Raw genomic sequence first — 115,343 nt, forward strand, 5'->3', positions numbered from 1 at the left:
GTGCATTATTAATATCACTTGTTATATTGGTTTTTTCTTTTATTGCTAAATTGAAATCAGAAACGATTTCACCATTTAATTTCAATGATACTTTTAGAATTGCATTTTGTGTAAGTTTTTTTTAAAAATTTATAGAAAATTTATAGTTTAAATAAAACTTTTGTTCATTTTCAGTATCTTGTGTTAATTTTAAATCAATATAATTATTAACGTTTGAATCATTTTCACCAATATTTTCAAGTTCAGATGCAATTTCAAAATGATCATTTTTACTATTATCAAAGTTTTTAGTATGAATTTCCATTGTTTTTTCTTCATCTAAATATCATTCATTTGAATTCACTGTTGTTACTAATTCAAGTTTTGGTAAAATACTTACATTAAATACCATTGAAGTATCTGTGTCGTTTTCATCTCAAACTTTTATAGTAGAGCTTAATTTTTCATTTTTAAATTACTAATTGTAAGAATTTGATTATCATAAGAAGCTCCAACCAAATTATTTGATGAACTAACTTTAATAGTTTTTCCTAAAATATTTTTACCTTTTAATTTTAATTGAATTGAACTTGATGTTCTCATATCAATATTTTGATCATTAATTTGTTCAAATACAATTGATTGATATTTTTTAAGTGTTCCATCAATAATGAAGGACCAAAAAAATTATCTACGTAATCAATTTGTACATTATATTTAAATGATGATTCATCATTTCAATTAAAAGTTACATTTTTTATTCCAGCAATTGATTTTAATTTTTTTTCAACTTCAGTTTGTGCACTATCACTATTTTTAAATTCAATTGTTTCAAACTGTGCTTTCGCCTTTTTAATAGTTGGTTTCACATTTGCTGTAGTTCAATTGTACCTTCACATATTTCAGGCCCTAAACTTTTATTGTCATAAGTTATTTTTACAGTATATAACTGTGTTGCTCATAAATCTCATGTAATTGTAACTTGTGAAACCCCTTAAATACTTGTAAATGAAGTTTTAATAAAGTTTTGGCTTTAATTTTTGATTTATATTTACTAATATTTTCTAATACAGATTTATTTGCAAGATTTAATTTTGATGCAGTTAAATTATTTTTAATATTAATCTTAACATTTTTAATTTCTGGCCCTATTATTGAATCTTCATATGTTAAATAAACATGGTATGATAGTTGTCTTTTTACAGCTTCATTTATTTTGACTTTAAAAGTTTTGACTCCATTTAATTGTTTAAATGCATTTTCAATACTAGATACAATATAATTATTCTCTTCAAAATAAACTGTATTAAAAAATTCACTAACTTCTTCAACAGATTTAAAATTATTTAAATTTATATTTACATCAAATTCTCCATCACTAGCTTTTAATCATGCATAACTAGTTTTAAGTTTTGATTTCACATGTATAGAATTTGCTATGCTATTACCATATATTGAACCTTTAATTGAATCTAGCCCTTCAAATTTTCAATCTTTTTTATTTTGTATAAATTAATTCCTTCTTGTTTAGTATTAAATTGTTTACCATTTGCATACTATTTGATTTCAATTTTTAATAGATTTTCATTAACTTCTATATTATTAGCTGTTTTATCTTTGCTTTCTTCATCTTTAGCTTTTATTAAAGAACAAGATATAGCGGCTGTACTTGATGCTGATGCAAGACATACTGCAGCTTGTAAAGTAATTGTTTTTTTCATTTCCCTAACCTCTTTATTATTTTTGTATAATTAAAAATTAGTTGGTTATTGGTCGTATGCTTCTCATTCTATTAAATTTTGTTATTTTTGCTTTTAATAATTTAAAAGTTAAATCTTTTTCTTTAAATGTGCATGCTAAAAAATGTTTTATTAAACTAATAAAAACAATTTGAATATTTTGATCAGACTCATCATTTGTTATGTTATTTAGTTCATAATTTTCAATTCATAGTGAAAAATCAATTCTTTCTGTTTCTTGAATAATTCAATCACTTTTAAACATAAAACTGATTGTTAGAAATACTAATAATCCAATTAAAATAATTCTCATTACTGAACATACAATAATAACTATTTGAATACATGTTGGTAATGTATCGTTGAAATTACTTAAAAACAATGTTTTGATAAATTTAATTGCAATAAAAGGTATAACAAAATTAGTAATCTAAAAATTAATTTTAAATTTTTTTAGCTAATATACCAATATTTTTATTTTTTATTAGTTCTTGTTCATTTTTTAAAATCAATATTAGTGTTTCAGAAGTTAATAAAATAATTAAGATTGCTGAAATTAAAGTATTAGTTTTTTCAATAAATCTATTTATAAAAACAAAATTATCTATTTTTATAACATTAAATGAAATTAAAAAGACAAATAAAACGTACACAAAAAATACTAAATGAATAAAAAATGCATTTACTTTTTTAAAATTATTTTTTTGCATAAAACCTGCCTCCTATATTGTTAAATACATGTAATTTTACTACTTAGCAAACAAAAATAAGTTTTTTTAAGTATTTTTTATGCACTATGAATGAACTAACAAATATGAAAAATAATATCTAAAATCGTTAAGTTACAAAAAAATAGAACTAAATCCACATTTAATTCTATTTTAAGAATAAATTTTTATTTTTTAATAATCATTGATGGTTGAGTCATTTCTTTTGGAATTTCTAACCCCATAATGTCTAAAATTGTTGGTGCAACTTTAGCGATTGCTGGATCAAATTCACTTAACTCTACTGATTTATCAGTAACAATAATTGGCACTAAACTTGTTGTATGTTTTTTGTTCGGTCCACCGTTTTCATCGATCATAATTTCTGCATTACCATGGTCTGCTGTAATAACCATTACACCATTGTGTTTTAATACAAATTCATCATGAATACGTTTTAATTGTTCATCTAATACTTTAACACCTTTAACTGTTGCATCATTGTTTCCTGTATGTCCAACCATATCACAGTTTGCAAAGTTTAAAACGATTAAATCAAATTTATCTTTTTTAACTTCTTCTATTAATTTATCTGTAATTTCAACAGCTGACATTTCTGGTTTTAAATCATAAGTTGCTACTTTTGGTGAAGCAATTAAATCAATACTTGCATGAGGTAAAGTAATTTCTTCTGGTTTAGCTAAACCATTTTTAAAGTAATCATTTCCTCCATCAAAGAAGAATGTAACGTGAGCAATTTTTTCAGTTTCAGCAATTCTTAATTGTCTTAAACCTAAACTTGAAATATATTCTCCTAATGTATTTGTTAATGGAGTTGGTGGATATGCAATAAATGGTGAAGTTACACTATCTGCATATTTCATTGTTGAAACAAATCTAATTTTATCTCCAATGAAATCAATTCCTTTAAATGCTGCATCACTTCATGCTGCATAATTTTTGTTTGTCATGATTGATGCCATTTGAATAGCACGGTCTGGACGGAAGTTTGTAAAAATCATTGCATCATTTGTTTTTAATTCAGCATCAACAACACTTGCATTGTAAGCTGGAACGATCATTTCATCATCTAATCCACTTTCGTATGCTTGTTTTACATATTGAATTGGATCTGTGAATTTTGGTTGATCAACTTTTCTTTCAGTAATTGTTTTATATGCTTCTGCACTTCTTTCAAATCTTTTATCACGATCCATTGCGTAGTATCTTCCACTAATTGATGCAATTTCTCCAATGTTGTTGTTATCTTTAATAACTTGTAATAATTGATTAATGTATTGTTCAGCTACTTTTGGAGCTGTATCTCTACCATCAGTAATTAAATCAAATTTAATATTTGTTAAACCAAATTTAACTGCTGCTTTATACATAGAAATCATGTGGTTTATATGTGAGTGAACTCCACCATCTGAGAATAATCCCATTAAGTGTAATGCACTACTGTGTTCTTGTACATATTTAAATGTATCAACTAAAACTTCATTTGTAGAAAAACCATCAACTTTAACTTCATAGTTTAATTTTGCTAGAGATTCCATATTGATTCTTCCAGCACCTAAGTGAATATGTCCAACTTCTGAGTTTCCCATTTGTCCTTCAGGTAATCCTACTCATTCACCTAATGCATGTGCTTTAACTCATGGATACATTTCCATCATTTCTTTTACAAATTTTTGATCAGCATTAGCAACTGCATTACCAGCACCAGCTTCTTCAATTCCTCAACCATCTAAAATGGCTAAGATAACAGGTTTTTTAACTTTCATTTATTTTTCTCCTTGTTATTTTTTTAAGATGTACTTGTTAACAAATTCTGCAACAGCACCTTCTGTATTTTCTTTATCAATATATATTTGAGCAGCATCTTTAATTTGTTGTTCTGAATTTTTTAAAGCTACTCCAATTCCTGCATGTTTGATCATTGGTAAGTCATTCATACCATCACCCATTGCAGCAATGTTTTTGATTGGAATATTAAAGTAATCAGATAATCAATCAATCGCAAACTTTTTATTAATACCAGGCGCGTTGATTTCAGCTAGTTTTCCATCGTTTGTTGAGATGTTTAAATTAAGATCAGCCTCAATTTGGTTATAAAAATCATAATTACCATGAAATCCTAAGATTTTAAAGAAATTAAAATTAAAGTTATCTTTAACATCATCATAAATTAAATATTCTCCGTCAAAGAATCTTCCTTCTCAGTGGCATTCTTCATTATTAACATCAGCTACTTTTTTTGAAAGAATAACTGTATTTAGATCATCTACATATCCTCATAAAATGATTTTTGTATTTTTAGCTGCTTCAAATAACTTTTTAGCTTGGTCAGATTTAATTGGATTACTTTTTAAAACTGTTTCAGTATTTAAATCATAAATACATCCAGCGTTACATCCAATTAAAATTGCATTTTCTTCGGCCAAATTATGTTCCTTTAAATTATTTGGTTTTGCTAAAACTGGTCTTCCAGTAACAAAAGCTACTTTAGTACCAATTTTTATAGCATCTTGTAATGGTTTAATATTAGATTCAATGATATTTCCCATATTATGATAAGAAGTACCATCCATATCTAAAACTAAAAGTTTGATTTCGTTCATTCGTTCATTAATTATTTTTTGTAATTGATTAATGCAATAAAATCATCAGCTTTTAATGAAGATCCACCAACAAGTGCTCCATCAATGTTTGGTTGTGACATTAATTCAGCAATGTTTGATGGGTTAACGCTTCCACCATATTGAATAGTAATTTTGTTAGCAGTTTTTTCATCATAAATTTTTGCTAAGTTTTTACGGATAGCTTCACATACTTTTTCAGCATCTTCACTTGTTGCAGTTTTACCTGTTCCAATAGCTCAGATTGGTTCATAAGCAATGATTGTTTTTAATGCATCTTCTGCACTAATTCCTTTATATGCTTTTTTAATTTGTGCATTAACAAATGTAACAGTTTTTTTAGCTTCTTTAGTTTCTAAAGTTTCACCACAACAAATGATTGATGTCATTCCTGCAGCTAATAAAGCAGTAGCTTTTTTGTTAACTGTTTCATCAGTTTCTCCAAACATTTCTCTTCTTTCTGAGTGACCAATAATAACGTATTGTACTCCAATTTCTTGTAACATTGAAATTGAAACTTCACCAGTATATGCTCCATTTTCAGCAAAGTGAACATTTTGAGCAGCAACTTTAATATTTTTTGCTTTTTCAATTCCTGTTCCTAATAATGTAAATGGTAAACCTAATCCAGCAACTACATTTGATTTTTTTGCAGCTTTATCAACTTTTTTTAAGAAAGTTAATAATTCAGCATTAGTTCCGTTCATTTTTCAATTTCCAAAAATTACTTTTTCTCTCATAATATTTCTCCCTTTTGTTTTTTGTACATTTTTAATTATATAACATTCATAAAATATTGAAAATAAAAAAGATAACAACATTATCTGTTGTCATCAATTTTATTTATTTACACGGATATTTACTCTTGCTACTTCAATTCAATCAAGGTTTGCATACTTAATTTTAAATGTTGCAGCTGTTGTTTTTCATGAAATTCATTTTGTATGTTCAATCTTCGCATCAATTTTTCAAGCAAATTCATTTTTTGACTGATCAATAGTTATAATAGACATTTCAAAATATTAATAGTCTGTAGCGTCTTTAAATTTTTCAATTTTGTCTAATTCAGAATTGAAATTTCTGATTGTGAATTTCAATTCTATGCTATTTCCAACGTTCATAGTAAGTTTATCTGATCAATTATTTCTGTTTTCACTAGGTAGGGTAAAGCTAAAATGTTTACATTAATTATCACTTGTTCTGTTTGATCAACAGTTTGATAAACTGTTATTTTACTTAAAGTATTATCTTTGATTGTTGAAATAATTTTAACTTTTATAAATTGTAAGTTTTCTTCAACTTTAACGTCACCCACGATTTCGGTTTTTAAATAAGGGTTATTTGTTTTAACACTGAATAATTTTCCTGATAAATATTTACAATAAACATTAAAAGTATTATCTTCAGGCTTTCTCATATATAAGTAACATCTGGCACATCTTCAAATTCTGGTATTATATATCAAATTTCTTTATTTATAAAAGTTATTTTACCTGTGTTACCAAGTTTATAAGCTACAAATACTTCATATTCAAGTTCATCTTCGTTTGTTCACTCAAAAATAAAACTTTTAATTCCATCAACTGATCTAAGATCATTTTCAACTTGGCTTTTTAGTTGAGGTTATTGACCATTTTTTCAAGTAAATTTATTTTTAATATTATTTAAGATTTCTTCAATATTATTTGTAAGGTCTACAGCTGGGCTAATAACTAATTTAAATTGTGAAACTATTTTACCATTTAATTTCAATCCTATTTAAACATATCCATTTTCAGGAATTGCTTTTTTAAATTTGTAATGCAAGTAAAACTTTTGCTGATTTTGAGCATCTTGTTTTAAATAAACATCAATATAATCTTCAACTTTTGGATTTCCTTCGACATCTTGAAGTTGAGAAACAATTTCAAATTTATCATTTTTAGCGTTATAATAATTTTTTGTCATTATTTCTTCAATTTTTTTATAATCAAGATATCATCCATATTCTGAATTCATTTTTGTTACTAATATTGGTTTTGGTAAAATAGTTACTGCAAATTCCATTGTATCATTAGGAGAATTAACTTCTCAAACTTTTATAATAGATTTGATTTCATCATTTTGTTTATTTATAATTACCATTTTTGGTCGTTATCTAGAACTTCTATACCACTATTACTTGAGATTGCTTTGATAGTTTTATCTGCAATATTTTTACCTTTTAATTCTAATTCAATTGAATTTGATGTTCTCATATCAATTGACTGATCTTCAATCTGTTCAAAATATGGCGACTCATATTTTTTAAGATTTCTAACTAATGAAGTTGTTTAAAATAATTTCCTGTGTATTCAAGTTTTACATTATAATTAAACAGTTTTTCATCTTCTCATCTAAATGAGACACTTTGCACACCATCAATTACTTTTAAACTTTCTTCTACTTTTTTTGAGCTTCAACACTATTTTTGAATTTTTTACTTTCAAACTTAGTTTTCACCACATTAATTCTTGCTTGTATATTTGTTTTCAACTGAATTGTTCCTTCTGCTGTTTCAGGACCAAAACTCTTTTCATCATATTTTATTTTTGCTATATATGATAAATCTGCCCATTTACCCATTTACCATTGATCTCATTAAACAGAAACTTCAGAAATTCCAATTATTTTTTTAAAAGTTGATCTAATAAATCTTTCAGCATCTAGTTTGAATCATATTTTTTATTATCTTTAGTAATAAGTTTTTTGTTGCAAATACATCTGTACTTAAGTTATTTTTAATATTTACTGTAACTTGTTGTGATTCAGGACCTGTAATAGACCCTAAGTATGTCAACTTTATACTAAATGCTAACATTAGCCTAGTTTTAGTTTGTTTTTCAACGATTGGTATTTTAAGACCATTTAATGCTTTGAATGCATTTTCAATTTCAGTCTTTGCTACTTTTTCATTTAAGAAGTAATTTTGGCTTAATTTTTCAGCTGTTTCTTTACTACTTTTTCATTAATAATTTTAATATTTATATCAAACTCACCTGTTGAAAATTTGCTCAAATATAATTCTTTTTTAAAGTTGCCTTTATATGAATTGATTCTGGTTCAATATTTCCATATGATGAAGATTTTACTTTATCCAAACTTTCGAATTTTCAATTTTTATTTTGTTGTACATCGTTAATTGCAGACTCTTTTCCATCAAATATTTTTCCTTCTAAATATTCTTGGATTTTTTTAATAGAGTTTGGTTAACTTCTTTATCTTTTGTACTTGGGTCTGTTGTTCCGCCTTTGGTTTTTTCACCCTTCAAAAAGCAAGACACAATAGTTGTGCTTGCGCTTGTAACAATTCCCACTTCTGCCAGTAAAGCAATTGTTTTTTCATATTCCTAACCTCTTTCCTTATTTACATAAGTTTTTTAGATTAAGTTAGTTGGTGGTACGTTTCTCATTCTGTCAATTTTTATAAATTTTGATTTTAAAAGATTAAATTTTAATACAATGGTTTTAATAATGTACATCAAAAAGAATCTTACAAAGACATTAAAAATTAATTCAATTTCTTCACCACATTCATTATTTGAAATGTTTTGCGGTGTATATATTTTAATTCATAATTCAAAATCAAGATCTTCATTTTGTTCTATAAATCATTCTTTTTTAAATATATAAATTAATAACACATAAATAAATATAAGTAGGATTATAATACCCATAATTGAAAATAAGATAGCTGCTACTTGAATTGAATCAGGCAATGAATCTGCAAAAAAAGACACAAATGAATATCTAACAAGTTTAATGATAATAAATGGCAATACAAGTATGGTTAGTTTTAAAAGGCCTTTTAAGTTTTCTTTTTTTAATAATAGTTCTATATTTATTCCTCGTTGAAAAGCATTTTCATTTTCAAAAATAAATTTTAAAATCTGAAATGTTAAAATGCCAAACAATACAAATAAAAGAGTACCATTTACTTTTCCCACAATAGCATTTCCCATATTAATATGTCTAATTTTTATTATTTCAAAAGACAGTAGTAAGGCAACAACAAGGTATGCACTTACTAAAGTATAAATTGCTATATTCAAAGTCTTTTTAAAAACACTTTTCATTATGTTGTTCTCCCCTTTTTACTAGTTATTTATAATTTTACTCTATTTTTGCAAAATAAAAAAGCACGCAAGGTGCTTCAACATTTTTAAGTGGTGGTTGTGGACGGAATTGAACCGCCGACACGCAGAGCTTCAATCTGCTGCTCTACCAACTGAGCTACACAACCAATGGCGACCCCAACGGGACTCGAACCCGTGATCTCCTCCGTGACAGGGAGGCGCGATAACCAACTTCGCTATGGGGCCATTAAAAATGGTTGCGGGGGCAGGACTTGAACCTACGACCTTCGGGTTATGAGCCCGACGAGCTACCAACTGCTCTACCCCGCGATAAAAATGGCGGAAGATGAGGGATTCGAACCCCCGCTCGGGTTTCCCCGACTCTCGGTTTTCAAGACCGATCCCTTCAGCCGGACTTGGGTAATCTTCCATGTAATATTCAAGTTGCAACCATATTTTATTAACTAGTGGTGGACCTTATTGGACTTGAACCAATGACCGTCCGGTTATGAGCCGGATGCTCTAACCAACTGAGCTAAAGGTCCTTTAATAAATGGTAGCGGGGGCGAGATTTGAACTCGCGACCTTTCGGGTATGAACCGAACGCTCTAACCAACTGAGCTACCCCGCCGTAAAAAAATGGTGGACCCTATCGGGATCGAACCGACGACCCCCTGCGTGCAAGGCAGGTGCTCTCCCAGCTGAGCTAAGGGCCCACAAAAAAATATAATGGTCGGGAAGACAGGATTCGAACCTGCGACCCTTCGGTCCCAAACCGAATGCTCTACCAAGCTGAGCCACTTCCCGATACGACAATGTTATTACTTTTCAATAACAACATTAAAATTTTATTTGGTGCGCCCGGAGGGACTCGAACCCCCAACCTTTTGATCCGTAGTCAAACGATCTATCCAATTGATCTACGGGCGCATTTTTTTGTTATTATTGGTACACCTTAATTTAAGGGACTTTTTTATTATAAATAAGTTTTATTAAAAAAACAATAGATTTATTGGAAAATTATAATTGTATAAAAAAATCGTTTAAACCCTTAAACGACTTGCTTTTTTTGGAGGCGGCAATCGGATTCGAACCGATGATCAGGGTGTTGCAGACCCATGCCTTAGCCACTTGGCTATGCCGCCATGAAAGTACTATATAAGTATATAAAAAAATAACAGTTATGTAAATTTAAAACAAAAAAAATAAAAGATTTTACCTTTTATTTTTGTAGTCTTTTTTGATTTTTAATAATTGCTAATCTATAAGATGTTGAGAATCCAATATATAGCCCTGCAATAACGAAAATAAAGATAATAAATCAGACAATTCCAGTAACTCCTAAAAGTCCTTTAGGGTTAGTAATTTGTAAGAAGAAGTATGGATATGCATAAATTGAAGTATTTGGTGTTCCACCAGCTTCTCTAATTAATCCTCTAATGATTGAGTATAATCCATATACTACTAATCCAATAATTCCGTGAATTCAGTTCATATGCATTTTTTTAGTTGTAAGTTCTTCGTAATGTGTATGTTTCATACCAAAGATAATATAAAGTACAAAAGCAATTGGCACTATTGTATGGAATACTTCATTTTGAATTACTGATAATGGCTCTAAGAAAATAGCTTGAATAACTGTTTTTCCATTTGTCAATCTACTTGCTATAGTAACTGGTCTTAAAGCTAATTGATAAATTAAAAAAGTAATTGTGATATATGTTCCTGAAATAATTGAAACGTTATCACTTAATATTCCTTTTTCACCTTCATTTTTTGGTTTAATTAATGCTACATACATTCATGCTAATACTAGTAAATTACTTAATACTGTAAAAAATGAACTTTTAAATAACATTTGCTCAAATGGCATATATCTTGCTCGTATTAGTGATCCATCTGATTTTATAGTTATTCCAATTAATTCATTTATATGTTCAGCACCGACATCACCTGATATTCAACCACTTTTATTTGCAATTCCATAATCAATAAGCTCTTTAATAGTAGTTTTACCACTTGCAATTTGATTATTAATATCATGCGTTCAAATACTGTATTTAATAAGTGGTTCAAGATATGCTTCTAATACCACAAATGTTAATATAACAATAAAAATTAATTTAAATCATAATTTTCAATCTTTAACATTATAGTTTTTATATCAATTTTTAAAACTGTCTTTATTTAATTTAAAACTTGTCATTATTAAATCCCTTTCCAATAAAAAAGTATATAACCCTTTGAAAAGATTATATACCATTTTAATAAAATAACTATTTATTGGTTCTTAAGATGTTGTATGCATCAACTACTTTTGGATCATAAACATTATTGTTGAAGAATGGTTGTAAGTTACCTTTATAACCTTCTCCATGTAAGATAATTGGTTCAAATATATCTTTATATTTTTCATACATTGAACCAGGTTCAACTGCAGCTTCCATTGTTTCTTTAAATCCAGTTGGAGTTCCAGTATAGTCTGAAATATCTTGTGCATGCGCAATATAGAAATTAATAAAATCATATGCGGCATCTTTATGACTTGAGTCTCTTGCCATTACTAAATTATCTGAATAAATATTTGTTGTTTCATATTGTTCAACTGCATCTGATGATGCATTATTACTTAGTTTTGCATTTGGTCGACCATATAAGAAATAGATTTTATCTTCTCTTTCAGCTCTAGTTAGTAAATCTTCTTCAATTTCACCACCGTCACCATCAGTTTCACCATCTTCACCATTGTAAACTACATTGGCATTGGCAGCATCACCATTATACATCACAGCAAAATCAAAGTTTCCTTCACTTGCTGTTGAAATTAATGAATCTCCTTGAAGTCCTACATTTTTATATTTTAGTAATGCAGCTAATTCTTTTGAAGCAACATCAATTCTATCTTGTGATGTAAAGTTTCCTTCACCATATAGTTTTTGACCTGCGATTGCAAAAACATTTTTAGAATCTTCATTTAGTACAACTTCTTTTCCAGCAGCAGCAGCTTCTCATAAAATGTTTCATGAAAGTGCTGAGTTATTTAACACGTAAGTTGCGCTTGGATCATATGATTCATTAGTTGCTACAGGATTATATGTTTTACCACCATCAACTGTTTTTGAAATAAGATCTGGATGAGTTTCTAATAATCATTGAATATTAGCTCCTCCTGAATCTTTTCCTTTTGAGTTAGGATTAACAACAATAATTAAATCACCTCATAAATAAGGTAATGCATAATCAACAATTGTTCCTGTTCCTAAACTATGAGTTGACTGTTCATCATATTTAACTTTACTTGCAGTCATAACATTTAATAAGTCACCACTGATTGTTTTTGTGTCATCATTTGTTTCAATATCTTTGTTAATTTCAATTTCTTTGTCATTAACTTTGAATTTTTCTGATTGCACATTAATTTTTGAATAATCTAAAGCTTCCAATTTACCTTCATTAGCTAATTTTTGTACCATGTAATCACTTGGAACCATTAAGTCATAACTGAATGTGTAAAGTTTGTTATATAAAGTTTCATTTGAATCATATTCTTGATAGTTAACTCTTACTCCATATTCTTTTTCAAATTCTTGAATTAATGATGGATCAATATATTCTCCTCAGTTACCAATAACTAAGTCATAAATATTATTCATAACATAAGCAACAGTCAATCCACTAAATGAAACGATTGCTAATAAACTAACTAACATTACTTTTCAACTTCTTGCAATAAAGCCTTTTGTAAAGTTTGCTTCATCAATATCAGTTGGGAAGAATTTTTCTTTTTCTTTGCTAATTTTAACTTTTAATTCAGAAATTTTAACATTTTTGCTTTCAATCAATTTATTGATACCAATTTCAAACTTATTAATTCTTTTAATTTTCTTTTCTTTTAAATTAACATTATTTGGATTGTTTGCAATTTTTTGATTCAATTTGTTAGTTACACTAACTTTTCTAAATGCTTGAGTTGCTACTAAATCTAATTTAGCTGCAAGTTCATTAATTTTATTTTCATTTAGTTGTTTAATATCTTTTAATTTTTCAACAATCATTCTTAATTTAAAGTTATTTTTTCCTTCTTCAACTTCAATTTTTCATTCTTCATAATATTTAATTTTTTTGTTATATCAGTTGATTGTATTTTTTGAAGGGTTTTCCTCTGCTTTAAATTCTTTTTTTAATTTTTTAATTTTTTTATTAATTGAAGCAGCTTTTTGAATAGCTTCATTTTCTTTTTCAGTTAATCAAGCTATTTCTTCAGCTAAGAAAGTAATTTTTTCTTCAACTTTTTCTAGTTGAATAGACAATCTAGCAGCTTTTTTAATATCTGCTGATTTACTAATTTGTTTTTTCAATTGTTTTTGTTTTGCTTCGGCTTTTTTTAATCTTGAAACATATCTTTTTTCACGATTAATAGTATTTTGAAGTTTATATCTTTTTCACTCCAATTTAGCAATTTTTTTATCATAGTTTTTTGAACTTGCATGTTTAAGTTTTAATTTTAAAACATAATATTTAATTCAAACTGAGAATCTTTTAGATTTTTTAATTTTTGTAATTGTTTCTAAAGATATTAATAAATCATTAATTTCTTTTTCCAATTTATAAACATTTTTTGATTTGTAAGTTCCATTTTTGATTTGTGATTTAACTGTTTCTTTTCTTTCGTTAATGAAAAGTACAGCATTTCAAATAATTACACCTGCTGCAATAATGGCAACCATCATTGTTGCAAATGCAAATATATATGGTTTTATTCTTTTTGATGAATAAATAAATGATGCAACGTTAGTTTGATCTCCACCTGTAAAGTATGAAATAATGAAATCATCAAAACTCATTGCAAAGGCAATAACTGTTGCAATAATAATTGCAGGTTTTAAGATTGGTAAAATTACTTTAAAAATAACTGTTCCAGTTTTAGCACCTAAATCAAAGCTTGCTTCAACAATTGATTTATCTACTTTTCTTAATCTAGGCATTACTGTAATTAATACATAGGGAACGTTAAATGAAACGTGCGCCATGATTAATGTAAAAATCCCAAATTTAATACCACTTAATAAGAAAATAATCATTAAAGCAACAGCTGTAATAATATCTGCGTTAATTAATGGTATGTTGGCAATTGACATTCATTTACTTTGTTTTCTTTTTATTAAACGGCTTAATCCAATAGCTGCCATTGTTCCAATAACAACACTAATTACTGTTGAAACAACAGCTACGAATAGTGATGTAATAATTGATTTAATGAATGGAGAGTTCTTGAAAAATTCTTCATATCATTTTGTACTGAATCCCATTCAATTTGAAACTGATGTTCCACTATTGAATGAAAACATTATCATTATAAAAATTGGAATATAAATTACTAAAAGAATTATAGCAAAGTAAGTTGAGCGGAAGAATCTTTTCATTTTTTAGCTCCTTTCTTTTCAAATTTATTACTAATAAATTTTGAAACTACCATTAGCAAGAATACAAATATAGCTAGAATAACACTAATTGCTGCTCCAAATCCAAAGTCACTTCCTTTAAAGAAATATGATTCTATGATTGAAGTAATTAAAGTGATTTTTCCATCACCCATATATTGCACAACAACTAATGATGTTGCAGCTTGTAATAATACTAATGTAAGTGCTGTAATAACCCCTGGCATTGATGATCTGAATGTAACAGTTCAGAAAGTTCTAAATTTAGAACATCCTAAATCCATTGCTGCTTCTTCAATATCAATTCTTCTTGATTCTAATGAATCATAAATTGGTGTTATTGCAAATGGAAGGAACATATAAGTCATTCCAATAATAATTGCTAATTGTGTTCCTAATGCGCTTGGTTCTAGAATTAAAAATAAACTTCTTAATCCTAATACTTTTAATAACATTGAAATTCACATTGGCATTGTAACTAACAGTCACATGTTTTTAGCTAATATTTTTGATCTCATTTCTGACATAATCAAGGCTATTGGATAACCAAATAAAATACACATTAATGCAGCTAAAAACGCATATGCAATTGTTAAACCAATAGTTCTCATAATTCCACCAGCTGTAAATATTCTGATGAAGTTTTTAAGTGAAAATTCAAACATTTTCATATCTCCACTTGGCTTAAATACTGAATAAACAATAATTGAAATAATAGGAATAATAACTAAACAAATCATAACTACAAAAAATGGTAGTAAGATTGGTCAAGCTTTACCTTTACTGAAATTATAAAGCTTTGTTTTACCTAATGTTTTATTAATTTCTTTTATTCTTTGACGAACTTTTAATTTGTTTTCACGAGCAATTTCATTATCAATTGCTGTTTCAAGTTGTTTTTGATTAAAGCCTTCAGGCTTTTTAGGTTTTGTTTTAATTACTTTCTTAAAAATTGATTTAGTTTCTGATGTCTGAGTTTCTTCAATAATTATTTTTGAAGGATTTCATAAATGAACTTTATTTCATTCATTTGTTCTAACAGACTTTGATCAGTTATTTGATAAGTTTTTCATCTTATTCTACTTCTTTTCACATTACGTGAATTGCTTGATCATTTCATCTAATAGAAACTTTATCATCAATTTCGAAAGTATTTGTTGTATGTATTTTTCAAATTCTTTTTTTAGTTGTTTCCACTAAAACTTCTCAGTGAACACCTTTAAAAGTTGTATGAATAACAGTTCCATTAAAGAATCCTGTATTAGCTTTTTTAATTTCAATATCTTCTGGTCTAATCACAATATCAATTGATTTTTCATCTTCACCAAAGTTTGTGTCGTCACAAACAAAGTTTTTTCCATCAATATTAACTTTATGGTCTTCTACAAATGTTCCATTTTCAATAATATTTGATTGACCAATAAATTTAGCTACTCATAAGTTTTCAGGCTCATTATAAATATCTTCTGGTGTTCCAATTTGTTGAATTGCACCATTATTCATAACAACAATACGGTCACTAATACTTAATGCTTCTTCTTGGTCATGTGAAACCATTAAAAAAGTAATTCCGATTTCTTTTTGTAGTCTTTTTAATTCTTCACGCATGTGTTGTCTTAACTGAACATCTAATGCAGCTAATGGTTCATCAAGTAATAAAACTTTTGGTTTCATAACTAAAGCTCTAGCAATAGCTACACGTTGTTTTTGTCCACCAGAAAGATCATTGATGTTTCTATCTTCAAATCCTTCTAAACCAACTTGTCTAATTTGTTTTAATACTTCACGTTGTAAAATATCTTTTTTAGTTTTTTTAGTTCTTAAACCAAATGCAATATTATCAAACACATTTAAATGTGGGAATAATGCATATGATTGAAAAATTGTATTAAATTGTCTTTTATTAATTGGGATTGGTAATAAATCTTTCCCTTCGAACATAATTTGTCCGCTATTTGGTTTTTCAAATCCTGCTACAATTCTTAAAGTTGTTGTTTTACCACAACCAGAAGGTCCTAAAAGAGTAATAAACTCTCCTTCTTTGATGTTTAAATGAATTCCTTTTAAAACAACTTTACCATCATAGTCTTTAGTTACGTTACGTAATTCTAAAATATTATTTTCCATTTTGGTCTCCTCATTTTTTTCATATATGATTGTTGAGTTTTTAACTCAAAAAAAACATGTCATCATATGACAAAACAGAAGTCGTTATTAATATGACTTCCTACTTAAGGGAGAGACTCTCAGTTTCTAAATTAGTTTCAAAAATTTGGGTACGACTAAAAGCAATATCTAATCATTCAAGAATTAGATATTGTTCTGAATTTAAAATTTCTTTTGTTTGTAATAAATTCATAGTAGAACCTCCTTTTAAAACAACTAAATAAATTTTATATGAATTATTTAAAAAATGTAAAAAAAGTTATTTTTTTAGACATTAAAAAATGAAGCATAAAATGCTTCATTTACTATATTTATTTTATTTAAAAACTTTTTTAAATAAGTAATCTCCAACTCCACCTTCTTCAACAGGTAAAGTTGTTACATCATCAGCTACTTCTTTCACGTGATCTTTTGCGTTTTTCATAGCAACTCCAGTGCCAGCTCATTGAATAGCTGCAATGTCGTTTTCACCATCTCCAAAGTAAATAACATCTTTTGGATCAATAGCTAATTTTTCAGCAACATATTTTAATCCATAAGTTTTATCAACACCTTTAGGATTTAATTCAATATTTGAATGTGCTTCAGTTACATAACTAAATTCAAAAACTGAAATATTATAACTTTCTGCAAATTCTCTAAATGCTTTCATATTTTTTGCTTTACTAAAACAAATAAATTTACTTACTCTTAGATTAGTAAAATCTGTATTTTTCTTATAAGTTATTAATTTTTGTCTTTTAGTTTTAAATTTCATGAATACTTTAAATACACTTATTTTTTTATTACAGTATGCATACTTTTCTTCTTCTGAATAAGCAAATATTTTAATTTTATTTTTGTTTGCACATTCAAATAATTCTTTAGTCACTTTTGGATCAAATGTGACTGTATAATAAATTTTTAATTCACCAGTTTCTTCATGATTAAAACTAAATGATTGTCCCCCATTTTGAGAAACAAAAGGGTAGTATGAATTTTCAATTTCTAATTCTTTTGCGATCTCATTAATTGTTGTTAAATTTCTACCTGTTGCTATAACAACAGGAATATTCAATTCCTTAGCTTTTAAAATTGCATTTTTTGTTGTTTGATGAATACCTGTTTTATGATCAAATACAGTTCCATCAATATCTATTGCTATCATTTTTATCATTGTTCTAAACCTCTATGCGTTTGCTTAATTAAATTATACTTTATGTTTATTAAATAAAAAAAACTAAAAGTGAAATTCTAGTTTTTTTCTTATTTTAAGTGTTCTAAAAAGCTTAATGCACCTAAATATTGCACTATTTGATTAGCAAACATATTTGATTTTTTAATTATTTCAGTTATTTCTTCTTTTGTAGAATTTTTATTTATTTATAAAGTTACATAATCATTTATTAAATTTGAAATAAATGCATCTCTAGCACCAGTTGTATCAACTAAATTTTTAGCTAAAATTGTTGATACATAATTAATTTCATTTTTTCAAGCAAAAATTGTGTCATCACATCCACGTGTAATACAAATTAACGCTTTTGCGTTTTTGTTTATAATTGATTGAACAGCTTTTGTTTCATCTTCAATTTCAGTTAAAAGTAAAAGTTCATCTTTTGAAAGTTTAATTAAATTAGCATTTTCAATAAATTTTTCAAAGTGTTTTTTAAATGATTTAATTTCTTCATCTGTTATTCATAATTTATTACTAAAATTAGGGTTAAAAGAAAATTTAATATTGTTTTTAAGTGCTAACTTAAATATCTCGTTATATGAGTCTTTTAGTTTTCCTTCTAAAATCCTGTTGCACTACCAAAGTGAATAAAATCAATTTTTTGTAATTTATGAGATTCTTTTTTAGCCAATTTATATTCAGCATCACTATTTCTTATAAACTGAAAAAATCTTTCTTTGTTTTCATCTAATGTTACTTTTGCAATATTTGCAATAGTTGTGATTTTATCACTATGTTCAATAAAATCTTTTTTAACATTAAATTTGTTTATAAATTCATTTATTCTTGTTGTAACCTAATGAACCCATAAAAAATTTATTATTATCATTAATACACCGATTGAAGATGCAACGTTAAAAGAAGAGCCAAAAACTTCACTTTTTTTTGATTATTTTCTGTATAAACATCCATCAATACTTTACTGATTGAAATTATATTTTTCATTTATTTTTCTCATTTAAAATTTATCTATTTTCTTCATTCTATAAAATCTCATTTAAAATATTTTGGTTTATAATAACTTTTTCTATATTCAATTAATTCTCCAAAAATTCCATATACATATCTTTCATCAATAATAAATCCATTTAATAAGTCATCGTTAAATGTTTTAATCAGTTCTTGATTTTCAATTCCTTCAAAATAAATTTTTTTGATGAGTGACTAACTTTTGAACTTGTTTGATTTTCGATATAGTTCATAAATCCATTTTTATTTAAATATTTTAATGAGATATTTTTACACAGATTTTTTGAAACATAACTTTCTTGATACAAAATTACTTCGTTTGAAGTTTTATCTTTTCTTATACATTTAAAAAGATAAATCATTGTACCAACCGGGTATTTAGTGACAGAAGCAAGTTTTTTATTTACAATAATTTGACTTAGATCATAGTATTCATTTGTTGAATTGGGAAATAACTTTCTAAAACTAAATAATAAATTATTTTGAATTTTATCTTGAACTACATACCCTCTTCCATTTACTGGCTTTACTATTTGCAATTCAATTAGTTTATTAAATGCAATTCTAATAGGTTGCTCACTATATTTAATTTAGTTTTAAGCATATTTTGACTTGGCAAAACTTCGCCAGCTTTTACTTTATTTTCTCTAATTAGATGCATTAAGTAATCAAAAACTATTTTTCATTTTTTATTTATTGTTTTTTTCCTTTAAAAAATATTGTTATTATTTTTAATTATACTATTAATTATACTAATTAGAGATTAAATTAAATTATTTTTTGCTACTTATTGCTAATAAAATACTTTTATTTTTCTCATTATTAATATATTTATTTTATTAAATAGTTTAATGTTTTAATATCTTAAACAAACCTACAATTATACCTTTTTAAAATAAAAAGAAGCTATTAAGCTTCTAATTTATTTTCAGTGTTATTTTTGTTTTCTTTTGCTTCATTTTTAAAGAATAATAGTTTAATTTGTGGTTGCACAGTAATACTGTAACCAACAAGTAATAACAACATAACTCCAAATACTTTTCATGTGTCTGATTCAACGTTAATTACATATGTAATATCAGCTGCTATCATTAACGCTGTTGCTAAAGTTAACACAATTAAGTTTATAATTGAAATAATCATTGTTTGGAATGGCTTTCTAAAAAATAGTTTTAGAATTGGTAAGATCATTGAAGCTCAAACTAAAATGATACCTATTAACGCTAATCAAAAATACTGGCTGGCATTTTCAATTGGTGCTTTTTTAACATTTGCTAAATTAATTCCATCTTGAAATCCAATACTGTAGAATGCAACTAATGTTAAAATTCCAAAAATCATAACATTTACACAAACAGCCATGTTTAAAATAAATTTTTTAAAATTTTTCATAATTTTTATTTCCTTCTATTTAATTTAATAATATTTCATTTTATATTATTTTCAAAATTTATTTGTTGTTTTAATGCTCAAGTAGTTGAAAAGCGTTCCAAATCCTAAACCACTAAAAATAGTTACAATATATCCTGGCAATCAAACATAAACCTTATTAACAAAAGGATTACCACCTTTGTAAGGAAATATTTGATAAATATGTCTGTCAAGTTCTGGTGGAGTGTAGTCTTTCAATAATCCAGCTCTTGTTGTGATATAAATAATATAAATTACTGGAAGTATACAAATTTTTCATCCTGTATTTTTTACATAATCTTTTGCACTTAATTGTGTTTCTCTTGGTACTAAGAAATAATACACAATAAGCACAACTGGAATTACTCAATGTTCCAATGTTGATTTTAAAATATTGTATCAAGTTGACATTCCTTCAATTTTATCAGTGGCAAATATCATTGTCCCTGTATAAACTAACATAACAACAAATTGATAAGCAATAATCATTGTTAATACATGTTCTGATTCAGCTCATTTAATTTTATTGTTTGGTTTTCTATAATAATTGATCATTGAACAACTTGCTCAAATTATTGTCAGTATTGATGTTCATATTGAAAAGTAAATTGTTTCACTTGCAATTGTTATATCAAAGAAGTTTTGAAAAACATCCTTATGTGCTTGTGTTGGAGCAGTAATAGTCATAAATATATCAAGCAATATACAAAATAATGGTGTAATTGCAAAGATGACTAAAAACGGAAACTTTATTTTTTTATTCATTATATCTCCTTTTAAAACATACTTATATGATATCAAATTTATATCTAAAAAAAGAAATAAAAAAATAACAACTACGCGTTGCTATCTTTTATTATTTTGTAGCTAAGAATGCATCAACTAATTCAATAACTTCAGGAGTATCGTCAGTTGCTAATGCTTTGTTTGCTAATTCTTCAGCTTCTTTCATAGTAATTTTGCTCATTAATGCTCTTGCTCTTAGCATTGAAGTTGCACTCATTGAGAATGCATCTAACCCCATTCCTAATAATAATGGTAATGCTTGGATATCTCCAGCCATTTCTCCACACATTCCAACTCATTTGTTATTTTTGTGTGCACCTTTAATTGTTAAATCAATTAATTTTAAAATTGCAGGGTTTAATGGTTGGTATAAGTATGAAACATTTTCACTCATACGGTCAGCTGCAATTGAATATTGAATTAAGTCATTTGTTCCAATTGAGAAGAAATCAGCATATTTACTGAATTTATCTGCATTAACTGCAGCTGCTGGAATTTCAACCATCATTCCAACTTGAACATTTTCATTAAATGCAATTTTTTCTTTTCTTAATTCTTCTTTACATTCTTCAACGATTGCTTTAGCACGTTTAAATTCATCCACAGTTGCGATCATTGGGAACATAATTCCTAATTCACCATGAGCACTAGCTCTTAATAAAGCTCTTAATTGGTCTTTAAAGATATCTTTTCTGTCTAATGTAAAACGAACAGCTCTATATCCTAAGAATGGATTCATTTCATGTGGGAATTCAAAATATGATAATTTTTTATCTCCACCAATATCTAATGTACGGATAACAACTAGTTTACCTTTCATTGCGTCCATTACTTGTTTATAAGCTGTATATTGCTCTTCTTCTGTTGGAAAGTGATCATTATCCATGTATAAGAATTCTGAACGGAATAATCCTACTCCTTCTCCACCATTTTCAATAACAGTTTCAACATCTGAAGGAGATCCAATATTTGCTTCAATTAATTTTTCTTGTCCATCAGCTGTTTTTGAAAGTAAATTTTTAAATTTTTGTAATTCAGCTTTTAATTCAGCAAATTCTTTTGCTAATTTTTCATAGTTTGCTTTAATAGAATCTGTTAAATCTAATTCAACAATACCTGTTATTCCATTTAAAGCAAAAACTTCGCCATTTTTAACATCAGTTGTAATTTTTTTTAAACCTAATACAGCAGGAATTTCTAAACTTCTTGCCATAATTGCAGCATGTGAAGTTCTTCCACCAATATTAGTTGCGAATCCTTTTACAAATTGTTTGTTTAATTGTGCTGTTTGAGATGGAGTTAAGTCTTCTGCAACAATTATTACTTCTTCACTAATTGTTGATAGATCAACAATAGCAATTCCTAGAATATGTTTAATAATTCTTGTAGCAACGTCTTTAACGTCTGCACTTCTTTCTTTAAAATATGGGTCATCCATTGAAGCAAACATTTCATAAAAATTATTAGTTACTTGTTGAGCTGCAAATTCAGCACAAATTGATTCAGATTTAATAAGATTTATAATTTCATCTTTAATAGCAGGGTCTGATGCAATTTCTTTATGCGAATCAAAAATTGCTGCTTTTTCAGGTCCTAATTTTTCTAATGTAGTATTTTTTAAATTATCTAAATCTTTTATTGTTTTACTAATTGCATTTTCAATCCTTGAAATTTCAGCATCAATATTAGATACTTTTGTTTTTTTAATTTCAATGTTATCTTCTGCTAGAACTAAGGCTTTTGCTACTGCAATTCCTTCACTAGCTCCTATTCCTTTAAATTGTTTACTCATAATTTCTCTCCTGTTTAAGTTATTTATAACATATATAATTATAATATTTAAAAGTTCATTTTTATATTAAAAATGTTAAAAAAATGGAAAAAATTATTACTTTAAAAATAAAAAGTGATGTTAAAAATCACTAAATTTCTTTAAATACTACAGAATCAACTGGTATATTATTTCCTACGCAAAACTCATAAAGCATTTGGTCAACAACTTGTTGATTGTTTCCTTCTGCTGTAAATAATATTTCTGCGCTTCTCATAATTACTTTTTTCATATTATTATCCTTATATTACTTTCTATTAAATTCTTTAGGCGCTACTGCAGCATTTCTTTTGTGCTCACTTATTTTATGTAAGTGATCAACTCTGTTTTTTACAACTTCATCATTTATTTCACCAGCTAAATAAGCATCAATTTGATCATAAGTAATTCCTAACTCGCTTTCATCAGTTTGGTTTTCTCATAAACTTGCTGTTGGAGCACGCTCAATAATTGACTTAGGTATACCTAAAATTCTTGCTGCTTCTCTAACTTCTCTTTTTAATAAATGAACAAGCGGAACCATATCAACTCCGCCATCACCAAATTTTGTAAAGTATCCAATATGTCATTCATCTTTATTATCTGTTCCTAAAACTAAATAAGAATTTGTTTGTGCAACTGTGTAAAGTGTTGTCATTCTTAAACGAGCTTTTGCATTTGCAATTGCTAATTTATTATCTAGTGTTGTTGAATCTTTGATTGCTTTTTTAAAAGTCAAGAATGTATCTTTTAATTCAACATCAATTGCTTTAATATCACATTGATCAATTAATTCTTGTTTACATTTGTAATCTTCATCACTAGATTCAATTGGCATTCAAACAGCAGTATAGTTGTCAGGAAATGCTTTTTTTGCTAAGCACGCAACAACTGCAGAATCAATTCCACCACTTATCCCAATAACAACACCTTTGGCGTTTGCTTTTTTAACTATTTCTCTAATAAATTCAACTAAATAGTCTAAATATTCTTTTAATTCCATAGTAACTCCTTTAAAAAATTAATCCATTCATTCAAGTTCGTATTCAAATACTTTAACAATATCTCCAGCGTCTACTCCACGTTCTCTTAACATATCATATACACCAGTCTTTTTAAGTTTTTCATTAAATAGAAGTAAGTTATCATCAGTTGTAATAGGAAATTTTTGATAAATTTTATAAATTGTATCTCCAGCAACTTCTCATCTTCCATTACCTTTATTAATAATTTGAATGTCTTCTTCGTCTTCTTCTAATCGATAAACTTTTACACCATAATAAATATCTTGTTCCATTTCTCATAATGGTATATATTTTGCTGTTTCTAATTCTTTAGCAATTCTTAACAATAATTCATCAACATTTTCTTTTAATAAACCTGACACAAAAACAATATTTTTATCTTTGAAATAAGAATTAATATTTTCTTCCATCATGTTTAATTGGGCTTCATCAGTATCCATTTTATTAGCGACAATGATTTCAGGTCTTTCATCTAATTTATAATTATATTTAACAAGCTCACTTCTAATTAATTCATAATTTTTAATTACATCTTCTTGACCATAGTTACCACTCATATCTAAAACATGACAAATAACTCTACATCTTTCAATGTGTTTTAGAAATTGATGTCCTAAACCTTTTCCTAAACTAGCACCTTCAATTAGACCAGGTAAATCAGCAACAACAAATGTTGATCCATCTTTAGCTCTTGAAACTCCTAGTTGAGGATTAAGTGTTGTAAAGGCATAATCAGCAACTTCAGGTTTTGAATTTGAAATAGCTCTTAATAAAGTTGACTTTCCAGCATTTGGTAAACCAACAAAAGCAACGTCAGCTAAAACTTTTAATTCAGCTTTAACTTCAAAGAATTGTCCAATTTCACCAGCTTCAAAAATGGTTGGTGCTTTATTTCTTGAGTTAGCAAATCTTGCGTTCCCTTTTCCACCTTTACCACCTTTAGCAACTATAATTTGTTTTTTATCTTCATCTAAATCTGCTAGAATATTGCCTGTTTTATTATTAATTATTAAAGTACCAACAGGAACTCGAACAATTAAATCTTTTCCTTGAGCACCATGCATATTTTTAATATCACCTTTAAAACCATCTTGTGCTGCTAATTGTTTTTGAAGTTTTAAATCTAAAAGTGAATGTTTTCCACCATCAGCTTCAAAGATTACACTTCCACCGTTTCCTCCATCTCCACCGTTTGGACCACCATTAGGTACAAATAGAGCAGTATGGAAACTAACCGCACCATTTCCACCATTTCCGGCTCTGATAGTAAACTTAGCTGTATCAATAAATTTCATTTGTTCCAGCTCCTTTCTTATTTATTTTATATCATTTGGTTTCAACATTCATCACATAAGAATATTGGAGTTTGTTTTTCAAAATTAACGTCTTCAAATGCTTGTCAATCTTGAATTGGTTTTTTTACTAAATTTTCAACTTCATTATCTGTTAAGTTTTTATTTTGTTCTTTGATTAAAGTACCAATTGGTTTTGGATGTCCATTTAACACAAAACTAATTTGTGATTCATAACAAAGTGAACAACCAATTCCAAATGTTTGAATCATTACATCATTAAAATCATTAAATTCTAAATAATTTTCTTTTGTAAAATTAATTTTATTATTCATGGCCTTTAATTTCCTTTAAACATTTTTCAGCAATATTTTCATCAAAATCGAATCATTGTTTTATATATGCAAAATCACTTTCAGCTTCTAACATTTCAATTGCAAATAAAATAAATGCAGCTGCCTTTTCATTTAAATTTAAAGTGTTGAAAGTATCTAAATTATTTAAGTAAAAATTAATGTTTAACATTTTAGCATCATGTGCAATTCCTGGATTTTCATTTTCGATACTTTTAGAAATAACTTCATCGATTTCATTAATAAATTTAAAGTTATTTTCAAAATCGATATCAATTGGATTTCAATCTTTATGAGCACCACTGTATAAAACATCAAAAACTTTATTTATTTCCTGTTCTTTTAGTGTAAATAAAATAAGTGTTTTTATTGAATTATCAATTCTATCTAAAAGAAGAATCTCAGAAATTACTGACAAATGATCTCTTAAATTTATTTTGTTTAAAAAGTTAATTCCAAAAGCCTGTTGTTCTCTATCATTTGATTTTAATATTTTCAAAATATATTCAGCATTTATAGAATTATTAGTATTTGCTTTTAAAGAAATTTTTTTATAAATTTCAATTTTAAAATCTGATAATTTTTTCTCAATATCTGCTGGAACATATGACATAGATAGTTCTTGATTTATTTTTAATAACGCATTTTCAAAATCATTTTTAGAAATTAATTCTTTTAATTCTATAATAAGTTCATCGTAGAAATTCATAGATCCTCCTTTTAATAAAAAATCATGCCTTTTATAGCATGATTGATGTTTTCGAGTGGTGCCCACGAGAAGGCTCGAACTTCCGACCTCACGCTTAGAAGGCGCGTGCTCTATCCAACTGAGCTACATGGGCAATTTATGTTACATATATAAATATAACATAAATATTTTAATTTTTTAAGATTATTTTTTCAAAAATTTGCATTTATTTAAAGGTAAAACTACTCATATAGAGTAGTTAAGTTAGATTACTTATATCTTGGTTTTTTTGAAGAAGTATTTAAAGATGAACTTCTATTATTTCTTCCACTTGATTTTCTATTTTCTTTTGGACCTGAATGAACTCATTCACCACGACCTGAACTTCTTTTATTATTACGTTTTGTTATTGAATCTTTAGATTTATCTTTGTCAAAGTTTGGTCTTTTTTCTTTAACAGTTACTCTTTCTCAACGATCAGAATCTTTTTTAGAATAGTCTGTTTTAACATCTCATGATGAATGTCTTTTTCTTTCAAATTTATTTTCTGAGCGTTTTTTTGAAAAATCTCTATCATTGTCTTTTTCTTTAGCAAAACCATTTTGATTATTACCTTTGAAATTTGAGTTTCTTTCGCTAGTTCTTTTTCTTTCACCACAACCAAAGCCTCTTTTATCATTACGACCTGAGCTTTTTCTGTCATTTCCTCGACTTGATTCTTTTTTACGATCAAAACCATTTGAAGAATTATCAGCATAATCATCAACTAAAGATAAAGCTTTTTTTGCCATCTCTTTTTCTTCGGGTGATAGATTTAAAATTCTTTCTTCTCATGATTGTGCGCTTCAATTGCTTTTTGATGTGTCAATTCTTTGGCTAGTTTTTCTTCTTTCACGACAACCAAAATCTCTACGGTCATTGTGTCCAGCACTTCTTCTGTCATCTTTTACGCGTCTTGATTTAGTTCTTTCCCCACGTCCACTTCTTCCAGAACTTGCTCTACCTTGTTGTCTTTCAACATCACCATATTCAGAAATTTGCATTTCATCAATCATTAAATTATAGTTTTTTTCAATTCCTTTGATTTGTCTTAAAACATTTTGATTTTGAACAAATGTAATTGATTGACCTTTTGTGTTATTTCTACCAGTTCTACCAATTCTATGAATAAAGTGTTCATCTTCCATTGATACATCATAGTTAATAACAAAGTCAACTCCTGTAATATCAATTCCACGCGCAACAACATCAGTTGCAACTAAAACTTTTATTTCATTATTTCTAAATTTTGCAATTGCTTTTGATCTTTGAGATTGTCTTTTATCACCATTAATTACAACTGCTTTAATCCCAACTGTTTTTAAGTTATCTGCAATTTTATCTGTATGGTTTTTTGTATTTGAAAAAATAATTGCTCTTTGAGGTTGATGTTTTTCAAAAACTTTAATAATTAAATCTTCTTTACTAAATCCTTTTGTAAAAATAAATGTATTTGTTATGTTTGCATTAACTTGAATTTGATTTTGAATTTCAATAACTTCATATTCATTCATGTACTCTTTTGCAATTTGCATAACTTTTGGTGAAGTTGTTGCTGAGAATAATCCAATTTGAACATCTGAAGAAATTTTCTCAAATAATGCATCAATTTCGCTTTTAAATCCCATTTTAAGCATTTCATCAGCTTCATCTAAAATAACTGTTCTAACTTCTTTAAGATTTAATGTTTTTCTGTTTAAGTGGTCATTAACTCTTCCAGGAGTTCCTACCACGATTTGTGCATCTTTTAATCTTTTTATTTGGTCACGCATATCAGTTCCACCAATTAATGGTGCAATTACTAGATTTTCAATTCTTAATCCAAATATTCTTATTTGACTAACAATTTGCATTGCTAATTCTCTTGTTGGTGCCATGATAATAGCTTGTATTTTTCTTTCATTTTGATTTAGGTTTTGTAAAATTGGTAACACAAATGATGCAGTTTTTCCTGTACCTGTGCTTGATTTACCAAATATATTTTTGTTTTCCAAGAAAAGTGGGATTGCTTTTGCTTGGATTTCTGTAGCTTCATTAAAGTTAGCTTTTTCCAGTGCGACTAATATTTTGTCGTTTAGTTGTAATTCTTTAAATTTCATTTTCTATCCTATTTCTATACTCAAGATAAAAAAACAAATATTTTAGAATCACAAGTCATTTATTTATTATAACACAGTTGATTAGAATTACTTAATTTTATTATCATTTAATAAAGTTATTTTCAAAAATTATATTATTATATTTAATATTATTTTTTGCTAATTGATAAATTTCAAGTTCTTCTATATCAGTAGTAACTTTATTATGATTTTCTAAAAATATTTTAGTTGTCAATGTATATCTACCTTCATTTATAAAAATTTCAATTGAACTTTTATCAATTAATATATTGAGCTTTTAAAACAATTTCTTTTTCAAAAATAATTTCAGAAGGAAGATTTTTTTCATCAATAAAATCCATATTTAATCGATTAATAATTAATTTATTGTTTTCGTTTTTAATACTTACTTTTTTTCATTATCATTGCTTATTACAATTGAAAAGTCTTTAAGATTGTTTTTTGAAATGATTTCTAAGCTACCATTTTCATAATTAATTTCTTTATTAATTTTAGTTAATTTATTTTTTCTTAGATTTTCTAATTCTTTTATAGGTTTTTGATGTAGTAGATGTAGTAAATTATCTTTAATTAATAATTCTCTTGGAACTGTTAGTTGATTACTTCAAACTCTTTCCTCTTCAAACTTATGATTAGATCTAGAATTTCTTAATTATCCAAGCATAATAACTCTATCTTTAAGATTTTGAAAAATTTGTGGGGCATAAAAATCATAACCATAATCTAGTTTTTCTAAATTATTTATAAATTCTACTTCAAAATCATCGTTAACTTTTCATTCTTTAAATTGAACAAAATGTCCTCCATATCTATAATCCATATCTTGTTCTAACAAGATAATATAAACTCTCTGTTATCAATTTTAAAGTAATTTGTACACTCAACCATAAATCTATTTTGTTCACACCCTAAGTCCAATTTAATATCTTTAAAATACTTTCATAAATTATTTTCTTTTTTATAAATACTTAATACACCTTTTTTATCATTATTTTGAGCACCATTTAGCATAAAAATGTTTTCACCCTTTTTAACTATATTTGGGTCTCTAAATTCTCCTGTGTATAAACTTAAATCAGTTTGGAATAATAATTTTTTATTAACTTTTTTATTTTTAAAGTCAACATTTTCAATTAAAGTATTACTCATTCTTTTATTATTTTCATCTTTAATATTACCTGTGTAATATAAATCAATTTCATTGTTTTCATTTACAAAAGCTCCACCTGAAAAAACACCATGTTTATTGAATTCACATAAAGGAGTTAACACTATACCTTCATATACATAATTAATGAAATCTTTTGTTGTATATAATAATCATGATTTATTTTTGTGATCATCACTATATGGAGTATTTTGCATATAAATGTAATAAGTTCTTTCATGGTATATTAAATCATTTGGATCATTAATTAATCGAAAATAACTAAATAATTGATACTGATCATTATAAGAGTCATTTAATTTTTTATTATGTAATTTTTCAAAATCTTATAGATTGTTTTCATTTATAAAACTATATTTTTCGTATTTCATTTTTAGTCCTCTGTAAATTGAAAATTATAACCGTTTTCAATGTAATATATACCTTTTTTAAATGAAGGAATATACTGACTCATTTCAATTTTTGATTTCTTTTCAATTCTTTGAACTTCTTTTATAATTTTAACTTCATTTCTAGAATTAATTTTTTGTGCATCAGTAAATATTTTTGCATTTTGATCTATAAAAGTATTTTTAGTTTCTACAATTTTGTTTCTTTCTGCGTCTAAATTAAAACTTACAAATTTATTTATTATTTCATTTCTTGTTTCTTCACTCAATTTGTCATTTTTGCTTGCTTTTAAAGCTTTTTTATATAATTTATTTTTTTGATTTTCTTCTTTAATATTAATAAACTCAATATCAGAATTTATTTTTTTAAGAGCCATAATTTTTTGCTCGTATGTTTTATTTTGTCCTTTTTTTTCTTTAATTGATTCTTTAATATTATTGATTTTCATAACAAAATTATTAATCTCATCTCACTAATATTTTGTTTTCTCATTTTTTAAACTGCTTTATTAGTTGCTTTTTTTAATTGTTTTAGTGGATTAATTTTTTCTTTATAGAATACTACAGTTAATACTGCTGCTAAACCAATAGAAACTGATCAACATAAAAGAATTAGTAATTATTTTTTAATTCCAATGAATCCTAGAATTGCAAATAATCCTCCACCTGCTGAAACATCAACAGGTAAATAAACATATATATCATTCAAGCACCAACTGCTGATGAAATTGAAGCAATTACAAATGGTCTTAATTTTGCAAAAGTTACTACATATAATAATGGTTCACTAATTCCACCAACTAATGCAGGTAAAAGTGTTGATGAAGCACTTTTCTAAAACTTTTATCTTTTGTAATTATTACCAAACTTATACATGCACCAATTTGTGCATAAAATGCTGCACCAACAACTGCAAATACCATTGATGGTTCACCAGCTAAAAAGCTAATTTTAATAGTCATATTAATTATATTATGTGTACCAGTTAAAACAATTCCTTGATATAGTAACAATAAATTACTAATCCAATTCCTAATGGTCAATTTTCTATTCATAAAATAGATTGTGATATACCAAATTTAACTAATGATAATAACGGTCCAAATACAAATAACATTGGTATTAATGTTATAACTATTGTTATAAATGGTGTAAATATTAAGTCAATTGATTTTGGAACAATTCTTTTAGCAAATTTTTCAGATTATACAAGAATTAAATCAGCTGCTATAAATGGAATTATTGATCCATCATATGCTCTAATTGTTATTGGGAAATCTTTTATTGAAAACATTAATCAACCTGTGATTCCTGTTTTTTCATCTTTAATGAAATCCCCAAAATCCATGTCCTTTAATGTTAAAGAACCTTCAATATGTCCATTGGTATAATTTTAGGAGTAATGTTTGCATATAGTCTAGAAGTTAAAATTAATCCAACTAGTAATACATATAGTGGATTTCCTCCAAAAAATTTAACTGTATTGTAGCAAAAGAATATTCCTACAAGTGATAAACCAGTAATAGCAAACATGAAAAGTAAAAACCCTCAAATGTTTGCATTTGTATCGCTTGGTAAAACTTTAAACTGTACCAAAACAGATTGAATTGATAAAAGTAATCCTGATGCTGTTATGACAGGCAATGCAGGCAGTAGAATACAACTCATAATAGATAATATATTTATTTTATTTTTAGGTTTTTTAACGTCAAAAACTGTTTCTTCTTTGTCGTAGTATCCCGAGTTTATTTTTTTAAATTCTTCTTTAATTTTTGAACTTTCTCCTCCAACAATTACTTGAAGTTCATCTCCAGCTAAACAACACCTTTAACTAAATTTATTTTTTTAAGTTTATCATTTTTAAGTTTATCAATTTTAACTTTAGATTTATCTTTAATTTTAAATCTAACTCTTGTAATGCAATTATAAACTTTTTCATAATTTTCTTTACCACCCACAAGTTCATTTATTTGTAAAGAAATTGTGTAGTATTTAGATTTAAAATTAAGTAAATCAATACGATTATTATTGTTAATTTTGTTCATCTAATTTCTTTCTTTCGTTAATTCTTATTATAGGAAAATATTATTAATTTAAATAAGACTTTTGGAATTTATTATACCTATGATTATAACTTTTTCATAAAAAAACAATCGCTTAAGATTGTTAATTTTTTAGATTACACAAGCATCACATTCGTAGTTTTCACTATCTTCTAATACTTCTTGTCTTACACGAACGTAATAGATTGATGCACATTTTTTCTTGAATGCATAAATATATGCTTTGTTTAAGTCACGAGTTGTAACTTGATCAGTCATAAATAATGTTAATGAGATTGCTTGATCAACGTGTTGTTGAGCAGCAGCAACAATATCAATAATTGGCATTGGTCCAACTTCGTATGCACCTAATGCATAATAAGCCATATTGTCAAAGTTAATGTTGTAAGCTGGTACATAAACTCTACCTAATAATCCTTCTTTACGTACTTCAATTGGTGCTACAACTGGTTGTAAGCTTGGTGTGCATGAAGATAAGTAACTAATTGATCCAGTAGGAGCAACAGCCATTAAGTGTGAGTTAGCAATTCCATCTTGTTTAATTAATTCAACTAATTCAATTCAATCTTGTTGAGTTGGAATAGTTACATTGTATTGTGCAAATATTTCTTTAACTCTTTGAGTTTCAGGAGTTCATTTATCTGCAGCACATTTTGTATATTTCTTGAATCAACTTCCATCAGCAAATTGTGATGTTTTAAATCTTTCGAATGATCCGTATTTTAAAGCTAATTTATGTGAAGCTTTAAATGCATTATATGCCATTGCATAGAAGAACATGTTAGTAAAGTCAACTGCTTCGATTGAGTTATATCAAATAAAGTTTGTTGCTAAGAAACCATGTAAGTTCATTGCTCCTAAACCAACAGCATGATTTTTTTTGTTTCCTTGTTGAATTGAAGGTGCACTACTTAAATCACTTGTTCTTGAAACTAAATCTAAAGCGTTAATTGAGTGTTCAATAACTTCAGCAAATTCAGCTCCACTTTCCATTGCTTTAGCAATATTAATACTTCCTAAGTTACAGCAAATGTCATCTCCCATTTGTTTAAAACTTAAATCATCGTTATATGTACTTGGTGTTGAAACTTGAGCAATTTCACTACATAAGTTACTCATAACAATTCTTCCTGTTGCAGCATGAGCATTATTGTTATTTACTGTATCATCAAATAAAATGTATGGGTATCCACTTTCAAAATGTAATTCAGCAACTATTAAAAAGAATTTTCTAGCACTAATATAAGTTTTTTTAATATTAGGATTTTTTACTAAATTATCATATTCTTTAGTAATTGAAATGTCTGACATTGGTTTTCCATATTCTCTTTCAACATCATATGGACTAAATAAAGCCATTTCTTCATTTTTTTGAGCTAGCTCAAAAGTAATATCTGGAACTACTAATCCTAATGATAATGATTTAATACGGATCTTTTCATCTGCATTTTCTCTTTTAGTATCCAAGAATGACATAACATCAGGGTGGTGAGCATTTAAGTAAACTGCTCCAGCACCTTGTCTTTGACCTAATTGGTTAGCATATGAGAATGAATCTTCTAAAATTTTCATAACTGGGATAACACCTGTTGCTTGGTTAGCAATATGTTTGATTGGTGCTCCTAATTCACGTAAGTTAGTTAAACATATAGCAACTCCCCCACCACGTTTTGATAATTGTAATGATGTTGTAACAGCACGACAAATTGATTCCATGTTATCTTCAACTCTTAATAAGTAACAAGAAACATATTCTCCACGTTGCTTTTTACCAGCATTTAAGAATGTTGGTGTAGCTGGTTGGAATCTACCTAACATTAATTGTTTTAATGTTTTTGTAGCAGCATCAAAATTACCATTTCCTAAAAATAAAGCGTTCATAACTGCTCTATCTTCGTAGTTTTCTAAGTAATTTTTACCATCAAAAGTTTTTAAACCATAAACGTTATAGAATTTTAAAGCTCCCATAAAACTTGGAAATTCACGTTTAAATCCATAAGCTATATCAGTAATTTCTTCTATTTGTTCAATTGTATATTTGTTGATTACTTCTTCTTCATAATAACCATTTGATACTAGATATTCGATTCTTTCTTTAACTGAGTCAAATTTAACGATTCTAGGCTCAACATGGTGTTTTAAATAAGCTTTAGCAGCTTCAACATCAAGTTTGAAGTTATCTGATCCTGCAGCTAGTATTTTAGCTCTAGCATTTAAGGTAACGTATTCGTCACTTTCTTCAGTACCAGATAAAGTATTTATTTTTTTATCTTCCATTTTTATTTCCCTCAAAAGTCTTTCAATATTTCATTGATTTTATTTACATCTTCTTGAGTTCCTAATAATTCAAATTGATATAACAATGGAACATTAAGTTTTTTTGAAAGAATTGGCCCTGCCATTGCAAAAGTATTACCAAAGTTAGTATTACCTGAAGCAATTACACCTCTACAAAAATTTCTGTTTTTTTCATTGTTTAAAAATTTAATTACTTGTTTTGGAACTGCTCCAGAAGTAAATTCACCACCACCACTATAAGTTGGTGTGATTAATACGTAATCAGAATCAACATCTAAGTCTTCTTCTAATTCGTAAGGTATTCTTGAATTTTTAACACCCAGTTTTTGAATAAATCTGTGTGTATTGTTTGAAATTGATGAGAAGTAAACAACATGTACTTCTCCTGTAGGCTTAACAATTTCTTCGCCTGAAACTAATTTAATATCATCATGCATAATTAGAACTCCCAGTCTTCGTCTTCTGTTTCTTCTGAAACACCCATAATATAAGATGATCCATTTCCTGAGAAGAAATCATGGTTTTCATCAGCTCTAGCTGATAATTGAGTAAAGATTTCTGGTTCAATTTTTGTTTCTTCTTCAGTGAAAGGTGAATCATAACCTAAGTTTTGTAAGAATTTACCTGCGTTGTAAATACTGAATCTAATAGCATCGTCTGCTAATCCAAATCCGTCATATAATTCTTTTAAGTAAGCTGTTTCTAAATCAATTAATTCGTATAATAGCTTGAATACGAAGTCTTTCATTTCAGCTTGTTTTTCAGGTGAAAGTTTAGCAACTTTCTTTTGGTATTTATAACCACTATAGTAATTGTGAATAACTTTATCTCTTAAAATTAATCTAATAATATCTGAAGTATTTGGTAATTTACCTCTTGCTGATAAGTAAAATGGTAAGTAAAACCCTCCATATAGTAAGAAACCAGGCATTAAAGCTGCTGCAACTTTTGATTTTAATGGATCATCGTTTACATAGTAAGGAATTAATGCTTTTGCTCTTTCTTGTAATGTTTCTGTATTAATAACTCATTCATGAGCTTCTTCAATTTGTTCACTTGAACATAAAGTTGAGAAAATTGAACCATATGATCTAGCATGAACAGCAACCATGAAAGCAAAGTTAGTATAAATAACTTGTTCATGATCAGTTAGTGAGTTTGGAACTTGAGCAACATCACCTACAGTTGCTTGAATTGTATCTAATAATGTTAGACCAGTAAATGTTCTTGTAATTAATTCTTGTCATTCAGGTGTTAATGTTCTTCAAGAAGTTAAATCGTTTGATACTGGAATTTTTTCAGGTAATCAAAAGTTTTGTGTAATTCTATTTCATACCTCTAAGTCTTTTTCGTCATTTATAACGTTTCAGTTAACTGAACGCATTTTACCTTTAAAACCTTGTTGCACATATTCAATTGGCGAAACAGATTCATTGTAATATTGGTTTTTAATTTTTGCCATTGTCGTATATCCTTTCATTTTATTCTATCTTACATTTTGTTTATAAATCAACCAAATAAAAAAGTTCCTTTTTTGCCAAAAACGACAACAAAAGAAACTTTATTACTAAAGAGTGAATTCACTTATAGTCTCAAGATAGGTCTTGAGGCGGGGTCAGTAGCCCATTATGCTACACTGTATAAGTTTCTTTTTTATATTCAGTTGTAAGATAATAATATATTTTATTTTTTAAAAAATCTTAAAATTAACTATTGATTTTTATTTTTTTCTATTTAAAAGTTTGTAATTTGTAAATAACACCAATTGAATCAATAACTTTATCCTTTTGTTGTAGCTTTTTATATTGAGTTAACAATTTATTAATTTTAAACTCAATTATTTCAAAGTCTTTATTAGTAAAAATCATCATATTTTTCTTATAAGGTCCAAAAGCGATAATGTAATACTTTAATAGTATTTCTCATGAGTATTCAAAAACTTTTGGGGCCTTTGGATCAATTGTAATCATTAAAGATATTATTTTTAATAAAACAGACATTTGCGAATTATAATCTGCGATTTCTTCAAAACGATTTACTTTAATTAATAATTTAGTAAAGTTTTTTGCATCTAAATTAATTAATTTAAATTTTACGTTTTTATAGTTAAACTCATAGGTTTCATTATTCTCTACATAAAACCCCATTGTTTGAACGATTCCAACCTTTTTAAAAGATATTAAGCAATCACCTAAAACACCATTGTTTCTTTTTGTTTTATTGATAATTTCCATATAAGATGTTGCATATTTAACTCTTGCAATAAAATCAACTAACTTTTCAGGTCTATATTTAATTTTTTTAAATTCCTTAAATTTTTTAGTATGTTTAAATGTTCAAGCTGGATTAAAATCTTTTTGATTAATTGGAGAAAGACTATAAACACTTTTAAGTGGTCCATCAAAAGTTTTAGTATTAATTTTTCTTTGTTCTTTTGATGAAGCTAAAAATGATGGTAAATATGCATAAATAGCTTCATAAACCTCTGTTCCTTCAGATATTACTGAAATACTTTTTAGATTATCTCTTAAAAAGATTGTTGTAATTTTTGAAAGTTCATGAATCATTTTAAATTTTTGTTTAATGTCAATTGTATCTCAATTATCTTTTTTAAAATTTAAAATAAATGCATTAAATTCATCTTCATTTTTTAAAAGTGAAATCATAGGAGCAATTCATTCTTTTTCATTTGAAGTTAACTCTCTACCTGTTTTATATGCTTCAGAAATATTTTTTCTTGTGTAAATTTTTTTAATTTTGTCGATCATATCATAAGGTTTTAAAACATCAATCATCAACATAGTTATTACAAATGGATAAACTGTAGAATAATAATATTTCTTTTCTTTTTCGTGTTTAAAGTTAATATCATATTCAAACTTACTTGCTAAAGCACATAGACTTGCGAAGTTTCAATAATAGTTGGGATTAACTTCTTCTGAGCTAATGAATGAAGTTTTAATTATATGATTTAAGACTAAAGACTCGATAACTTCTTTTATAAAACTTTTATTAATTTCATCTAGTTCTTTAAATTTTGATTCTGTATTTTTGTCTTGAAATGTAAAAAGAAATAATTCATTATAGTTGTCTACGATGTAAGTTGAATATTCTTTAAATTTTTCAGGTTCAATATTTACTAATGATTCATTTCTTAATAATTGAATTTGAAATAAAGAATAATATGTAACTTCATATATTTCATTCACTTTTTCTTTTAAATCATTATTAATTTTTTTAAAAATTGAAGATGTATCTTTTTTGATATATTCATCAAAGTATGCTCAAAAAATACTATCTAAACCATTTTTCATAAATTCATCTTCTTTCTAAATATTTTTAATAAATTCTTTAATTGAATTAATAGCTAATTCTAAAAATTTTTCATTTTTTAGTTTTTTAATTTCTTGTTTAGTAACTTTTCTGTTAGGTTTTATAAAATTAATTTCTTAAACAATTCCTCAATTTGCTTTCATCGGTTGAAAATTTGTTATTGATTCTTTATTAATATAGTTTAATAGCGCACCAGACACAAAATTTGGTGATGGTATAGTCATTTCTTGATCATTGATGTAATTTGTTATATTAATTGCAGTAATTAAACCAGATACGCATGATTCAACATAACCTTCAACCCCAGTAATTTGATCAGCAAAGAAAATATTAGAATTAGTTTTAAGTTGTAAAAATTTATTTAAAACTTTTGGTGAATTAAAAAAGTTATTTTTATGCATAACTCAATACCTTACAAATTTAGCATTTTCTAATCCTGGAATCATTGAAAAAACTCTTTTTTGCTCTGGTCATTTTAAATTAGTTTGAAAATCAACAATATTATATAGTTTATCATTAGCATCATCTTGACGTAATTGCACTACAGCGTGGTTTCTTGTACCATCAGGTCTATATCCCCTAACCCTTTTGGTTTCATTGGTCCAAATAATAGTGTTTCTGGTCCTCTTTTAGCCATTGCTTCAACAGGCATGCATCCTTCAAAATATTTTAATTCAGCTTCTCCTGGTAAATGACCAATTAAAATTTCAGCATTATCAGCATTAACTAATTCATTATAAAAATTAATATACTCTTCTTTTGACATTGAACAATTAATGTAATAACTAGTTTCACCTTTGTCATAACGATTTTTTTGATATGCGAGGTTCGTATTAATTGAATCCTTTTCAATTATTGGGCAACTGCATCATAAAAGTAAAAATCATCAGTTCCTACTATATTTAATATTTATTTTGTAATTTATCGGTTGTTAATGGACTTGAAGCAATTAAATTAATTTCATTTGGATCAATTTTTTCAACTTCAGCATCAATTACTTCGATTAAATCATTAAAATTTATTTTTTTAGTTATATATTTTGAAGATAAAACTCTATCAACAGCTAAACTTCCACAAGCTGGTACTTGAGCATACTCTGCTGTTCTAATAATTAATGAATTAAGCATTCTCATTTCTTCTTTTAATGTACCAACAGCATTAGTCATTTCATTACTTCTTAATGAATTTGAGCATACTAATTCAGCAAACTCGTCCAAAACTTGAACGGGATTTTTAGTTATTCTTTTTACTTAATAAAGTTTAACTTTAATATTTCTTTTTGCTAGTTGATATGCAGCTTCTATTTTTGCTAAACCTGCTCCAATAATATTTACTGTTTATTTTTCATTAGTTCATTAATCCTGCTTCATATAGTTTTTTGAATCTACCAGGTGTTGAGATTAATTCATCATAAGTCCCTTGTTGAACAATTCCTTTACCGTTAGCTCCTAAAACAATGATTTGATCAACGTTTTTAATTGTTGATAAACGGTGAGCGATAGTTACACTTGTTCTACCTTTCATTAGTTTATCTAATTCAGCTTGAATTTCTTTTTCAACAATATTATCTAAAGCACTTGTTGCTTCATCTAAGATTAAGAAGTCAGGGTTTTTTAAGAATACTCTAGCAATAACTAAACGTTGTTTTTGTCCACCAGATAATAAGAATCCTCTTTGACCTAAAATAGTATTATAACCATCTTTTAATGAAACAATGAAGTCATGTAAGTTTGCTTTTTTACATGCTCTCATAATTTCTTCATGAGTTGCATCAAACTTAGCATATCTAATGTTTTCAAAGAAATCGCCAAAAAGAATTTGTGGTTCTTGTTCAACGTATCCTACTTTGTTTAGATAAGATGGAAGATTAATAGTATTTAAATCATGTGAATCTTTTTCTAAAGTTTCCTCATTTTTATATTTTCCATCAACCATGATTTTTCCATCAACTGGCATGTAGAATCTTAACAATAATTTTGCAATTGTTGATTTACCAGAACCTGTTTCACCAACAAAGGCGTATGATTTACCTTTTTCAAATGTAATATTCATTTTTGGTAAAATTGTTTTTTCAGGTTTTTTTGGATATGCAAATACAACATTTTCAAATGTAATTGAGTTAATTTTTTCAATTACAGGTCCATTTGGATTTGGTTTAATTGTTGGTTCAGGATCAGTTAATTCTGAAATTCTTTGTGCAGCATTTTGTGCTCTTGTTGCTGATCTTAAAGTTGGAATCAACATAGCAATTGCTCCAACAACAAATGATACTAAAACTTGCGCTAAAGGCATTTTAACTATTAAAAGTTCAAGGTTCCCATTTTTTAAGAATCCAACACAGAAAATGATAACAAATAGTGGCATCATTGCAGAAGCAGTAACTTGAATTCATTGAGTTAAGAATGCTGATCATCGAACGGCTTTATCACCAGCTCTATTATAAATTTCATTTAAGTCTTCAACTCTTTTTACTTCATATTCTTCTAAACCAGAAGATTTAATTAAAGAAATATTTGAGATTCTATCTGTCATGTCTTGATCAACTTCACGTTTTCTATCAAAAGCTGTAATTAATTTTCTTCTGTTTTGTATGAAGATAAGTACAGCAATTCCAATTGAAAATATTAAATAAACAGCCATAATAACTGCGACATATCAAATTCCTGATAACAACATAATTGTTACAGACATTATGATTCCTATTAAGAAGTAAATCATGTTAGTAAAGAATTGTTGAATACCAAATGCTAATGATTGTGTATCCCCAACAAGTCTTGTTAAAATATTTCCTGATACATGATCAAAAAAGAAATCAACGTCTTGTTGTGCTAATCTAATTAACATTTTTTGTCTTTGATTAATTTCAACTAGCAATGAGAATTGAGCAATACTTCAGTTAACAATATATTCTGAAATAAATAATAGAACAAGTGTTACTAATGTAATATAAAATCATGTTTGTCAATCTATAAGTGAAACTTCTCATGCTAAGAATGTCAGTGTTTGTTTTGGTGTTTCGGCAACATCATTTGCTATTCCCGAAATCATCATTGTTGCAAATACTGGTAAGAATGTTGAGATTAATGCATCAAGCATTGTGAAAAAACAAACAGCAAAGAAAATCAGTTTATTTTGTTTTGCTGATTCAAATATTTGTTTCATAAAAACACCAAGTTTTTTAAATGAAAATTCCATTTGTACATCAAATCCATGTTTGTTAAGTTGTTTTTGGTTTACATTATTGTTGCTCATTATTAATTACATCCTTTCCATCTTTTTTTGAATTACCTGCATCATATAAATCTTTAAAGTGTCCAGGTATTTTTTTAAGTTCATTGAAACTTCCTCTTTGAACTATTCCTTGTTTTGGTGCTAGAACTAAAATTTCATCTACATTTTTAATTGTTGATAAACGGTGAGCAATAGTTACACTTGTTCTACCTTTCATTAGTTCATTTAATTTAGCTTGAATTTCTTTTTCAACAATATTATCTAAAGCACTTGTTGCTTCATCTAATATTAATAATTGAGGGTCTTTTAAGAACATTCTTGCAATAATTAATCTTTGTTTTTGTCCACCTGAAAGCATAAATCCTCTTTCACCAATAATAGTTTCATAACCATCTGGTCAAGACATAATTAAATCATGCAACTCAGCCTTTTTACATGCTGCGATAATTTGTTTATCTGTTGCTTCAAATCTACCATATCTTACGTTATCAAAAACATTTCCTAAAAAAATAGCAGGTTCTTGTTCAACATATCCAACTTTATCTAAATATGTAGAAAGATTTACATCTTTTAAATCTATATCTTCATTAATTAGCACTTGTCCAATTGTAGGATCATAAAATCTTAATAATAATTTTGAGATTGTTGATTTACCTGCTCCAGTTGTACCAACGAATGCGTATGATTTTCCTTGTTCAAAAGTAAAATCAAATTTTGGTAAAATTAACTCTGTTGGTTTTTCAGGATAAGCAAATGCAACATCTCTGAAGTAAATGTTACCTTTAATTTTTTCAATTTTAACACCTTCTTTGTCTTCAAAGTGGTTATTAAATCTTGGTTGTTGTTCTAAAATTTCATTAATTCTTTTTGATGCTACATTTGATTGAGTTAATCCAACAAGCACTCTTAAAAATGACATTAATGGGCCAATCATAAGTGCTGATGCTGAAATCATCCCTGGTAAAACTGCTGCTACTTCATTAGCATCGTAAATAAGAACTGTTGCAATAATCATTACAGACTCAATCGCATTAATAATTAAGAAAATTAATGATAAGATCATTGCTTGGTAATAGTTCATATGTGAAGATTGTTTGTAATATGGAACATGTTTTTCAATAAAACGGTTTTCTTCATATTCTTCTGTTCCTGAAGCTTTAATCAATTTAACATTGCTAATTCTATCTGTTACATCTCCGTTAACTTCTGTAACAATTTTTCTTGTTTTATAAGCAATTGGTTTCATTGGAATGAATAAAACGAAAAAGATTACAAATAAAGTGATAAACACGCAACATAAAACGATTGTTAGCGGACCTGAAATTGTTGTCATAACAATTATTGATGCTACTGTTGTTAAGATACCATTTAAGAACGTAATTGGAATAATACCTGTTTGTTCTCCAATGATTTGAGTATCAGAAACAACTTTGGTTAAAATTTCTCCAATTTTTTTATCTGAGTAATATGACATATCCATTGAAACTAATTTTTTATTTAAGTCATTTCTTAAATCAACTTCAATTTTTTTTCCTAACATTCCAGCTGTTCACTGTGAACCAAAAGTTGCTAGTGCCATAAATAAAATAATTCCTATTTCAATTGCTAAAAGTGGATAGAAATCAAGACCTCATCATTTGTTTATTGATGCATCAAGTATTTTTTGAATATCATTTGGTAAATTTGCTAATTCAACATATTTTTCAATTGTTACCGCTGCACTCATTTGTTCAATGATTTTTGGTGTCATTGCTGATGAAACAGATAATATTACTACTGAAATTAACATTAGAACTGTTCACAATTTATTTTTTTTCATATATCTAATAATTAAACCAATATATGAACCAGATTTTTTCTTAGATTTATTTGTATCTAATTCTGTGTTTAAGTCAGATTTTTTTAATCATCTTGAAACTCTGACTTGTGGTGTTGAAGATTCATTAAGCTTTTCATTATCAAGCATTTTTTGTTCTTCTTTATCGATCATATAATCCCCTCTTTTCTATGTGGAATACGCTTTGTGTATTTTTATTATTTTACCACCAAAAAATTAAAAATAAAAAACACCAAAAGTATTTTTAAATTTGATTTAAAATATCTGTTGCATTTTTCAATAACTTTGCATCATTTTTTAATAATTCGTTACTTGAAGAACAATTATTTTTAATGTTTTGTGGAATTGCAAAATAAACTTTATTTAATATTCATTTCAGATTTATTATCAATATTTTTGTATTTAAACATATTTTATTCTTCATACTCACTAAGAATTATAAAGTCTGAATAATCTATGTTTTTATGTTCACTTCAAAATTCACTATTAATAAATTTTTGAAAAGGATCTTTTGTTAATAATATTAATTTACCTCTTTGTTTAATAATATATTCAATTAAAATTTCGTCGCTCTTCTTCTCAGCTGAAATTAAAATAGTTTTGTTTTCCTTTACTAAATCATCAATAATTTTTTTGATCGTTTCAATATTATATTCATCTGTTGCTTCACCACCACGAATATAAATTGTTTGAAACTAGTTTTACAACATTGACACATTTCCTAAATAATAAAGAATAAATGAAGGTTTCATAATTTGTTTTAAATTATTAGGGTATATAGGGTTCATTACAGAAATATAATTATTTGGAATTGAATTTGGAATTTGAATTAAATATTGTGTTTCAATTTTTTTTATTATCTAACGCATCATAAATTTTTCCCCAGTCACCATGGTATTTTAATGAAAAATATAATAATACGTTATCCATTTTTAATTTAAATACATAATTATATTAGCAATTATTTCATTAAAAATATTGGTGTTTTCTTTATTAGTTGATAAATGAATTCTTGCTTCAATACCTACAATTGCTTGATCATCTAATGCAAACTCATCATTGATTGCAGTTGATCATGCCTTTACATTAATTAAGTCATCTTCATTTTTACCTGCTTTTGATTTATATGAGTTAAGTACTCTAACTACAAATTTATATAATTTCGAGTTACCATCTTTTGATGTATAGGCAACTTCTGCGTCCCTTTCTATTTGACCGATTATGTTTACTAAATTCATATTTACCTCTTTTTTTATTGCGTCAGATATCTGACATAATATTCTTAAGGAAAAAATAAAAAAATAACATTAAAAGTTATTTTCTAAAATATCTTTAATTGGTTTATAAGTTTTTCTATGAATTGGTAGCACTCCAAATTGTTGAGTTTTTAGCACATGTTCTTTAACACAATAACCTTTGTGTAAATCAAAATTATATTCTGAATAAAGTTTTGCGTACTCAATCATTATATTATCTCTTGTGGTTTTAGCTAAGATTGAAGCTGCTGCTATTGATTGACTTAAATCATCACCTTTAATAAAAAGTAAATATGTGTAATCCTTAATTTCAATTTTTTCTGCATCAATTAAACAAATATTTGGTTTGATTTTCAAATTCTTAATTGAATTGATCATCCTAATTCTATTTGCTTTTTTTGGATTCAATAAATCAACATCAGGTGCTTCTATAATTTCAATTGCATAAGTTAAGGCAATTTGCTTAATTTAGCACACAATATTGCTCTTTGTACTTTAGATAATTTCTTTGAATCTTTAATCAATGGGTTAGCATAATCGCTTGGCAAAATAACACTAGCAACAACAATTGGTCCAGCCATTGCACCACGTCCTGCTTCATCACTGCCACCAATTAATTCAACATGATTAGTTTTTCTAATTTCTGCATCAAAAATAATTCTTTATTCATCTATCATAAATCTGAAATATCCTCAATTGCTTTTTCATTTTTAACTTTCGATGCTTTTTCCATTTCTTCAGGAACAACTTCTAAGATTCTTTCAAATGAAACTCTTTTAAATTGATTTTGAATAATATCACGCATAAATGCATTAATAACACGATCATAATCAAATAAATCATCATTTAAATATCATTTTCTAACTTTGGCAATCATTTCAAAAATAATAAAAGTATCAGCAATTTGAATTGGTCTTTGTAATCTTGGTGAAACTTTATAATGATCTTCGATTAAAACTTCATAGTGATTAAATAAATATTGCATTAATTTACCAGCCACGCGTTCTTTTGGATAAACGTCTTCTTTAATTGAATTAATTGCACATATGTTTGTTGCAACAGTTTCATTTTCAAGTTTTGCTGGTAGTACACCTGGAGTATCAAATAATGAAATAAATTGTGATAATTGAATAATTTGAATTCCTCTAGTTAACCCTGGTTTGTTACCAGCTTTAACACTTTTATTTTTAATTAAACGATTAATAAAAGTTGATTTACCTACATTTGGAATTCCAATTACTAAAACATTAATTAATGAGTTAACCATTCCTTTTGCTTTATCTTTTTCTTGTTTTTCTTTAGTTGCTTTATTTATTAAATCAATTAATGGTTTAACAATATTTTTTTCTTTATTATCTAGAACCATTACTGTATTATTTTTTTTCTCGTAATACTCAGCTCATTCTTGTGTTACTTTTGGATCTGCAAGATCAGCTTTTGATAATACATATAATGTTGGCTTATTTTTTAATAGCTTAGAAAATGTTATGTTACGTGAAGAATATGGAGCACGAGCATCCAAAATCTCAATAACTAAATCAACAACCGGGATCTTTTCTTCAATGTTTTTTAAGGTTTTATTCATGTGACCTGGAAATCAGTTAAAATCTGCACTCATAATTTTACTCCTTTAATCTTTTTATATTATAACAAATAAAAAAACTCTCATTTCACATGAGAGTTATATTGTTTAATAAATGACAACTATTATTTGTCAGCTTTTGTAGGTAAGATTTCTTTAATTCTTGCAGCTTTACCTGATAATTTTCTAATATAGTAAATTCTAGCTCTACGTACACGTCCACGTTTAATTACAGTAACTTTATCAATAATTGGTGAGTGTAATGGGAAAGTTCTTTCAACAAATACACCATTTGATAATTTTCTAACAACAACTGAATAAGTAATACCTGAACCTTGAGTTTTAATTACTAATCCTTCAAATGTTTGAATACGGAATTTTTCTCCCTCTTTAATTTTAACGTCAACTTTAATAGTATCCCCTGATGTAAAATCTGGTAAATCATTACGTAATTGGTTATTAATAACAGCGTATTTTGATTGTGTTGTTTTAGTTGCTTTTGATGCCATACTATTTATTTCCTTTCTTTTTTCTAAGATTTTCTAATAATTGTAATTGTACTTTGTTTAATTTAGCTTCATCAATTAAATCTGATCTTTTATTAAAAGTCGAAATTAATTGTTGTTCGTCTCTTCACTTTTGAATATTAGCGTGGTGTCCACTTAATAGGACTTCAGGAACTTTGTCACCCCTATAATCATGGGGTTTGGTATAAACTGGATAATCCAATAAACCATTCTCAAAACTTTCTTGTTCATGTGATTCAGTATTAATAACTCCTGGTAAAATTCTAGTAATAGAATCTAATAAGATTAGTGCTGGTAACTCACCACCAGTTAACACATAATCACCAATTGAAATTTCAATATTAACATATTTTAATATTCTTTCATCAAAACCTTCATAATGACCACAAACAATAATTATGTGATCATATTCAGATGCAAACAATTTTGCAATATCTTGATTTCATGTTTTCCCTTGTGGAGATGTTAATACAACAATTGAGTTTGATGTTCTAACTGATTCAATTGCACTAACAACTGGATCACACATTAACACCATTCCTCTTCCTCCACCAAACTGATAATCATCAACTTGATTATGTGAAAGATTTGTAAAATCTCTAATATCAACAATTTCTAATTCAATCTTTCCACGCTCTAAAGCTTTTTTAATAATTGATTCTGAAATATATGACTTAATAATATTTGGGAATAAAGTTAGAATAGAATATTTCATTATTTTAATCCTTCAATGTTTTTCAAAGTTATAATTCTTGATTCGTCATCAATGTTTGTTGTATACATATCAACTAAAGGTACTCAAAATTCTTTTGTTTCATTTTCTAGTAACACTTTAACTAAGTCATGTTGACCATTAAAGATTGTTTCAACAACTTTACCATTTTGTTGTTTATAAACAACAGTGTAGTAAGTCAAATCATAAAATATTGAGAAGGCATCATTATCATTTAAGTATTTAATTTGTTTACCTCTAAAGTTTTCAACTTCATTAATATGATGATGTTCTTTAAAGTAAACTACTAAATGACTCTTTTGCATACTTATTGATTTAACTTGTTTTGGAATGATTACATTGTTTGTATTTTCAATAAATAAAAGTTTAATTTCATTTATATCATTTACTTCAATGTTTTTTTCAAGAGCTATTTTAACAGCTCCTTTAATACCAAATGTGTTGACAATTTTTCCAATAGATAATAAATTTTTATTTTCCATTTTATATCCTTGCTAATTTCGTGGTTTTAAAACAAAATATTAATTCTGTTGGAATTATTTTTTGTTAGCAAGTTTTCCTTCGTGTAATGCTTTCATCACACCTTGTTGTGATAATAATTCTCTAACAGTTTCAGTTGGTTGAGCTCCGTTTTGTAATCATTTTAAAGCTAATTCGTTATTAATTTTAACTTCTGATTTTAATGGATCAAATGTTCCAATTAATTCTATGTATTGACCATTACGGTTAACTCTTGAATCAGCAGCAACGATTCTGTAAAAAGGTGCTTGTTTTTTACCAATTCTTTTTAATCTAATTTTTACCATGTTTCCTCCTATAAATATTTAAAACCTTATTTAATTTTACTAAAAATAAAAAGGTTGTCAAGTAAAATTACTTAACTGCCATAATTTTTATTTATATCTATGATTTATTGGTCTCATTCTTCATTCAACAATGCTAAAGATTGAAAAAGCAATTGTATATCTTAATATATTTCAACCAAATACAACAAATGTCATATAAAACTTAAAGCCATTAAAATCAGGTAATTCTGAATGTTCATGATCATGATCTGCATGTAAACTCTCTACTTGTAAATTTTCATGATTAATGACGTCTTGTAAGTATCAAGCTAATATAAATAATGCTGTAGCAATAATTGACGCTAGTATTATCATGATTAAAATTGGTAAAAATCTTTTCAATTTGTCTTTTTTACTATTTGTTCCTCTATGAATTGGTGAATTTTGAAATATTAAGTTAAATACTATTCATACCATTCAAGTAATTAATAGATTTTGCGGTATTTCCATTACCATTGTTATTCATCCATGTTCCATTCCGTGAACAACGTTATGAAGAATTGGATTTAATATTGCTATTATACTAGCAAATACCGGTCCAAGTGTTGCTATTGATATACAGATAAATGCAATATCAAAAAATCTAAATGGAATTCTTAATTGATCTCCAATTGGTAATTGTAAATTTTCAAATAATATATCAATGGCACTTACTGCAACAGTTAAAGCTAAGAATATTCCTGTCAGAACCATTTTTCTTATTAATTCTTGTCTTGATAATCTTATTTTTAGTTGAACTTTAAATTCATTCTTTTCTATATGATCATGGTAACCTTTTTCATCAAAGTGATGTACCCCATGATAGTGATCTTCTTTTCTGTGTTCTTTCTTACTTAATTCATTTTCTTCAACTGAATTAATGTTTTCTAAGTAAGAATTATTTGGATTTTTATTTTTTTTCATACTCTCTCCTATTTTTATACTCTTTTCTAATTTATAAAAATTATAAATAAGAAATTTATATTTTTCAAGCAAAATTCAAAAAATAAATTATAATAGGATAAAATAAATAAGAAATGAGGAAATAAATATGTCAAAAAACAATGTATTAGATATGATCGTTGAAATTCCTAAAGGTTCTTCAAACAAATATGAAGTTGATGCTACAACTGGAAGAATTATTTTAGATAGAGTTTTATACGGTGCTAACTTCTATCCAGGAGAATATGGAATGGTTGAAAACACACTAGACTGAGATGGAGATCCATTAGATGTTATTAGTTTATGTACTTATCCAACTTTACCTGGTGTACAAGTAAGTGTTAGAATTTTAGGATCAATTAAAATGATTGATGCTGGAGAGATTGATACTAAATTATTTGGAGTATTTAACGGTGACCCAAGATTTAGTTCATATCAAACTTTAGAAGATGTACCACAACATTTACGTGATGAAATTGAAAACTTCTTCTTACAATACAAAGCTTTACAAAAGAAAACAGTAAAAATCAACGGTTGAGGAACTTTAGAAGAAGCAATCGAAGAATTACATGAATGTAAAGAAAGATTTACAGAATACAAAGATAGAATTCTTGCTGGTGAAAGAGATCAAATCTTAGCTGAATGAAAAGCAAAAGGAATTGGTCAAGGATAAGACATTCAAGTCGAGTAAATTTTAAAAAGAATTTTAAATATATAGTTTTAATTTCGTTAATTTTGTCATTTTTGCTAAATTTAATTTTATTGATTGATGTTTATCTTTTAGGTAATTTAAACTATAGATAATTTTAATATGTCTCTTTTGTAAAGTTTAAAACACCAATATTCTTAATTACCCAAATATTTAAACTAATTATTTATATTTTTCTAATTTACAAAATAATAGCTTTAATACGTAATGATAAAGAATTTGAAATTAAACTTTGAATTTATATATTATTGTTAATTTTTGTTCTTATACCAGATATAAAGTATTTTCAAACATTTAATAATTCATTCTTAAATGATTATTTAATTCTTACTTAAGTAATAATTCAATTAGTAAAGATGAATTTTTAAAAATAAGCAAAAATAAAGTATTAATTTTTAATATTATTTCAACTATTATTTTAATTTTAATTGTTATACGCTTTTCACTGTATTCAGTTCATATTTTGCATGTTATAAAAATTAAAAAAGAAAATAAAAATATAAAAGAAAGAGGTTATTAAACCTCTTTTTTACATATACACGAATGGTCCAAGTCATTTTGAGTTTTCTCAAAAGTCTGAAGACTTAATAATTGGTAAATAACTTATTTTAATATTTTGTGCATATGTTCTTGCATTAATGAAATCTTGCACATATTCTTCTAATGCAATTTTAACTAAACCACTAATTTCATTATTATAATTATATTCAATACTTTCTTTGATCTTGATTGAAATAAGATATGAAATGATCATTGAAATAAATGCTGTAAAAAAGATAATTGAAATTATAGGTATTTTTCAAATTCATCATAAAACCTTATCTGTTTCTTCAACTGTTCTTCCACTCATATAACCAAATAAAATACAATTTGCTAATAAACAAATACACATAGTTAATAATGATAAGAATGGCATAATTACAACTGCTAATTTATAACTTCTGATTAAGCCGTTTTTTTGGCTTACTTTAGATGCCATTCATAACCTTGAAATTATATAGTCAATTTCATAACCAACTGATTCAAAAATTTTTTTTGAAATAATAATTTGTTTTTTACTTTTATTAAGATTTTTAAATATATTAATATAATTGTCTGTGTTTACATAAATAACATCATAATCATTTAAGTGATAAATCTTTTTAAATTGATTAATGATCTTTTCTATTTCTTTTGAACTTATAACATCATTATATGAATTGATTCTTGGAACATGATAATTGTAATAAGCTCTATTAAAATACAATGCTGAAAATAGTAAAGTTACCATGATAATAAAGTTAACTATTAATAACATTAAATTTATAATAAATAGACTATCCATTTTCTCACCTTTTTCTAACCTTATAATGATTATAAAAAAAATAACACCTAAGTGTTAAAAAAGATTTTTTTATTTATAGACTAGCATTGTGATATACGTTTTGTACATCTTCTAATTCATCAAGTTTATCTAATAAAGTTTGTAATTGTTGTTTAACTTCTCCATCAGCAACTTCAATATAATCATCTGTTGGAATTAATTTGATTTCAGAAATTAAGTATTCATCAATCCCTAACTCATCAAGTGAATGTTTAACAGCATTAAAATATTTATATGGTGTTGTAACAACAATCATGTCATCTTCAGCTTCTACATCATTAACTTCAACTTCACTCATCATTAATTGCTCAAGAACTTCTTCTTCATTTTTTCCTTTAAAAGCAAACATTGAAACTTCTTCAAACATAAAGGCAACTTTGCCTTCAGGATTACCATGGTTTTTATTAAATACTTCTCTAATGTTAGCTGCTGCACGGTTAACATTACTTGTTAAGGCATCAACAATAATTGCTGTATTTCCTGGCCCCATTCCTTCGTATCTATTTGACACGTAGTTTTCATCATCTCCACCAGTTGCTCTTTTGATTGCTCTATCAATAACATCTTTTGGGATTTGATTTGATTTAGCTTTATCAATTAAAGTTCTTAAAGCTAAGTTAGATGCTGCATCAGCTCCACCAGCTTTAGCTGCCATATAAATTTCTTTACTTGCTCTACCATTAGCTGCAGACTTTTTAGCTGCAGTTTTTGCCATTGAGGCTGCGCGGACTTCGTGTGCTCTTCCCATATTAAAACTCCTTCTTATTATTTTTTATTGCTGCAATAACTTCTTCAACTTTTTCTTCCAAGTTATCATTATTTGCATCAATTACTAAAAATGGAAAATCATTTTTATGTGCTTGATAGTATCTTTCATAAGATTCATTTAAAATTTTTCAGTATTCATTTTCAATACTTAACTCTGCAGATCTTCCACGTTCGTTAATTCTTCTAATTGATGTTTCTGTTGAAACTTTTAAATAAACAACTAAGTCAAATTTTAACCTATCATTTGGGTATTTAAGGTTTTCTGATACAACATATTGAAAAAAGTCACAGTAAGTTTTATAGTCAGTATCATTAACATTTCCTAATTTGTGACATACATCCATAAAAATTGGATCTTCAATAATAGATCTATCAAAAATGATGTTTTTTAAATCTTTAGCTGTAAACAATTGTTTTGATCTTGCTGTTAACATAAAGATTTGCATTCTAAAAGCATAATTTTTAATATCTCTATAATAATCCTCAAAATATGGATTTTCATCAATTGGTTCTGGGAAAATTTCAAAATTTAATCTTTCTGATAGTTCCTTTGATATTGATGATTTACCTGCTCCTACAGTACCAAAAATTGCTATTTTCATATTTACTTACCTTTTATACCTTCTATTTATTATTTTAAATCTTCTTTTCTTTTAGTTGATTGATAAATCCCATAAAACTTTTTAACTTCATGAGGTTTAAGTTCTCTATATTGTGCAACTTGTAAATCATCAACTTCTAAAAATTCAATTTTAGTTCTTTTCAATTTCATTAAATTAGCTTCAATTGCTGAAAACATTTGTTTAACGTGATGTTTTTTTCCTTCAGCAATTGTTAATTCAACAATTGATTGGTTTTTTTCTTGATCATAATTTAGTAATTCAACTTCAATTGCTCTTGTAAAGTAATCATCTTCAATTTTTACACCTTTAAGTAATTGATTTACTTGTTGTTTTGATACTTTACCTTTACATAATCCTTGATATGTTTTGAAAAACTCATATCTAGGGTGCATAACAAAGTTTGCAAATTCACCATCATTTGTCATAATGATTAAACCACTAACATCATAGTCAAGTCTACCAACTGGATAAACTCTTGTTGGCACATCTTTAAAATAATCTGCTACAGTTTTACGTTGTTTTGGATCATACATTGTTGTTAGCACTAATCTTGGCTTATTAAATAAGTAATAAAATTTTTCATTATTCTTAGTTGTTTGTTTTCCATTAACTTCAATATCAGCATCAGGACTTGCTTTAAAACCTAATTCAGTTATTACAACCCCGTTAACTTTAACTTTACCTTCTAAGATTAATTTTTCGGCATTTCTTCTAGAAGTAACTCCTCTAGCAGAAATAATTTTCTGTAGCCTTTCCATTAAAACATACCTTCAGAATTATCATCATTAAATGATTCTTTTTCAAATACATCTTCTTCTGAAAGCATTTCTTCATTTACTTTTTCTTCATTATCAAATTCATTTTCTTCTTCATAATTTTTGTATGAAGCAAAATCAATTTTAGGTAAAGCTTCCATTCCACCTGTTATATTAAATAATTTAAAGAAATTATCTGTGATTGTGTATAGATTTGCTCCTGTTGAAGTTTTACCAATAGCTTTGATTAATTTTTTTTGTCTTAATCTATAAATTTGATATGAACATTCAGCTTGTCTAATTGCTTCAATATCATGTTTTGAAATTGGACCTTTGTAAACAATAATTGATAAAACTTCAATACTTGAGTTTAATAATCTTGAATTGTTTACTTCTAATTCTAATTTTGCAAAATATTCATGTAATTCTGGTTTTGTTTGTAATCTATATTTATTTTTAGCAAATTTTTGAATTGAAAAAGCACAATCTAAATCTGAAGAATATTTCTTTTCTAAATCTAAAATTGCTTCTTGAATAACAACTGGTCTAACATCTTCTAACACGTTTTGTAAATCAAGTAAGCTAATCCCGTCATCACCATAAACAAATAATAAACCTTCAATAACTGCTTTAATATTACTATTCATATTCTTCTACCTCTCTATTCTATTCAATATAGATTCATCTTCTAATACTTCTTTAGTAAATCTAAATTCTAATGTATCGTTTTTTTGATTAATAACAGCAACTTGATGTCTAACCATGTCTAATACTGCTAAAAATGTTGAAATTAAATTAATTAAATTCAATTCATAGCCTTTAATAACTTCTTCAAGTTTTCATTCTTTATTTTTATTAGTTCGCATAATCTCAACAATTGATTTTGCAATAACTTGTGGAGATATAATTTCATTTTGAATAGGAGCATATGCATCTCCTAACAACATGTGTTCATCATAATAAAAATCATCATCAAAGTTTTGTGCACGTTGTAAAACTGCTTGGAAAATTTCAGCAAATTCATCAATCCCTATATCTAATGGATCAACCATTAATTCATCATTTCGCTCTGCAATTGATTGAATAAATGATTTTTTAGTTTTTGGTTTTGAATAAGTTTGTAAATATTCTTCTTGCTTATTGTAGAAGTATTCACTAACTTCTTTAATTTGACCATATTGATTAATTTGTTCAAGCAAGTCTTCAAACATAAATTCATCTTGCATATCATCTTCATCTTTTGGTAATAAGATTCTTGATTTCATTTCAATCATTTGTGCGGCCATAACCAAATATTCACTAGCTAGTTCAATATCTAGTTTTTGTTGTCCTTCAATATATTTAAGGTATTGGTCAATAATTTCACTTAGATTAATTTCAAAAATATCTATTTTTTTATCTTTAACCATATTTCAAAGTAAGTCTAAAGGCCCTGAAAAATTGGATATATTTAACTCGTCTCAATGTTGCATATTGCTTCTCCTTATGTTATTTATTATTTTATAATAAATTAATTCCTTTTACCTACTTATTAAATTGATTTAGTTTTATTAATTTAAGTAACTCTTGATCATTTTTTAAATCTCTGTGCATTTGAATTAAAGTTCTTGCTACTAAAACAAAAAGCAATTCAGTTTCTAAAGAAATATTATATTTTGATTTTGGGTCTGTAAATCAATGTTCTAAATTGTTTCTTAGCTTTCTAATATAGTGGAATGATACTGATCTGTTTAACACTTTTAAATAATCTGCAAACTCTAATTTTTTAACAGTTGTTTTAAAAAGCTGCATTGAAACAGTATCAAAATCTTTTGTAAAAATATAATTATCTTTTTTATCAATTGACTTCAAATTATATTTATCAACAATAAAAACATTAATAAACATCAACTTATCAAAAATCGAATACAAGTATTTAAACATTAAAATTTGATCATGAAATTCTAATTCATTGATTGCAAATCTTTCATTTACACTATCATAGTATTTATTTTTAGATGACTTGTTAATGTAGTAATTAACAATCATTTTAATTTCAGAATAAATATATAAATTAAAGAAGTAATTTTTTATTGACATTAGAGATAATAATGTTTTTAGTAAGTATAAAAATTCATGCGTATCTTTTGTGCTAACTATTTTTTTAGTTGGTTTAATATCAATATCTAAAACACGGTTATTTTTAACTAAATTCATATTTAGTCGATAGGAAATAGTTGAATCTCTTAAAATCAGATCATCTATCATGTTAGCAACAAAAAATAAAATATCTTCAGCTTCTGTTTGCTTAATTTTTTTATTTTTAATAATTTTTATTAACTGTTTTATTTTTTGTGAGTACTCAGGTAATCTTAAGTCGTTCATAGTATCTCCTTTCTTTTTATTTTCCCATTATTTCAAAGACATTAGAATGTCATTTATAAATTCTAATAAATATCTCATTTTGCTGTTTAAAAAAGTTAATAGCTAGATCTCCAGTTATTGCATTTTTAAGTTGTGGGTTATCTTCAATTAATTTTTCATTTGAAAATATCTCGACTTGTTTTTTAATTCATTTAACAAGTTGATTTGCATGTTCTTTTTCTTTTAAAGATAAGGTTTTATTATTATATTTTATTTCATAATCATCTTTAATATCAGAATTTAAATTTTGATACATAATGACGTCTTTGAACATTGTGTCTTTAATAGCTTCATAAAATTTTTCTTCAAAGTTTTCTATTTGGTTTTGTTCAATTAATAACATTCCAAATAAATCAGATTGTCTAATAAATAAATGTTTATTATATGTTGCAACTTTATTTACAACATTTTCAAATTCTAAATAAAGTTCATGATTAATTTTTAATGAGAATTTAGTTTCAAAAAATTTTATAAAATCGCGAAAAACTTTATTATTAATTTTTTTATCAATTTCTGTGTTGTTTAATTTTGCTAAAATTTTTTTCATAACTTCTCCCTTTCATTAATCGATTATTATTCTTGTATTAATTTTTTTCTCTACATTATCTTTTTCATATTCTGAAAAAATGTTTTTAATATTTGCATAATCAATGAACTCAGCTATTACTTGATCAATTCAAATAACAGTTAAAAATAAATAAATACTATTGATAAAGAATAAACTTGCACAAGTAATTCTTATAATGCTTCTTAAATTAATTTCAAAAGTAATAACATTATTAATATTTATTTCATCAATTATTGCTTGAATAGATTGGTAAGTAAATAATCCTGATTTAGTGTAAATAACTGAATTAAAAATAATGATAACCAAGATTTGTCCAAGAATTAAAGCTGATGCAATAAATCCTGTTACAGGCACACCTTTTGATGCACGATAGTTTCACATAATGGCAAAACTAAATCACATATAGAATAATACAAAATATGCTGCTCCAAAAATTAAATTTGCAAAAATAATTCAAATTGAATTAATCACAAATGTAGACACCAATAATGTAACACCTGAAATTATAATTAATCAAAAGATTAAATTTTTAACGCCCATTTTTGGTAAAAAGATTTTATATAATACAAACCCTAGAACAAATTCTCCAAATAAAAATATTGCTTGATATTTTCTATCTAGTGTTTTTAATCATTCCGCACTGTCATTTGCAATTTTTGAATTAGCTACTAAATACATTCTAAAAATTGGAGATTGGACAAATCCAAAAATGATTCCTAGTAATAAAGTTAAAATTATTAATTTAACTAATGTTGATTTTGAATACTTAACTAATTCTTCTTTTAGTACTAGTTTAAATTCACCAATCTTATTTGGATTTTCTTCAATAGTTTTAAAGCTAATAAATAAAGCAACTAATAAGAAAACTACACAAACAGAATTTATTAAAATTAAATTTTTATTTACCAATTCATTAATGTTAGTAATTCAATTTCCAATAAAAGTTGCAAAAGTTATTACAAAACCAATTGCAAACGAAACTTTAAGGGCAAACAATCTATTGTATTTTTGTTCATTTAAAAATAAAAAGTATAAACTTTGTGATGAAATACTAAATGCTAAAATAATTGCTTGTAATATGATTAAAAGTTTAAATCAGCTTTGATCATCTGATGGTATTAATAACATTAAAGACGCCAAAACAGAAGTAAGAATTGAGATTCTTATTCAAATTCTTCTATTTTTTATTTTTCCTGTTAATCAAGTTGCTAATGGTTTAAGTAATACTGCAAAAAACATTGCACTACTAAAAATCAGCAGAACCACAATATTAGCTGGTGTTGTTTTATCAAATAACTGTGTTAGTACATTACTATTTTCTTGAAGTAATATTGCATTTATAATTCAAAATATTAATGTCTGAATATAAAATCAAAATAGCTTTTTTTCAAAATTTTGTTTTTTATAAACAAAGTATAAAAATACAAAACCTAAAATTATAACTAATGGAGCTACAATAAATAAATCTCAATTTTTCATATTACATCGTTTCTAATGCACTAATACCAATAATTTCAAATGCGTTTGTTAATACTTGTAACACAGCTAATACTAAACCAAGTCTTGCTTCACTAGTTAATATATCATTTTTATCAAGAATTTTTGTATCTGCATAATATGAATGGAATTGTTTACATACTGTTTGAATATATTCACAAATTAATTGTGGTGCTCTATTTTTAGCAGCCATTTTAATTACTTGATTAAAATTATCTAAAGTAAGTAATAATTCAATTTCTTTTTTATTTGTTAATAAATCATTTTCATGTAAATTAGCTTTAATATTTTTTTGTGCTGCTTGATTTAAAATTGAATTACATCTAGCTGTCGCATATTGTGCATAATAAACTGGATTTGTTGCATTTTTTTGTTGCACTAAATCTAAGTCTAAATCCATATGTGAACTGCTTGATTTAGAAGCTAACATGTATCTTAATGCATCTTTACCGACCATCTCCATAATATCAACTAGTCAAACAGCAGTTCCTTTTCTTTTACTCATTTTGTATTCTTGACCATCTTTAATTAACCTCACCATTTGTACCATTTCAATTTCTAGAATATCAGGATTGTGTCCTAAAAGTTGTAACCCTGCTTTCATTCTTTGAATATAACCATGGTGATCACCACCTCAAATGTTAATTAAAATGTCTGCTTTAGTTCTAGCAATTCTAATATTATGTGTAGCTAAGTCAGGCACAATATAAGTTAATGAACCGTCTTTTTTGATTAAAACACGATCTTTATCATCACCAAATTCAGTTGTTTTTAATCATAATGCCCCATCTGCTTCATATGTTGCATTTTTTGCTTTATATTCTTTTAATAATATTTCAATTTGATTAGTATCATACATTTTTTGTTCGCTTGAGTAATGATCAATTTCAACACCAAAGTCTTTTAATTGTGACTTAATTTCAGCTAAAAAATATTTTGTTGCTTCTTTTCTAAAAATTTGATGTACTTCAGGATCAGAAATTACTGTTTCAGTATAAGTTAAATCTTTAAATTTATCACCGTATTTTTCAACAAATATATTTGCTAAATCATCATAGAATGATCCACCATATGTATTTGCTGGTTTTTCAGCTTTAATTCCTAATGCTCATAAGTAATGAACAAAAACAGTTACAGCTAAAATATTGATTTGGTTACCTGCGTCATTTGTATAGTACTCAGTTTGAACTTCATAACCATCAAATGCTGTAACTTTTTCTAATACAGAACCAGTCACAGCATTTCTTGCATGACCAACATGTAAAAACCCTGTTGGATTAGCTGAAACATATTCAATATTAATTATTTTATTTTTTAATGTATTTTTACCATATGCTTCTTTTAATGTTGTAATGTTTTTAATTGCTGAAGTTAAAATATTTGTTTTCAGTTTAATGTTAATAAAACCAGGCTCTGCAATTTCAATTTTATCATAATATTCTTTTTGTGCTAATTTAGCTTTAATTTTTTCTGCTAACTGAACTGGATTTTGTTTTAATTCTTTTGCACTCATTAAAGCAAGAGTAGTTGAAAAATGACTATTAATATTATTTTTATTAATTTCAACAATAGGTTCTTTTGTAATATTAAGTTTTTTTGCAATTTCTTTTAAATCATTTTCAATAATACTAATTATGTTATTCATTTTTATTCTCCCTCTAAGGAAAAAACATTTGATTCAACAAATGTTTTGAGTCCTATATTGCCAATAATTCTTTTTCTTTTACTTTTGATATATCATCTAATTTTTTAATACTTGCATCAGTAACTTTTTGAATATCGCTTTCAATACCCTTAACTAAATCTTCACTAATTGATTTATCTTTTTTAGCTGTATCAATGCTATCTCTACGAATGTTTCTAATACGCACTTTAAAGTTTTCTAATTCTTTGTGCATTTTTTTAACTAAATCTTTTCTAATTTCTTCAGTTAATGCAGGAATGTTAATTCTTACAACTTCTGCATCAGAAACTGGGTTTAAGTTTAAATCTGATTTGTTAATTGCAGCTACAACTTCTTGAATTAAAGATTTATCTCAAGGTTTAATTACAAGTAGTTGTGGTTCAGGTGTTGAGATTTGTGCTGTTTGGTTAACTGGTGTTAGAGTTCCATAGTAGTTAACCATTACTTTGTCTAACAATGCAGCACTTGCTCTTCCTGTTCTGATAGTTTTAATGTGTTCTTGTCATGCAGCAACAGTTTCGTCCATTTGTTGTTCTGCTAATAATAAAATTTCATCCATAGTTATGAGTTCCTATTCTTCTATAATTGTTGATTCTAATGAACCTTCCATTACTTTAATAATGTTGTTTGGCCCTTGCATGTCAAATACTTCAATTGGAAGTTTTGCATCTTTTGCTAAAGTAGCTGCTGTTAAATCCATTACACGTAATTGTTTATCAGCAATTTTACGATGAGTTAATTTTTTATAAAATTTTGCATTTGGGTTTAGGTTTGGATCTGAGTCATAAACTCCTTTAACACCATTTTTTGCCATCAATACTGCATCAGCACCAATTTCAATTGCACGAATAACTGAGTTAGTATCTGTAGTAAAGTAAGCAAATCCTGTACCACCAACAAAAATTGATATATATCCTTCCTTCATTTTTAGTCTTGCTTTTTTAAAGTTATAGTCATCTGTTACTGTTTCAATTTGTAAAGATGAATAAACATTAACTTTGTCATAACCTAATCGTTTGATAGTTGATTCTAAAGCTAGACCATTCATAACTGTTGCTAATATTCCCATAAAGTCAGCATCAATTTGTGGCATATTAATATCTGCTCCAAGTTTTCCTCTTCAAATATTTCCCCCACCAATAACAATTCCAAGTTTTAATCCATTGTTAGCTAATTCAACAATTTGCTTAGCAATTTCTTCTAACTTTTCTTTGCTATAAATTTCATTTTCACTCTTTAAAGCTTCTCCACTTAATTTTAATAAAACTGTACTATATTTATATTTCATGTATATACCTCATTCATCTTATTTATTATACCCAAAAACACTTATAAAAAAAGTATTCATAATTGAATACTTAGTAATATTTTAAAAGTATTTTAATCCTTTATTTTTTTGTAATCAAAGAATAATAAATAGATAACAAAAATAATACAGACTCCTTCAAGTAATAATGTAAGTCAATTTAAAAGCACTCATGTATTGTATAAAGTATTCATTGTAATGAATGTATAAGTAATAAGTGCAACTGAAGTAATTGTTAATATAACAATAATAATTATCCTATAGGATAACTTTTTAGTTTTAATCATTTTGTAAATTTCAGATGCAATTAATACTAAACCAATTGTTCCAATTAGCAGCGCACTAATTATTTGAAATATTTCTATTGTTGAATATCGCATAATCTAACTCCCCAACTTTCCATAGTTTAAGTAATATGATGGTGTATCTTTTGTAAAGTTAGCAAAAGCATAACCATGTTTTAGTAGTGTTTCAAGAAATTCTGGTAATCAAACTTTTGCATAATCTCTTGTATGAGCAACAAAGATTTGACCATTTCTTAAATGAGAAAAATATTGATTTAAGATTTCTTCTTTTCCTGTTTTTTCTTCTAAATAATCAGTGCCTAAATATCCTCTAACTCAATAAGGATTTGCAACTTTTTTTTGTACATAACCCAAACCTCTATAGTATTGTAAATATGGCATCCTGATTGGAATATCTTTTGATTCAATTTTTTTACCATTTTCATTATATACATGTTTGATCATGTCATTTACGTCATTTAATTCTTTAACTAATTGAACTTGGTTATTTATATATTCATTATGATAGTATGAATGATTTCCAATTGAGTGACCACCTTGAATCATTCGATCAACAACTTTTTTAATACTAGTATTATTAACGTATTTTGATAAATTAATTCCTGTCATAAAAAATGTTGCTTTTACATCATACTTATCTAACACATCAAGAATTTTTTCATCAGCACAAGCTGATGGACCATCGTCAAATGTAATCATAACAACTTTGTTACTTGAGATTATTCTATTAACTTCTCGGTCATAATTATATGTTGAAATACTAAAAATAAATCCCACGATCATTAGTGAAATAATTGATATTTTTGTTAATGTTAATAATTTCATAACTTATTTCCTTTCCTTATATAAAAAATTATTTAAAAAAGTACTCTTATATGAGTACTTGAATTTATATTATTTGTTTCTAATTGTTTTATCATGGTATGCTAATGCATCTTCTGATTCAACTTTAATACCTGTGATTTTTTCATCAAAGAATGAAGCATCAACCATTTTTGTACTAAATTTAATTTTTTTGGTAACTCGTTTACCTTGTTTATAGAAAACAAAGATATTTGGTGTTCTTGTATCATTAATGATTTTTATAATATTCTTATTATCAATTTTTTCTCCAATTAAATTAATTGAATCTTTTGATAAAGCTATTCCAAAGTATTGAATAAAGAAGAATAATGCAATAACTACAGCAACAATACAAACCATTCCTATAACTGTTGTGATAATTGGCCCTATATTTTTGCTTTCATTGTCAGGTTTAAAAATAATCGCTGTGATAATTCCCATAACCTCAGCAAGTGAAATTAGTGACATTGTAAGAATTGGTAATACTAAACCATATTTTTTAGCTTTACTATCTATTTTTTTAAACTTGTAGTAGTAAAATGCAAGTGTTAATAATAAAAGTAATGAAACTCCAATTAACACGATACTCATAATTAAAAATTTTGAACTCATAACTAGTTACCTAATTGAGCAGCTACTTCACTTGCAAAGTCAGTAACTACTTTTTCAATTCCTTCTCCAACTTCATATCTAATCATATCGATTAAAGTAACTTTTTTAGATTCTAAAAATTGACCTACTTTGAAACTTTCATCTACAACATATTGTTGATCAACTAGACTGATTTCTGATAAACGTTTTGATAATTTACCTTTTAAAATGTTTTCTAAAACATTTTCTGGTTTACCTTGTAATTTTGGATCTTCTTTAGCTTCTGCTTTAATAATGCTAAATTCTGATTCTTTAAAGTCTGCTGGAATTTCATCCATGTTTTTGTATTGTGGACTCATAGCAGCAACGTGCATAGCTAAGTTGTAAGCATCTGATGCATCAATTGTTCCTTTGAAATTTAATACAACTGAAACTCTTTTGTTAGCGTGGTTATATAAAGTAGTTGAGTTTCCAGCTTCTTTTGCAATTAAAGTAAATCTTCTTAATTGAATTTTTTCTCCAATTGTTGCTGTGGCATTTACTAAAGCTTGTTCAATAGTTTCACCTGAATTTGTTTTTAATGCTAATCCTTCTTCTAAAGTTTTTGCATCTGATGCTAATAATACATTAGCAATTTCATCAATTAAGTTGATGAATTTTTCGTTTTGAGCAACGAAGTCTGTTTCTGAGTTAACTTCAAGAATAACAACTTTTTTGTCATTTTCTTTTGCTAATGCTACACCTTCTGCAGCTACACGGTCTGATTTTTTAGCAGCTTTTGCTAATCCGTTTTCTCTTAATCAAACGATTGCATCATTGATGTTTCCATCAGTTGCTTCTAAAGCTTTTTTACAGTCCATCATACCAGCTTGTGTAATTTCTCTTAATTCTTTAATTAATTGTGCGTTTACAGCCATATATGTATTCTCCTTTGTTTATTAGTTAGTTGGTTTTTCTGATTTTTCTGATCTGTTTCAGTTTCTGTTATTGATATTGAAGTTGTTTTCTCCTTCAGTTCTTTCACGTTTAACAACAACTGTTTTTAAAACTGAAGGTGCCATTTTTAAGTTAGCTCCATCAGCGAATGCATCAACTAAAGCGTTGATCATAATGCTTACTGATTCTTGTAAATCATCGTTTGCAGGAATTGGTAAAGTTACGATATCTGGATCAACGTTTGTATCACATAATCCAATTACTGGAATATTTAATTTAATTGCTTCTTTAACAGCAATTTCATCTGATTTAGGATCAACTACAACTAATGCTGCAGGTAATTTACGCATTTGTTTAATTCCACCTAATGATTTTTCTAAGTTAGCTTTTTCTTTTAAAATTAAGATTTGTTCTTTTTTAGTTCTTAAAGCTAATTTTCCATTTTTTTCTGATTCTTCAATTTCTCATAAAGCTTTAATTCTTTTTACGATTGTTTTGAAGTTAGTTAAAGTTCCACCTAATCATCTTTGGTTAACATAAAAGTTACCCGATCTTAATGCAGCTTCTTTAACAGCTAATTTAGCTGAACGTCTTGTTCCTACGAATAAAACTTTTTCACCTTTAGCTCCAATTGATTGTAATAGTTTTTCAGCTTGTCTTAATTGAATTAAAGTTTTCTCTAAGTCAATTACGTGGTTTTTTGATTTTGACCCATAAATAAATGGTGCCATTTTAGGATTTCATCTCTTTGTTTGGTGACCGTATTGAACACCAGCAGCAGATAATTCATCTCTTGTTACTTCTTTATATGCCATTTTGTACTCCTTCTTTTCTTTGTATTTGTTAGGCTTCCAAATGATTCGAACACTAACCACCCTTTTCACTAAATTTGGGCACTGGGTTAAATGAATTCTCACTTGTGATTGAATATCTATATATTTGTTAAATAATCAACTTTTAAATTATAGCAAAAAAAGCACTTATATTGAAGCGCTTCTTTCTTGATAATCTGCTATTTTTTATTTTTTGACTTATTATTTCCTGTTAAAGTATAAATTTTTGGTGTTGTTTTATATTTATATCTTTTTTCATAGTAACTTTCATTATCAATAAATTCATTGCTTTCTTCAATTTGTTCATACAATGATTTAATAATTTCTTCACTTTGATTTGATTCTTCTTCAACATTAATTCCTGCGTCAATAAATCTTGCAATTTTTAATTTACTACTATTTCTTTGTACGATTTGTTTAACAATCGGTAAGTTTACAATAATGTTTAAACCAATATTTGGTCTAAAAATTAAAGGTAAAATAATACACACTGGTAAGCTAGTAATTGCAGTGATTGCTAGCACACTAATTAATGTTGCAATTGTGACAGGTTCTAGCACAACTGTTATGATTGAATTAACATGAACAACATCAACATCAATTTTGATAAGTACAAATTTACTTAAACCAAAATTAATAAATAGAACTGTTGCAACAACAGGCACTAATAGGAAAATAAAGTTTGGTATAACATTTTTAATCGATGAATTATAAGTAACATGTGTTCATGTAAATGATCATAAGTAGAAATAACCGACCATCATAAAGATTAACTTGATTACATAATAGTATCTAATCATTCTTGGAATTCAGTTTTCATAACTACCTGAATCATATACAAAATAATATAAACAAATCAATGTAATTCCTGCAGTTATTACAAATCAAATTGAAATTAAGTTCAATCATTTTGTTGTTCTTTTTTCAATCCCTTTTGCTTGAACTAAAACATATTGTCCTTGTACTATAATAATTGCACTAGTTGATAATCCAAACATTATTGAAAATTCTTGATTAGAGAAAATATATTTTAAAGCTTGCGCTTGATAAATAGCACTAGCGTCACTTCCATCAAAGTCTTTAGCAATTACATTTCCAAATAATCCTGTAGCAATAAACGGAGTTAAAATTGAAATCAAGACAAAACTAAACCCAGCTACAATATATGTATAGAGTTCATAGTTGGTGTAGGTCTTCCATTCAATTCGTCCTTCTTTTAGAATCTTAGCAATGAAGTATTCTCTAAACGAAACAATGAAGTTTAACATTATGATTCTAATATTAATTCCTACAATCATATAAATAGAAAGCATAGAAGTAGTTTTCAACCCTGATGCTCCTAATACAACAAATAAGATAATAATGTCAGGATTCATTAAAATATTAATTCCTAAAGATGAGAAGAATAATTTTGATGATTTTCTCACTAAGTTATGATCGTTAAAATCAGAATAAAATTTTATTCATGGGTATTTTCGCTTAACATACCACATGATCATAAATCCACGAATAAATGGATAAATAATAATTGGCATAAAAACCAGTACTGGACTAAGTTGAATACCTCTATAATTAATAAAATTTAATAAGATGATAATAGTCATATAAATGACTACATCAGTAAATAAAATAATTGCTCTTCTTAAATAGTTTTGTTTATCAGCTTCTAATACGTTTTCATATATACCAAAAATTGATGAGTTAACTATTTGTTTAAATCCAAAGAAGAAACATACTAAACCAAGTTCTCATAAATGAATAACAATTGGTTCAACCCCTTCTTTAATAACTGGTCCTGTTAAACTAGTTATGATTGATTCGTTTTGTAAAAAGTAAGGTGCTAATGCAATTTCAAGTGGATATAAAATTGAAACTAAAGTTACTAAAATTAAACCTCTTCAAAGCTTATTACGATATTTACGTTTAGCTGTTGAAAATGCTTCATTAGCACTAATTCAATCTTTTTCCATAATTGGTTTTGACATTAGAATTACAGTTGTAATTCCAAGTGCACCTTCACAAGTTCCCCCAATAATGGCTATTGACATCGAAATTCTAACGAACCCATTAAACTCAGTACCATAAGCACTCAAGATTCAATAAATCATTAGAATTTGAATAATTGTGTTAGTGAAAGAGATTAATACCCCTACCAATGCGCTTCAAACACTGGTTCTTGCAGAGGTCTTTATTACAATATTTTCAGTTGTTTCAAGTTGCATTGTTTCACCTCCTATCAGGTTGGTTCTATCTCTACAATTTTACCATTTAGGTTTTCTAAATTCCCTTTAAACCCATTAAACACTAATTTATTAGCAAATAAGAAAATCATTTTTTCATTGTTAATCATAGTACCTGAATATCTTCAATCATTAATAATCGGAGCTCCATAATATTCTAAAGTAGCTCTAATTTGATGTTTTCTACCTGTTAAAATTTGAACTTCTAATTCTGTTTGTTTATTTGTAACATCAAGACTAACAACATTAAAAATTGTTGTTGCTTCTTTATAATCAGGTTTAAATTCTTCACTGAATACTGATTTTTGAATGATCGGATCATATTTAATTCATCCTTTTGCATCTAAACTTTCAGTTACAGGTACATCAATTTTACAGCAATAGTATTTTTCAATTTTATCTTTATCTTGAATTGCTTCAACTAAAATATCATGAGCTTGTTTGTTTTTTGCATACATTAAAAGTCCTGAAGTTAATTTATCTAATCTGTGTATGTGACTAACTACATATGAGTTTTCTTCACTTGGATTGTATTTGTTTGAATCAACTAAATAACTTTTAACAATATCATCCATGCTTTCTTTTACTAATGAGTGAACTTCAACATTATATGGTTTTAAAACAATTAATATATTTGAATCTTCATAAACAATATCAAGTGCATAGTCTTTAATTTTTTTAAAATTATCTCTTAACACAGGTTTATTATTATCATAAACAACAATTTCATCATTTGCTTTAATTAAGTAATCTTTATCTTTGATTCTTTTGTCATTAATTTTAATATCCCCTTTTCTCAATCATTTATAAATAACTGAAAGTGGAGTTGTTTTATAGTTCTTTTTTAAAAACTTAAATAAAGTTTGATTATCATCATTTTGGTTTGCAATAAATTTATTCATTAATTAACACCTGAGATCCTTACTATCATTAAAATGAAAGTTATAAAGTTTGAACCTAAATGAGCTAATCATGTATAGGTAACATTACCTTCTGTAAATATAAATGTGGCAGATAAAATTAGTCCTGGTATAAAGTAAACATAAATGTTTTCTACATCTCCCATACTTACATGCACCATTGCAAATGCAAGTGATGAAACTATTAAGGCAAATCATTTATTTCCAACACCTGTAAAAATTGAATCTCTAAATGCTAGTTCTTCAACCATAGGTGCAACAATTACACTAAAGATAAATAATAGTATTGAATATATTACTTTTAAAGCTACTGAAGAGCTATTGTAAAGATCTTCAAGTGCACTTTGGTTTGATGTTTCTTTTGCTAAAAAACTTAAACCAAAAGATACTGCAAATAAAACAATACTCATAATAAACGCAACACTTAAAACTTTTTTTCATTCATTTTTTAAAGTTAAAATAATTCTTTCTTTTAAGAAAGGAACTTTAATAAATAAAATAACTCCAATAATAATTTCAGCAATTGTTTGTAAGATGATTGATACAAGTTGTGATGTTACATTACTATTCCCAGCAACAGCTAGAATTAATGAACCTAAGATAATAACAAATAAAAATGGCACTACAATAAATGCGTATATTCCAATTGCGTTTGTTCTTATAAACAATTGATTATCTCTTTTATATAAAATTAAACATCCAACTGCAGAACAAATGATTTGAACAGGCACAAAAACAAGGTTTATGTAATTTGCTGTATCTTCTGCTGTGTTTCCATGAATAGTAAATTTTAATATGATTAGAACAATTAAGGGCACAAATAAAATTGATGTTGCAAAGATAATTCCATCAATCAAAAGATTGAAAACATTGAATTTAAATTTTGCTTCTGGTGGTAATTGATCTTGTAAATTTAATTTTTTAAATGATAATTCCATGTTTTCTCCTTCTTTTAGTCTAAATTAATTAAAACATATAAAAAAATTGCATAAAGCAATTTTAATTAATTTTGTATTAACCTTCAATTAATGCTGCTGAAATCATTGCTTCTTTGATTCCTGCAACAGCTGCGTCAGCGTCTGATCCTTCAGCGATGATAGTAACTTCATCTCCTGATTTAATTTGCATTGATAAAATGTTCATAATTGATCTTAAGTTTCCATTTTTTGAACCTGAAACGATTTTAACATCTGACTCAAATTTTGAAGCTGCAGAAATAATTGCAGTTGCTGGTCTTGCGTGTAATCCAATTTTGTCAGTAATAACTGCTGTAAATTGTGTCATTTAATTTTCCTCCTGTATTTTTTTAATACTTAATTATTATATCAATAACTTACCTGATATATCAATTGTTATTATAATTAATTTTTCTTTGAGATTGTAGGATCAGTGACAGAAATAGGCATTATTCCATAGCATGAACTGAAGGCGACTTTCATTGTTTGTTCGTTTACTTCAATAACAACACCTTCACCAAAAATCATATGTTCTATTACATCATTTTTCATATAACCAACTGATGTTGTTTTAGATTGGTTTTGTGATGTTTTTTCTCCAATATGACTTGTATTAGCAAATGGGTTGATACTTTTTTGATATCTTCCTTCAAATTGATATAAATCTTGATTGAACTCTTTAATAAATTTTGAAGGTGCTAATTCAGCTTGAGAAATAAATGAAAACTCACCTTTAATATAAGTTACAAATAACTTTTCTTCTGCACGAGTAATTGCAACATATAATGTTCTTCGTTCTTCTTCAATTTCTCTTAGCGAATTTGATGATAATCTTCCTGGAAAAATATCTTGGTTTAATCCTACAACAAAAACAATTTTATTTTCTAATCCCTTTGCTGCATGGACTGTTAATAACGTAACTTTTTGAGCTTCAATATCATCTGCATCAGAATTTAATAAAGCTTCTTCTTGTAAGTATGAAATAATTTTTTCTGTTGTTTCATTTTCACTTTCATCACTTTGATATGATTTGTCAAAGTTTTCAAGCTGATCATATAATGATTCAATGTAACTAATATCTTCTTTTTTTTCTGTATGAATTAGTTTTTGAATATATCCTGACTCAACTAACATGAATTGAAGAACAACTCTAATGTTTTTACTTTCATTGTAAATATAAACAGCTTTTGAAAGAACACTTCTAATAGTTGTTAAATGCTTTGAAACTTGATTAATATGTAACTCATCTTCATTAACAATTAAGTCATAAAGTGAAACATGCATATCTTGTGCTTTTTCTTTTAGTTTTTTAATTGTTACATCTCCAACTTTTGGAATGCTTTTTAAAACTCTTTCAATTGCTTGTTCATCTTGTGTTGCTAAAGTTCTTAAAAATGCATTAGCTTCTTTAATAACTTTTCTGTCTTTAAATCTAATACCTCCAATTAATTGGAAAGGTATTTTATTATTTTGAAATTCTTTTTCAAATTCTGGTGATCAAGCATTTAGACGATAGAGTACAAAAATATCTTTGTATTCATAACCTTCTTTAATTAACTCTTTAATTTTCAAAGTTACATATCTTGCTTCATCATTTCTTGATTGACATTCTTTAACAGTTGGTAAATCTCCAGATTCATTATTTGTAAAGATATCTTTTTCTTCACGGTTTTTATTGTTATTAATAAAATCATTCGCTAAATCTAAAATCTTTTGTGTTGAACGATAATTTTCATTTAATACTATGCTAATACCATTCGAAAATGTTTTATTAAAGTTTAAAATGATGTCTACTTTTGCACCACGTCATGAATAAATAGTTTGATCGGGATCACCAACAACAGTTAAATTATTTTTATCTCTTGTTAAAAACTTTATTAAATCAAATTGTAAATCATTTGTATCTTGAAACTCATCAACCATTACATAGTCATATCTATTTCTTCATTTTTCTAAAGTTTCTGGATGTTCATTAAATAGTTTAAAAACTAAAACTTGTAAATCATTAAAATCAATTGAATGAATAGTTTTTAAATATTCTTCGTATTTTAAATATAAAGTTGCTATTGCTCGCTCAAGTCAACTGTAGCAATCTTCCATTGCTTCTAAAGGAGAAATTAAATCATTTTTTCAATTCCCAATTCTATAAATAATTTTCTTTTCAGTATATTTTTTTAATTCTGTTAAATGACTAAAATGTTCATTAATTAAATTTCTAACAATTGCAATTTGATCACTTTGATCAATGATTAAAAAGTTTTTAGCTAATCCAATTAATTCATAATCTTCTCTTAAAACTCTAGAACATCATGCATGAAAAGTTGAAATATGCGGATTTGTAATTAAATCAGGAATAATTTTATTAACACGATCTCGCATTTCTCTTGCTGCTTTATTTGTAAATGTAACTGCAAGTATTTTGTAAGGAGCCATTTCAAGTTCTTGAATTAAATAAGCAATTTTAGTTATAATAACTTTTGTTTTACCTGAACCAGCACCAGCAACAATTCTTAGCGGTTTATCAGTTATAGTTACCGCTGCCAATTGTTGTTCATTTAATTCTAAAAGTAAATTATTCATGACTCTCTCCTCCATCCTTTTCTTCTATTAGTTTTTTATTTTTCTTTTCTAATTTTAAATTTTCAGTTAAGTTTCGTTTGTCAACATGAATTGATTCATAAAATTCTTTTTCTTCTGAATTACCAATTACTTCTAAAATCTCATCATTAAACATACCTGGTGTTTCTTTTAAAACATATTTCCCATTTGATTTATAATTTGTTTTAAAATGTTTTGGTTTTTCTAAAACAACAATAACTTGATGTTTCATATCAACACCAGCTTGGTGATTTTTTTGTAATTTAATAGCCAATGCAATTGCAATATTTCATATTAAAAATATTCAATAATTAACTTGATAAATAATAGCTCCTACACTTAAATATATTTCTGTTTTTGTTTGATCATATTTCATCATTAAAAATAAGAATAAAATATTACCTAAATATAATAAGCATCAAGGCATAATCACAAATCATAGTTCTCTACTAAATATGTCCATAAATCTAACTTTTTCATTTATCTTTAATTTCACAAGCTTTATTCTAAAAATAATTTTTCCTACTGTTTTACTCTTTAATAAATAGGTAAGTAAAACAAAGTAGGAAAAATTTCATATTAAAGCTGTTGAAAAAATTACAAATAAGAAAATTCAATTACCTTCTTTGGCTTCATTCTTAAAAATAAAACCTAATATTAAAAAAAGTAACGAACTAATTATTAAGTCTGTTAGTCTTGCAAAGAATACTCTCCATAGACTTGGTAGATAAAATTGATTTTCTTGTAAAGAATTATTATCTACTGCAGATACTTCATAATTTTTATCAACAACTTTGGTTATTTCCTTCATTTTGAAAATTAACCTATTTTTTTAAGTTGTTCATTAATAAAGCTACTAAAGTTTTCCATTCTTAATGTGAAATCAGGATTTACATTTTCCAAGAAAATGGCATTTTGTAGTATAAATTCTTTTGTTTTTCGATCAAGTTTAGTTTCAACGAATGAAAGTGATTTTTTGTAAATTGCTGGATTTTGAATTCTTTTTGATAAGTTCAAGAAAGTATATCCCATACAATAATTACTTGCAAAGTTTAGTTCATCTTTAAATTCTCTGTATGTTCCAATTCTTCTGTAGTAATTTAAAACGTGTGGTCATTGATTAATAATGTCAAAGATTGAGTATTTTGGCACTGAAACTTTATGTTTGAATAAAACTTCACCAGATAAGTAAAAGTTTCTTGAGTGTGCAAGTGACATAAATAAAAATAACATGTCAAATCTTACGTTCTTTTTAAAAGTGATTCTAAAGTCTTTGATAAATTTACTTCTAAATAGTTTTCCATAAATTTCTTGTGTGATATATGCAAATACTTCTTTGTCAGATTGTAAATCATATAATTTATTTGTTTCTAATAAAGGTTGTGTATCTCCTTCAAATAAATTTGATTGTTCATATTGAACTTCAACTAAATCGATTTTTGCTTTATTTGCATCAATAATATTTTGAATTGTTTGCACATAGTTTTCGTTAATTAAGTCTCCTTCTTTTAAGAAGGAAACATATTCTCCACGTGCTAATTCAATCCCATTATTTCAGTTTAATGATTCACCTTGACCTTTTGAGTTAAAGATAAGCATAATTTTTTCATTTTCAATAAATTGATCACGAATAAAATCGATTGCTTCTTTTTCTGTATTTGGTTCATCCACAATTATTATTAATTCGTATGAATCATTAGTTTGTTTTTTTAATGTATTAATTGTTTTAAATAATTTGTCTTCTCTAGCTTGACTAGAAATAATAAATGAAACTAACATTCTTTCACCCCTCTTGAATATAACTATATATATTTTACACTAAAAGGTATTTTTTTGTTATTTTTACTCTTAAGTAGTTAAAAAACTAAGCAATAATTTTTTTGAATTAAATTTCATATATAATATTAAAAGCGACTAATACAAACAGAATTTGAATTTGAAAGGAAAGCAAAATGAGTATTAAGGATTATTTATTACAAAGTGACACACCAACAAATAAATGACTTACAAAAGACAATAATAAAGAAGTTATTAGATCAATTTCTCCAAAAATTGCAGATGTTGAAAATTTAACAGCTGAAGAAGAATTAACAATGAAAAAGTTAATTGATTTTGTCGTTGCTAGTCAAGATAAAGAATTTAACTATGAAGGAAAAGCAGATTATTTAAGACCAGCTGTTGGTTTAGCAGCTCCTCAGATTGGAGTTAATAAAGATATGTTCTATATCCGCTTTAATTTACCTGATAACAAAATTGAAGAATACGCAATGATTAATACAGAATATATTGCTAAATCTGCTAGACTTGCTGCTCTAGAAGAAGGCGAAGGTTGTTTAAGTGTTGATGAAGACAAACAAGGAATTGTGCCTAGATCATGAATTATTTCTGTTAAAGGTTATGATTGATTAAAAAAAGAATGAATTGAATTGAAATTGAAGGATTATCGTTCAATTGTTTTTCAACATGAGATGGATCACAATATTGGTAAATTATACTATGACCATATTAATAAAGATGAGCCTGAGTTCATTGGTGAAGATTGAGTTATGCTTTAATTTGTGATATTATCAATTTAACAAAAAGCAAAATGCATATTTTAAAAGCAAAATATTTATATTTTTAATTTAATAATAAAAACTTAATAAGTTAAGCATAAATTGTTTTTTATGTATGTTTATTTTATAAAAATGGAGGAAAAATGGAAAAGGAAATAATAATTTCAACAAATCAAATTCTTGAAAAAGAAGATTTTGAACCTTTTGTTTTTAAACAAAAAGAAGTTCAAAGAAAATATATTAAAACAGAATCTCCAACTAAAGTATTTGCTTTAGGGGGACTTGAAGAAATTGGTAAGAATACTTACTGTATAGAACATGAAAATGAAATCATAATGATTGATGCTGGGGTAAAATTCCCAGATGATTCAATGTTAGGAATTAATGCAGTTATTCCTGATTACTCTTACTTAAAAGAAAATGAGAAAAAAATTAAAGCTCTATTTATTACTCATGGACATGAAGACCACATTGGTGGAATTCACTACTTAGTGAAACAAGTTAATATTCCTGTTATTTATGCACCAGAATTAGCTGCTGCATTAATTAGAGACAGATTAAAAGAACACAAACTAACTGATAAAACAATTGTTAAAGAATATGTTGCAGATGATGTTTGAGCAACAAAAAACTTACGTGTAAGTTATGCTGCTTTAAACCACTCAATTCCAGATGCGTTTGGAATTTTAGTTGAAACTCCAAATGGAAACATTTTCTCTACAGGAGATTATAAATTTGACTGATCACCTTTAGGACACTTTGCTGAGTTAAGTAAATTAGCAAGTATGGGTGATAAAGGGATTGAACTTTTAATGGCTGATTCAACAAATGCAGAAGTTGAAGGTTATACACCTGGTGAAAAAGGGATTATGGAGAACATTGATAAATTGTTCTTAAAAGCTAAAGGAAGAATCTTTATTACAACTTTTGCTTCTAACGTTCACCGTATTCAACAAATTGTTGAACTAGCAAACAAATATGATAAAAAAGTTGTGATCTTAGGTAGATCGATTGAAAGAATTATTAAAATAATTCGCCAAATGGGTCACTTAAAAATTAATGACAAAATGTTTATTAAAGCAAACGATATTGAAAAGTACCCTGCAAACAAAATAATGATTATCTCTACAGGTAGTCAAGGTGAGCCAATGGCTGCATTATCAAGAATTGCAACAAATAGACACCAATCTATTTCAATCATTCCTGGTGATACTGTAATATTCTCTTCATCACCAATTCCTGGAAATAGAGCTGATGTTGAAATTTTAATTAATAGATTAACACGTATTGGTGCTAATGTGATTGAATCATCACTATCAAATAGAATTCATACTTCAGGGCATGCAAGTCAAGAAGAACAAAAACTGTTATTTACACTATTAAGACCTAACTACTTTATGCCAATGCATGGAGAATTCAGAATGTTAAAAAAACATATTGAAACAGCTGAATCAGTTAACTTAGAATCAGGTCATGGATTTGTAATGGCAAATGGTGATCAATTAGAATTACTACAAGGTAAAGCAAGTATTGGAAAGCGTATTGATGCTGATGCAATCTATGTTGATGGTAAAGACATGACAGCACATGCTTCAAATATTATTAGAGAACGTGACATATTAAGTAAAGATGGATTGATTTCAGTTGTTGTATCAATTGATTCTCAAACTAATAAATTATTATGTACACCAAGAATTATTTCACGTGGAAGTTTTTATGTAAAAGATTCAGGAAATATTATTAGCGAAGCTATTACAATTGTTACTGAATCTATTAATGAAGTTTTAAATTCATCTAAACCAACTTTTGGAGCAATTAAAAAAGCGATCAAACAATCACTTTCTCCTTATATCTTTAAAACAAAGCGTAGAAACCCTTTAATTATTCCTGTTATATTAAACAAAAAATAGGAGTGTCAAAGTATAAACATACTTAAATAGTAAGTATTAAATAAAATATTAGAAAAGATGCTAATCACATCTTTTTTTATAATTTATTATCTTTTTTAAGAATATTTTTTAAACATTTATTTTAATTTTTCATTTTCTTCCTTTATTATTGGTATTAATAAAATAGATAATCAAATAATGTTAACTAATGGTACTGAAAATACTAAATTAAAAATTACTTTTAATTACTTTTTATTAATTAATTTATTTTTAAATAATTAGAAGTATTAATAAAACTATTGAATAATAAAATCCAGAACTTAATTGTTGTTCATTATCAGAAATAATTATGAATAATAAAACAATGCTTAAAATTAATCAAAAAGTTATAAAAAATCTAAAAAACAAGTTGCAACAATATAAATTTTAATTTTATCATTGTTGTTATAGTTAGTGTCCATATTATTTATTTGAATTAAACCTATAATGCTTGGGATCAATAATAAAAAATATACTACACTTCAAAACATTTAATTAACCTTTTTTTCTAAATACTTACTTATAGTAACAAAATTGGTCTTGAAGCAGATCAGTTGCCGATTGTTCTACCCTGTATAAGTTTTTATTATTAATTTATTATTTACATTTTAAATCTAAAATAAGAAACTTACAACACTAAGAAATTTACAACACTTTTAAAGTGGCTTTAAAAATCTTAATTTAAATTCTTAATATACTTTTAAGTGTAAAAAGTTTATAATTAATCTAATAAAAAAGAAAGGAATTTTATTAAAATATGGATACATATAGAAATTATGGTAGAAGTTATATTCCTAGAGGATTTATAACTTTTGCTCAAATACTTGGAACAATGATAACTGGAATTATATTAGTGATTACAATTTATTTCTTATTAACTGATGGTTTTATTAAAGAAAAACCTACATTAAGCGCTTTAATAATTGGAATTGAAGTTTACTTCTTATGAAAATCAATTTATTCAGCTTATGTAATTATTACTTATTTAAAAACTGCATCAGATGAAGAAGTTATTGCTAATAGATATATTCTTGCAGTACTTAGTGTTGGAGTTGGAGGAATTATTACACCTTTTATTTTAACTTCAATGCCAAACATCGAAACTGAATCTTCATTAAACCCTAGAGCTTTCTTAGCAAAAAACTTAGGATTTACAATGTTATTTGGATTTACATTATTTTTAGTAACATTTATTTCAATTTCATTATCATCAGGAATAACATTTAATGAATTAATTGATACAAAAAGTGATTTTGGTTTAATTGGATTCTTATCAATAACTTTAGGTATTGTAGGATTGTTAATTGGAATCTTAGGATATGGATTATTTGCAAGAAGCAATGCTTCAGAATTAATGAAAGAAAAAAATCTACAAGGTTATGTAATGCAAGTTGTTGGAGTAATCTTTACAATTATTTCTACTGTAGAATTAGTATTCTTAATTATGATGTCAATTGTTAGATTGATCGGAGTTATCTTCCAATCATTTGCATGCATGAATCGTTATGATGGCTTCTTTAAAGTATTTGCTATCTTATTTGCATTCTCAAGAATTGGATTTGAAATCTGATATGTTACTTGAGTTGTTGCAATGTATTCAAGAATTATTTCAGGTTTATGATCAAAAGAACAAGTTGTTAGAATTAATAACTTTGAAAAAGTTGATGATATTCGTGTTCAAGAACAAAATGCAAAATAAATTAAGATGTTCGCTCACCACAAACACAAATAGCATTTATTTTTTTCTTCTTTTAATTCAATGTTAGCTTTTAAAAAGTCTGAATAACCTTTATCTAAAGATGCACTAGCATGAACACCTTTATGTAACGGAATAACTAATGTTTTACAACTATTTAATAATTCTTCTAATTTTGTTGATAAATATTATCCAATGTTTCAACTTCATAAATGTTATTTAAATCTTTTGCCATTATTTTATTTCCTTTTTAGCTTTTTAAAGCGCTGCATCATACATAAGTTTAGCTTCTTCATCAATATAATCATTTGAATGTTGACCATCTTTAAGAAATGATTAAGCATAACCACCAAACCCTACGATTATAGTAGCTACAAATGTTATACCACAAAATACAAGTTCAGTTATACCCTTGGTTTTTCTAGCTTGATCAATAATAGTAACACTCCCATTACTATCTCAATCGTATGATTTTGCACTAAAAAATTTATCATTCCAAATACAAATAATAGGCAAAAAGCTATTATGAATGCAAATCCCAATATTATTCATGGTCAAAATTTTTTATTTACAATTTTAGAACATCCCATATGATTTGAAAATGTTTTTCTGCCTGTTGCTACATAACCAAAATTAGAATCATTTGGAAAGTAAAATGCTCCACTTGATATTTGACCACTACTGCTTAATTTATATGGTTTAATCACTTGTTTAAAAAAACTACAACTTTTCATGAAAACCTACTTATGAATTAATCATATTTTACAATTTTCATGCAATTATTTTTATAAAACAAAAAATACTTTTCTAATTTTAATATAATTAACTTATAAACATTTTCGGGGCAAGGTGTAATTCCTTACCGATGGTAATAGTCCATGAGCTTTCAATAGTTGATTCAGTGAAATTCTGAAACCGACGGTATAGTCCGGATGGGAGAAAATGTCAGCAAGATAAACATTAAACTGTTTACATTTTTTTGCTGTGCGCCCCGCTTATTTAGAAGCGGTTTTTTATTGCAAGGAGGTTAATTTAATGGATAAAAAATATAGGCTTTGAAACTATAAATATGATTTCGCTGAAATTAACCTTAAGAATTGAAAAGAAGTATTTAAAGATACCTTTAAATTAAATATTAGAAAGATTGCACTTCTTTCAATGCTATTTGCAATTGAGATCATTATGACTATTATTTCAAAAGTTATTATGGGAATTGCAATTCCAATGATTGTTGGTGTATATACAATTGAAATATCTTTCTTTGTGATTCTAATCATCTATTTATGCTCAAACTACATATACGCCTCAATTCTTTCAATTTCAGCTATTTGGTTTAGATTACTACTAGGAAGCGAGCCAATCGGTTTATTATCAATGATGATATCAGATATGTTCTTCTTAACTATCTTCGCTATTGTTTTATTTATCTTAAAGAAATTTATCTTATTCAAATTTAATTTTAAAAATCAGATTACAATACTAATTTATTTAATTTGTATTGCTGGTTTAATCTCAATGATTGGATCTGGTTTTATTTCAATGCTATGTAATGATAAATTTATCTTTAATATGTACTATTTACATGATGATGGCAGTGGTTATTGAACTATGCTATTATGAGTTGGATTTGGTGTTACAATCGCTAAATACATAATTAATATATTATTATTTATTTCAACTATTAAAGTCTTATTAATTTTATTAAAACAATCAAGAGCATAAAAAAGGCAGACATTAATGTCTGCTTTTAATTATTTATTTAAATTATTTGTTTTGAATTGCAGCGATTCCAGGTAATTCTTTACCTTCCATGTATTCTAATGAAGCTCCACCACCTGTAGAAATTCATGAGAATTCATCTTTAAATCCTAATTTAATTGCAGCTGCAGCTGAGTCTCCTCCACCAATTAAAGTAAATCCTCCATCAGCTTTGCGTTTTGCAGCAGCTTCACAAACAGCAACTGTACCAGCTTTGAAGTTTTCAAATTCACTAACTCCCATTGGTCCATTTCAAACAACTGTTTTTGCGTTTGCTAATTCTTTTTGATACATTTCAATAGTTTTTGGTCCGATATCTAATCCCATCATTCCTGCAGGTACATTTTCACCACATAATATTGAAGTAACATCAGCATATTCAGGTGCACATAAACTATCAACTGGTAACATAATTTTTCCATTAGATTTTTCTAAGTATTCTTTAGCTAATTCAACTTTATCAGCTTCTAATAATGAGTTACCAATTTCTAATCCCATTGCTTTGTGAAATGTATATGTCATACCTCCACCGATTAAGATTTTGTCAACTTTGCTTAATAAGTTATCAATAACACCAATTTTATCTGAAACTTTTGCTCCACCTAAAATAGCAACAAATGGTCTTTCAGGTGCATCAATTCCTTTACCTAACATTTCAATTTCATTTTGAACTAAGAATCCTAATGCTGATTCTGAAATGTTTGAAGCAATTCCTACGTTTGAAGCATGCGCACGGTGAGCAGTTCCGAATGCATCATTAACAAATACATCTCCAAGACCTGCTCAGTATTTTCCTAACTCAGGATCATTTTTTGATTCTGCTTTAACAAATTCACCATCTTTAACATCTTCAAAACGAGTGTTTTCAAATAATAATACTTGTTTTTCATTTAATGCATTAATAGCTGATTCTAATTCAGTACCTCTTGTTTTGTTTACAAAAATAACCGATTGTCCTAATACTTCTTCTAATCTTTTTGCTACTGGAGCTAATGATTTAGTTTTTTTATCATCTTCACTTTTAATTCTTGATAAGTGTGAAAATAAGATAACTTTTGCATCATTTTCAATTAAGTATTTAATTGTTGGTAATGCTGCTTGAATACGATTATCATCAGTAATAATTCCATCTTTTAATGGAACATTAAAGTCAACACGAACTAAAACTTTTTTACCTTTTACATTAATATCTTTTAATGTTTTTTTCAAATTGTAATTCATTCTATTCTCCTCTTTTTTTCTTTACAATATATATTTTAACTCTTTTATATAAATTATTAAATTTAAAAAAACAAAAAAAATACCCTAAAAGGTATTTCATTTTATTAATTCTTGGAATTATAATCCCATGAAGTAAATTGTTGTTCTTACTAATTGTGAAACATATGATGATTCATTATCATATCATGCACAAACAGTAACTAATTGTTCACCATCAACTTCAGTAATTTTTGTTAATGTTGCATCAAAGATTGAACCAAATGATGATCCAATTGTATCTCCTGAAACGATTGGTTGAGTATTAAATTTAATTGCTTTTGCTAAGTCAGCATCACTTTTAATTCTTGCTTCAACTTTAGCATTGATTTCTTCAACACTTGTTTTTTTGCTTAATTGTAAAGTAACGTCTGTAATTGATCCTGTAATTGTTGGAACACGTAATGCGTATCCATCTAATTTACCTTTTAAGTTTGGTAATACTAATGAAACTGCTTTAGCTGCTCCAGTTGTTGAAGGAACGATGTTTCATGCTGCTGCACGTCCTCTTCTTAAATCACCGTGAGGTAAGTCTAATAATTTTTGGTCGTTTGTTACAGCGTGAACAGTAACCATTTTTCCTTTAACAATACCAAATTCTTCATCAATAATTTTAGCTACTGGTGATAAACAGTTTGTTGTGCATGAAGCTCCTGAAATAATTATGTCATCAGCAGTTAAGTTTTTGTGGTTAACTCCGTAAACGATTGTTTTCATTTCTCCTGTAGCAGGTGCTGAAATAATAACTTTTTTTGCTCCTGCTGTTAAGTGTGCTGATGCTTTTTCTTTATCTGTGTAGAAACCTGTTGATTCGATTACTAAGTCGATTCCTAAATTTCCTCAAGGTAAGTCTGCTGCATTTCTTTCAGCGAAAATTTTAATTTCTTTTCCATTAACAATAATTGAGTTATCAGTGTATGAAATTTTTCCTTCTTGGAATTTTCCTTGTGCTGAGTCAAATTCTAATAAATATGCTAATGTTTTTGTGTCTGTTAAATCGTTAACAGCAACGATATCAACTCCTTGGTTGAATAATTGTCTAAATGTTAAACGTCCTATTCTTCCGAATCCGTTAATTGCAACTTTTTTTGACATATATATTTTTCCTCTCTTGTAATATCTATACATTTATAATTTTACACTCTTAAATAAAAAAGAACAATTTTTTCAAAAAATTCTTTGATAATTTATGTTCTTTTAGAGTGTTCACCTTTTAGTTCGCAAAATGAAGTCAAAGTTAATATTCTTTCTTTCAATCTTGCTACTTTTGTTAATTCAATTTCTTTAATATTTTTTGTTATAGTATAAACTTTGTCTAGTTCATCATTATTAAAATTTGAAGACATAAAAGTTAATTTTTTTCGATTCATTCGATAGTTTAAAACAACATATCATAAATTATCTCTTGTTCAGTTTGAAACCATTTCACCAGCAAAATCATCAATAAATAATATATCTGCTTTTTTCATTTGATCAATGTATGGAATTGATGTACCTGAAGTCTTATTAAATTGTTCTTTACATTTTTCAATTAAATCAGCTGCTGTACAAAAGAAGATTTTTTCATTTCTTTTTGCTGCTTCATTCGCAAGGGTTTTTAGGATTGTTGTTTTACCAATTCCTGGTTTTCCATAAATATAAACACCTTTAATATTTTCACAATTAATTTTTGTTTTATCTTCAATGTATTTTAAAATTTGTTTTCCAGCATTATTAATAAGTAACTTTCTTTCTTGAATTTCTTCTTCGTTAAAAAAGTTTTCTGTTTTCAAAGCATCTAAATAATCTTTAATTGTTTTTGGATAAACATCTACACTAAAGTCCTTATAAATATAATTATTTTTAATCATTTGGTTTTTGTTTTCATATAAGAAATGTACACATGGACTTGAACTTAAATAAAAATTAGAATTTTTGTAAGTTAAATTTAATTGTCTTCCCTTAATTCTTTGACGACAGTCTTTTAAAAAACCTGTTTTACATTCAGTATAATCGGATACAAATTCATATAAAATAATAAAATTTTCTTTTAAAACTTCATCAGTAATTGGATTTGAATTATTAATGCTGTCAGCTATTAATTGAGCAATAATCTTATTATCTTTAAAAATTTGAATATCCATATACTTTACCTACCATTCTATATTTATATTTGTATCCATAACAAACTCATTAACTGCTTTTTTACGAGGTTTGTCTGCTTCTTCAATTTTATTGTCATGTTTTATACTTACATTTTTCAAGTGTGTATAAAGTTCTTTTGTTGTTGTAATACCTTTTGCTTTAATGTTCTCAACTATTTTAACAACATAGTTATAAATAAATTTTTTATTATTCTTTAAATAAGAATAACTAATTAAACAATTTAATATCCCATCTGATAAATTGTACTTTACTTTTAAGCTATTAATAATATCAATAACATTTTGATCGGCTTCAACACCCATGCATTCGTTATAGAATTTTATTCATTCTGTTGAATTAAAGCTATTAATAGTGTTGATATCATCATCTGATAAATAAACTCTTAGAACTTTTTTAAGTTCACTTCTTAAAAACATATTGACTTCTCTATTTAATGAAATTCAATCAATTTGTTTAGATGTTTTTTTATAATTTTCAATCATTAATTTAGCAATGAAATTTATATCAAAATCTTTTTTGACTAATAATGCATCAAGATTGGATTTAACACTTTCATTAAATTCTAGGATAACTCCTTTTTGTAATAAAATTCTTTCCAACTCTTTTAAATCTAAATTTTGATCACATAAATAAACTGCTTTTCTTTCTGTATTAACAACTGATTCTAAATCAACAAAATCAAATTCATTTTCTTCATTATTTTCAAATAAATCCTCAAGTTCATAGTCTAAATCATTAACATTAAATTCTTTATGTTTAAACTGTAAGTGAGCAAGTTCAAAGTTCTCTTCTCCTACTTTTCTTAGTAGTCAAGATTTGATAACTTCATTTTCAAAAAACTGTCTTGGTGAAAGTGGTGAATATAATACGATTGCCATGTTTCCACTTTTTTTAGATTTAAAGCATTTAATTAATTTTAATTTAGTTAGTTTCCCCAAGTTTTTTTTCAGTTGCTTTTCTGATGAAGAAGTCATCAATGCAATTCTTTCTAAACTAAATGGTGATGAGTTTAGCTTTTTACTTCAATTGCTTTCTAATATCAATGTATTATATAAACCAATTGCAGAAGCTCCGATAATAGGTTGGTATAGGTTGAACAATACTTCATGGTCTTCTTTTGCAAGTTCTTTTGTCCAATGAATTAAATATTTACGATTCAATATGCTCATACTTTACCTCCTGAATACAAATATAAATATAAAATAAAAAAACTTAAAATTTTTAATAAATTGCATAGACTTTTTAATAATTTTTTGTAGTGTTTATAAGCAAGGAAAAAACATACATAAAATAGTACGCTTATTTAAAGTTTTCCACATTTCAACAAAAAGTTACTTTTGACATTTTAAACAAATGTAAGTTCCACGACCTGCAACTTGTTTTTTAATGATTTTTGAACCACAAATAAAGCATTCATCATCTTTTCTTAAATGAACATTTAATTCATTTTGAAATTGACCAATTTCTCCATCTCCAGATTTATAACTATGGATTGAAGTCCCTTTCATATCAATTGCTTTTTGAAGTATTTCATTTGAGTATTTAATAATTAACTTAAGTTCTTTATCAGTAAGTGATTTAGTTGATCTTTCAGGGTTTATTTTAGCTGAAAATAAAATTTCATTTGCATAAATATTACCAATTCCACATAAAATACTTTGATCAAGTATAAATGCTTTAATCAACATATTTGATTTTTCTGCTTTTGCTTTTAAGTACTCAAATGGAGGTTGATTATTTAATGGTTCAGGACCAAGCTTATCCATTTTACTTTTTTCTAGGTACTCATCTTTATTTCAAATTTCAATTGTTCCAAATTTTCTTGAATCATAATATTTTAAATACTCACCATCTGATAATTCAAATTGTAATCGTAAATGATTTTTATTATAGATGTTTACTTCTTTAGAAGTAATACTTCATTTACCTTCCATTCTTAAATGACTTATCATTATTTGAGATGCTAATTCGAACATTAAATATTTACCATAATTAGAAACTTTTAAAATCTTTTGATTTTCTGTTTTTTTAATAAAATCTTTAAGTTCATTTCTTCATACCATTTTTTCAAAAAAGCACTCTGTTTTAAGAATTATTTTGTTTACTAAGTTTTTATTTAAAAAATTGGCAACTGTTCGGACTTCTGGTAGTTCAGGCATATAAATCACTCCTTTTTATTTTAGTTCAAATCAATTATTCCCTTTTGATTCGTTAACTTCAAGTTTAATATTAATTTCAGTTTCATCTTTTTTAACTATTTTTGCAAGATCTTTAAATGCAGTTTTCATGTTTGCTTCAATTATTTCTAAAGCAGTTTGCACTTCAGATTCATAAATCTCAAAAATAATTTCATCATGAATTTGAGTAACCATATAACTTTTTAAATTTTGAGTTGCAAAAGCATTTGATATATTAATCATAGCTACTTTTAAAATATCTGCTGCAGTACCTTGAATTGGCATATTAACTGCTATTCTATTTCCAAAGCTTTTAACCATAAAATTAGTTGAAGCTAATTCATTAATTATTCTTTTTCTATTTGCAAAAGTTGAAGCATAGCCTTTTTCCATTGCTTCTTTAATTAAACTATTTTTATATAACATAAGTTTTGGAAAAGAATTATAATATTCTTCAATAAATTGTCTTGCTTCTGGGATTGAGATTTTTAAGTCATTACTTAAACCAAAATCGCTTAAACCATAAATAATTCCAAAGTTAAAAACTTTAGCTATTCTTCTTTGATCACTTGTTATTTCAATATCATCTGCTAGGTTAAATATTTTACGAGCTGCTTCTGTATGAATATCTCTATCTGATCCAAAAATACTTAATAATGTATCTTCATGACCTAATTGAGCTAAAACACGTAATTCAATTTGAGAATAGTCAAAACTATAAAATTTAGTATCTGGATTAGAAATAAATATTTTACGCGCTTCTTTTTGTAAATCATCTTTAACCGAAATATTTTGGATATTAGGCTCAGATGATGAAAGTCTACCTGTATTTGTTAATGTTTGATTAAAGATTGTGTGTACTTTATGATCTGAGAAAATAAATTTTTCAAAACCTCTTAAGTATGTTGAATATAATTTATTTAGTTTTCTGTGTTCTAATAATAAATTTACAACTGGGTGTAAATGAACTATTCTTTCTAATGCTTCACGATCAGTACTTTGTTTTTTATTTGAAGGTAATCCTAATTGATCAAATAATAATTCCTTAATCTGTTTTGGTGATGCAAAGTTGAAACTATCATCAATATAACCTGTAAGAACTACTCGCATCTTTTTTTCAATTTCTTCAATTTTTGAAAGTGTCAGTGCAGTTTGTTTATCTAACTCTAATTTATCAATTAAAATTCCTTTTTGTTCCATTTCAAATAAAACTTTAACAAGTGGTAATTCAATATCTTGATATAATTCAAACTGTTCATTTTCTTTTAAGCTGTTAAGAATTAAATCATATGAAGTTTTTAATACTTCTAACTTGCTAACAATGAATAATGATTTTAATTCTAAATCAATTTCCTTATTTTGCTTAGCACCTTTACCATAAACTAATTCATCTTCGTCTAATAATAAGTCCATTTGAACAATATTAAATAAGTTTTGGATTCTTGAAGTAATATTAGGATTTAAAACATAAGCAGCAACCATAGCATCATAAATAAATGAATCATAATTAAAATTAATCTGTGCATTAGCAAATAAAGTAACAACCTTTTTAATGTCATAAGTTGCTTTTTTAAAATCAGAATTTATTAAAAATGCTTCAAGTTCTGTGTCATCTTTTACAGTATCAAGATAAAAGTATCCTTTTTCGTTCGCAATAGCCAGTCCTATAATTTCACCTTTGTGATAATTTTCTTCAAGTGATTCTACATAAATAAAATTGAACTCTGATGCATAACTATTATCTCATTTAACTAATTGTTGATATTTAATTTTTTCTTTTACTTTTACATCTTCAAGTTTATTTATAACACCAACTCGATTAGTTAATCTTTTTACTAATGAAACCATTTCATATTTTTCTAAAAAATTAATTAATCCATTTAAGTTAACATTGATTCGATCAAATTTTAATTCTTCCATTTCAACATCACAATTAATAGTTGCAATTTCTTTACATAAAAATGCAGACTCTTTACCATTAATTAATTTTTCTTGTAACTTACCTGAAATAGCATCAATGTTTTCATAAATGCCTTCAACAGTTATAAATTCTTTTAAAAGTTTGATAGCTGTTTTTTTTCCAACACCTTCAACACCTTTTAAATTATCTGATGGATCTCCCATTAAACCTTTTAAGTCCACAACATGTTTTGGTGCTACTTCTCATTTAGTCATTAATTCTGCTTCACCAAATAACTCTAAATCCGAAGTTCCTAATTTTGGTAATAATATTTTTGTTTTATCAGTAATTAATTGAAACATATCTTTATCACTTGTTAGAATTTCAACTTCAAAACCATTACAATGATTTTCAATAATTCTGGCCATTGTTCCAATCAAATCATCTGCTTCATAATTTTCTTTTTCACATCAAGTAATATTTGCTGAATCTAAAAACTCTCTAACAATTTGAAATTGAGGGATTAATTCTTCAGGTGTTGCTGATCTACCTGCTTTATAGTTTTCTAATTTATCATGTCTAAAAGTTTTTTTAGATTTATCAAATGCGACTTTTACATCATGATAGTCTCGATCACTAACTAAGCTTGTTAGCATGTTAGCAAATGAGTAGACTGCATTTGTTGGTATTCCGTTACTTGTTTTTAAGATTACACCTGAATATGCACTTGCATAATAAGCTCTAAAAAGTAATGAATTTCCATCAACTAGTAAAATCTTTTTCATATTTCCCTCTTTTCTAATTTAAATTGGTTTAACTATTGTTTCTAGTATACCAGTTATTCTATTTTTATAAGTTTGTGTTTTAATTTTTAAAATGTAATTTTTATTTGCTACTAAATCATATTGTAAATTATCAAAGTTTGAAGCAAACACAGTTAAATCTATTGACTCAGTGTCATCAAACACAGTTACAAATGCCATATTATTTTTATTTTTATCTTTGATAACTCTAATTCCTGAAATTTGACCAATAATATTTACTTCATTCATATTACCTATTAATTTAATAATATCAATAGGTTTAAAATATGCATTCTCATTTTTAAGTTTAGTAATTGGATTTGCTGATATATAAAACCCAAATACTTCTTTTTCATAATTAGATTCAACTTCTTCATTTAATTGTTCTTCAAACAAGTTTTCAATTTTAGTTTGTTTGTCTAAACTTATATTTTCATTAAAAGCAGTCATGGCACTAAAAATAAAATCTCTATTTGCAACCATTGTTGACTTATTATAACCAAAACAATCAAAGCTTCCAGCTTTTGCTAATAAATTATAATTTGATTCATTTAAACCTTTATTTTTCATGTAGTAGAAGAATTTATTTAAATCTTCAAATAAATCTTCATGTTCATTATAAAGTTTATTTAGTGTAGTAGTAAACTCTTTTCAAATTCCTTTTATCAATGTTAAAGGCATATAAATTCTATTTTCAGAACTTATGTAATTAGAATTCATGTATTTTACTGATGGTTTAATTACTTGAATTCCAAATTGTTTTACTTCTTTAATGTATTTACTTGTTTTGCTTTGGTTACCCATCACACCATTTAATAAAGCTGTATAAAATTCTGCAGTATAATGTGCTTTAAATCATGCTAATCAATATCCAATGTAAGAATAAGCGATCGCGTGTGACTTGTTAAATCCATATTTTGCAAATTTCTCAATTCAATTTCAAATTGCTGTTGCTTTTTCCTTTGAGTAATTATTAGCAATTGCATTATTAATAAATTCATCTTTAACTTGCATCATATATTCAATTTGTTTTTTACCCATTGCACGTCTAACAATGTCAGCTTTTCCTAATGAGAAATTCCCTACTAACTGAAGTATTTGCATAACTTGTTCTTGATATACAATAACTCCATATGTTGGTAGTAAAATGTCAGCAAGACTTCGATCAACCAATGATACTTTTCTTCTGTTTTTATTATGAATATATTCTGGAATCATTTCTTGAGGACCAGGTCTATATAATGATGAAGCAGCTGAGATATCATTAATACTATTAACTTTCATATCAATAATTAAATTAGTCATTCCTTGCGATTCAAGTTGAAAAATTCCAGTTGTGTTACCTTGTCTTAAAATTTCAAATGTTTTTGCATCATGAATATCAATTTTTGAAAGACTAAGATCTTTTTTATAATTTTGTTTAATAAGATCCATAATTTCTTTTATTGTTGTTAAATTTCTTAACCCTAATAAATCCATTTTAATTAAACCGATTTCTTCAAGATAGTTCATATCAAATTGAGTTTGATAAATTCCATTTAAGCCTTGTCTAATTGGTAAAACTGTTCTTAAATCCACATCACTAATGATAATCCCAGCAGCATGTGTTCCAGTTTGTCTAGGACAACCAATTAGTTTTTCTGTTAAATTAAAGATATCTTTGAATTCTGGTTTTTCGCTATATTCACGAATAAGTTTTTGTGTTTTGATAATTTCATCAAAATCTAAATAATCATCAGTTAATGATTTTGTTATTAAATTAACTTTATCAAGATCAACTTCATAAATTCTACAAGCATCCCTAAATGCAGATTTAAAACCAATTGTTTGATAGGTAACAATTGTTGCAACATTGTATCTTCCATATTTTTCAAATAAGTATTCAATTACTTCATCTCTTCGATTATCTTGAAAGTCAATATCAATATCTGGCATAGTTATACGTTCAGGATTTAAGAATCTTTCAAATAGTAAGTTATATTCAATTGGATCAATAGTTGTTATTCGTAATAAAAATGAAACTAAACTACTTGCAGCACTACCTCTTCCAGGCCCAACGATGATATCATTCTTTTTAGCAAATGAAACATAATCATGAACAATTAAGAAATAGTCAGCAAAACCTGTTTTTTCAATAACACTTAACTCTGTATTTAAACGATCTAAATACTCTGATGTGACAGGTTGATTTTTAATTTTAGTTAAATAATGTTTTAAACCAGCTAAGCATTTTTGTTTTAAATAAGAAAAACTTGGCATATTGTATGGTGCAGAAAATTTAGCCATGTGCTTTTCATTATTTTCAAAGATATCTAATTCAACTTTTGATTTAATTAATTCAGTTACTTTTAAAGTATCAGGAAAAACTTCAAGAATGTCATCTGCATAAGGATATGATTCATCGATTTTATAAAGATTTTCAGCTTCTTTAATATTGATGCCATTTTTTAAAGCAAAAACACCTCTGTAATGTTGTTGTTCATTATCAGAGATATATCTAATTGTATTAAAAAACAATTTTATTTGATTTGTATTTAAAACTTCAGCATCATTAAAATAGTCTTTGCTTTTTTCTAAATTTGTAATTAAAAAACAATTGTGATTAACGCGACTTTTAATCAATTCAAGTGTTTGATCATCATTTAATTTTGTTTCATCATTTAGTTCTGATGAAATGAAACAAATGTCTTTATATCCTTTTTGGTTTTTTGAAATTAATGTTATGATTTTTCCACTTTCTAATTCAATAGACAAACCAATTATTGGTTTAATATTTTCTTTAGAAGCTTTTTTGTAAAATTCTGCTACCCCATACATAGTTTTGTTTTCACAATAAAATAAATATTCAAAACCTTCTTTTTTAGCAAAAGAAATATAATCATTAATTTTAATTAATGACTCTTGAAAATTATAAACACTACGCACATTTATTAAGGGTATAAAATTTGACATTAATCCTCCTTTATAATTTCTTCTACAAAATCTCCGTTATTAAAAACAAATTTTTGAATTTTATTTTCCATTGTATAATCTAATAATTCATTTCATAAAATTGCATTTTCTTGTTGTTCTGCCATTCATCTTTTTGGTTTTGTTACTGGTTGTTTAGGAACAAATAATGAACAAGCATCATCAAATGGTAAGATTGATGTTTCATAAGATTCAATAAATTTTGAAATAGTTATGATTTCTTCTTTATCATAAGTTAATACTGGTCTTAGGATTGGTAAATTACTTGTTGTATTAATAACATCAATACTTTGAATTGTTTGAGAAGCAACTTGTCCAAGGCTTTCACCGGTTATTAAAGCTTCATGTCCATTTGACTTAGCTAATAAGTTAGCAATTCGCATAAACATTCTACGCATGATTGTAATTTTGTAACTTTCTTCTGGCATATGTTGTAGTTCATGTAATAACATTGAAAAATCACAAACATATAAATTAAATTTTTTTGAATTATATTTTGAAACAATTTTTGCTAATTTAAAAACTTTATCTAATGCTTCAGGTGAAGTATGAGGTGGAGTCATGAAGTGAATAAAATCAACATGCATCCCTCTTTTCATTGTTAAGAAAGAAGCAACTGGTGAATCAATTCCTCCACTTAATAATGAAAGTCCTTTTCCACTAACACCAACTGGTAATCCTTTTAATCCTTCAATTTTTTTTGAAAAAATTTGGATTCCATCTTTTTTAACTAAAACTTCAATTTTTAAATCAGGATTATGTACATCAACAATAAGATTATCAACTGCTCTTAAAACCATTGGTGCTAAAGCTAATTTCAATTCAGCACTAGTCATTGGAAAACTTTTATCTTTTCTTGTAATTTCTAATTTAAATCTTTTAAATTCAGAGTTCTTTGCAATTTCAATTACTTTCTTACCAATTTCTTCTAAATCTTTTACAAGTTTATCAATAACAGATAAAGAATATATCCCAAACACTGTTTTTAGTTCATTCAAAACTTGATCTAGAATTGTATCTTCAACATCAATAACTAGTGAATTATTATCTTTTATGAACTTTAATTTAGATTGATCAAATTGCTTTAACTTGAATTTAATATTATCTAAAAGTTTACTAATAAACATATGTTTATTATTCCCTTTTAATGTTAGTTCACCATATCTTACTAATATACTTTTCATTTTTCCCTGATTTCTATTTTAGCTAACTGCTATATTTTGTGAATTTAAGTGATTTAAAATTGCAACATTGTCTTTTAAACAAGTTTCATAGTTTTCTTCTTTTAATCTTGCAAGTGATACACTTATTTTTTCATCAATTAATTTAATTCCACCAAATCGATTTAAATACGAAAGACTCATTTCAGCTAGTTTAGCTAAATAAATAGTTGAAGCCATATCATTTCTTAACATTGCAAAATTAATAATTTCTGAATCTAAATAATCAATCATTGCGTTATAGTTCTGTCTATTAAAAAATATTTTTGGATCAGCTTTTAATTGTTTTTCTGATCAAGTAAGTTTTTTAAATCCATTGTTAATTTCTTCTTGGAATGTTTTTAAAACCGACACAGTAGCATTTTTTGCAATCATTACTTCCATTATTGCTAATATCTTTTTAAGGCTCATATTTCTTGATTCAATTTCATTTAAAATGTCTTCTTCTGTTGTTAGTTCAGATCTTATAACTCTTAACTTTTCAAAAGAAACAAATATTTTTGAAAGTAGATCAGTTAGTATTCCACCTTGTTTTGTGTAATTAAGTTTTTGCACTGATGTTTTACTGTTCTCAAATTCAACCAATAAATTGTTATATCTTTTTTGATGTTCTTTAACTATTTGTTCAACAGACAAAATTTTACTTTTAATTGAATTAATATTATTAACACTTCCAAATGCTTCATTTAAGTTCATTACATCTTTAATTGATACTATTTCATTTCATAAAGCTGAAAAAGAATTAGTAATTTTTTTTTCACTATTGTTAATAAATTCTTTAATTAACATTTCATATTTCATGTTTGTTTCAAAACTTTTGATTTGTAATAAAAGATTTTCTGAAATTTCGTATGCTCTTTCAATATTTAATGAATATATATTTCTTTTAATACTTGTAACCATATTTGTGTATAAACAATACAATGAATTAAATTGAGAAGTTTTATTTAGTTTTTCTAATTCATTACTTGTTAAATTTTGTAAAATTGAACTTTCAATTTCTTTTAGTTTATTTTCTAATTGTTGATCAACTAGGTAAATAATTTTTTCACTATCATCAATAATTCTAATTAATTTAGCAATTATTTCATATGCCTCTTTTAAGCCTGAAATTGCCTGATTGTATTTAGCTCTCTTAATATCCATGCTTGCTGATTCAATTAATAATCTTAAATTGTTTACATAAGTCGCATTTAAAGCATTAGGGCTTCAAACAACATTTGCTGTATCATTGGTTGTTTTTATTAATGAAAGTACATTGTTTGTTTTTTCAATTACATTAATATATCAATCTCTTGCAACATTCTGCATTTCTAAAATTGTTTCAATATTTTTAATTGTTTCAGTATTATCAGTTAATAAACTAAAAGCATCATCACAAATTCTTTTTGCTTTCATGTAATTTTTTAACGTTGGTTTTGGTCTATAGCTATTTTGATTAAACATCTCTGCTGTTTCTGTTGTTAATTTCACAAATCTTTCTGCAAAAATATTGTAGTAGTTTCTTAATAAAATTAAAAATGTTGCTTCTAGATTTTTGTTATCTCTATTTTGTAAAGAAACTCTATAAACAATAATGATCTTTTTGATTAATGGCGATGCATCAACAAATGTTAAGTATTTTGAACTTTCATAAGTATACTCAACAATTTTTTTGTAAAGTATCAGTGTAACTAATGTTCCAATTAATCCTAAAATAGAAATAATAACTAAAACAATACATACTGCTAACAATGCTGTTGGCTTACTTGATAAAGCTGAGAATAAATTCATAAAATCACCACATTTCTACTATATATAATTATAACAAATATATTTTACACATTTGAATTGAAAACTGTGTTGTTTTTATATATAATATTAAAGTTATTGTTTATATTCTGCGGATGAATATTTATTAAAAACTGTTTATTGTAATTAAAGTAGTAACTCTTTGCAGTAAGAGCGAATTGATAAACTGGTTAGTAAGGAATTCATTAAAGACTATTTTTAATAACGCTATTTTAAAAAGGAGATAACGTATGTCAAGATATACAGGATCAACATTTAAAAAAGCAAGAAGATATGGTTTCTCAATTCTTGAGAATGGTAAAGAATTTAGCAAAGGTAAAAAAAGAGTAACAACTCCAGGTCAACATGGTAAAGACAAAGCTCGTTTAAAAATGAGTGGATACGGTGCTCAATTACAAGAAAAACAAAAAGTTAAATTCATGTATGGAATGACTGAAAGACAATTTAGAAATACATTTGCAAAAGCTAAAAAAGTTCACGGTGGAATTTTAGGGACAAACTTCCTAGTATTATTAGAATCAAGATTAGACAACATCGTTTTCCGTCTTGGATTCGCAATGACTAGACAAGCTGCTCGTCAATTAGTTAACCACGGACACATTTTAGTAAATGGTAAAAAAATTGATATTCCATCATACCAAGTAAAACCAGGAGATCAAATTGAAGTTAAAGAAGCTATGAAGAAAAACGATAAAATTGCTGAAGCATTACAAAACAATGAATCAACAGTTGAATTTGTTAAAGTAGACAAAGCTAACTTAAAAGGACAATTTGTAAGATTACCTGAACGTCAAGAATTAAATCTAGAAATCAACGATGCTTTAATTGTTGAATGATACAACCGTTTAATTAAATAATAATTAAACTTAAAAACACCAACTACGTTGGTGTTTTTTTATTTAACATTAATATATATAAAACTCATCCGTAAATAAGTTACTTTTGTTTTGAGAGAAAAAATAAAATGTAAATTTGATAATAAAAGTATATATAAATGAAAAAGATTTAAAAACTGCTATTAGCAGTTTTTATGCGGGGGGATAAATTACTTATCCCCTATTTTTATTATAATGTATTTCTTCCAAATTTTAAACACATTTATGGAATATTTTTATTTAATTTTTAATAAATAATACTTTTTCTTACCTTTTTTAACAATAATTTTGTCATTTTGAATAGTTTTGATTTCAGAAATAGCCATATTTTCATCATTTATAATGATGTCATTAAATGAAATTGCATTTGATCCAATAAATTCTCTTGCTTCTCTTTTAGAAGTTGCGGCATTAACACTTATGATTGCATCAATAGCTAATGTTGATTTTTCTAGTTCTACTGTTGGGATTGATTTAATTGCTAATTCTAATAATTCAGCATCTAAAGATAAGATATCTCCTGCAAAAAATGCTTCAGTTAATTTAATTGCTTTATTTAATTCTTTTTCACCATGTACAAATTTTGTAACTTCTTCAGCTAATCTTTTTTGCATAATTCTTAAATGAGGTGTTTGTTTATGTTTTGCCTCTAAAGTATTAATTTCTTCTTCAGTTAAGAAAGTTAAATATTTAAGCATTTTTACGCAATCATTATCATCTTGATTAATTCAGAATTGGTAGAAATCATAAACACTTGTTTTATTAGCATCTAATCAAACAGCACCTGATTCAGTTTTACCAAATTTTTTACCATCTGATTTTGTTAATAAAGGAATTGTAAAACCTGCTGCTTCAGTATTTGCTGATCCAACTCTTGTTGAAATATAATCTGTTCCACTTGTAATGTTTCCTCATTGATCACTTCCACCAATTTGAACTTTACAATTGTGATTTATGTATAAGTTATAAAAATCGTATGCTTGCAACATTGTGTATGAAAATTCAGTTACTGAAAGTCCTGTACTAATTCTTGTTGCAATTGAATCTTTATTTAATAAATAACTAATATTAAAGTCTTTCCCTACGTCTCTTAAAAAATCAATAAGTGACATTTTTCCTAATCAATCGGCATTATTTGCAAATGTAACATCTGAAATTATTTTTAATAATTGATTTTGAATTGCATTAGCATGATATTTCACTTGTTCATCAGTTTGTAATTTTCTTTCATCAGCTTTGAATGAAGGATCACCAATCATTCCAGTTCCTCCACCAATTAAACCAATTGCTTGGAATCCAGCGTTATCAAATCTTTTTAAAGTCACTATTATCATTAAATGACCAACATGTAATGAATCAGCAGTTGGATCAAAACCACAATAAACAGCTGCACCATTTTTTTGTGCTTTTAATAATCTTTCTTCATTAGTGATTTGTTTAACTAAACCACGTCATTTTAATTCTTTTATTATATTCATATAATCTCCTTTATTTTATTTGTTTTAAACGGTCTGATAATATATTTTTTCTTCCAAATTTTGCTTGTTCTTTACCGTTTATTAAAACTGCATCACCTGTAAAGTTGTTATCTATTTTTGCTAAGTACCCACCAACTCCATATATATCAACTGGAGTATTACTTGCTTCAAATTCTTTAATTTTTTCTTCTGTTAAACCTGATGAAATAATTATTTTCACGTGGCTATGTCCAGCTTCATCTAATGCTTTTCTAACTTCTTTAATTAAATACTTATTAACTCCATATAAATTAGCATCTTTTGGATAGTTATCTTTATGTTCTTCTAAGTATTTGTCAATTAGATTTCCAGAAGTATCAATTCTTATTGCTCATAATTTTTCTTTAAAATGATTTGCTACTTTAACTGCATCTTTTACACAATCATTGTTATAGTCAATTAGTGATAATAAATTATTGTTTGGGAAATTTGTGTAAAATGCTTCTGTCGCTTTAATGATATCACCATCAAAGGCTTGAATTAGAGCGTGTGGCATGGTTCCTGAAGGTTTAGCTATACTTTTATCGTCAATTAACTCAATTGATGCCTCAGTTACAAATAATTTGATTCCCCCAATTCATGATGAATATCCATCATTTGGTAAAGTTAGATATGAATCGGCACGATCCATCATATTAAGAACAGGTTTATTATTTGCCGCTTTTACAATTTTTCTTGAATTAGTTGCTACACACGAATTTCTAGCTAATATTCCGTCAATCATACCTTCAAGTCAACCAAAACTTGAATATTTACCTTCAATTTTTAAAACAGGTTCTAAAGCTTTAATTTCGTCTCCATCTTTTAATGCTCATATTTTAAGATTTTGATAATCTTTACATGCAAATTCTAATAATTGTAATACCTCACTCATTCCAGAAAGTAATACGTTATTTTGTCTTTGAAAAAATTGCATTGTTACAGTTGAGTTTGGTAATTCATTTGTGATTATTTGTTTTGTTTTTTTAAAGTAGTCAGCAATATAATAGCCATCTTTAATTCTTTTATCAAAATTTATTTTTTTCATAATTAACCTTGAAAAGCTTTTCCAATTTGATTTTGATATTCATCAGGTAATTCAATAATTCCTTCATTGTTAAAAGCGTTACTTTCTAATTGTAGTTCTTTTGCACTACATAGCATACCTTCAGAATCAAATCCTCTTAATTTCCCTTTAGTTATTTGCATTCCATTTGGCATTCAAGAACCATCTATTGCAACAACAACATAAATAGCTTTTCTTGCATTTTTTGCTCCACATACTATTTTTAAAATTTCAGAGTTAATGCTTACTTCACAAGCGCTTAAATGTGTGTCAGGTATTTTTTCACATTTAGTAATTTTCCCAATTAAAAATTGAGGAACATTTTCTAAGCTTACAATGTCTTTTAATTCACTGCTAATATACTCATAAATTTGTGGGCTATTAAAAATATAATTTTTATCAATTTCAATTTTTACATCAAAAATATTGATTGCTACAATATCATTTTCGTTTTTTAATATAACTACATTATTTACTGTTTTTGATGTTGTAATTGGCTTATTATTCAAAGTTAACATCAAGCAATTAAATTGCTTATTAAAAAACACTCCAAATTTAGTACGCATACATCTACCTCTATTTTAATAATTTTATTAATATTATATAATTAAGTTATTAAAAAAGCACTACAGGAGGTTAGATTATGAAAATAGCTATTTTAACTGACTCATCATTTGATGGGAATTTAAAAAGCTTTAAGGACTTATACCAAGTTCCTTTATTAATTGTTGAAGAAGATGGTACGACACATTTTAGTGATGACAAGTTAGATGATAACTTTTTTTATGACTTATTAGATAAGCAAATTTTAAAGACTGCACAAACAACACCAGGTGAAATGCTAAAAGTTTGAGACAAACTTTTAACTGATTATGATCAAATCATTTTTTTACCTTTATCAAAAGGATTAAGTGGACAATTTAACACATATAGAATCTTAAGTGAAACTGAAGAAGAATACAAAGGTAAAGTTTTTGTTTGTGATACTAATGGTGTAAGTATTGTAAATCAAGAATTTGTTAAAAAAGTTGCCTTTTGAATTGCTCAAAATAAAAAAGGATTTGAAATAATGGAATTAATCACAAAAGCTAATGAAGATTTTGTTGGTTACATTATTCCTAAATCTTTAGATACATTAAAACGTGGTGGAAGAATTAGTCCTACAGCTGCTAGTCTAGCAAAAATGCTAAAAATAGTTCCTATCTTAAGATATGATGGAAAAATTGATAAAGAAGCAACAGCAAGAACTTTTAAAAAAGCCGTTGCTGAAGCATTAGATTTAATCAAGAAAAATGCCAAGGGCGTTAAGGTTGTTGATATTTCTTACTCAAGAATGGAACCTGAAACATTAGCTGAAATTGTGAAGTTAATCGAAGAAAAGGGCTTTGCAATTAATTTAAAAAGTCAAATTACACCTGTAATTGCAGCACATACTGGAAAAGAAACATTAGCAATTACAGCATGGAAAAAATAGGAGGATATATGAAAATAGTTATTTTATTAGATAGTTCTGGAACAAATGGATCAGAAAAAATAAAAAATAAAAATATTGAAGTTTTACCATTACATTTTACTTTTTCTAATGGAACTGATATGTTAGATACACCAAAAGAAGTTAAAGAAAGAAATATCATTAAACAAATTTCAGAAGGAGTTGACATTAAAACTAGTCAAGCAAGTCCTGGTGAAGTTGAAAATAAATATGACGAACTTTTACAAAAATATGATCACATATATCACATTCCTATTACTGGTAATTTATCAAGCATGTTACAAACTGCAATGATGGTTTCAAGAGATGACAAATATATTGGTAAAGTTACAGTTTATGAAAACTTAAATATTGCTGCACAAGCAATTGAGCAAACTGCACTTTATATTTCAAACTTACTTGAAGAAGGAAAAATTGAAACTCCTGAACAAATTAATGAAGCAATAAAAGAATATGAAAAATCAATATACATTGCAATTCTTCCTGGGGACCTAAGAAGATTAACCAGTGGTGGAAGAGGGAAAAAAGCTGTTACAACAGTTTTAAACCTATTAAAAACTAAAGTATTAATAAAATGAGAAGCTGAACCTAAAAAAGAAGCAATGGGTAGAACAGTTCATTCAATCATGGATAAAATTGTTAAAGTTTATCATGATAGCTATACAAAAGGCTATGAAATGATTTTTGTTAGAACTGCTTTAACTTCTCCTAAAATTTATGAGGCTGCTAGAGAAGCATTAGTAGAGGGTAAAGTTAATTTTTCTGAAGAACTAATACCAAATATATATACAGCACATGCTGGTGTTGATACAATTGGTTTCATCATCACTAAAAAAGTCTCTCAATAACTTAAAATAATAAAAACCCTTTAACTTTCAAAGGGTTTTTATTATTTTATATTTTGTTTTTTAATGGCAGAGGCAACAAGACTCGAACTCGTGACACTTGGTTTTGGAGACCAATGTTCTACCAACTGAACTATGCCTCTAAAAAGCACTCCTTGAGTGCTAATTTCTTTTATGTGGCAGGGGCAGCAAGACTCGAACTCGCGACACTCGGTTTTGAAGACCGATGTTCTGCCAACTGAACTATGCCCCTAATAAACACTTAAATATTATAAATAAAAAAACGTAATTTTTCAATGTTAATATTTAAAGCATTATTTTCTTTTTTTACTACATTCTTCACAAATAACATGAAGCTCAATTTTAACATGTTCTAGATGTTGTTTACTATATAAGATCAGATCTTTAAATTCTTTAAAATCTATATTCTGTATTTTGTCACTTGAGACATGCTCAATAGTTCCACACTCATCACATTTAACGTGCGCAGACTTGTTTGTTGAAAGCTCATATCAAATATTTTTTCCATCAAATGTATTTGAAGAAATTATATGTTCTTTTAATAAAAGATCTATTGTGTTGTAAACACTTGCTAGATTTACGTTAGTTAATATTTTTTCTAATTTTAAAGTCAATTGTTGTATATTCATATGTTCTGAAATAATAAGTAATTGGATTATGTTAGATCTTATGTCAGTAATTTTAATTGATTTTTGTTTAAGTCTATTAACTACTTCTTCATATTTAACCTGTTGAATTTTATTTAACTTTAACATAAATTATTTTGTTAACTCTGCTATAACATTTTCTAAGTCTTGGATTGTTTTGATTTCAAGTAATTTATCATCAGGAACAAATATTGAAAGACGTTCTTCTAAAACTGTTATCATGTCCATTAAATCTAATGAATCAACCCCTATTGTTGAAAATTGAGTTTGAGCTGTTAAATTTCCTTTAGCACCTTTACTTTTTAATTCTTTAATAATTTCATTATGTATATTCATTTTTATCACCTATTGAAATTATATCATTTAATTATAATTTTTCTAACTTATAAAAACATTTAGGGCAAGTTGAATAGTTAGTGCAAAATAAGAAAAGAACTCTTTTGGAAGGGTTCTTTTTTAATTGAATTCTAATACCAACCAACAAAACCTTTCTAAATTCTAAAGAGTTGTCCTCTTTTTATTAATTTAATCATGTGAACGTTTTAAATCTTTGTTGGTTGCTGTTAGAGTTTGATTTTCTAAGAACTATAGGAGGACAACTATGGATTTTAAAGAATATTATAGAGATATAACAGGCGAAACAAACTATACAATAGCCGGTCTTAGAATTTTTATTTATTTAAGCGTTACAGCTCAAAAAAGAATAAGTAAGAAATTTAATGATTATGCTAATTCAGGCGCAGCAATAAGAAAAAGACTTAAATTTATACAAATAGATTATGATAAAAAAGTTGAAGAACTAGGAAAAGCAATTGATAAAGCAGTACAAGAAATACTTAAGCTAGACAACGGAGTTCTTGAATTAGAAGACTTACTTGGGCAAGAACTTTTCAATGAAATTTACAAAGAAGAAAGCTTCAAAGAAGAATCAGTAAAAATGACTATTGAAGATGCAGAACAATGTAATCAATGTAAAGAATGAGTTGGTGTCAGTGAACTAAAAATGGATTTATGTTCTGAATGCTACCCAAAGGTGGTGCAATAATGAAACAAAATAAACAATTAACTCTTAATGAGTTATTAAATTTAGCAATTCAAAAAGGTAAAACTAAATTTAATATTGAAATACAAGAAAATAGTGGAATGAAAATGTTTTATCAAGGAAAAATGACTGAATTAAATTCTCCAATGTCTTATTTTCTTAAAGCACAATTTAATAAAAAGAGTAAAGAATTAAGAACTGATTTAGATGAAAAGCACTTAGAGTGGTTTGTAATTAAGTCAAAGGTTTTAGACGAAAAGACTTTATCTATTGTAGCAATGGAACCAACATATTACGAATTGCTAACAAGTAAAAAGGAGTAAGAAAATGGAAAAGAAACAAATTACAATATTCCAAGAATTTTTAGACCCAATGAAAAGTGGTGTTAAAACTTTTGAATTAAGAAAAGACCCAAACTTGGATGGAATAAATGAGTTAGTGGTTTTAAAAGCAGAACATATGTGTAATCAATATCTTTCAAATTGTTTAGATGAAAGAGAAAGATATGAAAGTGGTTATTGTGAATATGCTATTAAAGACAAATTAACAGTTAAAATGACTAAAAGAGATTTCAGTGTTTATCAGATAGCTGAAAGAATTAACTATAGATATTTAAAATTATTTTGAAAACAATGATATGAGGGAACTTTACATCCAGATGATATGGAAAAAATGAAAATGTATGATAAAGTTAATGATTTCTTAATACCTTACTCAAAAGATAATAAATCTTTTTATTGATATGATGTTGAGGTAATTAAAAATGAAAAAACAAATGTCACAAAATGCAAATGTATAGATAATAAACATAAACATTAAAATAGAAAGTAGGGAATTATGGCTAAAAAAGAAATTAATGGTTGAAATATACCATGTGCTAGAAGACTAGTTGATAAAGAACGATCAACTAATGATACTATTAGAATTATTGTTCCGTCTGAAGGTGGCAAAATTCTAAGAAGTTTTAATGTGCCTAAAAAGTTTGTTACTGATAATGACAAAACTAAAGACTACTTTTATGTTTGAATTCCCAAATTAAATTGAACGCAATGAGGTTATTCTTACTCATTCGAAAAAGACCAATATGTGCCAATAGGTAAAAAATGCTTAAGCTTTAATCAATTGGTGGAGTTACTAAATATATGTGCTCACTTTACCAGACAATTAATAGCGTCTATTAAGAATGGTTTAAGCATTATTAAAGATAAAGCTGTAAAAGCTATACAAGATACTATAGCGCTTCAAAAGTTATTTAATCACAATGATCTAAAACTAAAAGAAGCAAATATAGAACTAGAACAATTAGTAAATAAAAACTACTTTGAAAAACAAAATGAAAACCTAAAAGGATCATCCCCTAATACATCAGTAACAGAAGTCAAATTTGATGAAGAAATTGATGAGGCAATATGACAATAAAATTATTTAATATTAATTTGAAAACGATGTAGCGAATAAATAATTAATTATTAAATCCAAAAAATAAACGTTAGTCTTAACTAATGGTTTTTTTGTTGCTTATTAACATAACTATTCTTTGGTTTTTCAACCAAATTTGCTTTAAAAAATTTCAATAAGTATTTTAATAAGTAATTCAATAAGGTTTTAATAAGTTTTTTAATAAGATAACTAAGTTTGATTTTCTTTGAAAATAAACTTTTTTTAAAAACAAATCTCTTATACAATAAAGATGACGTTCATGAGTAGAAAGATAAAATGCTTATGGAAAAATGATTAACGATTGGTATTGATCCTAGTGGAATAGGAGTAACAGGTATTTATATAAAAACCTTTAATTATCAATGACCTAAAAGATGATATGAAAATATAGAAGCTAGTAGTCCAGTAGAAGCAGCTATTAAAATAATTGAATATATTAATAAAATTAAAAAAACATTACCTGAAGAAGTCTTTATTAAAGAAGTAATAGTAGAAGTTCCTCATAAAGGAATTGAAAAATGAACAGAAGTTAAAGCCACTAGAGAATTAGTAGGAATTTTAAAATACGTTTATAAAAATAAATTTAAGGGTCATCAACCTAACCACAAAGATAAAAAACTAAAAGAATCGATTAAGAATTCTAAAAAATACTTAAGTGATCATCAATTAGACGCAGAAGTGATAATGCATGCTCATTTTAGAGAAGAAGTATTTGGATGATGTTGTGAAAACTATTTAGGAAGGGAAATACCACATGGAAAAAAAGATAAGTAAAAATGAAACATTTGCAGTTATTAAAATAGTTGGTGATATAAGAGATATTGATTTAAAAGAAGATAAAAATAAAGAACTCTCACTACAACTAAAAATTGGGTTTAAAGGTGGAACTATATTTGCTTATGCTAAGTCAGAAGCAATGATCAATGAAATGCTGGATTTAAAGGTTAAAGATATTATTAAAGTGAAAGGTAAATTTATAAACATTTGATATCCAACAGCTAAAGGAAATTTTGCTGCTATTGATAATATTGAAAAATGATGAAAATTAGGAATTTTAGAATAATTCCTTTTTTTATTGCATTTTGAAAAAAAGTTGCTAGGTATTACCTTATCTTGGAGGTGTATTTAAAAAAATGTTAAGAAGAATTATTAAACTGGATGAAGATGGAAAAGAAATGGTTGATGAAGATGGTCAATACGTTTTTGAAGAAATTGAAATCCCAGATGCTAAAAGTTCTGAAGAAGATTCTACAGATTCTACAGAAGATGATCAAGTTCTTAATGAAAGCGCAGATAGTGTTGACGAAGTTGATGAAGTTACTGAAGAAGCTGCAGACAGCAACCCAGAACCTATTGAAGAAAATCCGTGAAAAGAAAAAATAAGAAGTTGCGGTTTAACAGATGAAGAAATTTACTTGTTAATTCAAAGATTTCAGGCAAACCTAAATGCAGAATCTGCTATAGAAAAAATTGATGCTTTGCCTGATGAAAAAAAACAAAAAATACTTTTAAATTTAGGAGTGAATTTAAAAGATAAAACAATAAATTAAGAAAAGGAAATATAAAATATGTCAAAAATAAATTTAGATCATGTTAATGAGATTTATTCAAATATTTGAAAATTTGAATCTCTATTAAAAAGTGGTAAATATTACCCATTATTTACAAATGAATTACGTCAAGAAGGTGGTGCATTTAAATCAAAAGTTAAATTACCATTAATGCTTTTAGCTAAAACTGGAAAAACTTGAACACAAGAAGATGGTATTCCAGTAACAGACGCACACGAAAAAATTGTAGAAGTTGAATTAGATCAAATTTTTAATTCTCACATTAAAATTGATAAAGCTAATGTTCCTGCTGATTCTTCAACATGAGCTGGTAATAAAGCTAAAACAATTACTTTGCAAGAAGGACAAGAGTTAGATACTTATACTTTAAAAGCAATTGCTCAAGGAGTTTCTAAAAAAATTGAAGCACCTTCAGAATTAAATAAAGATACAATTGTTGACTTCTTTACAGTGCTTGAAGAAACAGCAGAAGAACAAAAATTTGCACTTGAAGACGCAATTATATTTGTTTCACCAAAAGTTAGAAATGAAATTGTTAAAGCAAAATTAGAATGCGTTGATAGAAACGTAGAAAATACTTCAGTTAGAATTACTGAAGTATTAGGTTACAATGTTGTAACTGCTCCAATTCATAAACAAGGATATGACTTTATTGCATTACCACCTCAAGCTTACGCATGAGCATTGGCTATTCATACAGCCTTACAATCATATGAGTATACTCAAGGTGATTTTATTGGTCAATTAGCAACAGTTGTCAATGAATTTTATGGATCAAAAGTTGTTATGCCTGAAATGGTTATTGGTATTCCTGTTGCATCAGGAGAAACAAGAACATTTAATAGTGAACTTATTGATGCAAAAGGAAGAATTCAAGAACTTGAAAACTTATTAGCAATTTCTAAAAATTCAATTCGTTTAACTGAAGAAGAAAAATTAAAAGTTGAAGAAGAAAAAGCAGAGCTTTTAGCAAAAGTTGAATCACTAGAAAAAGAATTAGATGAAGTCTTAGCTAGTGAAGAAAAACCAGCAGCTTAATTTAGGATTTAACACCGTGCCAAGAAAGTTACAACCTAATCAGATTGTTACTTATAAAAAGAAAATAACTTATGTAAATCCCCAGAATGAACAAAAAGGTTTTTTTGATTCTTTTTGGGGAATTTTCTTAATTCAAGTACTTGCTGTAACAGCTGCTATTGCAACAAGCGGAGTTGGTAGTGCTGCAGTTGCTGGTTTAGGTTTGAGTCAATTCGGTTCTGCAGTAGCTTCTTCAACAATTCAAACTACAGTTAATTTTGCTATTTCAACTTTTTTTGATGCAATTAGAAATGACGTAACAACACAAAATTTAATTTTTAATGCAGTATTTGCAGTTACTGATTTAGGAAAAATTGGAAGATCATTAAAAGAAGACAAATTACTTAAGTTGGTTAATCAATCTGGCATTCTTCAAGAAATAGGAATTGAAGGACAGATTAAAAACTTTTATCAACTATCAAATCAATTAGTTTTGAAAGATGTTATTTTAAAAGATAACACTAAAATAGCATTTGGTAAAGTTGTAACTGATGCGCAACTATTAAGTAGTATATTTCAAGTTTCTAATGCGTCAATGAAAAAAGAATTAAAATCTTTGACGTATGAACAATTAAAGAACTATTTAGAAATTCAAAGAATTATTCAACAAATTAATCCTAGTTTAATCTATGCTAAAACGACTGTTAAAAGTGCTAAGTTAGATTTAATGCTAAAAAATGAATTAAATATTAGTTACGATCAATTTTTAAGATTAAATGATTTGGATGCTTTTAATGCCTTAACTAAACTGTCAACAACAAGAATTGGTAATAATACTTTAACTCAATTAAATAATTTACGCATGCAATCAAGGTTTCAAGATTCATTATTAACAAGTTACAAAAAGAATCTAAAATCTTTCAAGAATAAGGCAAAAAAACTAAATCCGTTCTATTGAGCAAATAAACTTATAAACGATGCTACAAAGCCGTTAGAAGAAGCTATACGTGATATTCATACTAAAGCTGTTTCCAAATATTTTCCTAAACTTAATAAAACAGCAAAAGACTTAGTAACAAAGTACAATTTAATCCCATGTCAACAAAAATCATTTTTGCTTGCTTATAAGTTTGAAATAACAGGTGTTGATGGTACAGGAATATTGCAAATTTGAAAAAAACCTTATAAATGAAAAAAAGAACTAAGAATTAGTAACTATAATTCTGTAAGAGTTTGAAGCAATTTAAAAGAAGTACAAGAGTTTGCTTTAGCACAAAATCAAGATGTTTACTATAATGACAACTTTGCTTTAGGACATGGATTTAGACAATCAAAACTAAGCAAATTATCTTTAATTAGTCCTGGCACAAGAAAAATTTATAAAGAGATTAATAAGTTTCAAACTAAGGTTAGAGTATTACAAACAATTTTAAAAATTGGTGTACTTGAATCAATTAAAAATAAAGCTCGTAATGAAAAAAACAAAATAGAAAATAGACTTATAAATAAAAGTCTAAGCAGTTTAATTTCATTTGTTCCTGGTGTAACTATATTTAGTTCATCAATAATTAAATCAATTAAAAAAGGTAAATGAAATAATGATTGAGCTAGAAATGATGTTGCTCGATACACAAGAAAGAAAACTATAAAAAAGGTGGTGCAAATAAAAAATGCAATATAAAATTTGAGAAATAACAAGTTATGATGACTATGTTAAAAATTGACCTTTAGGAAGTAGACTAAAGAAACTAACAACCTATTTTAAAAAATTAGGTTATCAAACAGGTGAAGACTTTTTCAACAAGAATGCTTATCTAGCGCAAGAGTTAGCTAATCAAAGAGTTGGAGGAATAATTGACACTATTTTTAAAACAACAAATTTAGATTTAAACATTCAAAAATATTTAAAGCAGTTTACATACTTAGCAATTGATCATTTATTAAATAATGACATTGAAATTGGTGAAAATGTAAGAAATAATCAAACAAGCTTAAATAATGGCAGAACAGTTAGTTCTACAACAACATTAACATCAGTTGAGCAAACTGTTGGCACAATGGCGTGAAGAGCTTTCAATGCTTCAACAATTCAAATATTGTATAAATCTTATTGTGAAAATGAAGGAATTCCATTTTTGTTGGATCCTCAAATGTTTTACGATAAAAAAGAAATTGATGCAATGTTAAAAGAACAAGACAATTACATTATTAAAATGAAAGACATTATTAAAGAAGATATTACAAATGATGAAGAATTTAGAAACATTATTGCAACTATGGTTGGTGATAATAAAGAATTAAAAGATTATTTATTTAACAAATTGGGAACTGATAAAAATTTTCAAGATAAAGTTGCAGCAATTCTTGCAAATAATGAAACTTTTAAAAATAAATTAATGAGTTTAATTTCAAATAATCAAGACTTTCAAAAAGCAATCGAAAAATTAATGTCAAAAAATATTGAAGTATTAAATGCAATAAAAGAATTAGCTATATCTAATAAGGCATTTCAAATAGAGGTTGCTAAAGAAATTTCTTTAATTGATTCATTTAATGAAAATGTTGGTGATATAACTTACAAAAAATTAAGAGCAGATGAAGACTTTGTTTCAAGAGCAGGTCTTACAGAAGAACAAAAAAAAGATTTAGAAACTTTAAATGAAAATATTCCTGAAATATTAACGATTAAAGATAAAGCTAATAAAGCTGAAGTTAATGAGCAATTAAAGTTGAAATTAGATGCAGAAGTAGCAGAACAAAAATATTTTAAAAAAATTGATGATAATTTTGTCACTATAGAGTTAACTGTAGAATTAATGCGTAAATTTATGCTATTAACTGAATTAATGATGTATTTGAATCTTTATGCTTTTATAGAACCCACAGACAAAACAAATTATTTATATAAATTTTATAATTTTTATGTTTTGCAAGGAAGTCTTGGAATCGTTTATAGGTATCAATCAAAAACAAGCGGAAGCAGTAATACAAATAGTTTTTTTCCAAAAACAAATCAAAAATTTATTCTTCCATCTTGAGTTAATGAGATAGTGCAAGAAGAAATCAAAAAAATAGAAAGTGAGTCATAGTTAAAATGGAAGCAATTACAGCATTAGTAGTTGGTGTTATTTCAGCAATGTTTTCAGGTTTTGCAACATTGGTAACATTAACACATAAAAATAAGTCTAATAAAAAAATTGATAGTTTAGAACAGTCAAATAAAGAAGAAATTATTGTCTTAAAAACTGAACAAAAAAATGTAATTAAACAATTAGACAAAATTGATAAAACTTTATCAAAAATAAATGACAAAATTGATGACTTAAGAAAGGAAAAATAGATTATGCCAGAAAATCCAAATAAAAAAACGCCTGAGCAATTGCTCAAAGAACACAATAAGCAATTACAAGCTGATTCTAAAGCTTCATTAGATGCCAAAAATGCGTCAGGTGAAATTTACACGGGCAAAAAAGCAGAAGGTCTTTTAAAAATGATTTATAAAGATCAACTTGTTATAAATACTGCAAATGAAAAGACAAATCTAATTAATCAGTATTTTGCTGATTTATTTGATGCAAGTACATTCAAATTTGTGTTTACAGATAAAAATGGTTTAGAGTTAGATAATCTATTGCAAATCTTTTTAAAGTATTTACAAAATAGGGGATGATCAACAAAATTTAATACGACTAAATTTAAGTCAGGTTCTTATGGTTGTTACGGGTTTTTAATTACTAAAGAAAAAACTGGAAAAACTATTCTAACAATTGATGAAACAATTCCTAATATTATTCCAGTTAAAATCAATTATAAAAATTCTATAAATGATATATTAACTGAAGTTGAAGTCGAGTATGAAGATTTTTCATTTCATTCAGGCAAAAATCATTCTATTTTAAGAAGAAAATATAAATTAGATAAAGACCTAGTTAAAATGACTTATTCTATTTATAGAAATGGAAAAATTCTTGAAGAACAGCAATGAGAAGTTGATTGAAGAGATAAATTTGCTTCAAAAGATTTTAAGTGAGATTTTATTCCTGTTAGCATCTTAAAAAATAATGCAGCAGAATCACCAAGAATGAAAGCAGTTGAAACTAGATTAAAAGTACTAGATATGTTTGATGAGCAAATAGCTATTTTACCTGCGTGAGAACGTGGTGGAATTATGTTTAATGGTGATCCTGTTGTAACACCTAATTCTGCAAAAGATAGTTATGATTTTATGTCAAATCTATTAACTAAAGGTTATGTTAAAATGAGTCCAGTTGAAATGGATGGAAACCTTTTAAATCTTTCAGACAACGTTGTTACATTCTCACCTACTTCTATCATGCAAACTTTTATGAATACAAGAAATGTTTTATTAAAAGAGATTAGAGAAGATGTTGGTATGCCTTCATTTGATGAAATTAAATCAGCACAGCAATCAACTGCAGAAGTTACTGCTAGACAATTTCTATCTTCACCACAATTAGAACGTGAAAAAATGTTTGTTAAAGATTTTTTAAAAGACTTTGCATATAAGTTTTTAAGAATATTACAAGAATGTAACATCGAGGAATTACCATTATTAAAAACATTTGATCTAAATGATTTAGTTGTTGACATTGATTTTGATTTAACAACAGATAAAAATATTAATCAAACAATTAAACAGGCAAATTTAGGATCAACAAATAGCAACTTAAATTTAAGTGAAGTCACAAATAATGATATGGAGGAATTAAGTAATGACAAACAAGGATTATTACGAAGAATTTGAAACTGAATTAGAAGAAGATAAAGACTTCATAGAGTCTTTTTCATCTAAAAAAAGATATCAAAGCGATGGGTACATTGAAGATTTAACTTATACTGAAGCAGAAGTTAAAAAATTTTACTTTTATCCATTAACAACATTAACTGGAAGAGAACTTAAAGAAGGTATTAGACTTGCTAAAGAAAAAACAACAATCATGTGTACAACACCTGATAAAGGTACTTCTTTAACTTTATATTTAACTGAAGAAGATTCAACTTTTGATTTAAATGAATTTATGGATCCTGCCAACTATTCAGAACAATTAATGAAGAATAGTAAAAACATGGCTGCAATGTTTAAATGTGATGAAGAGTTTAACATTGATAAACTTTATGTAATTACTGAAGAAGCATTAACAAATGATAATTTTGATGCAGTTACTAAATACATAAATAAAACTATTTCTTTTGATTCAACAGACGGAAGGTATTATATTAATTTTGTACCTATTGAAGAATTTACTAGTTTGTTTGACGCAAGACCCTTAATTCTAGTTAATTCAGAGCCTATTTCAGACAAAATCAAAGAAATAAGCATTGAAACCCCAGCAGGAGCATTAGTGGGTCAAATTAAGCCAGTTAATAAAGACGGACGCTTTCCTAAACTTTATGCAAAAGAAGGAACACAAGTATTTCCTAAATTAACATTCCCATTTCAAACGCAACCTGTTTTAAGTTTAATCGACTATTGAAATAGTGACCAAATTATACCTTTAAATGATATTCTGAACTTTATTAAATCAAAGGGTAAAAAATATAATGATTCATTTTCTTTAGCTGATTTCTTAAAATTAGGTAAACCTTCAGAGAAACCAGTTTTAAGAGTAGACTCTGGAGAAAAGATTAGATTCTATTCGAAAGGTATAAGAGAAGACGGTAGTTACTCAATGAATGGTGTATGAATACCCAAAAATGAACCATATGAAGAATGAATAGAATTTACTAAAGGAAGTAAAATTGGATATAAAGTAGCTTCAGGAAATCCTGGTGCAGCTAGATTACTAAATAAAATAATTGATGACATCTATCAAGTTGAAGTTACTCCAAAAGAATACACAAACTATAGTGCAGCTTTTGAAGTATTGTTAAGTATGTTAACTGAATCTTTCTGAAAAGATAATGAATTTGAAGGTGCTATAAAAACTGTAGATAAAGATGGGCAAATAATTGAAGAAATTGATGATAAAACTATTTATGTAAGATCGCAAAAATATGCTGGACAAGACAGATATAGTGTAACAACTAATTTGTGGTTGGCATGAAAGAAAGTTAATCAAGATTTAGTAATTAATAATCAATCAATAATTAAAAGAATAGAATCAGTCATGGCAATGTTATCAGGACAATTAAAATGTAATTATTCAATCAACAAAGGAGATAATGATGATTATAAAATATTACTGCCATATTATTTTGAGTTACAAAACCCTATAGAAAATCCAAATAGAAACTGAGTTGAATATAAGGACATTATAGTAAAATTAAAATCTTCATATTTTGATATAACTGCATCTGAAATTAAACCAAAATTGACTCCTATTTCAGAAAATATCGTACATAAATTAGAATACAATCATTATGCTTTCCCTGAGTTAACAAAAACAATTGAGTCTGCATCAATACCATCGTCTATGCCACTTGATCAACAATTGGCAAATGGCGAATATTCTAAATATCAGTTAAAGTCATTTAGCAATAATAAAGATGATATTGAAAAAATTAAAAACCAATATGGATCAGGAGAGATTACATTTAACCCATTAACAAACATTTATATTATTAATAAAGGCAATTTTGAATTTAAGGAAGTAGAAGCGATTAAAGAATTAATAATTTCTAGCTTTTACGGATCAGGCAAATGAAAAATAACGCTTATGACCGAAGCAAATATAGAAATTACTTTAAATCTAAACTTGTTTAATAAATTTGATACAAACAACAGTTTTGTTAATTTAATATTATAATAATTTATATAAGAGGTTCACATGAAAAAAATATTATTAAGTTTAACATCACTATCAATAATTGGGCTAACAACTTCACATGTTATTAGTTGCAATCAAGAAGGGAAATATATGATTCAAATTAGAAATTTAGACAGAAAAACAGGACAACCTATTCCAAACGGCATAGTTTTATGAGAAGGCGATAAAAGAACCATTAAAAGGTATGCAGTCGATAAAAGTCCAGATGGCGATGCACAGGTTAAAATGGAAGTTGAAGGACAAGAAGCAGCTGTTAGAATATCAGCTCAAGGAAATAAAGAACAGTATACTAAATACTTAACTGATCTTATAGGGTTTCCACCTGAACCATGATGAGGTACTAGCTAGTGATAGCTAGTTTTTTTTATGCAATGTGGGCGGGTGGCGTAAAAGCGTGAAGTATTTTTATTTTTACCGTCAACAAAAAGATTTCACTTGACTCCTGTTTAGTTTTGTAAGAGAATAAAGTTATAATACATAAATTATATGAAATGTGATTTATGTATAAGTTTCTTTATTGTAGAGTTCTCTTTATAACTAGAACACCCCGCAAGCAAAATTTTTTATTTCCGTCATGAATAAAAACTTATGAACGCTTGAGCCACCCAAAATTTTAAGGAGTAAAAATGAATACATCTGAAATAATAACTTCTGTTTTAACTGCGACTTCTATTTTAGTTGCTGTTATTTTTCCTATTATTCTCTATTATACTAATAATTCAAACGAAGCAAGGAAACTTTATATTAAGCATAGTGAAGATTTTAGAAATAATTTACGTCAGCTTGGACTTCAATTGAATATGCAATTTTCAAATGAAGAATATGTAAAATATTTTGTTCATTATTTGCTTCAATTTGAAGAAAATGTTAATACTGTTGAAAGTCATGTTAATAAAAATTTTTATTGAATTTGTTTAATTTGTAAAGAGCAAGATAGTTTTTCTTCAATAAAAGATACAAAAATTTCAGGAAAACTAACTGACTATAATGAGATGCGCAAAGTATATTGAATATTTTACTGGTGCAGTTTTAATAAAAGAAAAGTTAAATATAAGTTTAAAATTAAAACGAAATCAAAAATAGATCTTTATTTTTATTTTAAATGTTGTAATTTAGATTCAAATAATTAAAGAAATGTATTTAAAAGAAGGTTAAATTCCTTTTTTATTGTAATTTTTAAAAAAGTTGCTAGGTATTACCTTATCTTGGAGGTAGTACATGAAACAAAATAAAATTAAATGAGAGGATCTAAAACCAACAGAAAATAATTTTAACTTTACCTTTGACGTTTTAGATGCGGTTTGAAATGATTTACTTAAAGAACCATTCAGTGCAAAAAGTTTATTTTATGCAATGTCAGGTGCTAAAGGATTTGGTAAGACCTTTTTAATCTGTTTGCTTGCTTTATATCTAGTTTGTAACTTTAAAGATTATAATGCTCAATTAGCTAAATACACTTATGCATCAGCTAAAGAAAGTTACTACAAAACAATGAAGAAGGTAATGAATTTACTTAAAGAAGAATATGGAGTTACTGTTATTGATTTTATTGGACAAAATAAAGTCGCACTAATTAAAGAATTTAACTCAGAATCAAAATGCGCATGAGTCTTTGAAAATGGCAGAGAAATTAATGTTATAGGATTTGATAATACTAGTAAATGAGAAGGTGTTCCAGCAGCTACTGGGGAAATAGGAATGTTTGCTATTGATGAAGTTATTCCTTTAGGTGAAGAAATAATCGATGAAGCAGACTATGTTTACAAGCTTGTAAATCTTATGACTCAAGTAGTGCGTGGTCAAAACTTAACTACATGCTTAGAACCTTTACCTGAATTAAAAGGAATAAAACCTTTACCATTTAATAAAAATGAAACATGACAAATGTATAAAAAGCACTATATTCTTTTTGGATTTAATAATCATGATACAAGTCACCCAATTTATCAAATGTTTATGGACGAAATAGCACCTTTAACAGACGAAGTAAAAGAAGAACTAGATAAAAATGCAGTTAGTTACAGAGAAGACACTACATTCTTAAACATGGGTGCCACTGTTATACGTGGAACTACAGCAATTAACAAAGCAAATTTAAATCCTAAAGTTTTGGAACTAGGGGAAGGTATTAAAGAACGTTGACCAGAAACTTACAACACTTTATTTAAAGGTGATGAAAATCAGATGCAAATAGATAAATATGCATATAGAAAAGATTTGCTTGAAAATGCTCAATTCTTTAACAAGGAAGATTTTTATTGAGATGAAACAAAGAGATTCTGATTTGACCAAATTAGAATTGGTTCAGATTATGCTGATGGTGGTGAAAGCGGAGATGACGCAGTAACAATGTTAATTGGATTTGAACTTGATGCTATAACAGGTGTTGTTAAGGGAGTTTATATTTTAGATGAACTTTCTATATCAACAAAGAAATTTAAAAACATGGAAGATAAAGTTGAATCTATAGCTAATTTTATTAATGATAAAACTAGAAGCTATGAATTTGGATCAGCTAGAGCAAAATTTGAAGATCATATAAGATTTAAAATTGGAGCTGATTCTAGAACTGTTAAAGATTTCTTAATTGGTATTCTTGAAAGAAATCATCAAATAAACAGAGAAATGCTAGAAAGAAATTTTACTTGCTTTATTTCATCAGGTTCTAAAGGATGAAAGATAGAAACAAGACACTATATGTGAAAGAGACTATTAAATGAAAAGAAATTATTCTTTGCAAACGAGTTAAAAGTAATAAAAAAAATACAAGGTGTTGACGTTGTAGTTAAAAAACATGGTTACTTGTATGATGAATTATTTAGATGTACACTTCACCCTGATAAAAAAATTAGAGATGAGCGACCAAAACGAAATAAGTTAGATGCTATAAATGCAGCAGAACATGCAATTAGTTACTTTAGATATAATCTTTTTGAGTAATAGAACCTTTTAGGGTTCTTTTTTTGTAAAATGGTAGCAGTAGGAGGACAACTATGAAAGTAATAAATCAAATCGAAGTTTTTGATGAGTTAAAAGACTTACATTTAAATTTATTAATTGAAGATATGCTTGAGAAAATCCAAGAATTAGATTTAGAAATTAAAAATAGTGATTGGCGTAAAGCAGAAGGCTATTATGTTAATGGTTACTCAAAAAGAACTATTATATTTAGCGAAGGTGTTATGACTTTGAAAAGAACAAAATATAAAATATGAAATTCAATTGAAAAAAAATGAAATACTAAATGTTTAGTGGATGATTATATTCAATTAGAAAAATATCAAAGAATCAGTTATGAATACATTGATAAAATTCTTAATCAAGTTTCAGACGGAATTAAATACAAAGATATAATAAATTGTTATCCTAGAGCGAGAATTGATAAATCAACAATATCAAGAATTATTAAGAAAATGGATATTGAAAATTTAAGTGAAATTTCATCTGATTTAGATTATGAAATACCAAGTGATGCAGATAAATATGATTATGTTTATGTTTCTACAGATGACGCTTTTTTAAAACTAAAGGAATTTGATAAAGAAGAAGCAAAAATGAAAGCAAAAAAACATAGAGTTAGATTAGCTGTTCTTTATTTAGGAGTTTCAGATAAAAAAGATGATCGCAATTCTAAGTTAGTTCATAAAAGAATTATTTACCAAATTGATAAACAAAAAACTAGATTACCTTCATCAGCAAAGTTTGCAGAACTTGTTAGAGAAAAAATTAAAGAATTCTATGGTGACAAGGAAAGACAAATTATAGTTTGTGGTGATGGGGATGACTACATAAAAAAAGTTGCAGATGAATTAAACGCTAAAATAGTTTTAGACTTTTTTCACTTAAAAGCAAAAATAAGAAGAGGTCTTCCTTTTACCAAATGAAATAATCCTGCTGGACTAAATCAATTATGTAACCTAATAATGGAAGATATAAAAACGGATCCATTTGCAGCAATAGATAAATTAAAAATTTTAATCCATAGTGCAACCGATAATAAAAAAGTTTTATTAAAAGAAGCAATTAGATATATTAAAAATAATTTAGATGGTATATTTGCTTATCAAGAAGACTGATACAATGGATGTTACACTGAGTCTAACGTTTATCATTTTATTAAATCAATAAGTAATGGAAAATCTTATGCAGTAAAAACATTTAAGAACTTGATCGCTTTAAGGGCAGGCAAAATAAATTGTTTAAATGCTTTTGAAATATGAAAACATGAAAAAAACATAAAAATTGAACTAAATGCATTTGAAAATAAACATCATCAATGAAGAATGT

Annotated in this window: 122 protein-coding genes, 13 tRNA genes, 1 pseudogene and 3 riboswitches (1 of these 139 cut by a window edge); of the genes and pseudogenes, 25 read left to right on the forward strand and 111 right to left on the reverse strand. The window is 26.6% G+C overall.

Going from position 1 to position 115,343, the window contains the following annotated elements; translation table 4 throughout:
- Positions 1-121 precede the first annotated feature (121 nt).
- The 70 genes and pseudogenes from EMELA_RS03325 to EMELA_RS03625 all read right to left on the reverse strand — a co-directional run bounded on the left by EMELA_RS03325 (position 122) and on the right by EMELA_RS03625 (position 48,640).
- Positions 122-391 carry a hypothetical protein gene (locus EMELA_RS03325; RefSeq protein ID WP_028124285.1) on the reverse strand — a complete coding sequence of 90 codons (270 nt, stop codon included), beginning with the start codon at positions 389-391 and terminating at the stop codon, positions 122-124.
- A gap of 44 nt (positions 392-435) precedes the next feature.
- Complete coding sequence (locus EMELA_RS04555) at positions 436-582, reverse strand: hypothetical protein (protein WP_156932119.1); 147 nt, start codon at positions 580-582, stop codon at positions 436-438.
- Entirely contained in the window at positions 555-878 is a 324-nt protein-coding gene (locus EMELA_RS03330) for a hypothetical protein (RefSeq protein ID WP_028124286.1), read from the reverse strand. Before EMELA_RS03330 ends, EMELA_RS04555 begins: the two co-directional genes overlap by 28 nt.
- Before the next feature lie 37 nt (positions 879-915).
- Positions 916-1,401: a hypothetical protein gene (locus EMELA_RS03335; RefSeq protein WP_028124287.1), complete on the reverse strand. Its 486-nt coding sequence runs from the start codon at positions 1,399-1,401 to the stop codon at positions 916-918.
- A 134-nt stretch (positions 1,402-1,535) separates the two neighbouring features.
- Complete coding sequence (locus EMELA_RS04560) at positions 1,536-1,700, reverse strand: hypothetical protein (RefSeq protein WP_156932121.1); 165 nt, start codon at positions 1,698-1,700, stop codon at positions 1,536-1,538.
- Between the two features lie 37 nt (positions 1,701-1,737).
- On the reverse strand, positions 1,738-2,031 hold the full coding sequence (locus tag EMELA_RS03340; protein WP_028124288.1) for a hypothetical protein: 294 nt from the start codon (positions 2,029-2,031) through the stop codon (positions 1,738-1,740).
- Between the two features lie 130 nt (positions 2,032-2,161).
- Positions 2,162-2,428: a hypothetical protein gene (locus tag EMELA_RS03345; RefSeq protein WP_028124289.1), complete on the reverse strand. Its 267-nt coding sequence runs from the start codon at positions 2,426-2,428 to the stop codon at positions 2,162-2,164.
- Positions 2,429-2,613: 185 nt separating this feature from the next.
- The gene (gene gpmI, locus EMELA_RS03350) at positions 2,614-4,212 is read right to left on the reverse strand and encodes a 2,3-bisphosphoglycerate-independent phosphoglycerate mutase (protein WP_028124290.1); all 1,599 of its coding nucleotides are present in this window, start codon (positions 4,210-4,212) and stop codon (positions 2,614-2,616) included.
- Between the two features lie 15 nt (positions 4,213-4,227).
- Entirely contained in the window at positions 4,228-5,049 is an 822-nt protein-coding gene (locus tag EMELA_RS03355; RefSeq protein ID WP_028124291.1) for an HAD-IIB family hydrolase, read from the reverse strand.
- A gap of 11 nt (positions 5,050-5,060) precedes the next feature.
- Positions 5,061-5,807 (reverse strand): triose-phosphate isomerase, encoded by a 747-nt coding sequence (gene tpiA, locus EMELA_RS03360; RefSeq protein WP_028124292.1) that lies wholly within the window; start codon positions 5,805-5,807, stop codon positions 5,061-5,063.
- A 99-nt stretch (positions 5,808-5,906) separates the two neighbouring features.
- On the reverse strand, positions 5,907-6,080 hold the full coding sequence (locus EMELA_RS04565) for a hypothetical protein (RefSeq protein WP_156932123.1): 174 nt from the start codon (positions 6,078-6,080) through the stop codon (positions 5,907-5,909).
- 86 nt (positions 6,081-6,166) lie between these two features.
- The gene (locus EMELA_RS03365) at positions 6,167-6,484 is read right to left on the reverse strand and encodes a hypothetical protein (protein ID WP_028124293.1); all 318 of its coding nucleotides are present in this window, start codon (positions 6,482-6,484) and stop codon (positions 6,167-6,169) included.
- A gap of 206 nt (positions 6,485-6,690) precedes the next feature.
- Positions 6,691-6,819: a hypothetical protein gene (locus EMELA_RS05210; protein WP_268875445.1), complete on the reverse strand. Its 129-nt coding sequence runs from the start codon at positions 6,817-6,819 to the stop codon at positions 6,691-6,693.
- Between the two features lie 6 nt (positions 6,820-6,825).
- On the reverse strand, positions 6,826-7,191 hold the full coding sequence (locus EMELA_RS03370) for a hypothetical protein (protein ID WP_028124294.1): 366 nt from the start codon (positions 7,189-7,191) through the stop codon (positions 6,826-6,828).
- 297 nt (positions 7,192-7,488) lie between these two features.
- Positions 7,489-7,671, reverse strand: a complete 183-nt coding sequence (locus EMELA_RS03375; RefSeq protein ID WP_028124295.1) for a hypothetical protein — start codon at positions 7,669-7,671, stop codon at positions 7,489-7,491.
- 793 nt (positions 7,672-8,464) lie between these two features.
- Complete coding sequence (locus EMELA_RS03380; RefSeq protein ID WP_028124296.1) at positions 8,465-9,160, reverse strand: hypothetical protein; 696 nt, start codon at positions 9,158-9,160, stop codon at positions 8,465-8,467.
- Between the two features lie 91 nt (positions 9,161-9,251).
- A tRNA-Phe gene (locus EMELA_RS03385) sits at positions 9,252-9,327 on the reverse strand.
- A gap of 2 nt (positions 9,328-9,329) precedes the next feature.
- A tRNA-Asp gene (locus EMELA_RS03390) sits at positions 9,330-9,406 on the reverse strand.
- A gap of 8 nt (positions 9,407-9,414) precedes the next feature.
- A tRNA-Met gene (locus EMELA_RS03395) sits at positions 9,415-9,490 on the reverse strand.
- A gap of 7 nt (positions 9,491-9,497) precedes the next feature.
- Positions 9,498-9,590, reverse strand: a tRNA-Ser gene (locus tag EMELA_RS03400).
- Between the two features lie 38 nt (positions 9,591-9,628).
- Positions 9,629-9,705 (reverse strand) — tRNA-Ile (locus EMELA_RS03405).
- 9 nt (positions 9,706-9,714) lie between these two features.
- Positions 9,715-9,791 (reverse strand) — tRNA-Met (locus EMELA_RS03410).
- Positions 9,792-9,800: 9 nt separating this feature from the next.
- A tRNA-Ala gene (locus EMELA_RS03415) sits at positions 9,801-9,876 on the reverse strand.
- Positions 9,877-9,890: 14 nt separating this feature from the next.
- A tRNA-Pro gene (locus tag EMELA_RS03420) sits at positions 9,891-9,967 on the reverse strand.
- 46 nt (positions 9,968-10,013) lie between these two features.
- Positions 10,014-10,090, reverse strand: a tRNA-Arg gene (locus tag EMELA_RS03425).
- 140 nt (positions 10,091-10,230) lie between these two features.
- A tRNA-Cys gene (locus tag EMELA_RS03430) sits at positions 10,231-10,305 on the reverse strand.
- 77 nt (positions 10,306-10,382) lie between these two features.
- The gene (locus EMELA_RS03435) at positions 10,383-11,366 is read right to left on the reverse strand and encodes a hypothetical protein (protein ID WP_028124297.1); all 984 of its coding nucleotides are present in this window, start codon (positions 11,364-11,366) and stop codon (positions 10,383-10,385) included.
- A gap of 70 nt (positions 11,367-11,436) precedes the next feature.
- The gene (gene potCD, locus EMELA_RS03440) at positions 11,437-14,583 is read right to left on the reverse strand and encodes a spermidine/putrescine ABC transporter permease/substrate-binding protein (protein ID WP_028124298.1); all 3,147 of its coding nucleotides are present in this window, start codon (positions 14,581-14,583) and stop codon (positions 11,437-11,439) included.
- Positions 14,547-15,674 carry a spermidine/putrescine ABC transporter permease gene (potB, locus tag EMELA_RS03445; RefSeq protein ID WP_156932125.1) on the reverse strand — a complete coding sequence of 376 codons (1,128 nt, stop codon included), beginning with the start codon at positions 15,672-15,674 and terminating at the stop codon, positions 14,547-14,549. Before potB ends, potCD begins: the two co-directional genes overlap by 37 nt.
- A gap of 1 nt (position 15,675) precedes the next feature.
- Positions 15,676-16,728, reverse strand: a complete 1,053-nt coding sequence (potA, locus tag EMELA_RS03450; protein WP_028124300.1) for a spermidine/putrescine ABC transporter ATP-binding protein — start codon at positions 16,726-16,728, stop codon at positions 15,676-15,678.
- A 100-nt stretch (positions 16,729-16,828) separates the two neighbouring features.
- Positions 16,829-16,960: a hypothetical protein gene (locus tag EMELA_RS05215; RefSeq protein WP_268875446.1), complete on the reverse strand. Its 132-nt coding sequence runs from the start codon at positions 16,958-16,960 to the stop codon at positions 16,829-16,831.
- Between the two features lie 123 nt (positions 16,961-17,083).
- On the reverse strand, positions 17,084-17,923 hold the full coding sequence (locus EMELA_RS03455) for a Cof-type HAD-IIB family hydrolase (protein WP_028124301.1): 840 nt from the start codon (positions 17,921-17,923) through the stop codon (positions 17,084-17,086).
- 206 nt (positions 17,924-18,129) lie between these two features.
- Positions 18,130-18,549, reverse strand: a complete 420-nt coding sequence (locus EMELA_RS05400) for a PfkB family carbohydrate kinase (RefSeq protein WP_408630946.1) — start codon at positions 18,547-18,549, stop codon at positions 18,130-18,132.
- A 522-nt stretch (positions 18,550-19,071) separates the two neighbouring features.
- Positions 19,072-19,491: a UTRA domain-containing protein gene (locus tag EMELA_RS04995; protein WP_028124303.1), complete on the reverse strand. Its 420-nt coding sequence runs from the start codon at positions 19,489-19,491 to the stop codon at positions 19,072-19,074.
- Positions 19,492-19,861: 370 nt separating this feature from the next.
- Positions 19,862-20,344, reverse strand: a complete 483-nt coding sequence (locus EMELA_RS03470; RefSeq protein ID WP_028124304.1) for a hypothetical protein — start codon at positions 20,342-20,344, stop codon at positions 19,862-19,864.
- 45 nt (positions 20,345-20,389) lie between these two features.
- Positions 20,390-21,127: a hypothetical protein gene (locus EMELA_RS03475; RefSeq protein WP_028124305.1), complete on the reverse strand. Its 738-nt coding sequence runs from the start codon at positions 21,125-21,127 to the stop codon at positions 20,390-20,392.
- 91 nt (positions 21,128-21,218) lie between these two features.
- Positions 21,219-22,940, reverse strand: coding sequence for a phosphoenolpyruvate--protein phosphotransferase (gene ptsP, locus EMELA_RS03480; protein WP_028124306.1), 1,722 nt, complete (start codon positions 22,938-22,940; stop codon positions 21,219-21,221).
- A gap of 130 nt (positions 22,941-23,070) precedes the next feature.
- The gene (locus tag EMELA_RS03485) at positions 23,071-23,211 is read right to left on the reverse strand and encodes a hypothetical protein (protein WP_100608979.1); all 141 of its coding nucleotides are present in this window, start codon (positions 23,209-23,211) and stop codon (positions 23,071-23,073) included.
- A 15-nt stretch (positions 23,212-23,226) separates the two neighbouring features.
- On the reverse strand, positions 23,227-23,961 hold the full coding sequence (nadE, locus tag EMELA_RS03490; protein ID WP_028124307.1) for an NAD(+) synthase: 735 nt from the start codon (positions 23,959-23,961) through the stop codon (positions 23,227-23,229).
- A gap of 18 nt (positions 23,962-23,979) precedes the next feature.
- On the reverse strand, positions 23,980-25,278 hold the full coding sequence (obgE, locus tag EMELA_RS03495; RefSeq protein ID WP_028124308.1) for a GTPase ObgE: 1,299 nt from the start codon (positions 25,276-25,278) through the stop codon (positions 23,980-23,982).
- Positions 25,279-25,304: 26 nt separating this feature from the next.
- Positions 25,305-25,610 carry a hypothetical protein gene (locus EMELA_RS03500; protein WP_028124309.1) on the reverse strand — a complete coding sequence of 102 codons (306 nt, stop codon included), beginning with the start codon at positions 25,608-25,610 and terminating at the stop codon, positions 25,305-25,307.
- Positions 25,603-26,337: a hypothetical protein gene (locus tag EMELA_RS03505; RefSeq protein ID WP_028124310.1), complete on the reverse strand. Its 735-nt coding sequence runs from the start codon at positions 26,335-26,337 to the stop codon at positions 25,603-25,605. Before EMELA_RS03505 ends, EMELA_RS03500 begins: the two co-directional genes overlap by 8 nt.
- Positions 26,338-26,393: 56 nt before the next feature.
- Positions 26,394-26,470 (reverse strand) — tRNA-Arg (locus EMELA_RS03510).
- A 115-nt stretch (positions 26,471-26,585) separates the two neighbouring features.
- Positions 26,586-28,454 (reverse strand): DEAD/DEAH box helicase, encoded by a 1,869-nt coding sequence (locus EMELA_RS03515; protein WP_051584611.1) that lies wholly within the window; start codon positions 28,452-28,454, stop codon positions 26,586-26,588.
- 100 nt (positions 28,455-28,554) lie between these two features.
- Positions 28,555-28,743, reverse strand: coding sequence for a GH32 C-terminal domain-containing protein (locus EMELA_RS05000; protein WP_169733550.1), 189 nt, complete (start codon positions 28,741-28,743; stop codon positions 28,555-28,557).
- 384 nt (positions 28,744-29,127) lie between these two features.
- Positions 29,128-29,310, reverse strand: a complete 183-nt coding sequence (locus tag EMELA_RS05220) for a hypothetical protein (RefSeq protein ID WP_028124311.1) — start codon at positions 29,308-29,310, stop codon at positions 29,128-29,130.
- Positions 29,304-29,957, reverse strand: coding sequence for a glycoside hydrolase family protein (locus EMELA_RS03525; protein WP_332370124.1), 654 nt, complete (start codon positions 29,955-29,957; stop codon positions 29,304-29,306). Before EMELA_RS03525 ends, EMELA_RS05220 begins: the two co-directional genes overlap by 7 nt.
- Before the next feature lie 59 nt (positions 29,958-30,016).
- A complete protein-coding gene (locus tag EMELA_RS03530) occupies positions 30,017-30,481 on the reverse strand; it encodes a hypothetical protein (protein ID WP_028124313.1) in 465 nt (154 codons plus the stop codon).
- 351 nt (positions 30,482-30,832) lie between these two features.
- The gene (locus tag EMELA_RS03535) at positions 30,833-31,045 is read right to left on the reverse strand and encodes a hypothetical protein (RefSeq protein ID WP_028124314.1); all 213 of its coding nucleotides are present in this window, start codon (positions 31,043-31,045) and stop codon (positions 30,833-30,835) included.
- Between the two features lie 191 nt (positions 31,046-31,236).
- Positions 31,237-31,380 (reverse strand): hypothetical protein, encoded by a 144-nt coding sequence (locus EMELA_RS04570; RefSeq protein ID WP_156932126.1) that lies wholly within the window; start codon positions 31,378-31,380, stop codon positions 31,237-31,239.
- Between the two features lie 11 nt (positions 31,381-31,391).
- Complete coding sequence (locus tag EMELA_RS04575) at positions 31,392-31,700, reverse strand: hypothetical protein (RefSeq protein WP_156932127.1); 309 nt, start codon at positions 31,698-31,700, stop codon at positions 31,392-31,394.
- A gap of 146 nt (positions 31,701-31,846) precedes the next feature.
- A complete protein-coding gene (locus EMELA_RS03545) occupies positions 31,847-32,077 on the reverse strand; it encodes a PTS transporter subunit EIIB (protein WP_028124316.1) in 231 nt (76 codons plus the stop codon).
- A gap of 129 nt (positions 32,078-32,206) precedes the next feature.
- Positions 32,207-34,372, reverse strand: a complete 2,166-nt coding sequence (gene nrdE / locus EMELA_RS03550; RefSeq protein WP_028124317.1) for a class 1b ribonucleoside-diphosphate reductase subunit alpha — start codon at positions 34,370-34,372, stop codon at positions 32,207-32,209.
- A 2-nt stretch (positions 34,373-34,374) separates the two neighbouring features.
- The gene (gene nrdI / locus EMELA_RS03555; protein ID WP_028124318.1) at positions 34,375-34,830 is read right to left on the reverse strand and encodes a class Ib ribonucleoside-diphosphate reductase assembly flavoprotein NrdI; all 456 of its coding nucleotides are present in this window, start codon (positions 34,828-34,830) and stop codon (positions 34,375-34,377) included.
- A gap of 2 nt (positions 34,831-34,832) precedes the next feature.
- On the reverse strand, positions 34,833-35,855 hold the full coding sequence (gene nrdF, locus EMELA_RS03560; protein WP_034971196.1) for a class 1b ribonucleoside-diphosphate reductase subunit beta: 1,023 nt from the start codon (positions 35,853-35,855) through the stop codon (positions 34,833-34,835).
- Positions 35,856-35,975: 120 nt separating this feature from the next.
- Positions 35,976-36,039: riboswitch (nucleoside riboswitch) on the reverse strand.
- A gap of 84 nt (positions 36,040-36,123) precedes the next feature.
- Positions 36,124-37,707, reverse strand: a complete 1,584-nt coding sequence (locus tag EMELA_RS03565) for a hypothetical protein (protein ID WP_028124320.1) — start codon at positions 37,705-37,707, stop codon at positions 36,124-36,126.
- 135 nt (positions 37,708-37,842) lie between these two features.
- Positions 37,843-38,268 (reverse strand): FAD-dependent oxidoreductase, encoded by a 426-nt coding sequence (locus tag EMELA_RS05225; protein WP_028124321.1) that lies wholly within the window; start codon positions 38,266-38,268, stop codon positions 37,843-37,845.
- Positions 38,268-38,651 carry an FAD-dependent oxidoreductase gene (locus EMELA_RS05230; RefSeq protein WP_332370125.1) on the reverse strand — a complete coding sequence of 128 codons (384 nt, stop codon included), beginning with the start codon at positions 38,649-38,651 and terminating at the stop codon, positions 38,268-38,270. The genes EMELA_RS05225 and EMELA_RS05230 overlap by 1 nt, the downstream gene beginning before the upstream one ends.
- A pseudogene (locus tag EMELA_RS05140) lies at positions 38,629-39,054 on the reverse strand (FAD-dependent oxidoreductase). Before EMELA_RS05140 ends, EMELA_RS05230 begins: the two are co-directional and overlap by 23 nt.
- A 19-nt stretch (positions 39,055-39,073) precedes the next feature.
- Entirely contained in the window at positions 39,074-40,978 is a 1,905-nt protein-coding gene (locus EMELA_RS03575) for an ABC transporter ATP-binding protein (protein WP_028124324.1), read from the reverse strand.
- Positions 40,965-42,947 (reverse strand): ABC transporter ATP-binding protein, encoded by a 1,983-nt coding sequence (locus tag EMELA_RS03580; RefSeq protein ID WP_028124325.1) that lies wholly within the window; start codon positions 42,945-42,947, stop codon positions 40,965-40,967. Before EMELA_RS03580 ends, EMELA_RS03575 begins: the two co-directional genes overlap by 14 nt.
- 779 nt (positions 42,948-43,726) lie before the next feature.
- The gene (locus EMELA_RS03590; protein ID WP_028124327.1) at positions 43,727-44,032 is read right to left on the reverse strand and encodes a single stranded DNA-binding domain-containing protein; all 306 of its coding nucleotides are present in this window, start codon (positions 44,030-44,032) and stop codon (positions 43,727-43,729) included.
- A gap of 69 nt (positions 44,033-44,101) precedes the next feature.
- On the reverse strand, positions 44,102-44,458 hold the full coding sequence (locus EMELA_RS03595) for a ribonuclease HII (protein ID WP_268875447.1): 357 nt from the start codon (positions 44,456-44,458) through the stop codon (positions 44,102-44,104).
- Positions 44,459-44,499: 41 nt separating this feature from the next.
- A complete protein-coding gene (locus EMELA_RS05235) occupies positions 44,500-44,631 on the reverse strand; it encodes a ribonuclease H family protein (protein WP_268875448.1) in 132 nt (43 codons plus the stop codon).
- A gap of 89 nt (positions 44,632-44,720) precedes the next feature.
- Complete coding sequence (gene ylqF, locus EMELA_RS03600) at positions 44,721-45,668, reverse strand: ribosome biogenesis GTPase YlqF (RefSeq protein WP_028124328.1); 948 nt, start codon at positions 45,666-45,668, stop codon at positions 44,721-44,723.
- A gap of 89 nt (positions 45,669-45,757) precedes the next feature.
- Positions 45,758-46,141 (reverse strand): 50S ribosomal protein L19, encoded by a 384-nt coding sequence (gene rplS, locus EMELA_RS03605; protein WP_028124329.1) that lies wholly within the window; start codon positions 46,139-46,141, stop codon positions 45,758-45,760.
- A 1-nt stretch (position 46,142) separates the two neighbouring features.
- A complete protein-coding gene (gene trmD, locus EMELA_RS03610) occupies positions 46,143-46,874 on the reverse strand; it encodes a tRNA (guanosine(37)-N1)-methyltransferase TrmD (protein WP_028124330.1) in 732 nt (243 codons plus the stop codon).
- The gene (locus EMELA_RS03615) at positions 46,874-47,374 is read right to left on the reverse strand and encodes a ribosome maturation factor RimM (RefSeq protein ID WP_028124331.1); all 501 of its coding nucleotides are present in this window, start codon (positions 47,372-47,374) and stop codon (positions 46,874-46,876) included. Before EMELA_RS03615 ends, trmD begins: the two co-directional genes overlap by 1 nt.
- Before the next feature lie 54 nt (positions 47,375-47,428).
- The gene (gene rpsP, locus EMELA_RS03620) at positions 47,429-47,698 is read right to left on the reverse strand and encodes a 30S ribosomal protein S16 (RefSeq protein WP_028124332.1); all 270 of its coding nucleotides are present in this window, start codon (positions 47,696-47,698) and stop codon (positions 47,429-47,431) included.
- Positions 47,699-47,785: 87 nt separating this feature from the next.
- Positions 47,786-48,640, reverse strand: a complete 855-nt coding sequence (locus EMELA_RS03625; protein ID WP_028124333.1) for an ECF transporter S component — start codon at positions 48,638-48,640, stop codon at positions 47,786-47,788.
- A gap of 127 nt (positions 48,641-48,767) precedes the next feature.
- Here EMELA_RS03625 and EMELA_RS03630 point away from each other — a divergent pair, with 127 nt between their 5' ends.
- Positions 48,768-49,331 (forward strand): inorganic diphosphatase, encoded by a 564-nt coding sequence (locus EMELA_RS03630; protein WP_028124334.1) that lies wholly within the window; start codon positions 48,768-48,770, stop codon positions 49,329-49,331.
- A 565-nt stretch (positions 49,332-49,896) separates the two neighbouring features.
- Here the strand turns inward: EMELA_RS03630 and EMELA_RS03635 are convergent.
- The 24 genes from EMELA_RS03635 to EMELA_RS03750 form a co-directional block, all read right to left on the reverse strand.
- Entirely contained in the window at positions 49,897-50,691 is a 795-nt protein-coding gene (locus tag EMELA_RS03635; RefSeq protein WP_034971197.1) for a hypothetical protein, read from the reverse strand.
- A 73-nt stretch (positions 50,692-50,764) separates the two neighbouring features.
- Positions 50,765-51,478: a YebC/PmpR family DNA-binding transcriptional regulator gene (locus EMELA_RS03640; RefSeq protein WP_028124336.1), complete on the reverse strand. Its 714-nt coding sequence runs from the start codon at positions 51,476-51,478 to the stop codon at positions 50,765-50,767.
- Position 51,479: 1 nt separating this feature from the next.
- Positions 51,480-52,100, reverse strand: coding sequence for a deoxynucleoside kinase (locus EMELA_RS03645; RefSeq protein WP_028124337.1), 621 nt, complete (start codon positions 52,098-52,100; stop codon positions 51,480-51,482).
- A gap of 29 nt (positions 52,101-52,129) precedes the next feature.
- Positions 52,130-52,879 carry a pseudouridine synthase gene (locus EMELA_RS03650; protein ID WP_028124338.1) on the reverse strand — a complete coding sequence of 250 codons (750 nt, stop codon included), beginning with the start codon at positions 52,877-52,879 and terminating at the stop codon, positions 52,130-52,132.
- Positions 52,879-53,523, reverse strand: coding sequence for an SMC-Scp complex subunit ScpB (gene scpB, locus EMELA_RS03655; RefSeq protein ID WP_028124339.1), 645 nt, complete (start codon positions 53,521-53,523; stop codon positions 52,879-52,881). The genes EMELA_RS03650 and scpB overlap by 1 nt, the downstream gene beginning before the upstream one ends.
- A gap of 6 nt (positions 53,524-53,529) precedes the next feature.
- The gene (locus tag EMELA_RS03660; protein ID WP_028124340.1) at positions 53,530-54,348 is read right to left on the reverse strand and encodes a segregation and condensation protein A; all 819 of its coding nucleotides are present in this window, start codon (positions 54,346-54,348) and stop codon (positions 53,530-53,532) included.
- A gap of 52 nt (positions 54,349-54,400) precedes the next feature.
- Entirely contained in the window at positions 54,401-55,240 is an 840-nt protein-coding gene (locus tag EMELA_RS03665; RefSeq protein WP_028124341.1) for a hypothetical protein, read from the reverse strand.
- A gap of 16 nt (positions 55,241-55,256) precedes the next feature.
- Positions 55,257-55,826, reverse strand: coding sequence for a hypothetical protein (locus tag EMELA_RS03670; RefSeq protein WP_028124342.1), 570 nt, complete (start codon positions 55,824-55,826; stop codon positions 55,257-55,259).
- Between the two features lie 15 nt (positions 55,827-55,841).
- Positions 55,842-57,326, reverse strand: coding sequence for an MFS cation transporter (locus tag EMELA_RS03675; protein ID WP_028124343.1), 1,485 nt, complete (start codon positions 57,324-57,326; stop codon positions 55,842-55,844).
- A gap of 1 nt (position 57,327) precedes the next feature.
- Positions 57,328-58,989, reverse strand: coding sequence for an arginine--tRNA ligase (gene argS / locus EMELA_RS03680; RefSeq protein WP_028124344.1), 1,662 nt, complete (start codon positions 58,987-58,989; stop codon positions 57,328-57,330).
- 52 nt (positions 58,990-59,041) lie between these two features.
- Positions 59,042-59,587, reverse strand: a complete 546-nt coding sequence (frr, locus tag EMELA_RS03685) for a ribosome recycling factor (RefSeq protein ID WP_028124345.1) — start codon at positions 59,585-59,587, stop codon at positions 59,042-59,044.
- A 12-nt stretch (positions 59,588-59,599) separates the two neighbouring features.
- Complete coding sequence (gene pyrH, locus EMELA_RS03690; RefSeq protein WP_028124346.1) at positions 59,600-60,316, reverse strand: UMP kinase; 717 nt, start codon at positions 60,314-60,316, stop codon at positions 59,600-59,602.
- Positions 60,317-60,408: 92 nt separating this feature from the next.
- Positions 60,409-60,714 carry a hypothetical protein gene (locus EMELA_RS03695; RefSeq protein ID WP_028124347.1) on the reverse strand — a complete coding sequence of 102 codons (306 nt, stop codon included), beginning with the start codon at positions 60,712-60,714 and terminating at the stop codon, positions 60,409-60,411.
- Positions 60,715-60,717: 3 nt separating this feature from the next.
- Positions 60,718-61,464 (reverse strand): polysaccharide deacetylase family protein, encoded by a 747-nt coding sequence (locus EMELA_RS03700; RefSeq protein ID WP_028124348.1) that lies wholly within the window; start codon positions 61,462-61,464, stop codon positions 60,718-60,720.
- Positions 61,465-61,533: 69 nt separating this feature from the next.
- Entirely contained in the window at positions 61,534-62,094 is a 561-nt protein-coding gene (locus tag EMELA_RS03705; RefSeq protein WP_028124349.1) for a hypothetical protein, read from the reverse strand.
- A gap of 2 nt (positions 62,095-62,096) precedes the next feature.
- On the reverse strand, positions 62,097-62,990 hold the full coding sequence (gene tsf / locus EMELA_RS03710; protein WP_028124350.1) for a translation elongation factor Ts: 894 nt from the start codon (positions 62,988-62,990) through the stop codon (positions 62,097-62,099).
- Positions 62,991-63,011: 21 nt separating this feature from the next.
- A complete protein-coding gene (rpsB, locus tag EMELA_RS03715; RefSeq protein ID WP_034971198.1) occupies positions 63,012-63,824 on the reverse strand; it encodes a 30S ribosomal protein S2 in 813 nt (270 codons plus the stop codon).
- Positions 63,825-64,021: 197 nt separating this feature from the next.
- Positions 64,022-66,064: a hypothetical protein gene (locus EMELA_RS03720; RefSeq protein WP_084485307.1), complete on the reverse strand. Its 2,043-nt coding sequence runs from the start codon at positions 66,062-66,064 to the stop codon at positions 64,022-64,024.
- A gap of 11 nt (positions 66,065-66,075) precedes the next feature.
- A complete protein-coding gene (locus tag EMELA_RS03725; RefSeq protein WP_028124351.1) occupies positions 66,076-66,984 on the reverse strand; it encodes an RluA family pseudouridine synthase in 909 nt (302 codons plus the stop codon).
- Entirely contained in the window at positions 66,984-67,940 is a 957-nt protein-coding gene (locus tag EMELA_RS05005; RefSeq protein ID WP_028124352.1) for a CPBP family intramembrane glutamic endopeptidase, read from the reverse strand. The genes EMELA_RS03725 and EMELA_RS05005 overlap by 1 nt, the downstream gene beginning before the upstream one ends.
- 76 nt (positions 67,941-68,016) lie before the next feature.
- Entirely contained in the window at positions 68,017-68,286 is a 270-nt protein-coding gene (locus EMELA_RS03735) for an HPr family phosphocarrier protein (protein WP_028124353.1), read from the reverse strand.
- A 77-nt stretch (positions 68,287-68,363) separates the two neighbouring features.
- Complete coding sequence (locus EMELA_RS03740) at positions 68,364-70,538, reverse strand: ATP-dependent helicase (protein ID WP_028124354.1); 2,175 nt, start codon at positions 70,536-70,538, stop codon at positions 68,364-68,366.
- Positions 70,531-71,367 (reverse strand): RDD family protein, encoded by an 837-nt coding sequence (locus tag EMELA_RS03745; RefSeq protein ID WP_028124355.1) that lies wholly within the window; start codon positions 71,365-71,367, stop codon positions 70,531-70,533. The genes EMELA_RS03740 and EMELA_RS03745 overlap by 8 nt, the downstream gene beginning before the upstream one ends.
- An 8-nt stretch (positions 71,368-71,375) precedes the next feature.
- The gene (locus tag EMELA_RS03750; protein WP_028124356.1) at positions 71,376-72,335 is read right to left on the reverse strand and encodes a glycosyltransferase family 2 protein; all 960 of its coding nucleotides are present in this window, start codon (positions 72,333-72,335) and stop codon (positions 71,376-71,378) included.
- A 173-nt stretch (positions 72,336-72,508) separates the two neighbouring features.
- On the opposite strand from EMELA_RS03750, the gene def reads away from it, so the two are divergent.
- The 3 genes from def to EMELA_RS03770 all read left to right on the forward strand — a co-directional run bounded on the left by def (position 72,509) and on the right by EMELA_RS03770 (position 76,738).
- Positions 72,509-73,111 carry a peptide deformylase gene (gene def / locus EMELA_RS03755; RefSeq protein ID WP_034971201.1) on the forward strand — a complete coding sequence of 201 codons (603 nt, stop codon included), beginning with the start codon at positions 72,509-72,511 and terminating at the stop codon, positions 73,109-73,111.
- A 143-nt stretch (positions 73,112-73,254) separates the two neighbouring features.
- Positions 73,255-75,021 carry a ribonuclease J gene (locus EMELA_RS03760; RefSeq protein ID WP_100608980.1) on the forward strand — a complete coding sequence of 589 codons (1,767 nt, stop codon included), beginning with the start codon at positions 73,255-73,257 and terminating at the stop codon, positions 75,019-75,021.
- A gap of 536 nt (positions 75,022-75,557) precedes the next feature.
- A riboswitch (nucleoside riboswitch) is annotated at positions 75,558-75,620 on the reverse strand.
- Between the two features lie 176 nt (positions 75,621-75,796).
- Positions 75,797-76,738 carry a hypothetical protein gene (locus EMELA_RS03770; protein ID WP_028124359.1) on the forward strand — a complete coding sequence of 314 codons (942 nt, stop codon included), beginning with the start codon at positions 75,797-75,799 and terminating at the stop codon, positions 76,736-76,738.
- A gap of 401 nt (positions 76,739-77,139) precedes the next feature.
- On the opposite strand, the gene EMELA_RS03775 is transcribed toward EMELA_RS03770, so the two are convergent.
- Entirely contained in the window at positions 77,140-77,469 is a 330-nt protein-coding gene (locus EMELA_RS03775; RefSeq protein ID WP_028124360.1) for a hypothetical protein, read from the reverse strand.
- A 97-nt stretch (positions 77,470-77,566) separates the two neighbouring features.
- Positions 77,567-77,683: riboswitch (FMN riboswitch) on the forward strand.
- Between the two features lie 87 nt (positions 77,684-77,770).
- Between EMELA_RS03775 and EMELA_RS03780 the strand changes: the two genes are divergently transcribed.
- On the forward strand, positions 77,771-78,457 hold the full coding sequence (locus EMELA_RS03780) for an ECF transporter S component (protein ID WP_028124361.1): 687 nt from the start codon (positions 77,771-77,773) through the stop codon (positions 78,455-78,457).
- A 42-nt stretch (positions 78,458-78,499) separates the two neighbouring features.
- Here EMELA_RS03780 and EMELA_RS03785 read toward each other — a convergent pair whose 3' ends face one another.
- From EMELA_RS03785 to EMELA_RS03825, 9 genes are all read right to left on the reverse strand, one after another.
- Positions 78,500-79,714 carry a phosphoglycerate kinase gene (locus EMELA_RS03785; protein WP_028124362.1) on the reverse strand — a complete coding sequence of 405 codons (1,215 nt, stop codon included), beginning with the start codon at positions 79,712-79,714 and terminating at the stop codon, positions 78,500-78,502.
- A 117-nt stretch (positions 79,715-79,831) separates the two neighbouring features.
- A complete protein-coding gene (gene gap, locus EMELA_RS03790) occupies positions 79,832-80,845 on the reverse strand; it encodes a type I glyceraldehyde-3-phosphate dehydrogenase (protein WP_028124363.1) in 1,014 nt (337 codons plus the stop codon).
- 92 nt (positions 80,846-80,937) lie between these two features.
- Positions 80,938-81,873: an ATP-binding protein gene (locus EMELA_RS03795; RefSeq protein ID WP_028124364.1), complete on the reverse strand. Its 936-nt coding sequence runs from the start codon at positions 81,871-81,873 to the stop codon at positions 80,938-80,940.
- A 9-nt stretch (positions 81,874-81,882) separates the two neighbouring features.
- Entirely contained in the window at positions 81,883-83,064 is a 1,182-nt protein-coding gene (locus tag EMELA_RS03800; protein ID WP_028124365.1) for a DnaD domain protein, read from the reverse strand.
- Between the two features lie 162 nt (positions 83,065-83,226).
- Positions 83,227-84,054 (reverse strand): DNA-formamidopyrimidine glycosylase, encoded by an 828-nt coding sequence (gene mutM / locus EMELA_RS03805; RefSeq protein ID WP_028124366.1) that lies wholly within the window; start codon positions 84,052-84,054, stop codon positions 83,227-83,229.
- 15 nt (positions 84,055-84,069) lie between these two features.
- The gene (gene polA / locus EMELA_RS03810) at positions 84,070-86,757 is read right to left on the reverse strand and encodes a DNA polymerase I (RefSeq protein ID WP_028124367.1); all 2,688 of its coding nucleotides are present in this window, start codon (positions 86,755-86,757) and stop codon (positions 84,070-84,072) included.
- An 18-nt stretch (positions 86,758-86,775) separates the two neighbouring features.
- Complete coding sequence (gene dnaE, locus EMELA_RS03815; RefSeq protein WP_034971203.1) at positions 86,776-89,727, reverse strand: DNA polymerase III subunit alpha; 2,952 nt, start codon at positions 89,725-89,727, stop codon at positions 86,776-86,778.
- Positions 89,727-90,929: a tRNA uracil 4-sulfurtransferase ThiI gene (gene thiI / locus EMELA_RS03820; protein WP_028124369.1), complete on the reverse strand. Its 1,203-nt coding sequence runs from the start codon at positions 90,927-90,929 to the stop codon at positions 89,727-89,729. The genes dnaE and thiI overlap by 1 nt, the downstream gene beginning before the upstream one ends.
- A gap of 18 nt (positions 90,930-90,947) precedes the next feature.
- Positions 90,948-92,738 (reverse strand): hypothetical protein, encoded by a 1,791-nt coding sequence (locus tag EMELA_RS03825; protein ID WP_028124370.1) that lies wholly within the window; start codon positions 92,736-92,738, stop codon positions 90,948-90,950.
- 248 nt (positions 92,739-92,986) lie between these two features.
- Between EMELA_RS03825 and rpsD the strand changes: the two genes are divergently transcribed.
- The gene (gene rpsD, locus EMELA_RS03830; protein WP_028124371.1) at positions 92,987-93,613 is read left to right on the forward strand and encodes a 30S ribosomal protein S4; all 627 of its coding nucleotides are present in this window, start codon (positions 92,987-92,989) and stop codon (positions 93,611-93,613) included.
- A gap of 254 nt (positions 93,614-93,867) precedes the next feature.
- Here rpsD and tyrS read toward each other — a convergent pair whose 3' ends face one another.
- The 3 genes from tyrS to ytpR are packed head-to-tail and all read right to left on the reverse strand — an operon-like array spanning position 93,868 to position 96,759.
- Positions 93,868-95,109, reverse strand: coding sequence for a tyrosine--tRNA ligase (gene tyrS / locus EMELA_RS03835; RefSeq protein ID WP_028124372.1), 1,242 nt, complete (start codon positions 95,107-95,109; stop codon positions 93,868-93,870).
- A 10-nt stretch (positions 95,110-95,119) separates the two neighbouring features.
- On the reverse strand, positions 95,120-96,175 hold the full coding sequence (locus tag EMELA_RS03840) for a nicotinate phosphoribosyltransferase (protein WP_028124373.1): 1,056 nt from the start codon (positions 96,173-96,175) through the stop codon (positions 95,120-95,122).
- A gap of 2 nt (positions 96,176-96,177) precedes the next feature.
- Positions 96,178-96,759 carry a YtpR family tRNA-binding protein gene (gene ytpR / locus EMELA_RS03845; protein WP_028124374.1) on the reverse strand — a complete coding sequence of 194 codons (582 nt, stop codon included), beginning with the start codon at positions 96,757-96,759 and terminating at the stop codon, positions 96,178-96,180.
- A 77-nt stretch (positions 96,760-96,836) separates the two neighbouring features.
- Here ytpR and EMELA_RS03850 point away from each other — a divergent pair, with 77 nt between their 5' ends.
- Together EMELA_RS03850 and EMELA_RS03855 are read left to right on the forward strand one after the other, a co-directional pair.
- On the forward strand, positions 96,837-97,667 hold the full coding sequence (locus tag EMELA_RS03850) for a DegV family protein (protein ID WP_028124375.1): 831 nt from the start codon (positions 96,837-96,839) through the stop codon (positions 97,665-97,667).
- Positions 97,668-97,675: 8 nt separating this feature from the next.
- Positions 97,676-98,533, forward strand: coding sequence for a DegV family protein (locus EMELA_RS03855; RefSeq protein WP_028124376.1), 858 nt, complete (start codon positions 97,676-97,678; stop codon positions 98,531-98,533).
- Positions 98,534-98,597: 64 nt separating this feature from the next.
- Here EMELA_RS03855 and EMELA_RS03860 read toward each other — a convergent pair.
- The 4 genes from EMELA_RS03860 to EMELA_RS03875 all read right to left on the reverse strand — a co-directional run bounded on the left by EMELA_RS03860 (position 98,598) and on the right by EMELA_RS03875 (position 99,534).
- Positions 98,598-98,673, reverse strand: a tRNA-Trp gene (locus EMELA_RS03860).
- A gap of 34 nt (positions 98,674-98,707) precedes the next feature.
- A tRNA-Trp gene (locus tag EMELA_RS03865) sits at positions 98,708-98,783 on the reverse strand.
- A gap of 61 nt (positions 98,784-98,844) precedes the next feature.
- Entirely contained in the window at positions 98,845-99,306 is a 462-nt protein-coding gene (locus EMELA_RS03870; RefSeq protein ID WP_028124377.1) for a Fur family transcriptional regulator, read from the reverse strand.
- 3 nt (positions 99,307-99,309) lie between these two features.
- Positions 99,310-99,534: an acyl carrier protein gene (locus EMELA_RS03875; RefSeq protein ID WP_028124378.1), complete on the reverse strand. Its 225-nt coding sequence runs from the start codon at positions 99,532-99,534 to the stop codon at positions 99,310-99,312.
- 265 nt (positions 99,535-99,799) lie between these two features.
- On the opposite strand from EMELA_RS03875, the gene EMELA_RS03880 reads away from it, so the two are divergent.
- The 17 genes from EMELA_RS03880 to EMELA_RS03960 form a co-directional block, all read left to right on the forward strand.
- A complete protein-coding gene (locus EMELA_RS03880) occupies positions 99,800-100,243 on the forward strand; it encodes a hypothetical protein (RefSeq protein ID WP_028124379.1) in 444 nt (147 codons plus the stop codon).
- Positions 100,243-100,563 (forward strand): hypothetical protein, encoded by a 321-nt coding sequence (locus tag EMELA_RS03885; RefSeq protein WP_028124380.1) that lies wholly within the window; start codon positions 100,243-100,245, stop codon positions 100,561-100,563. The genes EMELA_RS03880 and EMELA_RS03885 overlap by 1 nt, the downstream gene beginning before the upstream one ends.
- 4 nt (positions 100,564-100,567) lie before the next feature.
- On the forward strand, positions 100,568-101,059 hold the full coding sequence (locus EMELA_RS03890; protein ID WP_028124381.1) for a hypothetical protein: 492 nt from the start codon (positions 100,568-100,570) through the stop codon (positions 101,057-101,059).
- A gap of 18 nt (positions 101,060-101,077) precedes the next feature.
- The gene (locus EMELA_RS03895; protein ID WP_028124382.1) at positions 101,078-101,659 is read left to right on the forward strand and encodes a hypothetical protein; all 582 of its coding nucleotides are present in this window, start codon (positions 101,078-101,080) and stop codon (positions 101,657-101,659) included.
- Positions 101,660-101,962: 303 nt separating this feature from the next.
- The gene (locus EMELA_RS03900) at positions 101,963-102,454 is read left to right on the forward strand and encodes a hypothetical protein (RefSeq protein ID WP_156932128.1); all 492 of its coding nucleotides are present in this window, start codon (positions 101,963-101,965) and stop codon (positions 102,452-102,454) included.
- Positions 102,435-102,743 (forward strand): hypothetical protein, encoded by a 309-nt coding sequence (locus EMELA_RS03905; RefSeq protein ID WP_028124384.1) that lies wholly within the window; start codon positions 102,435-102,437, stop codon positions 102,741-102,743. The genes EMELA_RS03900 and EMELA_RS03905 overlap by 20 nt, the downstream gene beginning before the upstream one ends.
- 70 nt (positions 102,744-102,813) lie before the next feature.
- Positions 102,814-103,230 (forward strand): hypothetical protein, encoded by a 417-nt coding sequence (locus tag EMELA_RS03910; RefSeq protein ID WP_028124385.1) that lies wholly within the window; start codon positions 102,814-102,816, stop codon positions 103,228-103,230.
- Positions 103,231-103,248: 18 nt separating this feature from the next.
- Positions 103,249-104,289, forward strand: coding sequence for a hypothetical protein (locus EMELA_RS03915; protein WP_028124386.1), 1,041 nt, complete (start codon positions 103,249-103,251; stop codon positions 104,287-104,289).
- Positions 104,267-105,949 (forward strand): hypothetical protein, encoded by a 1,683-nt coding sequence (locus EMELA_RS03920; protein ID WP_156932129.1) that lies wholly within the window; start codon positions 104,267-104,269, stop codon positions 105,947-105,949. Before EMELA_RS03915 ends, EMELA_RS03920 begins: the two co-directional genes overlap by 23 nt.
- Positions 105,939-107,357 carry a hypothetical protein gene (locus EMELA_RS03925; RefSeq protein WP_028124388.1) on the forward strand — a complete coding sequence of 473 codons (1,419 nt, stop codon included), beginning with the start codon at positions 105,939-105,941 and terminating at the stop codon, positions 107,355-107,357. The genes EMELA_RS03920 and EMELA_RS03925 overlap by 11 nt, the downstream gene beginning before the upstream one ends.
- Positions 107,358-107,362: 5 nt before the next feature.
- Complete coding sequence (locus EMELA_RS03930) at positions 107,363-107,608, forward strand: hypothetical protein (protein ID WP_028124389.1); 246 nt, start codon at positions 107,363-107,365, stop codon at positions 107,606-107,608.
- Positions 107,609-107,611: 3 nt separating this feature from the next.
- Complete coding sequence (locus tag EMELA_RS03935; RefSeq protein WP_028124390.1) at positions 107,612-109,054, forward strand: hypothetical protein; 1,443 nt, start codon at positions 107,612-107,614, stop codon at positions 109,052-109,054.
- Positions 109,002-111,035 carry a hypothetical protein gene (locus tag EMELA_RS03940; RefSeq protein WP_028124391.1) on the forward strand — a complete coding sequence of 678 codons (2,034 nt, stop codon included), beginning with the start codon at positions 109,002-109,004 and terminating at the stop codon, positions 111,033-111,035. The genes EMELA_RS03935 and EMELA_RS03940 overlap by 53 nt, the downstream gene beginning before the upstream one ends.
- A gap of 21 nt (positions 111,036-111,056) precedes the next feature.
- Entirely contained in the window at positions 111,057-111,404 is a 348-nt protein-coding gene (locus EMELA_RS03945) for a hypothetical protein (RefSeq protein WP_028124392.1), read from the forward strand.
- 278 nt (positions 111,405-111,682) lie between these two features.
- Positions 111,683-112,186, forward strand: coding sequence for a hypothetical protein (locus EMELA_RS03950; RefSeq protein WP_028124393.1), 504 nt, complete (start codon positions 111,683-111,685; stop codon positions 112,184-112,186).
- Between the two features lie 88 nt (positions 112,187-112,274).
- On the forward strand, positions 112,275-113,996 hold the full coding sequence (locus tag EMELA_RS03955) for a hypothetical protein (RefSeq protein ID WP_100608981.1): 1,722 nt from the start codon (positions 112,275-112,277) through the stop codon (positions 113,994-113,996).
- A 53-nt stretch (positions 113,997-114,049) separates the two neighbouring features.
- Positions 114,050-115,343, forward strand: the 5' portion of a protein-coding gene (locus EMELA_RS03960) for an Mbov_0401 family ICE element transposase-like protein (protein WP_100608982.1). It continues 110 nt past the right edge of the window; 1,294 of the gene's 1,404 nt are visible here — the first part of the coding sequence; it begins with the start codon at positions 114,050-114,052; the stop codon falls past the right edge of the window.

This window comes from Mesoplasma melaleucae (assembly GCF_002804105.1).
Lineage (GTDB): Bacteria > Bacillota_I > Bacilli_A > Mycoplasmatales > Mycoplasmataceae > Mesoplasma > Mesoplasma melaleucae.